103 protein-coding genes and 5 pseudogenes (2 of these 108 only partly in view) are annotated in these 115,343 nt (G+C 55.9%); 38 read left to right on the top strand and 70 right to left on the bottom strand.

Going from position 1 to position 115,343, the window contains the following annotated elements; translation table 11 throughout:
* Positions 1-371, top strand: the 3' portion of a protein-coding gene (locus CQ011_RS05155) for an Lrp/AsnC family transcriptional regulator (RefSeq protein WP_105675351.1). It extends 130 nt beyond the left edge of the window; 371 of the gene's 501 nt are visible here — the last part of the coding sequence; its start codon lies off the left edge, out of view; its stop codon occupies positions 369-371.
* An 83-nt stretch (positions 372-454) separates the two neighbouring features.
* Here CQ011_RS05155 and CQ011_RS05160 read toward each other — a convergent pair whose 3' ends face one another.
* Positions 455-1,285, bottom strand: coding sequence for a hypothetical protein (locus tag CQ011_RS05160; protein ID WP_105675353.1), 831 nt, complete (start codon positions 1,283-1,285; stop codon positions 455-457).
* 185 nt (positions 1,286-1,470) lie between these two features.
* Positions 1,471-2,085: a GNAT family N-acetyltransferase gene (locus CQ011_RS05165; RefSeq protein WP_105675355.1), complete on the bottom strand. Its 615-nt coding sequence runs from the start codon at positions 2,083-2,085 to the stop codon at positions 1,471-1,473.
* A gap of 106 nt (positions 2,086-2,191) precedes the next feature.
* Between CQ011_RS05165 and CQ011_RS05170 the strand changes: the two genes are divergently transcribed.
* Both CQ011_RS05170 and CQ011_RS05175 read left to right on the top strand, forming a co-directional pair.
* Positions 2,192-2,812: a 5-formyltetrahydrofolate cyclo-ligase gene (locus CQ011_RS05170; RefSeq protein WP_105675357.1), complete on the top strand. Its 621-nt coding sequence runs from the start codon at positions 2,192-2,194 to the stop codon at positions 2,810-2,812.
* Between the two features lie 67 nt (positions 2,813-2,879).
* On the top strand, positions 2,880-3,575 hold the full coding sequence (locus CQ011_RS05175; protein ID WP_105675359.1) for an RcpC/CpaB family pilus assembly protein: 696 nt from the start codon (positions 2,880-2,882) through the stop codon (positions 3,573-3,575).
* Here the strand turns inward: CQ011_RS05175 and CQ011_RS05180 are convergent.
* The 7 genes from CQ011_RS05180 to CQ011_RS05210 all read right to left on the bottom strand — a co-directional run bounded on the left by CQ011_RS05180 (position 3,572) and on the right by CQ011_RS05210 (position 14,157).
* On the bottom strand, positions 3,572-3,886 hold the full coding sequence (locus tag CQ011_RS05180) for a hypothetical protein (RefSeq protein WP_105675361.1): 315 nt from the start codon (positions 3,884-3,886) through the stop codon (positions 3,572-3,574). The two genes, CQ011_RS05175 and CQ011_RS05180, sit on opposite strands and share 4 nt — an antisense overlap.
* Positions 3,883-8,043, bottom strand: coding sequence for a DNA helicase (locus CQ011_RS05185; RefSeq protein WP_286161100.1), 4,161 nt, complete (start codon positions 8,041-8,043; stop codon positions 3,883-3,885). The genes CQ011_RS05180 and CQ011_RS05185 overlap by 4 nt, the downstream gene beginning before the upstream one ends.
* 222 nt (positions 8,044-8,265) lie before the next feature.
* Entirely contained in the window at positions 8,266-9,852 is a 1,587-nt protein-coding gene (gene guaA, locus CQ011_RS05190) for a glutamine-hydrolyzing GMP synthase (RefSeq protein WP_181147998.1), read from the bottom strand.
* Between the two features lie 158 nt (positions 9,853-10,010).
* A complete protein-coding gene (locus CQ011_RS05195) occupies positions 10,011-10,475 on the bottom strand; it encodes a DUF3817 domain-containing protein (protein ID WP_105675366.1) in 465 nt (154 codons plus the stop codon).
* A gap of 37 nt (positions 10,476-10,512) precedes the next feature.
* Entirely contained in the window at positions 10,513-11,304 is a 792-nt protein-coding gene (locus CQ011_RS05200; protein ID WP_105675368.1) for an SURF1 family protein, read from the bottom strand.
* Positions 11,305-11,519: 215 nt separating this feature from the next.
* Complete coding sequence (locus tag CQ011_RS05205) at positions 11,520-12,671, bottom strand: GuaB3 family IMP dehydrogenase-related protein (protein ID WP_105675370.1); 1,152 nt, start codon at positions 12,669-12,671, stop codon at positions 11,520-11,522.
* 145 nt (positions 12,672-12,816) lie between these two features.
* A complete protein-coding gene (locus CQ011_RS05210; RefSeq protein WP_105676122.1) occupies positions 12,817-14,157 on the bottom strand; it encodes a DUF4872 domain-containing protein in 1,341 nt (446 codons plus the stop codon).
* Between the two features lie 223 nt (positions 14,158-14,380).
* On the opposite strand from CQ011_RS05210, the gene CQ011_RS05215 reads away from it, so the two are divergent.
* Entirely contained in the window at positions 14,381-14,809 is a 429-nt protein-coding gene (locus CQ011_RS05215; RefSeq protein ID WP_181147999.1) for a VanZ family protein, read from the top strand.
* On the opposite strand, the gene CQ011_RS05220 is transcribed toward CQ011_RS05215, so the two are convergent.
* The 3 genes from CQ011_RS05220 to CQ011_RS05230 form a co-directional block, all read right to left on the bottom strand.
* Positions 14,797-16,533, bottom strand: a complete 1,737-nt coding sequence (locus CQ011_RS05220; protein ID WP_105675374.1) for an HNH endonuclease signature motif containing protein — start codon at positions 16,531-16,533, stop codon at positions 14,797-14,799. The two genes, CQ011_RS05215 and CQ011_RS05220, sit on opposite strands and share 13 nt — an antisense overlap.
* A 156-nt stretch (positions 16,534-16,689) precedes the next feature.
* Positions 16,690-18,195 carry an IMP dehydrogenase gene (guaB, locus tag CQ011_RS05225; RefSeq protein WP_105675376.1) on the bottom strand — a complete coding sequence of 502 codons (1,506 nt, stop codon included), beginning with the start codon at positions 18,193-18,195 and terminating at the stop codon, positions 16,690-16,692.
* A 108-nt stretch (positions 18,196-18,303) separates the two neighbouring features.
* Positions 18,304-20,409: an acyltransferase family protein gene (locus CQ011_RS05230; RefSeq protein ID WP_105675378.1), complete on the bottom strand. Its 2,106-nt coding sequence runs from the start codon at positions 20,407-20,409 to the stop codon at positions 18,304-18,306.
* Between the two features lie 308 nt (positions 20,410-20,717).
* Between CQ011_RS05230 and CQ011_RS05235 the strand changes: the two genes are divergently transcribed.
* Entirely contained in the window at positions 20,718-21,332 is a 615-nt protein-coding gene (locus CQ011_RS05235) for a TetR/AcrR family transcriptional regulator (RefSeq protein WP_105675380.1), read from the top strand.
* A 38-nt stretch (positions 21,333-21,370) separates the two neighbouring features.
* On the opposite strand, the gene CQ011_RS05240 is transcribed toward CQ011_RS05235, so the two are convergent.
* From CQ011_RS05240 to CQ011_RS05255, 4 genes are all read right to left on the bottom strand, one after another.
* Positions 21,371-22,366, bottom strand: a complete 996-nt coding sequence (locus CQ011_RS05240; RefSeq protein ID WP_105675382.1) for an NADP-dependent oxidoreductase — start codon at positions 22,364-22,366, stop codon at positions 21,371-21,373.
* Between the two features lie 175 nt (positions 22,367-22,541).
* The gene (groL, locus tag CQ011_RS05245; RefSeq protein WP_105675384.1) at positions 22,542-24,140 is read right to left on the bottom strand and encodes a chaperonin GroEL; all 1,599 of its coding nucleotides are present in this window, start codon (positions 24,138-24,140) and stop codon (positions 22,542-22,544) included.
* A 100-nt stretch (positions 24,141-24,240) separates the two neighbouring features.
* Complete coding sequence (groES, locus tag CQ011_RS05250) at positions 24,241-24,537, bottom strand: co-chaperone GroES (RefSeq protein WP_096253924.1); 297 nt, start codon at positions 24,535-24,537, stop codon at positions 24,241-24,243.
* A gap of 195 nt (positions 24,538-24,732) precedes the next feature.
* Positions 24,733-26,310 carry an amino acid permease gene (locus tag CQ011_RS05255; protein WP_502692875.1) on the bottom strand — a complete coding sequence of 526 codons (1,578 nt, stop codon included), beginning with the start codon at positions 26,308-26,310 and terminating at the stop codon, positions 24,733-24,735.
* 435 nt (positions 26,311-26,745) lie between these two features.
* On the opposite strand from CQ011_RS05255, the gene CQ011_RS05260 reads away from it, so the two are divergent.
* Positions 26,746-27,987 (top strand): THUMP-like domain-containing protein, encoded by a 1,242-nt coding sequence (locus CQ011_RS05260; protein WP_105675388.1) that lies wholly within the window; start codon positions 26,746-26,748, stop codon positions 27,985-27,987.
* A 133-nt stretch (positions 27,988-28,120) separates the two neighbouring features.
* Positions 28,121-29,275: a glutamate--cysteine ligase gene (locus tag CQ011_RS05265; protein ID WP_105675390.1), complete on the top strand. Its 1,155-nt coding sequence runs from the start codon at positions 28,121-28,123 to the stop codon at positions 29,273-29,275.
* Between the two features lie 279 nt (positions 29,276-29,554).
* Here the strand turns inward: CQ011_RS05265 and CQ011_RS05275 are convergent, their stop codons facing one another.
* From CQ011_RS05275 to CQ011_RS05310, 8 genes are all read right to left on the bottom strand, one after another.
* Positions 29,555-31,147, bottom strand: a complete 1,593-nt coding sequence (locus CQ011_RS05275) for a glycoside hydrolase family 32 protein (RefSeq protein ID WP_286161101.1) — start codon at positions 31,145-31,147, stop codon at positions 29,555-29,557.
* Positions 31,144-32,091 (bottom strand): ABC transporter ATP-binding protein, encoded by a 948-nt coding sequence (locus CQ011_RS05280; protein WP_105675394.1) that lies wholly within the window; start codon positions 32,089-32,091, stop codon positions 31,144-31,146. The genes CQ011_RS05275 and CQ011_RS05280 overlap by 4 nt, the downstream gene beginning before the upstream one ends.
* The gene (locus tag CQ011_RS05285) at positions 32,088-33,005 is read right to left on the bottom strand and encodes an ABC transporter ATP-binding protein (RefSeq protein ID WP_105675396.1); all 918 of its coding nucleotides are present in this window, start codon (positions 33,003-33,005) and stop codon (positions 32,088-32,090) included. The genes CQ011_RS05280 and CQ011_RS05285 overlap by 4 nt, the downstream gene beginning before the upstream one ends.
* On the bottom strand, positions 33,002-33,976 hold the full coding sequence (locus tag CQ011_RS05290; RefSeq protein WP_105675398.1) for an ABC transporter permease: 975 nt from the start codon (positions 33,974-33,976) through the stop codon (positions 33,002-33,004). The genes CQ011_RS05285 and CQ011_RS05290 overlap by 4 nt, the downstream gene beginning before the upstream one ends.
* A 5-nt stretch (positions 33,977-33,981) precedes the next feature.
* Positions 33,982-34,959, bottom strand: coding sequence for an ABC transporter permease (locus CQ011_RS05295; protein ID WP_105675400.1), 978 nt, complete (start codon positions 34,957-34,959; stop codon positions 33,982-33,984).
* A 71-nt stretch (positions 34,960-35,030) separates the two neighbouring features.
* Positions 35,031-36,707: an ABC transporter substrate-binding protein gene (locus CQ011_RS05300; protein WP_105675402.1), complete on the bottom strand. Its 1,677-nt coding sequence runs from the start codon at positions 36,705-36,707 to the stop codon at positions 35,031-35,033.
* A 44-nt stretch (positions 36,708-36,751) separates the two neighbouring features.
* Positions 36,752-37,777 (bottom strand): LacI family DNA-binding transcriptional regulator, encoded by a 1,026-nt coding sequence (locus CQ011_RS05305; protein WP_105675404.1) that lies wholly within the window; start codon positions 37,775-37,777, stop codon positions 36,752-36,754.
* Between the two features lie 341 nt (positions 37,778-38,118).
* A complete protein-coding gene (locus tag CQ011_RS05310; RefSeq protein ID WP_146112566.1) occupies positions 38,119-39,147 on the bottom strand; it encodes a LacI family DNA-binding transcriptional regulator in 1,029 nt (342 codons plus the stop codon).
* Positions 39,148-39,266: 119 nt separating this feature from the next.
* Here CQ011_RS05310 and CQ011_RS05315 point away from each other — a divergent pair, with 119 nt between their 5' ends.
* Genes CQ011_RS05315 through CQ011_RS05325 form a run of 3 tightly spaced genes read left to right on the top strand, consistent with a single transcriptional unit; the run spans position 39,267 to position 42,978 of the window.
* The gene (locus CQ011_RS05315) at positions 39,267-40,739 is read left to right on the top strand and encodes a glycoside hydrolase family 32 protein (protein WP_181148000.1); all 1,473 of its coding nucleotides are present in this window, start codon (positions 39,267-39,269) and stop codon (positions 40,737-40,739) included.
* Positions 40,736-41,641 carry a carbohydrate kinase family protein gene (locus CQ011_RS05320; RefSeq protein ID WP_105675411.1) on the top strand — a complete coding sequence of 302 codons (906 nt, stop codon included), beginning with the start codon at positions 40,736-40,738 and terminating at the stop codon, positions 41,639-41,641. Before CQ011_RS05315 ends, CQ011_RS05320 begins: the two co-directional genes overlap by 4 nt.
* 38 nt (positions 41,642-41,679) lie before the next feature.
* Positions 41,680-42,978 (top strand): MFS transporter, encoded by a 1,299-nt coding sequence (locus tag CQ011_RS05325; protein ID WP_105675413.1) that lies wholly within the window; start codon positions 41,680-41,682, stop codon positions 42,976-42,978.
* 100 nt (positions 42,979-43,078) lie between these two features.
* Here CQ011_RS05325 and CQ011_RS05330 read toward each other — a convergent pair whose 3' ends face one another.
* The gene (locus CQ011_RS05330; protein ID WP_105675415.1) at positions 43,079-43,753 is read right to left on the bottom strand and encodes a FadR/GntR family transcriptional regulator; all 675 of its coding nucleotides are present in this window, start codon (positions 43,751-43,753) and stop codon (positions 43,079-43,081) included.
* On the bottom strand, positions 43,750-45,021 hold the full coding sequence (locus CQ011_RS05335; protein ID WP_105675417.1) for an MFS transporter: 1,272 nt from the start codon (positions 45,019-45,021) through the stop codon (positions 43,750-43,752). Before CQ011_RS05335 ends, CQ011_RS05330 begins: the two co-directional genes overlap by 4 nt.
* Before the next feature lie 227 nt (positions 45,022-45,248).
* Here CQ011_RS05335 and CQ011_RS05340 point away from each other — a divergent pair, with 227 nt between their 5' ends.
* From CQ011_RS05340 to CQ011_RS05350, 3 genes and pseudogenes are all read left to right on the top strand, one after another.
* Positions 45,249-46,421, top strand: a complete 1,173-nt coding sequence (locus CQ011_RS05340; protein ID WP_105675418.1) for a metallophosphoesterase family protein — start codon at positions 45,249-45,251, stop codon at positions 46,419-46,421.
* Between the two features lie 97 nt (positions 46,422-46,518).
* A pseudogene (locus CQ011_RS05345) lies at positions 46,519-47,169 on the top strand (glutamate-cysteine ligase family protein); the annotation flags it as partial.
* Positions 47,170-47,687: 518 nt separating this feature from the next.
* On the top strand, positions 47,688-48,380 hold the full coding sequence (locus CQ011_RS05350) for a DUF4238 domain-containing protein (protein WP_286161119.1): 693 nt from the start codon (positions 47,688-47,690) through the stop codon (positions 48,378-48,380).
* Between the two features lie 76 nt (positions 48,381-48,456).
* On the opposite strand, the pseudogene CQ011_RS18135 reads toward CQ011_RS05350, so the two are convergent.
* Positions 48,457-48,941: pseudogene (locus CQ011_RS18135) on the bottom strand (Shedu anti-phage system protein SduA domain-containing protein).
* A 1,468-nt stretch (positions 48,942-50,409) separates the two neighbouring features.
* Positions 50,410-50,832, bottom strand: a complete 423-nt coding sequence (locus CQ011_RS05365) for a hypothetical protein (protein ID WP_105675426.1) — start codon at positions 50,830-50,832, stop codon at positions 50,410-50,412.
* 711 nt (positions 50,833-51,543) lie between these two features.
* Here CQ011_RS05365 and CQ011_RS05370 point away from each other — a divergent pair.
* The 3 genes from CQ011_RS05370 to CQ011_RS05380 all read left to right on the top strand — a co-directional run bounded on the left by CQ011_RS05370 (position 51,544) and on the right by CQ011_RS05380 (position 54,682).
* Positions 51,544-52,311 (top strand): transposase family protein, encoded by a 768-nt coding sequence (locus CQ011_RS05370; RefSeq protein ID WP_219844188.1) that lies wholly within the window; start codon positions 51,544-51,546, stop codon positions 52,309-52,311.
* Positions 52,312-52,354: 43 nt separating this feature from the next.
* The gene (locus CQ011_RS05375) at positions 52,355-53,128 is read left to right on the top strand and encodes a S1 family peptidase (RefSeq protein WP_105675430.1); all 774 of its coding nucleotides are present in this window, start codon (positions 52,355-52,357) and stop codon (positions 53,126-53,128) included.
* 453 nt (positions 53,129-53,581) lie between these two features.
* The gene (locus CQ011_RS05380) at positions 53,582-54,682 is read left to right on the top strand and encodes an SHOCT domain-containing protein (protein ID WP_105675432.1); all 1,101 of its coding nucleotides are present in this window, start codon (positions 53,582-53,584) and stop codon (positions 54,680-54,682) included.
* 302 nt (positions 54,683-54,984) lie between these two features.
* Here CQ011_RS05380 and CQ011_RS05385 read toward each other — a convergent pair whose 3' ends face one another.
* Positions 54,985-55,599 (bottom strand): recombinase family protein, encoded by a 615-nt coding sequence (locus tag CQ011_RS05385; RefSeq protein ID WP_105675434.1) that lies wholly within the window; start codon positions 55,597-55,599, stop codon positions 54,985-54,987.
* A 375-nt stretch (positions 55,600-55,974) separates the two neighbouring features.
* On the opposite strand from CQ011_RS05385, the gene CQ011_RS05390 reads away from it, so the two are divergent.
* The 8 genes from CQ011_RS05390 to CQ011_RS05425 all read left to right on the top strand — a co-directional run bounded on the left by CQ011_RS05390 (position 55,975) and on the right by CQ011_RS05425 (position 67,951).
* Positions 55,975-56,640 (top strand): DUF6308 family protein, encoded by a 666-nt coding sequence (locus tag CQ011_RS05390; protein WP_105675436.1) that lies wholly within the window; start codon positions 55,975-55,977, stop codon positions 56,638-56,640.
* 466 nt (positions 56,641-57,106) lie between these two features.
* The gene (locus tag CQ011_RS05395; RefSeq protein WP_105675438.1) at positions 57,107-58,705 is read left to right on the top strand and encodes an ATP-dependent nuclease; all 1,599 of its coding nucleotides are present in this window, start codon (positions 57,107-57,109) and stop codon (positions 58,703-58,705) included.
* Positions 58,702-59,796: a UvrD-helicase domain-containing protein gene (locus CQ011_RS05400; protein ID WP_105675440.1), complete on the top strand. Its 1,095-nt coding sequence runs from the start codon at positions 58,702-58,704 to the stop codon at positions 59,794-59,796. The genes CQ011_RS05395 and CQ011_RS05400 overlap by 4 nt, the downstream gene beginning before the upstream one ends.
* Before the next feature lie 76 nt (positions 59,797-59,872).
* On the top strand, positions 59,873-60,067 hold the full coding sequence (locus tag CQ011_RS05405) for a hypothetical protein (protein ID WP_146112567.1): 195 nt from the start codon (positions 59,873-59,875) through the stop codon (positions 60,065-60,067).
* A gap of 293 nt (positions 60,068-60,360) precedes the next feature.
* Complete coding sequence (locus CQ011_RS05410) at positions 60,361-61,932, top strand: class I SAM-dependent DNA methyltransferase (protein ID WP_105675444.1); 1,572 nt, start codon at positions 60,361-60,363, stop codon at positions 61,930-61,932.
* Positions 61,922-63,094, top strand: coding sequence for a restriction endonuclease subunit S (locus CQ011_RS05415; RefSeq protein WP_105675445.1), 1,173 nt, complete (start codon positions 61,922-61,924; stop codon positions 63,092-63,094). The genes CQ011_RS05410 and CQ011_RS05415 overlap by 11 nt, the downstream gene beginning before the upstream one ends.
* Positions 63,095-63,291: 197 nt before the next feature.
* Positions 63,292-64,830: a hypothetical protein gene (locus CQ011_RS05420; RefSeq protein ID WP_146112569.1), complete on the top strand. Its 1,539-nt coding sequence runs from the start codon at positions 63,292-63,294 to the stop codon at positions 64,828-64,830.
* Complete coding sequence (locus CQ011_RS05425) at positions 64,817-67,951, top strand: type I restriction endonuclease subunit R (protein ID WP_105675449.1); 3,135 nt, start codon at positions 64,817-64,819, stop codon at positions 67,949-67,951. Before CQ011_RS05420 ends, CQ011_RS05425 begins: the two co-directional genes overlap by 14 nt.
* Positions 67,952-68,057: 106 nt before the next feature.
* Here CQ011_RS05425 and CQ011_RS05430 read toward each other — a convergent pair whose 3' ends face one another.
* Entirely contained in the window at positions 68,058-68,930 is an 873-nt protein-coding gene (locus tag CQ011_RS05430; RefSeq protein WP_105675451.1) for a DUF4192 family protein, read from the bottom strand.
* A 780-nt stretch (positions 68,931-69,710) separates the two neighbouring features.
* Here CQ011_RS05430 and CQ011_RS05435 point away from each other — a divergent pair.
* The 8 genes and pseudogenes from CQ011_RS05435 to CQ011_RS05475 all read left to right on the top strand — a co-directional run bounded on the left by CQ011_RS05435 (position 69,711) and on the right by CQ011_RS05475 (position 78,338).
* The gene (locus CQ011_RS05435) at positions 69,711-69,917 is read left to right on the top strand and encodes a hypothetical protein (protein ID WP_105675453.1); all 207 of its coding nucleotides are present in this window, start codon (positions 69,711-69,713) and stop codon (positions 69,915-69,917) included.
* Positions 69,918-70,001: 84 nt separating this feature from the next.
* Entirely contained in the window at positions 70,002-70,667 is a 666-nt protein-coding gene (locus CQ011_RS05440) for a hypothetical protein (RefSeq protein ID WP_146112571.1), read from the top strand.
* Positions 70,668-71,302: 635 nt separating this feature from the next.
* Positions 71,303-71,731 (top strand): annotated as a pseudogene (locus CQ011_RS05445) (LexA family protein); the annotation flags it as partial.
* Positions 71,724-72,077, top strand: a pseudogene (locus tag CQ011_RS05450) (Y-family DNA polymerase); the annotation flags it as partial. The pseudogenes CQ011_RS05445 and CQ011_RS05450, both read left to right, overlap by 8 nt.
* Before the next feature lie 253 nt (positions 72,078-72,330).
* The gene (locus CQ011_RS05455; protein WP_105675457.1) at positions 72,331-73,527 is read left to right on the top strand and encodes an IS110 family RNA-guided transposase; all 1,197 of its coding nucleotides are present in this window, start codon (positions 72,331-72,333) and stop codon (positions 73,525-73,527) included.
* Between the two features lie 174 nt (positions 73,528-73,701).
* Entirely contained in the window at positions 73,702-74,127 is a 426-nt protein-coding gene (locus CQ011_RS05460; protein ID WP_353616167.1) for a DNA polymerase Y subunit UmuC family protein, read from the top strand.
* A gap of 1,004 nt (positions 74,128-75,131) precedes the next feature.
* Positions 75,132-76,901, top strand: coding sequence for a hypothetical protein (locus tag CQ011_RS05470; protein WP_105675461.1), 1,770 nt, complete (start codon positions 75,132-75,134; stop codon positions 76,899-76,901).
* Positions 76,902-77,372: 471 nt separating this feature from the next.
* Positions 77,373-78,338: a hypothetical protein gene (locus tag CQ011_RS05475; RefSeq protein WP_105675465.1), complete on the top strand. Its 966-nt coding sequence runs from the start codon at positions 77,373-77,375 to the stop codon at positions 78,336-78,338.
* A 204-nt stretch (positions 78,339-78,542) separates the two neighbouring features.
* Here the strand turns inward: CQ011_RS05475 and CQ011_RS05480 are convergent, their stop codons facing one another.
* The 9 genes from CQ011_RS05480 to coaA form a co-directional block, all read right to left on the bottom strand.
* A complete protein-coding gene (locus CQ011_RS05480; RefSeq protein WP_181148004.1) occupies positions 78,543-80,261 on the bottom strand; it encodes an ATP-dependent nuclease in 1,719 nt (572 codons plus the stop codon).
* Positions 80,262-81,461: 1,200 nt separating this feature from the next.
* Complete coding sequence (locus CQ011_RS05485; RefSeq protein ID WP_105675469.1) at positions 81,462-82,193, bottom strand: uracil-DNA glycosylase family protein; 732 nt, start codon at positions 82,191-82,193, stop codon at positions 81,462-81,464.
* Between the two features lie 303 nt (positions 82,194-82,496).
* Positions 82,497-83,576 carry a tRNA (adenosine(37)-N6)-threonylcarbamoyltransferase complex transferase subunit TsaD gene (gene tsaD / locus CQ011_RS05490; protein ID WP_105675471.1) on the bottom strand — a complete coding sequence of 360 codons (1,080 nt, stop codon included), beginning with the start codon at positions 83,574-83,576 and terminating at the stop codon, positions 82,497-82,499.
* Positions 83,573-84,052 (bottom strand): ribosomal protein S18-alanine N-acetyltransferase, encoded by a 480-nt coding sequence (rimI, locus tag CQ011_RS05495; RefSeq protein WP_105675472.1) that lies wholly within the window; start codon positions 84,050-84,052, stop codon positions 83,573-83,575. Before rimI ends, tsaD begins: the two co-directional genes overlap by 4 nt.
* Complete coding sequence (tsaB, locus tag CQ011_RS05500) at positions 84,049-84,726, bottom strand: tRNA (adenosine(37)-N6)-threonylcarbamoyltransferase complex dimerization subunit type 1 TsaB (protein ID WP_105675474.1); 678 nt, start codon at positions 84,724-84,726, stop codon at positions 84,049-84,051. Before tsaB ends, rimI begins: the two co-directional genes overlap by 4 nt.
* Positions 84,719-85,297, bottom strand: coding sequence for a tRNA (adenosine(37)-N6)-threonylcarbamoyltransferase complex ATPase subunit type 1 TsaE (tsaE, locus tag CQ011_RS05505; protein WP_286161102.1), 579 nt, complete (start codon positions 85,295-85,297; stop codon positions 84,719-84,721). The genes tsaB and tsaE overlap by 8 nt, the downstream gene beginning before the upstream one ends.
* Complete coding sequence (gene alr / locus CQ011_RS05510) at positions 85,290-86,489, bottom strand: alanine racemase (protein ID WP_105675478.1); 1,200 nt, start codon at positions 86,487-86,489, stop codon at positions 85,290-85,292. The genes tsaE and alr overlap by 8 nt, the downstream gene beginning before the upstream one ends.
* Before the next feature lie 143 nt (positions 86,490-86,632).
* Positions 86,633-87,025, bottom strand: coding sequence for a large conductance mechanosensitive channel protein MscL (gene mscL, locus CQ011_RS05515; RefSeq protein WP_105676128.1), 393 nt, complete (start codon positions 87,023-87,025; stop codon positions 86,633-86,635).
* A gap of 95 nt (positions 87,026-87,120) precedes the next feature.
* Positions 87,121-88,104 (bottom strand): type I pantothenate kinase, encoded by a 984-nt coding sequence (gene coaA / locus CQ011_RS05520; RefSeq protein WP_286161121.1) that lies wholly within the window; start codon positions 88,102-88,104, stop codon positions 87,121-87,123.
* Positions 88,105-88,247: 143 nt separating this feature from the next.
* Here coaA and glmS point away from each other — a divergent pair, with 143 nt between their 5' ends.
* The 4 genes from glmS (at position 88,248) to CQ011_RS05540 (ending at position 93,138) form a co-directional block, all read left to right on the top strand.
* Positions 88,248-90,116, top strand: a complete 1,869-nt coding sequence (gene glmS / locus CQ011_RS05525) for a glutamine--fructose-6-phosphate transaminase (isomerizing) (RefSeq protein WP_105675480.1) — start codon at positions 88,248-88,250, stop codon at positions 90,114-90,116.
* A 267-nt stretch (positions 90,117-90,383) separates the two neighbouring features.
* Positions 90,384-91,061 carry a DUF8453 domain-containing protein gene (locus CQ011_RS05530; RefSeq protein WP_105675482.1) on the top strand — a complete coding sequence of 226 codons (678 nt, stop codon included), beginning with the start codon at positions 90,384-90,386 and terminating at the stop codon, positions 91,059-91,061.
* Between the two features lie 141 nt (positions 91,062-91,202).
* Positions 91,203-91,553 (top strand): holo-ACP synthase, encoded by a 351-nt coding sequence (locus CQ011_RS05535; protein WP_096256865.1) that lies wholly within the window; start codon positions 91,203-91,205, stop codon positions 91,551-91,553.
* Positions 91,554-91,611: 58 nt separating this feature from the next.
* Positions 91,612-93,138, top strand: coding sequence for an NAD(P)H-hydrate dehydratase (locus CQ011_RS05540; RefSeq protein ID WP_105675484.1), 1,527 nt, complete (start codon positions 91,612-91,614; stop codon positions 93,136-93,138).
* A 73-nt stretch (positions 93,139-93,211) separates the two neighbouring features.
* On the opposite strand, the gene CQ011_RS05545 is transcribed toward CQ011_RS05540, so the two are convergent.
* The 5 genes from CQ011_RS05545 to truA all read right to left on the bottom strand — a co-directional run bounded on the left by CQ011_RS05545 (position 93,212) and on the right by truA (position 98,335).
* Entirely contained in the window at positions 93,212-94,549 is a 1,338-nt protein-coding gene (locus CQ011_RS05545) for a UDP-glucose dehydrogenase family protein (protein WP_105675486.1), read from the bottom strand.
* A gap of 126 nt (positions 94,550-94,675) precedes the next feature.
* Complete coding sequence (gene glmM, locus CQ011_RS05550; protein ID WP_105676132.1) at positions 94,676-96,022, bottom strand: phosphoglucosamine mutase; 1,347 nt, start codon at positions 96,020-96,022, stop codon at positions 94,676-94,678.
* A gap of 164 nt (positions 96,023-96,186) precedes the next feature.
* Positions 96,187-96,687 carry a 30S ribosomal protein S9 gene (gene rpsI / locus CQ011_RS05555; protein ID WP_105675488.1) on the bottom strand — a complete coding sequence of 167 codons (501 nt, stop codon included), beginning with the start codon at positions 96,685-96,687 and terminating at the stop codon, positions 96,187-96,189.
* A 38-nt stretch (positions 96,688-96,725) separates the two neighbouring features.
* Positions 96,726-97,169 carry a 50S ribosomal protein L13 gene (gene rplM / locus CQ011_RS05560; protein WP_096256869.1) on the bottom strand — a complete coding sequence of 148 codons (444 nt, stop codon included), beginning with the start codon at positions 97,167-97,169 and terminating at the stop codon, positions 96,726-96,728.
* A gap of 308 nt (positions 97,170-97,477) precedes the next feature.
* Positions 97,478-98,335: a tRNA pseudouridine(38-40) synthase TruA gene (gene truA, locus CQ011_RS05565; RefSeq protein ID WP_502692876.1), complete on the bottom strand. Its 858-nt coding sequence runs from the start codon at positions 98,333-98,335 to the stop codon at positions 97,478-97,480.
* Between the two features lie 211 nt (positions 98,336-98,546).
* Between truA and CQ011_RS05570 the strand changes: the two genes are divergently transcribed.
* The gene (locus CQ011_RS05570; protein ID WP_105675492.1) at positions 98,547-98,867 is read left to right on the top strand and encodes a hypothetical protein; all 321 of its coding nucleotides are present in this window, start codon (positions 98,547-98,549) and stop codon (positions 98,865-98,867) included.
* A 135-nt stretch (positions 98,868-99,002) separates the two neighbouring features.
* Here CQ011_RS05570 and rplQ read toward each other — a convergent pair.
* From rplQ to CQ011_RS05670, 20 genes and pseudogenes are all read right to left on the bottom strand, one after another.
* Positions 99,003-99,452, bottom strand: a pseudogene (rplQ, locus tag CQ011_RS05575) (50S ribosomal protein L17); the annotation flags it as partial.
* 83 nt (positions 99,453-99,535) lie between these two features.
* The gene (locus tag CQ011_RS05580) at positions 99,536-100,540 is read right to left on the bottom strand and encodes a DNA-directed RNA polymerase subunit alpha (protein WP_096256874.1); all 1,005 of its coding nucleotides are present in this window, start codon (positions 100,538-100,540) and stop codon (positions 99,536-99,538) included.
* A 166-nt stretch (positions 100,541-100,706) separates the two neighbouring features.
* Positions 100,707-101,108 (bottom strand): 30S ribosomal protein S11, encoded by a 402-nt coding sequence (gene rpsK / locus CQ011_RS05585; protein WP_105675494.1) that lies wholly within the window; start codon positions 101,106-101,108, stop codon positions 100,707-100,709.
* A gap of 43 nt (positions 101,109-101,151) precedes the next feature.
* Positions 101,152-101,526, bottom strand: a complete 375-nt coding sequence (gene rpsM / locus CQ011_RS05590; protein WP_096256876.1) for a 30S ribosomal protein S13 — start codon at positions 101,524-101,526, stop codon at positions 101,152-101,154.
* A gap of 148 nt (positions 101,527-101,674) precedes the next feature.
* Positions 101,675-101,788, bottom strand: a complete 114-nt coding sequence (gene rpmJ, locus CQ011_RS05595; protein ID WP_013349661.1) for a 50S ribosomal protein L36 — start codon at positions 101,786-101,788, stop codon at positions 101,675-101,677.
* A gap of 133 nt (positions 101,789-101,921) precedes the next feature.
* Entirely contained in the window at positions 101,922-102,143 is a 222-nt protein-coding gene (gene infA / locus CQ011_RS05600) for a translation initiation factor IF-1 (RefSeq protein WP_096256877.1), read from the bottom strand.
* 207 nt (positions 102,144-102,350) lie between these two features.
* Positions 102,351-103,181, bottom strand: a complete 831-nt coding sequence (map, locus tag CQ011_RS05605) for a type I methionyl aminopeptidase (protein WP_105675496.1) — start codon at positions 103,179-103,181, stop codon at positions 102,351-102,353.
* Positions 103,182-103,313: 132 nt separating this feature from the next.
* The gene (locus CQ011_RS05610) at positions 103,314-103,886 is read right to left on the bottom strand and encodes an adenylate kinase (protein ID WP_096256879.1); all 573 of its coding nucleotides are present in this window, start codon (positions 103,884-103,886) and stop codon (positions 103,314-103,316) included.
* A complete protein-coding gene (gene secY, locus CQ011_RS05615) occupies positions 103,883-105,187 on the bottom strand; it encodes a preprotein translocase subunit SecY (RefSeq protein WP_096256880.1) in 1,305 nt (434 codons plus the stop codon). The genes CQ011_RS05610 and secY overlap by 4 nt, the downstream gene beginning before the upstream one ends.
* 254 nt (positions 105,188-105,441) lie before the next feature.
* Positions 105,442-105,897, bottom strand: coding sequence for a 50S ribosomal protein L15 (rplO, locus tag CQ011_RS05620; RefSeq protein ID WP_096256881.1), 456 nt, complete (start codon positions 105,895-105,897; stop codon positions 105,442-105,444).
* A gap of 2 nt (positions 105,898-105,899) precedes the next feature.
* Positions 105,900-106,106, bottom strand: coding sequence for a 50S ribosomal protein L30 (gene rpmD, locus CQ011_RS05625; RefSeq protein ID WP_096256882.1), 207 nt, complete (start codon positions 106,104-106,106; stop codon positions 105,900-105,902).
* A gap of 3 nt (positions 106,107-106,109) precedes the next feature.
* Positions 106,110-106,790 carry a 30S ribosomal protein S5 gene (rpsE, locus tag CQ011_RS05630; protein WP_181148030.1) on the bottom strand — a complete coding sequence of 227 codons (681 nt, stop codon included), beginning with the start codon at positions 106,788-106,790 and terminating at the stop codon, positions 106,110-106,112.
* 29 nt (positions 106,791-106,819) lie between these two features.
* On the bottom strand, positions 106,820-107,191 hold the full coding sequence (gene rplR, locus CQ011_RS05635) for a 50S ribosomal protein L18 (protein WP_096283652.1): 372 nt from the start codon (positions 107,189-107,191) through the stop codon (positions 106,820-106,822).
* A gap of 2 nt (positions 107,192-107,193) precedes the next feature.
* Positions 107,194-107,730: a 50S ribosomal protein L6 gene (gene rplF / locus CQ011_RS05640; RefSeq protein ID WP_105675500.1), complete on the bottom strand. Its 537-nt coding sequence runs from the start codon at positions 107,728-107,730 to the stop codon at positions 107,194-107,196.
* Positions 107,731-107,750: 20 nt separating this feature from the next.
* Positions 107,751-108,149: a 30S ribosomal protein S8 gene (gene rpsH, locus CQ011_RS05645; protein ID WP_096256886.1), complete on the bottom strand. Its 399-nt coding sequence runs from the start codon at positions 108,147-108,149 to the stop codon at positions 107,751-107,753.
* Between the two features lie 57 nt (positions 108,150-108,206).
* Positions 108,207-108,776, bottom strand: coding sequence for a 50S ribosomal protein L5 (rplE, locus tag CQ011_RS05650; protein ID WP_105675502.1), 570 nt, complete (start codon positions 108,774-108,776; stop codon positions 108,207-108,209).
* Positions 108,776-109,120, bottom strand: a complete 345-nt coding sequence (rplX, locus tag CQ011_RS05655; protein ID WP_096256888.1) for a 50S ribosomal protein L24 — start codon at positions 109,118-109,120, stop codon at positions 108,776-108,778. The genes rplE and rplX overlap by 1 nt, the downstream gene beginning before the upstream one ends.
* A 2-nt stretch (positions 109,121-109,122) precedes the next feature.
* Positions 109,123-109,494, bottom strand: coding sequence for a 50S ribosomal protein L14 (gene rplN, locus CQ011_RS05660; RefSeq protein ID WP_096256889.1), 372 nt, complete (start codon positions 109,492-109,494; stop codon positions 109,123-109,125).
* 334 nt (positions 109,495-109,828) lie between these two features.
* On the bottom strand, positions 109,829-110,773 hold the full coding sequence (locus CQ011_RS05665) for an endonuclease/exonuclease/phosphatase family protein (RefSeq protein ID WP_105675504.1): 945 nt from the start codon (positions 110,771-110,773) through the stop codon (positions 109,829-109,831).
* 27 nt (positions 110,774-110,800) lie between these two features.
* Positions 110,801-111,310: a VOC family protein gene (locus tag CQ011_RS05670; RefSeq protein ID WP_105675506.1), complete on the bottom strand. Its 510-nt coding sequence runs from the start codon at positions 111,308-111,310 to the stop codon at positions 110,801-110,803.
* Between the two features lie 115 nt (positions 111,311-111,425).
* Between CQ011_RS05670 and CQ011_RS05675 the strand changes: the two genes are divergently transcribed.
* A complete protein-coding gene (locus tag CQ011_RS05675; RefSeq protein ID WP_286161103.1) occupies positions 111,426-112,196 on the top strand; it encodes an AraC family transcriptional regulator in 771 nt (256 codons plus the stop codon).
* Between the two features lie 317 nt (positions 112,197-112,513).
* On the opposite strand, the gene CQ011_RS05680 is transcribed toward CQ011_RS05675, so the two are convergent.
* The 6 genes from CQ011_RS05680 to rpsC all read right to left on the bottom strand — a co-directional run.
* Positions 112,514-112,975 (bottom strand): hypothetical protein, encoded by a 462-nt coding sequence (locus CQ011_RS05680; RefSeq protein WP_105675510.1) that lies wholly within the window; start codon positions 112,973-112,975, stop codon positions 112,514-112,516.
* A gap of 178 nt (positions 112,976-113,153) precedes the next feature.
* The gene (locus CQ011_RS05685) at positions 113,154-113,483 is read right to left on the bottom strand and encodes a GIY-YIG nuclease family protein (protein WP_105675512.1); all 330 of its coding nucleotides are present in this window, start codon (positions 113,481-113,483) and stop codon (positions 113,154-113,156) included.
* A gap of 196 nt (positions 113,484-113,679) precedes the next feature.
* Positions 113,680-113,967 (bottom strand): 30S ribosomal protein S17, encoded by a 288-nt coding sequence (gene rpsQ / locus CQ011_RS05690; RefSeq protein ID WP_096256894.1) that lies wholly within the window; start codon positions 113,965-113,967, stop codon positions 113,680-113,682.
* Positions 113,967-114,236, bottom strand: coding sequence for a 50S ribosomal protein L29 (gene rpmC / locus CQ011_RS05695; RefSeq protein WP_105675514.1), 270 nt, complete (start codon positions 114,234-114,236; stop codon positions 113,967-113,969). Before rpmC ends, rpsQ begins: the two co-directional genes overlap by 1 nt.
* Before the next feature lie 2 nt (positions 114,237-114,238).
* Entirely contained in the window at positions 114,239-114,655 is a 417-nt protein-coding gene (gene rplP / locus CQ011_RS05700; protein WP_096256896.1) for a 50S ribosomal protein L16, read from the bottom strand.
* On the bottom strand, positions 114,656-115,343 hold the 3' portion of the coding sequence (gene rpsC, locus CQ011_RS05705; RefSeq protein ID WP_096256897.1) for a 30S ribosomal protein S3. Its footprint extends 104 nt past the window's final position; only the last 688 of its 792 coding nucleotides appear in the window; its start codon lies off the right edge, out of view; it ends in the stop codon at positions 114,656-114,658.

Consider the following 115,343-nt stretch of genomic DNA (forward strand, 5'->3'; position numbering starts at 1 on the left):
CTACCGCGTTGTTGCGCACCCGTTCGCTGGTGGAGCGCGGAATTCTCACCGGTTACCACGCCGAGGTCTCGCTGCCCGCGGTGGGACGCACCGTGCAGGCGCTGATTTCGGTGAAGCTGCGCGCCCACGATCGGGAAAAGATCGACACCTTCCGTGAGCGTATTCCGGCCCTGCCCGAGGTGCTCTCGATGTTCCACGTTTCCGGTGCCACCGACTACATGCTGCATATTGCGGTGGGCTCTACCGAGGCGTTGCGCGACTGGGTGCTCGATAATCTAGCTACCGACGAATCCGTGGGGCATACCGAAACCACCTTGGTCTTTGACCACCAACTCGGTAACCGTGGCCCGCTTCCGGTGAGCGACGAGTAAATTTCTTAGGTTTTGCCCAGTAATTACAAAGACCCGCATCCTTGTTCAGGATGCGGGTCTTTGTGGTGCTGCGGGGTAATTTTTTAGGCGCGGCGGCGCTGCATGACGGCGTCGAGGTTCAGCTTCGCCTTGCTGGAGGCTGCCGGGGCGCCCGGTGCTGCCTCGGCTGCTGGGGCGGCCGGAGCGGTGGTGGCTGCCGGGGTTGCCTGCTCGGTGGGCTGCGGATCGGCCTTCGCGCTCACGGAGCTGATCGCGGCGCGTTCCTCGGCGGAAACTTGCGCGGCCAAACGCTTGGCGTCCTGATCGGCCTTCAGGCTGATGTGCTTGGTGGGGCGAAGCGGCTCGGACACCGGAATTGGTTCCGGACGGACCCGAGCCGAAATTTCGCGCTGGGCGGCTTCGCGCACCGCCACGTAGGTGGGCTTAGGAATATTTGTGGGCTCCCAGGTGGCAGGCTGCTTGACACCGCCATCCCCGCGGGCCACACGCACTGCCTCGGAGCGTAGCTCTTCGGCGGTGATGGCCGGGGCACGGCGCGCCGAACCCGGGCGGGCATCGAACACCTGATCGTCGTTGTGCTTGCGGACGATCACCTGGTTGGCTTGATCGGCGAAGGCCGGGGTGTCTAGGGCGCGTTCGCGGGTAGCTTCGAGGTGTTCGAGCAGCTTACGGTTGCGATCGAGCACCGCCAGCGCCCGCAAGGAAGCCACGGAGCCTAGGGCCACGAGGAAAAAGATGCCGACGGTGGTGAAAGTCAGCGCGGTAAATGGCGCCAACACCAGGCCGATCAGCGTGGCAAGAACGGCCAGCAGGCCGAGCACCGCGATGGCTAAGCGCCCATAGCGCACACGAATCTTGAGGCCTGTCGCGGCAGGCTGTTGCTGCTGCGATACGCTCTGTGACGTGTTAGCCATAGGGGTCCTCCCACACCGAGTGAACGGTCAAATTCAGTGAAGCCCAACGGTGGGCTTCATCAGTCAACACTATGCAACGCGCGGGGCATCAACGGGCAGATTTCGCGGTGTGTCTACAAGAATTCGCAAGTCGTGGTGGGTTCTTGCGCGCTTGGGGGCCGTGTGCGAGTCAATCGGCGCAATTATTAGTAGATACGTTCTAGCATGCTGGATTTCAGTTCCTCGCGGTTTAGCGCAAATGTTCGATGATCGCGCCAGGCGCCGTCGATGTGCAAAAATCCCTTGCGCACCCCTTCATCGCGGAACCCAAGCTTTTGCACCACACGCAGGCTGGCCGCGTTCTCCGGGCGAATGTTGATCTCTAACCGGTGCAGCGCCAAAGTTTGGAAGCAGTGATCGATCACCAGCGCGCAGGCCTCGGGCATCAGGCCGAACCCGGCATGGGAGCTATCGATCCAATAGCCAATGGAGGCGGTGCGCGCGGCCCCATACTGAATGCCGCTGACCGAGATTTGCCCGATGATCGGCGGATTTTTTGAATGCAGTTGTGGCAGGGTCATCACCCAGGAGTAGCCGCTACCGGAGTGGGCGGCGGCGCGTTTGGCCACCAGCATCTGCCTAAAAGTCATCGGTTCTGGGGCGCCGAGCGGGTTGGTCGGATCCCAGGGTTTGAGCCACATGGCGTTGGCGTTTCTCAGCTCAATCCAGGCGAGCTGATCGCGCAGGGTCATCTCCCGAAGCAGCAGTCGGTCCGAGGACAGCGGTGGCACGGCATCGCGCCCGCGCAGAAAACTCAGCATGCACTTATCGTATCGCTAGCTGCGCGGGTGACGCGTTCACCTGTGGTTTTATGACGGTTTCGGGTGTGCGGGGTGTGCTTGGGTGCTCGGCAGTAGAGTGGTGCCCATGAACGCAGCAAACACCGCGGGCTTCGGCGCGGAGAAAAAATCCCGACGTGCAAAGGCGCGGGCCGCGCGCCGCGCCCTGTCCCCGGCCACGCGGGCGAAGTTGGCGCAACAGTTGGCAGCGCAGGCGATGGCGTACCTGACCGAATCTACCGACACCGCGGTGCGGGTCGGCGCGTATCTTTCCACGGACGAAGAGCCAGATACCTCGGTGTTACTAAACGCGCTGGTCGACGCCGGCATCGAGGTGTTCCTGCCGGTGTGTCAGCCGGAATACCAGTTGGGCTGGGTGCGCTGGAACCCGGGAGTGGAACTACGGCGCAGCGCCGTGGCCCCGGTGGATGAACCGGTGGGCCCGCGTCACGATGCGCGGCTCTTCGAGCAGGTGCACACGCTATTTATCCCCGCATTGTTAGTTGATCAGCGCGGGCTGAGGTTGGGCCAGGGTGGCGGGTACTACGACCGCTTCCTGCCGCTGATCGAGCAGCAGGCTACCCGGGTGGCGGCGCTGGTGTATTCTTCCGAATTTGTGCCTGCCGGCGATTTTCCGGTGGAAGCCCATGATCGACCGGTGGATATGGTGATCACCGAGCAGCAGTTCCACACCATCGAGCAGCTGTAGCCGACTTTGCCCACAGTTCGTGGGCGGTGCACGACTGAACCCACCGTGGGCGGGTTTGCTTGGGGGTATGAGTAATTTATCTCGACGCCGCACCCCGGTGATTCCGCGGCCTAAGATCCGGGCAGCACGCACGCGCCATGAAGTTTTGCGGCGTTACCGTAAACCATTGGCCGTGGTGTTGCTGTTACTGGCGGTGGCCGCGGGCATCAACGTGCTCGCCGAGGGACAGCTGGCGCGGCGCGAGGTGGTGGTGGCCAGTAGCGATCTAGCCTCCGGGCAGATCGTTCGCGCAGATCAGGTGCAACTGCTGAGCATTGCGCTAGATCCGGCGGATGCTCAGGTGTTGACCGAGGCCCAGGCGGTGATCGGCCAACGCTTGGCGGTGGCGGTTCCCGCCGGGACGGTGCTGCGCGAGCACCTGCTGGTGGGACCAAATCTGCTGACCGGGACCATTGCCGGGACCGTGGCGGTACCCATTAGGCTCAGTGATCCTGCCACGGTGAGCCTCATGCATCCGGGGCAACTGGTGGACATCGTGCTGACCACCGGGGATGGGTTTGAAGCCAAGATTAGCTCTCAAACCATTGCTCGGGCGGTGCCGGTATTATGGGTTCCGGCCTCTGGCGACGGGCAGCTGGGCATGTTTAATGCCGCGACCCCGGCCGGGGAAGGAATTATCGTGGTGGCCGCGGCCAACCGAGATTCCGATGAGTTATCCGGCGCGGTGTCCCGCGGCAAGGTCTCGGCGGTGCTGGTGAACTAACCCCAGTGCGGGGGTTTGTCGCGCTTCATGCTTTCGGCCAAATCTTCGACGTTATCTCCCCACTGGCGTGGGTCATCGTCCTTGGCGCGCAGTTCCGCTAACGGATTGCTGGTTTTTGCGCCGGTTTTGGTCGACGGCGCCAGCTGGGAAGCTAAGGCACGGTCCACCGACGCCACCACGGGTACCGGGGTGTAGCTCCCGGTGAGTTCAACTTTGACGCTCAGCTGTTGCGGCGGGGCAATGACCCGGGGTCGTTTGACCCGGCCGGCGGGTTTTTTGCCCGCCGGTTCCTGCCCCGCACGCTCGCTCATTTACCCTGTGGTTTCTGCGTCTGCTGATCGGCTGCCGGCGCATTGTTAGCCGCATCGGCGCTGGCTGGGATCGGCGCCGGAGTCGCAGGCTGCTGCGCGGAGCCTGGTTCCTGCACCGGTTTGGCCTCTGACTTTGCTTCGGCTTGGTCGGCCTTGCCGGCTTTGTCGGTCGGCTTAGCCGCTGGTTTGGCCGAGTCGGGCTGCGCGGACACACTGCTCGCGGAGACCGGAGGCGCCATCGGAACCCGGGTACGCGGACCGGTGCGCGGATGTGCGGAGGCGGCCGGAGCCAACTCCAAACTGCGCGCCAACCGGTCGGTGACCGAGGCCGGATCGGTGAACACGTCGATGGTCCACAGTGGCACGTAGCGCCAGCCGTGGTTCTCGAAGAACTCCGGACGTAACCGGCTGCGTTCACGCACGGTCAACCCGGCATAGTGCTCGGTTCCGTCGTACACCACTGCCAGCGGACGAACCGGCGAATCGCCGTCCATATCCAGCGCGTGTGCCGAAAGATCGAGCACCCCGCGGTAATCCTCGGCCACGATTGCGCCGCGTTCCCGCAGGCGCCTGGCCAGATCGGAGACCAAAGCGTCAAAGCGTGGACTGCCCACGGTGCTGACCCCAGAATCCCCGGCTTCCACCCGGCCGAAGAGCTCGAAGAACTGCCAAGCCCCACGGTATACCCGGTCCAGGTCCACATCCCCCGGTAGCAAGGAAGACACCAGCGTCATGCGTTTGCGTGAACGGGTCATCGCCGAAACGAAGAGCTGCTCGCCGCCTTCGCGGGAGAGCGAACCAAATTCATGCAGGGTTTTGCCGTGCGGTGTGCGTCCATAACCCCAGGCGAAGATGACCGCGTCGCGGCGCACCCCGATGAGCCGGTCCATGGTGGTGACCACAAATGGTTCAACCTTGGAACGCAGGAAATCCATCGCGTACTTATGGTTGGGCAGCTGCACCCGGATGGCCTCGGCAATGGCCGCGGCGTGGGCACGGTTCGAAGCGATCACGGCCAGCGACTCGGTGCCACGGGATGCGAAGTGTGCAAAGACCAGGTCCACAACCTTCGCCACCTCGGCCGCGGTGGTTTGCACCCCGTCCTCGCTGTTGGACAGCGTTCCGGTGGCATCGGGCACGTACACCCCGGTCAGCAGCGGGCTGCTGCCGGTGATGGTGACCGCAACCGGCAACCGGGAGATCGCCGAATCGTAGTAGGTGCGTGAGAGCTGTTCGACCAGACCCTCATCGATCCCGCGGTACACGGTCGATAGGGTGCCGGTGACCAGAACCTCGTTCAGCGCGCTGAGCGCGGAGCGTCCCGGGTTGCGTTCCTTTAGCCGTGCGGTGGGATCAACGGACACCTCGAAAGGCTTCGGCCCGCCGAGCATTTGATCGCCGATGGCGATGACCTGCTTGGAGCGGCGGATCGCGTCCAGTACCTCGCGCAGGGTCAGGTAGTTAGCCTCTAGCAAGATCACCGCGTCAAACTCGGTGTCTGCCGGTAATGCGCTACCCAACAGCAGCGGGGCGGAAACGAAGACCGGGGTCAGCGAGCTGACCAGGGCCGGACCAAATTCGAGCAACCCGGCCACCGTGGGGGTGCCATCCTTGAGGATCGCGCGCAGCTGACGTGACGCGGCGCGGTGATCGGCCAAGGCGGCCTTCCAATTGCGGGCCAGCTCCCAACGGATCCGTGAGGGACCCGAGGAGATGTGCGCGCCGTCGGCTAACCGGTAGTCGGCCTCGATCTTTTCCAGCTTTGTGCCGTCGTTCATCGCCAGGAAATCGTCGCCGGAAATCATCGCTTCCAGGGCGGACTGCCACCAGGCTAGTTCAAGTTCCGCGTCCACGGCGTCCGCGTCAATTTCACGGTCGGCAAAGTCGGCGAGCAGATCTGCCAGTCCGCCTTCGGCCAGTTGTTCCGCGATGAGCGTGCGCTCGGGTAGCTCGGCCAGGTCTTCCTTGCGGTCCACCAGCGCGGCAATAATGTCTAGCAGCTCCGCGATCGGCATTTCGCGCAGTCCCGTACCAACCTGTGGCGGGAGCATCTCGGAAAGCTTGTCGATGCGGGCGCCGGCGTCGTGATAGCCAGCCTCCACATCCAGCAGCCCGCCGGGAACGGCAGGGTTGCGCTGGCTGGTGGCGATGGCGCGCCAGGCGTCACGCTGGATGGAGACCGCTTGCAGGGCCGCCTGCAGATCGGCCACGTGCATGCCGGGACGCACGTATTCCTTCGCGATTTTGCGCAGGCGGGAGCGGACAATGGAGCCCATCTCTACCCCGTGTTCGCGGCGCCAGGCGCTAGAGGCGGTGGCGGCGATGAGATCGTCGATGTCCCCTTCAAAGATGTCCGCTTCAAACTTGTCTAGCGAACCGCGCACGGCGACCAGCAACTGCAGCTGGTCCCCCCACTTGTCGTAGCTGTCCTCGAGGCGGATCTGCGACTGGGCGGCGATCTTGAGCATGTGTTCGTGCAGGATCGGCAGGTCGCGGCCAAGGCCTCCGGCGAGGTTTAGTGCCTGCTCGGTGGCTTCCTGGTTGCGTAGTGGCGCACCAAACCATGGGCTGGTGGTGTGCGATTTGGAGAAGGCGCCAAGTTGCGCGGCGCGCTTGAGCTGCGCGGCAACATGGCCGCGCTGGCCCATCGAGTCGAGCACCGAACGCTTGAGCCGCACGGTGGTTGATGGTGCCGGGTCCAGCGAGGTCAGCCGCGCGAGCTCTTGCATGGCCTGGTACGGCGAGCAGCCCCAACGGCTACGCACCGAATGCAGGGATTTGACGTGTTCGTGCAGGGCACCGCGCGATTCGCGCAGTTTCTTGAGCAACCCGCCCAGCTGTGGCTCGGTGGCCCGCTCATTGCGCAGGATCGCACGGATCAGCAGGTTGCGCAGCGCGTCGGGATCCTCGTTGGGTTCCAGTAGCAGGCTGCCGGCGTCGAGCTGTTCATTAAAGCGGCGCACAAATTCTTCGGCTGCCGAACGTTGCTCGGCGACCACCAGCACGCGCTTGCCCTGCGCGGCCAATAGGCCGGCGGCGTTCAGTGCGGTCTGTGTGGCACCGGTTCCGGCGGCGGCGTTGATGCTTACCGATTCGCCGGCGGCGATGTAGTCCAGCATCCGGGCCTGGGATTCGTCCGCGTCCAGCAGGTAGAGCTCATCTGCCGGGTCGCGTTCGTCGCTGTTTTTGGCCAGTACGCTGGTGCCGGTGTGCACCTTGCGGGTGGAGTTGGCGGTGGGGGTGGTGACCGGCGGGGTGCGTCGGGGTTTGGAGGAGTCCTTGATCAGGCTGGCTACTCGGCGCAGGCGCGATCCGGTAGATTCCTCGGACTTCGCTTCAGGCTGCGTTGGCGTCGAAGACTCTGGCTGAGTTTCTGTTTTCGGCTCGGCTGGGGCCTCGGCGGGTGCCTCGGGCTGCGCTTTTTGTGTGGCGACCGGGGTGGGATCGCTGGCGCGTTCCTCGGCACGGATCAGTGCCTCGATCACCGGGTGGGCACCGGTGAGGATTGCCGGATCGGCCGGGTCAATCAAATCTGAGAAGGTGGAGACCAGCAGGCGGTGTCCAACCACTACCCCGGGGACCTCGGAGACCTGCTGGCGCAGGGCATCCATGCCGCGTACCGGGTCAAAGCGGGCAATCGAGTAGGCTGCGGCGTCTACCGCTTCCACGTCGACCTTGGTGTTGTGATCGGCCTCAAATTGGCGGACGAAGGCCGGGGAAATTTCGGCGCGGCCTACCAGCTGCACGTCGTAGTCGTCGTGGTCCAGGTGTTTGGACAGCGTGATTCGGCCAAGCATGATCGGTGCGGAGACCGGCTCACTCTTGCCCTCATGGACCGCGCGCCAATTGGCGACACCTGCGGCCAGGTAGCCCACGTCGATGCCGCGCTCGTCCCACAACTCGGTGGTCTTAGCGCTTAATGCCCGTGCGGTCCGCTTGGCGGTCGCAAACTGATCGGCATCGTGCAACAAGGTAGACAGGCGGGTACGACGACCCGCAAGAAACTGGGCCAACCCCGATGGATTTGCATGCGTGATGTCGATACTGTTCGACGTCGACGGCGCAAACCGCAAGGTGGTATCGGCGCCGGCGCTTTGGCCCAGGGATTTCACCCAGGCGGATACGCGCTCGGCAGCAGCATTTTGGCCACTAGTCACGACAGTTATTCCCTTCACTGAACCGACCATCACGGCGCGCGGAAAAGCTTACACGCCTCATTTCAAAGGTAGTGCACGCACCGGGCAGAATGCGCCCACGAAACACGTTTAAACCGGACAAGCGGAACCGTTCCGTTCTCGCGCACCGGGTGAAGGGTGGTTGAGCACGGGCGGTTCCGCTTGAGCCACACGATTTACACCGTGCCGGCTAGAACTGTGGGGTTACTCCCACTCGATGGTTCCAGGTGGCTTGGAGGTCACGTCGAGCACCACGCGGTTGACGCCGTCAACCTCGTTGGTGATGCGGTTGGAGATCTTGGAGAGCAGATCGTAAGGCAAGCGTGACCAGTCTGCGGTCATCGCGTCCTCACTGGAGACCGGACGCAGCACGATCGGGTGACCGTAGGTGCGGTGATCGCCCTGTACGCCTACCGAGCGGACGTCGGCCAGCAGTACTACCGGCATCTGCCACACTTCGTCGTCCAAACCTGCGGCGGTCAGCTCGGCGCGAGCAATCGCGTCGGCCTTGCGTAGCAGGGTCAGGCGTTCCTCGTTGACCGCACCGATGATGCGGATGCCCAGACCTGGGCCGGGGAATGGCTGGCGTCCCACGATTTCCTCGGGTAGGCCTAGTTCGCGGCCTACCGCGCGGACCTCGTCCTTGAACAGCGTGCGCAGTGGCTCCACTAGTTCAAAGTCCAGATCTTCTGGGAGTCCGCCAACGTTGTGGTGGCTCTTGATGTTGCTTGCGCCTTCGCCGCCGCCGGATTCGACAACGTCTGGGTACAAGGTGCCCTGCACCAGGAACTTCACTGGTTCCCCGGTGCCGGCTTCGGCCTTGAGGATTGCTACCTCGGCGGCCTCAAAGGCGCGAATGAACTCGCGGCCGATGATTTTACGCTTGGTTTCTGGATCGGTGACGCCGTCCAGTGCGGTCAAGAAGCGCTCGCGTTCGTCGGCGATGTAGAGCTTCGCGCCGGTGGCGGCGACGAAGTCCTTCTCCACCTGTTCCGCTTCGCCTTCGCGCAGCAGACCGTGGTTGACGAAAACGCAGGTGAGGTTGTCGCCGATAGCGCGCTGCACCAGGGCAGCGGCTACCGCAGAGTCCACGCCGCCGGACAGGCCACAGATGGCCTTGCCGTCGCCGACCTGGGTGCGGATGCGTTCAATCTGTTCCTCGGCAATGTTGCCGGCGGTCCAGTCTCCGGGCAGGCCGGCACCGTTGTAGAGGAAGTTCTCCAGGATGTCCTGACCGAACTCGCAGTGCTTAACTTCTGGGTGCCACTGCACGCCGTAGAGGCGCTTGGCCTCGTTGGCGAAGGCCGCAACCGGGGCGCCAGCGGTAGTCGCGAGCACCTCGAAGCCTTCGGGTGCTTTGGAGACCGAGTCGCCGTGGCTCATCCATACGTTCGGTGCCTTGTCGGCACCGGCGAGCAGGGATCGGGCTTCGCCGTTAAAGCTGGTCTGGGTGGAACCGTATTCACGCAGGCCGGTCTCCGCGACGGTACCGCCCAGGGCGTTTGCCATGGCTTGGAAGCCGTAGCAAATTCCGAGGACCGGGATACCGGCTTCGAAGAGGTCAGCGCCTACGGAAGGCGCACCGTCGGCGTAAACGCTGGAGGGACCACCGGAGAGGATGATCGCTGCAGGGTTTTTGGCCAAGATGGCTTCGGTGGACAGGGTGTGCGGGACGATCTCCGAGTACACGCGGGCCTCACGTACGCGGCGAGCAATCAGCTGCGCGTATTGGGCCCCGTAGTCGACGACCAGAACCGGCTTATGTTCTGGGGTGAGGTCAGCAGTAGTCACGATCTCTAGTCTACTGGTTCCGCGCGCCGTGAATGCGCAGTGTGCATGTCATCAGCGTCACCCGGGAGCCTGGGAGACGGCGTTTTGATCGGCCGGGATACGGAAAATCCCCGCCACAACGAGTGTGACGAGGATTTTATAACCCAATAAGTCGGGCTTTAGTAACGTTTGGCGGCTTTCGGGTGGGCGGCCAGCTCGGCGTCCACCTCGGCGTGCACCGTGCGCTCGGTGAAGAAGGAGAGGAACGGGATGACCCCGCCCAGGGCGATGGTGATGAAACGGCTAAATGGCCAGCGCATCAGCGACCAGAGGCGGAAGTCTGCGAAGAGGTAGACCACGTACATCCAGCCGTGCACGATCAAAATCATCAGCGAGATGTTCACTCCCCCACTGATGTCTGCGCGGTTCAGCATCCCGATGGTGTTGGCGGCGCCGGTGAGCAGTTCACCGCCGACGAAGAGCTCGAGCTTCCAGAAGTACTTCATGACCATTTCGGCCACGAGCAGCAACAGCATCACGCCGGTCGCGTAGGCGAACACCTTATAAAACTTTGCTGCCGAACGGATCTGCGCCGGGGTTCCACCAAATTTGCGGGGGCGGGGTGTGGGGGTGGTGCTGGACATCTGCTCGAAGTCCTTTCGAAGTTGTGAGTGTGGTGACTTAGTTCTCTGGAAGCTTGTCGCGGGCGGCTGCCTGGGCGGCGGCGTCCTCGGCGATCTCATCCATGCCGCGCTGGTAATCATCGCGCACCATCCGGTACCAGAGGAAGAATGCGAAGCCGGCGAAGACTACCCATTCGATCCCGTAGAACACATTCAGCCAGTTGACCTGCGCCTCTTGTGGCTGCGGGCCGACGTAGATCGACTCTAGGCCCGGCTGAGTGACCGGTTGGCCGTTGGCGGTGAGCTCATGTGCGGTCACAAACCCGGTGTAAAGCTTCAGGTCCCAGACGTTGGACAGCTGCGCGGAAGACAAGCTGGCAAGTGCCGGGTTGCGCAGGTCGTAATTTAGTTCTGGACCCTCGGGCGGAAGGAGGCGCCCGGTGATGTCGATCGTGCCCTTGGGTGCTGGGGACGGGGTGGTGGTTTCGGGCTGCCAGCCACGAACCACTGCCATCGCCGCGTCATCCTTGGCGCCTTCGACGGCGAAGGCGGTCACCACCCAGTTGCCCAGGTTGTCATCGTCGACTCGGTCCTTGATCAGCACGTCGGTGCCCGGGATGAAGTGCCCGGAAAACTCGACGATTTGGTCTGCCTTGCTGCCCAGCATTTCGATGCCCGGAGTGAAGTGCTCGGTCAGCGGGACCGGCACCTCGGTTTCATCGATCTTGACCACCGGCTCGGTGGTGGAGGAACCAAATTGCCAGCCCGAAAGGGCCACAAATCCGGTGGCGATGAGCAACGCACCGAGTAAGGCGGCGATCCATTTGGGTTTGAAAGCGGTTTTCAGCACACTCTAACGGTACTTCGATTGCTTGTAGAAGTTCCAATGCGCAGGGGGTGAGATTGACCTACTTCACGTGGGGCGGGGCCTGGGGAACTTTCCGCTGAGCTTGATCGTTGAGACATTTTCGTCGGCGCTGTGAAAATAACTTTGAAACTGGGCGTTAAAGTACTCAAGCCCGCCGCGACCCCTTCGAGGGTTGCGGCGGGCTTGCGCGGAAGTGCTTAGAAGCGGTCGGACTCGTATGGCGAGAGCACCACGTCCACGCGCTGGAATTCCTTCAGCGTGGAGTAACCGGTGGTAGCCATCGAACGGCGCAGGGCGCCGACCAGGTTGGAGGTGCCATTGGTCTCGTGTGATGGGCCGTAGAGCACGTGCTCCAGGGAACCGACGGTACCAATCTGCGCGCGGTCACCACGTGGGCTGACCTCATGCACGGCTTCCATACCCCAGTGGTATCCGGCGCCCGGTGCCTCTTCGGCGCGGGCCAGTGCGGTACCAAGCATCACTGCGTCGGCGCCCATGGCGATGGCCTTGACGATATCTCCGGAGTTGCCCAGGCCGCCATCGGCGATGACGTGCACGTAACGGCCACCGGTCTCCTCGATGTAGTCGCGGCGGGCCGCTGCCACGTCGGCAATGGCGGTAGCCATCGGTGCGTGAATGCCCAAGGTGCGGCGGGTGGTGGAGGACGCGCCGCCACCAAAGCCGACCAATACGCCGGCCGCGCCGGTACGCATCAGGTGCATTGCCGGGGTGTAACCGGCCGCGCCTCCCACGATGACGGGAACGTCGAGCTCATAAATGAACTGCTTGAGGTTTAGTGGTTCGGTGTTCTGCGAGACGTGCTCGGCCGAGACGGTGGTGCCGCGGATGACAAAGATGTCAACGCCTGCATCGATAACCGCCTGCGAGTATTCCTTGGTGCGCTGTGGGGTCAGGGAGCCTGCCACCACGACGCCGGACTCGCGAATTTCTGCCAAACGGGTGCCGATCAGCTCAGGCTGGATCGGAGCGGAATATAGTTCTTGCAGCTTCGCGGTGATCTTCGAATCGTTGCGGGTGCTCGCCTCGGAACGTAGCCCGGCAATTTCAGCCAGTACCGGTTCCGGGTTTTCGTAGCGGGTCCACAGTCCTTCAAGGTTCAGCACGCCTAAGCCGCCGAGCTTGCCCAGGGCGATTGCGGTGGCCGGGGAGGTCACCGAATCCATGGGTGCGCCCAAGATGGGGGTTTCAAACGCGAACGCGTCGATCTGCCAAGAGACCGATACGTCCTTGGGATCACGGGTTCGGCGATTCGGTACGATCGCTACGTCGTCCAGGGAATATGCCTTCGTGGCGCGCTTGCCACGGCCGATCTCAATCTCGTTACTCACCTAACAAGGTTACCAAGTTCCGTGGCGATTCCCGCTTCAGTCAACGCGCAACGCCCCGCACCACTACGGGTACGGGGCGTAATATGGCTGATTTACGGTGAGCAAGCTCACCACAAGTTACCCAATATGGCGTATCAAACCGCGTTTAGCGCTCGGTTTTGTTGGCCTTCAGGGTACTTAGCGTGGCGGCTAATGCGGTAGCGGCGCGTTCTTCAGCCTGCGCGATCTTTTCCATTTGATCGGCCATGCGGGCAAAGAGCTCGCTGCGCTTTTCTGGATCGATCTCAGGATCGACCATTTCGCTCAGGTCAATCCAGTCCGCGGCGAGCTGCGCATAATCTGCGGCGTGCTCGGCCAGTGGTTCAAGACCTGGGAACTGCTCGCACTCATCGAGGAAGTCTGCGTAGAGTCCGCGCAGGCCACCGAGTCCGCCAAAGCGGGTGTCGGTCATGAAGCCGTGCAGCTGCTCCAGTGCGGTACTCAGACGTTGCGGATCGGCGAAGATCTGCGTCCAACCCTTTTTGCTGTTGGTGTCGCGCAGGCTTTCAACCCAGGTGTGCATTCCGGCGATACCGACGCGGTTAGCGAAGTGCTCCGGGATGCCCTTGAGCTCCAAGGTGCCAAGCAGTCGGCCATTAGTCTCGGTGATGGCTTCCAGTACGTTTGCGCCGAGCGTCTCCAGGTTTGGCGAGCGGCGCGAAGGGATCCAGGCTTGCCAGTTCTTTTCCTTTTTGCGCTTGGCGCGGGCGACGGCCAGATCGTTCGGGCTGATCGGCATGAGTGCACCGGAGCCATCATCGATAAGCAGGCCATCTTCGTGTTCACCGACGATAGCTACGTCGATGATGTCTGCCTCATCTACCTCGCCGGGTTCGATCCATGGCAGTGCGCCTACCGCGACGCGGACGACGACCGCGCGGCCTGCGTCCAGCCCGGCATCGAGGTACTCGGTAGCGCTGTCCGATGAACCGGTGGTGCGTTCGGTGACCTTGGCGCCGCAGCGACGCAACAGGTTCTGCGTGTATGGCTCCGGGTGCGCGCGGGTGACGAGGGTGACCGAGGTGGTCTGCTCGTACTCGAAGGTGAAGGCCATGAAGCCGATGCCGCCGGCAAGCCCTGCCAGCAGGGCTTCGCTTAGCGGTTCACCGGTGGCTGGGTTGGTGACGCCGGCCTGGGTGAGCACTCGGTGCCAGAGGCCCGCGTCGTACTGCGCGACCTCGGTTGGAGCCGGGTACTCGGGCAACTCTTCTGCTGGGCTTGGCGCGGGTGCAGGCTTTGGCTTTGGCTTTGGCTTGGGTTTGCCGTGCTTTTCAGCGTATCGCGCGTCTTTAGCCTCTTGGGCGTAGTTGCGTGCGGCGGCTGCGCGGGCCGCGCGAGGGCCTTCGGGCTTATCGGTCAGGATGTTCTTGCGCGCGGTCGTGTAGCTCTCGCCTGTTCGAGCCATGCGTTCACGGGCGAGCTTCTTCAGATTCGCGGGTTGTGCCAAGATCATGTCCTTCGTTGCCGGTGACGCGCACCGTTGCGTGGCGTCGTGCCTACATTCTACGTGGGGTGGGCTCGGTGTTTCTTCCGCACCGGTACCTGCGACTGGCTAAACTATGAGGGTCCGGACACATGCCGCCGGTGGCAGCTCATCAATTCTTCAAAACTAGCACCCAAGGATCGCGCCAATTCCTTCTTCCCGACTCCCCCTTCGTGCCCTGTGGGTGTTGCCTGCGCTATATCTGCTCGGGCTGATCTGTGTTGCGCTCTGGCCGACCCCGGTGGATGCCTCGGCCCGGGGTACTTTGGATAGCGTTTTAGCCTGGTTGCATGCGGTGGGTGTGCCGAATTTTGTGGGCTATGACCTGGTGGAGTTCGGCGCGAATATCGTACTTTTCATCCCGTTGGGGTTGTTGTTGGGCTTTGGGCTGCGGCGTTTCTGGCTGGCGGTGGGGCTCGGCGTGCTCGCCACATCACTGATCGAAGCGAGCCAATGGTTATTTCTGCCGCAGCGTTTTGCGTCGGGCTTTGATATTCTCGCCAATTCATTGGGCGCGCTGCTTGGTGCGCTTTGTTGGTTGTTTTGGTCGCGTAGTCGCCGTCGGTTTGGGCCCGATGAACAGGGTGCAACCCCGATCGGGAGTCAGTCCCAGTAAGTATTGCGCCTAGGCTTTTGCGCAGGATCAATATGCTTCGGCAAAATCACGTGCGGCAACCCCTCAAGCATCACAATCTTGATCCGACCTGAATCAGCATCCATATGCCCACCACGACACAGGCCCGCCAAATTGATGAGCTTCGTTTCGCCGCCCATCCACCACGGATCAATATGGTGAAACTCAATCTTCTCCGGCGGCTCGGTACAACCAGGCACAATACACCCATGATCACGCGCAAGGACCGCACGCTTGAGTCTCTCCGGAACCAACCGTTGAGCGCGACCATAGTCGAGCAATTCACTCTTCGAGTTAAATATTGCCGGGATAATATCTGCTTCGCATAACAACCGTCTCAAATCCCCGGGCGGGAGTTTCACCCCGTGAGCAGTGCGCGCATCACCAGAAGCAAGGTCCTGCAAATCTTCGAGCTTCAAATGCACCAGCACCTCAGGTCTAATCCTTTGACTGCCACCTCCACCGGTCGGAACCATAGTGAGGATATCCATCAACGCGTTCAACGCTCGTTCGGGGACCGTCGCCGGGACCTCGGTGGTTTCTGGTTCCCAGATCGCTTCCTCCAATGCCCCTTCCGGTAAGAAATCCAGGATGCTAGGTTCTGCTGGGACCGTTTGTGCGGGTGTTTCGTCGTGCGTTTCTACGTTGGTGGTTGGTTCGTCAACGGCAGGTGCGGGCTCGGTGGATTCCGCACTGGTAGCTTGCTCAGCGGTGGAAGACTCTGTGCCGGTATCCGACTCGCTGACTGGGCCGGGCTGCGGCGGACGGTTGACCCGAGCCTGCGCCCCGGCAAGAGTGCGTCCGTTAGCTGCATGAGCGGCCAACGAATCAAAATACTCACCTTCCACCGTGGTGACCCGCAAGAGAAACTCGCGGGTGAACTCGTTCTTAATCGGCAACGGGAAGAACCCACGGCGCAGCGAGGAAGACGTCGCAGTACCTGCAGTAGTACTCGCCGTAGTAATTAGCTCTTTGACCTGTTTGTTCGTTTCGGCAACACTCTGCCCGCCGGTAAGCAGGGTGGCTGCGTGTTCTTCGACCGGGCGGCCATCTGTATGAAACAAGGTTGGCTCGGTACGGATCCCGTCAAAGGTCTGATCCTTAGGTTCACGCTTAGCCAGTTTCTGACTGATCTCCCGCACCACCGCCGGATGCAAAGCCGGGGATTGTTCCGTGTCTGGGGTGGTGAATAAGGTGCCTAGGTGTTCAAAGCGTGGTGGAAGCTGATTACCAGCCATATCCCGGCGGCCAATCAGATCGCTGGCGTCGCCGATGAGTTTGCTCGCTACACCAAAGGGAATGTGAGTCCAAGAAGCTAAAAGCGCGGCCGGGGTTTGGAAACTTGCTTTACCTGCGCAGCGGCGCGGCGCCCGGGTGGTGTCTGGGGCGGTGGTGCGTAATGTGTCGAGTTCTGTTTCGTCCAGGGTGTGGGCGTTGGTAGCTGCGAGTCGGTCAGCACCGGTGACACGGATGCGGGCTGCTTCATCCTCTAGCTGTTGGCCGGTGGTGGCAAGTTCCAAGGCGAGGCGGGGATCGGTGGTCTCTGCCAGGTGTAAGCGCAGGAAGGTGAACAGTGCGGTGCCGGTGGTGGCGAGTTTGCGCAAGATTTCGCCGGTGAGGTTTTGTGGCTCACTGGTGGCTGCGGCGAGCTCGGTGAGCGTCGTGTGCAGTTCGGTGAGGGTAGTGGCCCCGGCGGTGGTGTTCATGATGTGAGTATGCGCGCGGTGGTGGGCTTGGACGGTGGGGGCGGGACCGAATGTGGATAAGTGCGCAAAGGCTTGATGGACGGGGACAAAAACGCCCCGCACCTGTTGGACAGGTGCGGGGCGTTGATCGTGCGTGGACTATAGTCCGGGCCGGGTTTAGCGCGAGCGGTAGTTCGGCGCCTCGACGGTCATCATGATGTCGTGTGGGTGCGACTCTTTCAGACCTGCCGAGGTGATGCGGACAAACTTGCCGCGGGCCTTCAGCTCCGGGATGGTACGTCCGCCGACGTAGAACATCGTCTGACGCAGGCCGCCGGTGAGCTGATGAACCACTGCGGACAGTGGGCCGCGGTATGGAACCTGGCCCTCGATGCCCTCGGGGATCAGCTTCTCGTTGGAGGGTGCGTCGGCCTGGAAGTAACGGTCCTTGGAGTAGGAGGTGTTCTTGCCGCGGGTTTCCATCGCGCCCATGGAACCCATGCCGCGGTAAGCCTTGAACTGCTTGCCGCCCATGAAGACCAGATCGCCTGGGGATTCTGCGGTGCCTGCCAGCAGCGAGCCGAGCATCACCGAGTCGGCGCCGGCAACGAGTGCCTTGCCGATATCTCCGGAGTACTGCAGACCGCCGTCGGCGATCAGTGGCACACCGGCCGGGATGGCAGCCTTAGCGGCCTCATAGATCGCGGTGACCTGTGGCACGCCCACACCGGCAACGATGCGGGTGGTGCAGATCGAACCTGGACCTACGCCGACCTTGATGGCGTCGGCGCCCGCGTCGATCAGTGCCTGAGCACCCTCGCGGGTGGCAGCCTGGCCGCCAATGACGTCCACATGTGCGGCGGCTGGATCTTTCTTCAACCGGGCAATCATGTCGAGCACGCCCTGGCTGTGACCGTTGGCGGTGTCAACCACCAGTGCGTCTACGCCGGCGTCGATCAGCGTCATCGCGCGCTCGTAGCCTTCACCGAAGAAGCCTACGGCGGCCGCTACGCGCAACCGTCCGTCGTCGTCCTTGGTGGCCAGTGGGTACTGCTCGGCCTTGTCGAAGTCCTTGACGGTGATCAGACCGGTCAGTACACCGTTGTCATCGACCAATGGCAGCTTTTCGATGCGGTTCTTGGAGAGCAGCTCGATGACCTGGTCGCGGGGCACGCCCTCTTTGGCGGTGATCAGCGGCATGCCGGTCATCACCTCGTAGACCTTGGTGGTCATGAACTGTTCGCGGGGCACAAAGCGGGTGTCGCGGTTGGTGATGATGCCCAGCAGTTTGCGGTTCTCATCGATGACCGGAAGGCCCGAGACGCGGTACTGGGCGCAGAGGTCATCCCATTCGGCCAAGGTGGCACCTGGGTGCACGGTGACCGGGTCGGAGATCATGCCCGACTCGCTGCGCTTGACCTGGTCAACCTGCCGTGCCTGGTTCTCGATGGACAGGTTACGGTGAATCACACCGATACCGCCCTGACGTGCCAACGCGATGGCCATGCCGGCCTCGGTGACGGTGTCCATGGCGGCGGAGCTGATCGGGGTCGCAATGTTGATGCGCTTGGTGAAACGGGTGGTGGTGTCCGCGTCTGAGGGGATCACGTCCGTTGGGCCAGGCAACAACAAGACGTCGTCGTAGGTGAGTCCTTCAAAGGCAAAGGGGTTGAACTCAGTCACGTAAGAACCTTTCGGAGCGAAAGCGGAGGTTGCTTAAATGGTAGATCTCTTTTGGGCCAGAGACGATTCTCGTCGAAGATCTGTGTCTAAGCTAACGTCAGCGGGCCGTCATTTCTTCCCCGGCCACCCGGTAGCCGCACTAAATGCGGCGGCGAAGCGTGGGGCGGCGCTGTTGACGAAGGTTTTGGACAGGTGTGAATCATCGATGTAAACCAACACGTTGCCAATCACCGCCTTGCAGATACCCTCCGGGCAGAGCAGTGAGGTCATTTCCAAGGGACGCACCGAGGAGCCGTAGTGATGTGTTTCTAAGAAGGTGTCGATCGGATTGACCTCGGCCAGTTTATCGGTCACCGGGGCATCGCAGGCGGAATCCTCTGAGCGATTACGACCCACACAGTCCGGGATGGAGGAATCAAAGCGCGGGGTGTCTCGCATCGCGATGACCTGGGATCCGGCGTCAACGAACGGATCGATCGCCTCCGCGTACCCATCGACCATGGTTTCTTGGGAGGCGGCGGAATTGCCAAACTCGTCCGGTGCCCCCACGGTTTGGGTGGCGACGGTGAGCACCATCGCCGGCGCAAGCTTGGTGACGTAGTCTTGCGCGGCCTCTTGGAAGGCGGCGCATTCTTCGGCGTCCCATGGCATGGTGCTTGAACCGTAGCGGCAGCCCGGATGATAGATCATCACCCAACTGCCGCCGGCCGCCTCGATGGTGGACGCGGCAGCATCGGACCAGTGCTGGATATGTGAGTCCCCGAGCAGCACCAGGTCCGGGGCGACGGTGGGATCCCCGCCCTGATTGCAGAACATGATCGCCGGATCTTTTGGAGTGTATTTGCCCTCGCAGTTATCCCCCGGCGTCTGCCATTCGGTGTCTAATTCGGTGCGTAGCGGCAAGGTGAGTGCGGCCGGGGACGGGTCCCAGTCCGAGGTAGCCTGAGCGCCAGGATTTTCTTCCGGAGACTGCGCGGCTGCCTGCACCTTACGCTGTTGCACGTTAGAGTCCCACACGGCGATCGGCGCGGCAGCCAACAGAGCCACCAACGCGATAACGAAGGCTTGGGAGACCAGCTGCGGACGGCGCACCATCGCCAGCATCGGCAGGCCCTGGGGTCGTTCTAAACGAAGCAAGGGTTTTTCAACCCAGCGGGTACTCAGCCACGACAAGCCAATGGACCCCAAAATAAGTACCGTGCCTGCCAGCGGTGAGGCGTGCTCTACCCCTGCCAGTTGCAGGTAGAAGACCAGTAGTGGCCAGTGCCAGAGGTACATCCCGTAGGACAGCCCACCGAGTTTGGTCAGCGGTGCCAAGCTGAGAATCCCGGAAGGGTTCTTCCATGACCGGGATTCGGGAGCCATGATCAGCAGTGCTGCGCCCAGGGTTGGCACTAACGCCAGATACCCGGGGAATTGTCCTTCAACGTCTAGTAGCGCGCCGCAAGAGACGATCACCAGTAACCCGGTCCAGCCACCAATTCGGCGTAACCATACGGGTAATCGTGAGAGTAGCGGTAAGGCCAAGGCGAGCATGGAGCCCAGCGCAAATTCCCACATTCGGGCGCCGGTGTGAAAGTAGGCCAGGCGCTGATCGGCCGCGGTCAAGTAGATCGAGTAGCTCAGCGAACCGGCAAAGACGGCGGCGAACATGATGAATGCGATCAGCTCGAACCGGTACCGCGATAAGAACCGCCGCCAGATGAAGGCACACACCACCAGTAATACCGGCCAGATGATGAAGATCTGTCCCTGCACCGACAATGACCAGAAGTGTTGCAGAGGTGAGGAGGCAGAGGTGTTAAACGCGTAGTAGTCCACGTTGGTCTCGGCCAAGGCCCAGTTCTGCTTAAAGAAGAGTGAGGAGAAAGCTTCATTGATCAGCGATAACCAGCCGGTGGCCGGCAGGACCAGCCAGGCGGTTACCGCGGTAGCTACGATGATCAGTGCCGCTTGGGGCATTAATCGGGAGAAGCGGTGTAGCCAGTTACCGAGAACCGAGACTTTCTGACCACCGCTGAGTTTGCGAGTGAGCGATCCGGTGAGGAAAAAGGCCGAAAGCATCAGGAAGATGTCTACCCCGCCGGAGACCCGCGAAAACCAGATGTGATAGCACATCACCAAGAGCACGGCGAGCGCGCGCAGTCCTTGCAAATCGGCACGAAAACCCGCGGAAGGCACGGTGTTTTTGTTGCTGCTGATCGCTTGGGACACGGGTGCGGCTTTCCTTGTCGATTCTGTGGTCAGTGGTCCGCTCCGACCGTGATCTCAGCGGACAACCATCAATTTTACCAAGTGAACTTCGTTATGAACTTGGTATTAGCTGTGCACGGCCGTGCAGAACCTAATTAGTGAAGTGCCCATCTTGGGCTGACTTGTGTGGTTTAGATCGGCTTAGATGGGTGAACTGATTGCATCACAATCGGCGTGCCACGACAGCAACCCACTGCGGAAGCTTGATAGCACAAGATTGACTAGACTCAGTAATGACTCTATCCGCTTCTTCTTCAGGAGTTGGCCCCATGCCACCGACAATCCCGCCGCTTGGACGCCGCGAACGCAACAAGCAGGCCAAGCTTGAACGGATCGTCACGGCCGCGAGTGAACTCTTTGTAGCGCATGGTGTTGATGACGTCACCACCGGTCAGATCGCCGACGCGGCGGATATCGGAACCGGCACCTTGTTCCTCTATGCGAAGACCAAGGGTGAACTGTTACTGCTTGTGCAGAACCGCCACTACGCTGAAGCCTTGGAACAAGGCCAGAAGGCAGCGAGCTCCCAAACCAATGCCTTGGACGCGGTCATGGCGCTCATCGCGCCCATCGTGGAGTGCAATAGGACCCAAGTCCAGAACGGTCGAACCTACCTACGCGAGATGCTCTTCGGCGACCCCACCGAAGAGCACCATGGCGCAGCTTTGAACATCATTAGGCAAACAGAGCGTGCACTAGCCGAACTTCTGCAGGACCGCCAGGATCTGGACTCAGAAACCGCGGCAACTCTTGCACAGGTGATCTCCTCGATCCAGTATGTTTCCATGGCCTCGGCGATGGACCCGGACATTCCGGTTAGCCAGTTGACCGCAGCGATCCGTACCCAGGTCGGCACGGTGCTTGGACGCCAGTCGGCTGAGTAAGAACTGTCGCTAAATCTCAAAGACGCCGTGACACCGCGTTACTTTACGGTGATGACAATCTTGCCGCGATGCCCGCCTGTGGTCAGCGCGTCTAATGCCTCGGGAACCTGCTCAAAGCTGAAGCTCTGACCAACCACGGGTTTAATGACGCCCGAGTCCACCAGTTCTGCAATATTGCGCAGCTGACTTCCACTGGACTTCATGAAGAGGAATTCGAATTCAACGCCCAAGCGCTTGGCTTGCTTGCGTACTTTATAGCTGAGCCCACGGAACACCAATCCCAAGACGGGACCCAATCCGCGCTCGGCGGCGAAGGCCGGTGTGGGCGGCCCGGTGATGCCAATGACCTTCCCGCCTGGTTTCAGCACGGTCAACGATTTGGCGAGATTTTCTCCGCCTAGGCTGTCGAGCACTAGGTCAAAATTCGATAGCTGCGTAGCAAAATCCTCGGTGCGGTAGTCGATGACCTGATCCGCGCCGAGTTCAGCTAAGAAGCCGGCGTTTTTTGTCGAAGCTGTGGTGACCACGTGGGCGCCTAGGTGCTTGGCCAACTGAATAGCGATGGTTCCTACTCCCCCGGCGCCACCATGAATCAGTATTTTCTGACCTGGACGCAAATTCCCGCGCTCAACTAGCGCTTGCCAGGCTGTGAGGGCCACTAAGGGTAACGACGCTGCCTGCGTCGCATCCATGCTCCTTGGTGCGAGCGCAACATCAGCCTGATCCACCGCAATGCGTTGGGCGAAGGTTCCGATACGTTGATCTCGCGGGCGGGCGAACACTGTGTCGCCGGGTGCAAAATCCTTGACCTTCGCTCCGACAACGATGATGGTGCCAGCAAGGTCATGGCCGAGAGCCAGTGGAAGCTTGTAGGGCAGGATTGCCTTGAATTCACCGAGACGAATCTTCTCATCAAGCTGATTCACGCTGCTCGCCGCGATTTCAATGAGGACGTCTTGCTCCCCCACGTTTGGCTCTGGGACTTCGGCCTCATGCAGGAGGCCCTTGTATTTATTGATGATGAACGCGCGCAAAGGGGTCTCCTGAGACAGCCTTGAATAATATGACCTAAATCAATTATGAGTGAACTCATTTATTATGTCAATGTGATTCCCGCGGCTCAAAACCTGTTTTAAGGCAGCAAAATGCCGCCACCGGCCAGAGCGGAAGCTCTAGCTAGTGACGGCATTCGGTCAAGGATTTGATTCCTTAGTGGGCGTGAGCCTCATCCTGGGGAGCCTTTTCGGCAACCAAGGTTTCGGTAGTCAAGACCAGAGCAGCGATCGAGGATGCGTTGACCAGTGCGGAACGGGTGACCTTTACTGGGTCAATGACGCCTGCGTTGAGCAGGTTCTCATAAACACCGGTCTTGGCGTTGAAGCCTTCGTTCGGTCCGGTCTCTGCAACCTTGGAGACAACTACTGCGCCGTCAAAGCCGGCGTTGGTAGCGATCCAGAACAGTGGCTGTACCAGTGCGCGACGGACGATTCCTACACCGGCGGCGATATCGCCTTCGGCGGAGGTAACGCGTGCGTCTTCATCCAGTGCTGACAGTGCGTCAACCAGTGCGGTACCGCCACCGGCAACGATGCCCTCTTCGAGCGCTGCACGAGTCGAGGACACTGCGTCCTCGATACGGTGCTTGCGTTCCTTGAGCTCAACCTCGGTGGAGGCGCCTACCTTGATGACACCAATGCCACCGGAAAGCTTAGCCAGACGTTCGGCCAGCTTTTCGCGGTCCCATTCGGAATCGGTGCGAGCGTGCTCTGCACGTAGCTGGGCTACGCGCTCTGCAACGTCTTCTTCGGTTCCGGCGCCATCAACGATGGTGGTGGAATCCTTGGTGATGGTTACGCGGCGTGCGGAACCAAGAACCTCGGTGCCAACCTGGTCCAGCTGCAGACCTAGTTCGGCGGAGACTACCTGAGCGCCGGTGAGGATCGCGAGATCCTGCATCATTGCCTTGCGGCGGTCACCGAAGCCTGGAGCCTTTACGGCAACCACGTTCAGCAGGCCACGAAGCTTGTTGACTACCAAGGTGGAAAGGGCTTCGCCCTCTACGTCTTCGGCGATGATCAGCAGTGGCTTCTTGGTCTCCAAGACCTTTTCCAGCAGTGGCAAGAATTCTGCCACGGTGGAGATCTTGCCCGGGTTGATCAGCACTACTGCGTCTTCCAGGACAACTTCCTGGCGTTCTGCGTCGGTGATGAACTGTGGGGACAGGTAGCCCTTGTCGAACTGCATGCCCTCGGTGAGGACTAGTTCGGTGGCAGTGGTGGATGACTCTTCGATGGTGATGACACCATCGGTGCCCACGGTCTTGAAGGCCTCGGCGAGCAGGTCGCCGATTTCGTCATCCTGTGCGGAGATCGATGCCACGTTGGCAACCTTGTCTTCGACTGCCACGGCGTTAGCCTTCAGGCGTTCGGCAACAATTTCCACTGCCAGTTCAATACCCTTGCGGATATCGCCTGGTGCAGCGCCGGCTGCTACGTTCTTCAGACCTTCCTTGACCAGTGCCTGTGCCAGCACGGTCGCGGTGGTGGTGCCGTCGCCAGCAACATCGTTGGTCTTGGTGGCAACTTCCTTGGCCAGCTGTGCGCCAAGGTTCTCGTATGGATCTTCCAAGTCGATCTCACGCGCAATGGTGACACCGTCGTTGGTGATCGTTGGTGCGCCCCAGCTCTTGGCGAGGACCACGTTACGACCGCGTGGGCCGAGGGTGACCTTCACGGTGTTTGCGAGCTTATCAATGCCCGCTTCGAGGGCGCGTCGCGCTTCCTCATTAAATGCTAGCTGCTTAGCCATGCACTAACTCCTGAAATAGCATAGGTCGCAGTTCGGCCTCTAACCCTTTGAGATCATTGATCAAATCAAGGATTGGGACCATAAAACTACGAGGTTGGCGTTACTTTACGACAACTGCCAGAACGTCGCGAGCCGAAAGTACTAGGTACTCTTCGTTGCCGACCTTTACTTCGGTTCCACCGTACTTGGAGTACAGAACTACGTCGCCTTCAGCAACGTCCAAAGGAATACGGTTGCCCTTGTCGTCAATGCGGCCAAGGCCTACTGCAACAACGGTGCCTTCCTGTGGCTTTTCCTTAGCGGAATCAGGGATGACCAAACCGGATGCGGTGGTGGTTACGGCTTCGACCTGCTTGATGACAATGCGGTCTTCGAGTGGCTTGATGGAGACAGACATGGTCTCTCCTTTTCGTGTATGAACCAATGAATGTAGGGTTTCGCCCTATGGCATTGGACCAACCGTCGTCGCGGTGCCAGTTGGTGTGATCCAGTCAGGCGGTGTGCGTCGCGTAAGCAGAGCTCGCGCTTAGCACCCACTGATGACTTTAGGCCGTGAATTAGCACTCGGTCAAGGTGAGTGCTAATGATTGCCCTAGTTCGTCACACCGGTTCGCGCAGAGCGGACTTTCGCCGATTCTTCGATATCCGCTGGGGCCGACAAATCCATCTCTAACAATGGAACCACCTTGGATTTGGTGACGTAGCGATGAATCAGCCATAAGCCGAGAAATAATGGCAGTCCAATATAGGCGGAGAGCACCTCCAAGCCCTTGCCAGCAACCACGGCCTCAAAGTTCTGCCCGCCAATCACTAACAACAGCATCACGAAGGCAACGATTGGGCCCAGCGGAAAGAGTGGCGCTTTATAAGGAAGATCCGAGAGGTCATAACCCTGAGCAACGTAGCCTCTGCGGAACCGATAATGCGAAACTGCGAGGCCCACCCAGACAATAAATCCACAGAGCCCTGAGACATTGAGCAGCCAGGCGTAGGCTGCACCTTGGCCCACCAGCGCTGCGAGAAATCCGAAGAGTCCCACCGCGGCTGTAGCGAGCAGCGCGAAGATCGGCACTCCGCGCGAGTTCGTCCGGCCGAAGATCTTCGGCGCCTTGCCATCATGCGCCATCGAGTACAGCATGCGCGTCGACGCGTAGAGCCCCGAATTGCCTGCGGAAAGAATCGCGGTGAGAATGACGGCATTCATCGCAGCGGCGGCGAAGGCGATACCCGCACGCTCAAAGACCAGAGTAAACGGAGAGGAAGCCACATCGGCTTCACCACTGGCTAGCAGGCTCGGATCCGTAAATGGTAACAACGTACCGATGATGAAAATCGCACCAATGTAGAACAGCATGATGCGCCAGAAAACAGTGCGCACCGCTCTGGGCACTTCACGCCGTGGATCCTTAGCTTCCCCGGCAGCTACGCCCACCAGCTCGGTACCTTGGAATGAGAACCCTGCGATCATGAAGACCGCCACGATGGACAGCCATCCCCCGTTGAATACGTCTTGGCCTTCGCGCCAGTTAGCTAGCGGGTCGGTGTGACTTCCGAGAATTCCAAAGATCATCAGCACGCCGGCAATGATAAAAGCAATGACTGCGACCACCTTGATTAACGCAAGCCAGAATTCGCCTTCGCCGAAGGCCTTGGAAGACAGCGCGTTCAGGGCCGTCAAGACCACGAGGAATCCACCGGCCCAGACCCAGCCTGGAACGTCGGGTAGCCAGAAACTCATGACAATGCCCGCAGCGACCAGCTCGGCCGCAACCGTTATCGCCCAGTTGAACCAGTAGTTCCACCCAATGGCGAAGCCGAACGATGGTGAGACGAAGCGAGTGGCAAAAGTTTGGAAGGAACCCGCCACCGGAATCTTCGCCGTCATTTCACCCAGGGACTGCATCAGCAGGTAGACCATGAGGCCTACCGCGGCGAACGCCACCAGCGCTCCACCAGGACCTGCCTGGGCGATGCTTCCGCCGGAGGCGACAAACAAGCCGGTGCCGATGGACCCGCCAATGGCGATCATCTGCAGATGCCGGCTACTCAGTCCTCGCTTGAGCTGATTTCCTCCTGTTTCGCCTAATGGTGCTGTTCCCCTTGAATCGCTGCCTCGTTGCAGGACCTTGGGTTGGTCTTTCGTCAGGAAAACTTTGCTCACAGGTGACATACAACACGACTTGAAGCTCGGATGCGATCCGAGTCACAGCAAGCAAATACGCCTGCGTTTTTGACTCGCCGTACGCACTAAGAATCACGTCAAGGGCTGGGCTCGCATTCGGTGGCAAAGGTTATAACCAGACATTCGATACGGCTCAACTCACTCTCTAAGCAACTAGAGATCATCAACCTAAACTTATTCTCCAAGGGGTCGAGAATTAGCAAAACTTGGTCTTGTGAATTTTTCCTTTCACGCCCACACCCAAAGATACTCAGAGGTAACCGCCCCTTGACCCCATTCGCGACGACAGATCACTTCATGAATAAAGAAAGCGTATTCTCTCGATGTGACGCAAAATCGTAATAAAGCGTCGTGAGCCATAAGCCATCGGGAACACCAGTTAGCGCATCTCGACTACTGCGGAATGACGATAGGCTGGAACTTATGGCTCAGGCATCAAATGACTCAACTCTTAACGACCAATTCGCAGCGCTCCTCTCCCCCGAGGGGTGGTCGTTGCTCGCTACCATTGACCCTTCTATGGTGGCGTCCAAAGATTCCGCGTGGACTCTAAATGAGAAGCTACGCAAAGACGGACACGATGCCGCGATAGTTCGTGCTGTTATTGCTCAAGCGGAACTCCGATACCGCGGGCGGGTTAAGTTTGGTCCCTTTGCCGACACCCTGATCTTCACCCCTGCAGGGTTAGAGCAATCCACTCGTCTGATGATCGCTGGGCTGCATGCGCGTCGCTTTGAGCAAGCCCAAAGCCAGCACGTGGCAGACCTCGGTTGTGGCATTGGAGCCGACTCCATTGCCATGGCCAGTGCCGGTTTGAAGGTCACCGCGGTAGAGAAGGATGAGACGACGGCAGCTGCGGTCACGCTCAACCTCATGCCTTTTGATAATGCTGAGGTACGTCACGGCACCGCAGAAGACACTGATCTCACGGGAATTGACGCCGTCTGGCTAGACCCAGCGCGACGAACTGATATTTCTGGCGCCTCACGCCGACTCTTTGATCCTGAGGCTTTTTCCCCTCCTCTGTCATTTGTGGAGAAACTAGTCGATGACGGCATGGATGTAGGCGTAAAGCTCGGCCCAGGCATACCTCACGAAGCCATCCCTGTAGGTGCCGAAGCCGTCTGGATTTCAGATCACGGCTCGGTCATCGAAGTTTGCCTGTGGTTCGGCAAACTCAAACGTCAAGACATCTCCCGTGCCGCATTAGTCATTGATAAGAATGGCGCACACGAACTGATCAGCTCGGTCACCGTAGAGCAAGATGCCAAGGCACCTGTTGGAGAACTGGCGGCGCACATCTATGAACCAGATGGTGCGGTCATTCGTTCACATCTCATTGGCACCATGCTTGAGCAGACCGGTGGACATCTCTTAGATGAGCACATCGCGTACTTCACCCATGCAGAAAAGATCACCACACCTTTCGCACGTGGTTTCGAAGTACTCGCGGTTCACGATTACAACGTGAAGAAGTTGCGCAGCTGGGTGAAGGCCAACGGTATTGGATCCTTGGATATCAAAAAGCGCGGTGTCGACGTCACCCCCGAAGAGTTGCGCCGTATCCTGCTGTCCGGGTCCCCAAAGAGTGCCAAGAACAAAGCAACGCTCATCTTGGCCCGTCTGGGAGAAAAGCGCGTAGCCTTCGAAGTAAAGCCCCACTAAGACCCTCGTTCCATGTCTTGCACTGAGCGAGGCCGGAGAACAAATACAATAAGTATGGATATCCTCCGTTTTTTGCGCGGGTAGCCACCACCCACCCGCCATCTGGCTCGGTATTTTTCGAGCCCATCACGCAATGAGGAGTTACGTGCAAAAGATTGAATTCGCCGACTCGCCCCAATCAACTATCGGTGTTGAATGGGAAATTGCGTTGGTCAATCGTGAAAACGCTGACCTATGTTCGGTGGCCGAAAAGGTGTTGGACAAGCTCAAAGAAGATGCTGGAATTCCAGCAGATGAAGAGCACCCCACCATCAAGCCTGAGTTGCTGATGAATACCGTGGAAGTTGTTACCGGAGTGCACCGCACCGTGGCTGACGCTGCAGATGAGCTGCGCGCCAATGTCCGGCGGCTCCGTGAAGTTACCGACCCCATGGGCGTAGATCTCTACTGCGCAGGCTCGCACCCTTTCGCCGCACCAACTTCTCAGCCAGTGACTGACAAAGAACGCTACGCAAACCTCATTGACCGCACTCAGTGGTGGGGACGCCAAATGGTCATCTACGGTATCCACGTACACGTAGGACTAGACGACCGCGAAAAGGCCCTGCCAATCACCGACGGTCTGATCAACTACCAGCCACACTTCCAAGCGCTCAGCGCATCCAGCCCTTACTGGGGTGGAGAAGATACTGGCTACGCTTCGCAGCGTGCGTTAATGTTCCAGCAGCTTCCCACCGCAGGAATCCCTTTCCACTTTAATTCCTGGTCCGAGTACGAGGCCTATGTGGCCGACATGCTCCACACCGGCGTCATCGATGACATCTCCGAGATTCGTTGGGATGTCCGCCCGGTCAACCGCCTAGGTACCGTGGAAATGCGTATCTGCGACGGTATGAGTTCGCTTGAAGACATCTCCGCCATCACTGCATTAACCCAGTGCTTGGTCCACGACATGTCAATGTCTCTCGAAGCGGGCTACAAGATTCCGGTGATGCCGGCTTGGCACCGAGTCGAGAATAAATGGCGTGCAGCCCGCTACGGACTCGACGCGATCATCATCCTCAACGCCCAGGGTGACGAAATGTTAGTAACGGACCACCTGCGCAACGAAGTGAAACGCCTAGCTCCGGTGGCTGAACAGCTCGGATGCCAAGACGAACTTCAAGGAATCATTCGCCTCATTGAACGTGGCGCCGGATACCAGATCCAACGACAGATTTTCGCGACTACTGGCGGAGACTTCCAAGCCGTAGTCAAGGACAACGTTGCGCAAATGAACGCTGTCTAAGTAGCTAAGACCCAAACAGAAAAACAGGTCCGTGAGATTCCGAATTATCGGAATCTCACGGACCTTGTTTTGTTTCGTGTTCTTAGCGCGCAAGAACGCCACAGAGCATCTATTCGACAACGATGACAAGTCCTTGACGTTTGCTTTCCTGAAACTCATGTCAAAGATGTCGTTCGCCCTGCCAGTTGGGTTCGGAGGAACTCAATTCTCCGACCATCGGCATGTTCTGATATCCGTGCATTCTTCGCTGTAGCTGCAACCGCGGCGGCAAACAACCCGTTAAGCAAACCCCAAGTTGCGGACCTTCAGTTTCTTGAACGTTGCCGTGCCATCAGAGACAAAGAGCTTGATCCCGGAATCCGTGGCCAGCGGGAAGACCCGATGCGAGTGGACTATCCGCCCGTCACCGAAGAACACCTCAACACTGGAGCGATCTACCAAGATACGCACCTTGAGTTTTCCGCTCGGTACCTCCAGTGGGCTCTTGGATTCGCTCTTGTCCCCCGGATTGAAGCTTGGTTTACGGTTCACATAAGCGAACCCTCCCGCAAGATAAATTCCGGCCGCCACATGACGTGTTCCAGTCTTCGCCCGACAAAGCTCAAATCCTATATTTGCGGGCGGCTTGGCTGGGTCCCAATTCAACTCGCATTCCAACTCATAGGCATTGCTGGAGAAATCCAGGACCTGCTCACCGGAGATTGTTGGACTGCCTAAATTGGTGGTCTCTCTGGCTAGTTTGTTCAGCTGTTTAACGGGAACTGAAGCGAGGTAATTACCTTTCGAATCAGCGACCATCCGCACTTCGCGGACAATCATGTCATCGCCGTTATACCCATCGGTGGCCATGCTCGGTGCATTGTGCGGGTAATCCCAGAAGTTGTTCCAACCAATAGCGCGGCGTAATTCGAGGTTTTCGTTGCCATTGGCTTGGTAGTCCGGATAAGTCACCGCGCCGTAGAAGTCGAAACCCCAATCCAGCCATTGTGGCTCTTCTTCCGAAGTACTGAAGGTCTTTCCATCAAAATCGCCTATCCAGTAGGCGTAGGTGGCAGGTAACTCCCGTGGTTTTCCATTGGCGCTAGTGCCAAGCACCCAATGTTTGGTTCCATCAGAAGCTTGGATTTGGAAGAGATCCGGGCATTCAAGAATTCCCAGGGAGGTGCGGACAAATTCACTGGTGCGAGTCCACTTCTTCAGGTCTGCGGAAGAGTACAGCCTGATCCGGTCGCCTTCGGCATTAAGCATGATCCACTGCGAACTCTGCTCGTGCCAGATCACCTTCGGGTCGCGGAAAGCCTCGGTGCCCGGATTGGCCAGAACCGGCGTAGTTCCGCCGGGTTTAAAGCTGCGCCCGTTGTCAGTGGAGTACCAAAGGTATTGAGCTTGTACTCCATTTGGCGCTTGGGTGACCAAAGCGATCAGGGCACCTCTGCCGTATCCGGCGGTGTTCTGCTCATCAATGACGATTGAACCTGACCAGCAGTCACCGTTGGGGCTGGCATGTTTGCTGATGGCTACGCCATGGTCGGTGAAGTTGACGTGGTCTTTAGTGCTCGCCATTCGCCAGCTGGTACCACTGCCACCAAGAATATAGTCCTCGTTATAGAGGTAGTAGTAGAGGTATTCGCCGTTCAGGTAGACCGGACGTTGCGGGTCGTTTTTCCAATTGTCGGGGACGCTGAAGTGGTAGCTGGGACGGTAGCTCATGGTTTCGGGTGCCTTAGTCTGAGAATCCGTTCGTTTGGCAGGCGCAGCGTTGGCTGCACCTGCGCCAACCCCGGTCAAGCCTAAAGCGGTGGCCGTGACCAGAGTTTTCACAACGTTCCGTCGTGAGGTACCACCGGTGGTCAGATCTGAATCCTGGCTCAAATTGTCTCGCTCTCGTCCGCTAGCACCCAGTGCTGGCTTGCTTCATCGATGACATGCTTTTTCAAGTTAGTACTGGCGGACCAACGCTGGATCTGCTCACGCAATTCCGCACGATTTGAGGCGTCTTGGCTGCTATCGCGGTCTGGATCAGGCACGGCTCCCACGAGGAGCCGCGTGTATGGATGTCTAGGGTTATCAAGCAGTTGAACGGAATCACCTGACTCCACAATCCGTCCTTCGTTGAGCACCGCTATCCGGTCCGAGAGATAACGAGCCGATGCCAGATCATGGGTTACATAGAGGATGGTGATTCCATGATCGTCGCGCAGTTTGTGCAAAAGATTCAGTACGCCGATTCTGACGGAAACATCAAGCATGGAAGTCGGCTCATCTGCCAAGATCACTTTCGGCTTGGCTGCCAGCACGCGGGCAATCGCGATTCGCTGACGCTGCCCACCGGAGAGCTCATGGGGGAAGGATGAGAGCACCTCCGGGTTCAAGCCCACCGTGGTCACTAGCTTGGCCATCTCAGCGCGCTTCGATTTGATATCAGGCTGATGCAAGGCCAGTGCGCGTTCCAGAATGTATTCCACTCGGAACGTTGGATTCAACGAACCGAACGGATCCTGAAACACCATCTGCACTTCGCTGCGGTACTTACGGGCAGCCGCACCTTTAAGACCGGCAATGTCTTTTCCGTTGACTAGAACTTCGCCGGAGTCAGGTACTTCAAGTAACGCCAAACAACGAGCCAGTGTCGACTTGCCGGAGCCAGACTCCCCCACCAACGCCACGATCTCTCCGCGCTGCATTTCCAGATCGATATCTGTCAGGGCCGGGACCTTCTTGCGGCTAAACAGCGCAGAACTGGTGAAGGATTTGCTCAGCGAGCGGATGCGAACAGCCGGTCCCACGGTGGTGTCCTTGGCAGCAGTTACGGTCATGACAGTTCTCCTAGCGTGAGGACGGGTGCATCTGTGGGCGCCACCCAGTGGCCTTCGCCGGTATCTTCCAGATCTTGGATGTTGGTGAAGTTGGTACCTTCTGCCAGTCCAGTGAGTTTCACCCGCGGGCCATGCAATGGAGGGAACGCACCGAGTAGGGCCTGGGTGTAAGGGTGCCGAGATCCGTGGCGTAGCGTCGCCGCCGGGGCCAGCTCAACGATGCGCCCGCCGTACATGATGCCAATACGGTTGGAGAGTTCAAGCATCAGCGACATGTCGTGGGTAATGAACAGGATCGCGAAACCGAGCTCATTTTGAAGTTCTCGGATTTGCTCCAGGATTTCTTGTTGCACCACCACGTCCAGTGCGGTGGTGGGCTCATCAAGAATCAGTAAGCGAGGGTTCAGCGCACAGGCCATAGCGATCACGATGCGCTGACGCTGGCCGCCCGAAAGCTGGTGTGGGTAGGCGCGCAGCCGTGCCGGATCGATACGAACCATTTCTAGCAGCTCTTTAGCGCGCTGTAGTGCGGCGGCGCGGGTGCCCCCGCGGTGGGTGCGGATCACGTCAATGAATTGTTCCCCAATCCGGGTCACCGGATTCAGCGAGTTCATTGCGGACTGAAACACCATGGCTACGTTGTTCCAACGCCAGGCGCGCAAAGTCGCCTCGTCCATGCTCAGCACGTCTTGTCCATCAAAGAGAATCTTGCCGTGGGTAATCTGAGCCGGCTCCTTGAGCAGACGCATAATCGCGTTAGCGATGGTCGATTTCCCACAGCCTGACTCTCCGGCCAAACCGAAGATTTCACCGGATCCTATAGCAAAGCTGACCCGGTCTGCACCGCGAACTGCACGCTCGTCACTGACGTACTCGACGGTCAATTCCTGGACTTCCAATACCGGGACGCTCATTTGCCTTCCTTTCGCGCCACGGTAGTTGCCGCGGTGCTCTTCGTTGCGTGTTTGGGCCGGCGCAGACGTGGGTTGGTGATTTCATCCACCGCGTAGTTGCACAGCGCCAAGGCGAAGGCGACTAAGGCAATAGCCAAGCCTGATGGTACAAAAATCCACCATTGGCCCAGCATGAGCGAGCCATCGCTAGTGGCCCAGAACAGGTTGGTACCCCAAGAAATCGTGCTCACATCACCAAGACCTAAGAATTCCAGCCCTGCTTGTGCACCAATGGATCCGATGATGCAACCAAGCAGCGTGGTCATGACCACCGATGCCATATTGGGGAGTATTTCGCGTGTCATGATGCGCAGCGGGCGTTCGCCTGAGACTTGTGCCGCGGCTACATAGTCTTTTCCGCGAATAGACATTGCCTGTGAGCGCATCACTCGCGCGCTTCCAGCCCAACCGGTAATCGTCAGCACCACAATGACGGTGCCAAGACCTGGTGGCATGAAGGCTGCAAGGATCACCAGCAATGGCAGACCCGGAACCAGCAGGAACACGTTCGTTGCCAAGGAGAGCAGGTCATCTAAGCCCTTGCCGAAGTAGGCACCGCTGAGACCTACAAGCACACCAATCACGGTGGATAGGATGCCGGCGGCAAAACCGACAAATAGTGAGGAACGCGCTCCCCACAAAGTTAAGCCGAGAACATCTTGGCCCTTGGTGGTGGTACCCAACCAGTGTTCCAAGCTTGGAGCGCTGGCTCCGGCTGAGGTGATGCGTGCTGGATCTCCGGGAAAGAACACCGGTGCGAGTAAGGCCAACGCGATAAAGGCTAGAAGGATGCTTAGCCCGGCCAGCGCCTTGCCGTTGCGCAGCAGTGTGCGCAGTAGCCGTGTGGCTCCCACACGGGCACGCGCTGCAGTGTTTTCTTCCGCCTGCTGCTCAGCAGCGGCAGTCTGCAGATCTGTTACATTCTGGCTCATGGTGTTCAGCCCTTCCGCACGCGTGGGTCGAGTCGGACGTAGACCAGGTCTACAAGGAAGTTCGCGATCAGCACCGCGGCGGTAATTGTCAGGAACATGCCCTGCATCAGTGGGTAATCAAGGCCTTGGACTGCAGCGAGTAGCTGGTAGCCAACGCCTGGGTAGGCGAACACCACTTCGGTGAGCAATGCTCCACCGACGATAAATCCGATGCTCATACCCATGCTTGTCACTGAAGGCAGCATTGCATTGCGTGCTGCGTAGTTCAGCATGATGCGGTGCGGGCGAAGGCCCTTGGCCTCGGCCATCAGGATGTAATCCTCCGAGTTGGTGGCAATCATGGTGTTGCGCATGCCTAGCATCCAGCCGCCCAAGGACACCAGCACAATCGTTAATGCTGGCAAGAACAAGTGAGCTGCGACGTCAAGAATGAATTCGAGGTTGAATCCAGGGACCAGACCTACGGAGAATGCGTGGCGCATCGGGGCGACGCCCATATTGATGCCAAAGATATATAGCGCACCCATAGCGAGCCAGAAGTACGGGAACGAACCAATGAATACCAGCAGCGGCGGGGCCACCGAGTCCAGGAATCCTCCTCGGCGCCACGCGGCGAGGATGCCTAGCAGGTTTCCGAGGATCACGGCGATGATCAATGACGTAAGACCCAGAAGTAGCGTCCACGGCAGCTGTGAGGCAATTACCTCGGAGACTGGCGTGGGAAACCTGGAAATTGACATCCCAAAGTCACCGGTGAGGATACGTCCAAGGTAAGCAAAGTATTCAGGGATGATGGGTCCGCCATCTACGCCCATCATGGTGCGTAGCGCTTCGACTTGATGCGGTTCGAGTCGCTGTTGTGATCTCGAAAGCATGCGGGTGACCGGGTCACCTGGCATCAGCCGAGGCAACAGAAAGTTTAGGGTGATGGACGCCCAGAAGGCCAGGAAGTAAAAGCCCAAGCGCCGGAGAAGGAAGCTCATTGTGTATGTCCTTGACTAAGGATCGCAGCGCAGCGGGCGGATATTCTCCGCCCGCTGCGCGGAAATTGATGCTAGTTCGCTGGTTCTAGGCTGGTGAGCACCAATACGGTGGTTGGTGTACGGCTGCTTAGAGTGGCGTAAGGGTTTTCCTCGGTGGGCCAACCAACGAAGTTCTCGGTGGTGTAGGCGCCCCATTCTGGGCCGGGGAATAGCGGTACCACTGGTGCCAGTTCGCTGTAGAGCGACTGCAACTGGTTGACAACCTGCTTCTGCTCACCCTCGTCGGTGGTGGCAACAAACTTGTTCAGCAAGTCATCTGCTCGTTTATCACTGAAGCGGTGGTAGTTATCGAACGTCTGCTTGCCAATCGGCTTCTTGTTTTGGCTACCCATAAGGTTTAGGTAGTAGTGGTACGGAGTCGGAGCATTGGCGGTCCAGACAATGCCGGTATCAAATTCCCCGGTCTCGTAGCCGGCGGTCACCGCGGCCCAGTCAGGGGAATCGACGGTGGCCTTGATGCCCACATCCTGCAGGTTCTGCGCAATGATGTTCGCTACCGACAGCCAGTCAGTGGAGCTGGATCCAACGGAAATGTCGAAGGTGAAAGGTTTGCCTTCCGGGGTGGTGCGCTCGCCCTGGGAGTTCTCCTTGTAGCCTGCCTCGTCTAGAAGCTTTTTAGCGCCTTCAATATCGCGCTTAGTCCAGTCACACTTCTCCACAACAGAGGCATCGCGCCAGTTGTCGTAGTTGCCTGACAATCCGGTGCAGTCAGCCGGAACGGTGTAGTCGCTCATGCCAACTTTGACCACCTGTTCGCGGTCAACGGCCATGCTGAGTGCTTTGCGCACTCGCACGTCGGAGAATTCTTCCTTGGTAGTGTTCAACTGCCAATTGATCTCGGAACCTGTGGTCGGGAACCAGTAGTGACGATGCTCTGGATCTTTGTCCACGTAGGTGGTCTGAATATCTGGCATGTAGGTCTGAGTCCAGTCCACATCACCGGAAATAGCGGCAAGGTTGGCGCCGTCGTTGCCGGCGAAGGCGAGCATTCGCAAGCCGCCAATTTTCTGCTTTTCTGGTTGCCAGTAGTTCGGGTTCTTACCCAATTCGAAGGATTGCGCTTGGAAGTTGGCAATTTCGGTGTATGGTCCGGTGCCTACCGGTGCTGGGTTTTCTTCAGTTCCAGGCTTGTCGAACTTTGACCAGATGTGAGCCGGGACGATGACCTGCTGACCTAATTCATATAGAGCTGGTGCAAAAGCCTTCTTGAAGGTGAACTCCACAGTGGAGTCGTCCGGAGTCTTAATGGACTTTAGGTAGTCGTAACCGCCGAGCAGTTCCTTTTGCAGTTCAACCGACAGCTTGACGTCTTTAGACGTCAGGCCGGTGCCGTCCGAGAACTTGACGTCTGGGCGCAGGTTGAAGGTCAATGACTTGCCATTATCGCCAGCCTTCCAGTCGGTAGCCAGCCAGGGCACGGTGTCTCCGCCAGCTGGGTTGTAGATCAGCATGGATTCGTAGATGGACTGACCGGTCATTGGGGCGGCGTTAGGCGAAAAAGGGTTGAAGTTCTTGGAGAAGGTTCCCATGTCTTCGCGCGGAATGGTCAGAAAAGCGGAACTGGTTGATGCCCCGTCTTCTTCACTTCCGCCCGGGTTTGATGCGACGCATCCGCTCAACGCGAGTGTGCCGACCATAGCGGTCGCTGCCACGGCAAGATGCGCGCGGCGAAGGTATTTGATTATCATTGAAGTTCCTCATCCATTCATGTGATGTGTAGCGGAGGGGAAGATCATCTGCGGCCGTGCATGGCTACAGATGAACGAATGCGTGGAGGGCAGCCAATGGTAATTTGGCGATTCTCTATTGGTGAGCCCTCTACCATTTGATTCAGTAATGACACCCCTGCCATGCCCATTTCTTCAAAGGGCAAAGCGATGGTTGTCAGTTTTGGCCGCATGTGTGGTGCCAGAATTTCTTGATCATCGAAGCCGACGATTGAAATGTCTTTTCCTACCTGCAAGCCCAGTTCCTTGATTGCGTCATAGGCACCCATGGCGATCCGGTCATTACCGCAAAAGATTGCGGTAGGAGGATCTGGTTGGCTTAGTAGCTCTTGGGTGCCGTGATACCCGCTGTCGGCAGTGCCGTCACCGGCAACAATCTTTGAATCTTCTGGGTTGATCCCGTGATCACGCAAAGCTTGCTTCATACCGGTTTGGCGTCCGATTTGAGCGGGGATTCCTTGCGTAACGGTGATATGACCAATGTTGGTGTGTCCGGCTTGGGCCAAGATCTGCGCGGCGGCGTAGCCACCGCCAACCTCGTCCGGGACAATTGATGGAAATTCTCCTTCGGCGTCGAAGCAATTGACCAACACGCAGGGAACTGATTTTGCATTCTCTGGCACCGTGATTTGGCGGTGCCAGGTGGTTGCAATGATCAACCCACCTACCTGTTGTTCAAGAAGTTTTTCTACGGCTAGCTCGTCCATTCCTAGCTCATCGCCGCTCGGTGCGATAAGCAGAAAATTACCGTCGTTCCAGGCACTGTGCTGTGCACCCTTGATCACGTCGGTAGCAAATGGAGACGTGGCAATCTCAGTGACCAAACCTAGCCAGGTGCTTCGCCGGCTAGCTAGGGCCCGTGCGGCTGCGTTGGGGCGGTAGCCCATCTCGCGTGCCGCCTGGTTGATTCTCAACCGAGTAGTTTCGGGGATGTTCGCTTCCGACCGGCCATTGAGTACAAACGAAACCGTTGTACGGCTCACGCCCGCCGCCTTGGCGACATCGGCCATGGTCACAGCTTGTTGCGACATTTCCCCTCCTCTTTAAGTTGAAATCAACGAGATTCTCAGCGTGGCATCAATTTGCTAATACGATTCAGCAACGCGCGTTACTACGCTGAAAAATAAGGTAACGCACATCACTTGCAGGTGTCAAGAGCGCGTCTTCCCGATAGCGCAACGAGCTCAGGGTGAAACACTTCTGAGCGCGCGACAACACCAGCGATCAGAGAGGGATTTCAAAGTTCTACTAAGTCTTAGCGCAAACGCCAAGATCGATTCACACCCGAGGCACTATGGCGCTGAGGATTTTGGCACACGAGATACGCGGGGTGCACTAGCCAACTAGCTCAACGAACACAGTCCGGGCAGGCTTATTCGCCCTTCATTGAATCTCGCTCAATGAGCGGCATATCGATTTGATGTTCGCCAGGCTCCAGCTTCCGATCCAGCAATAGATCAACCGCCAGGGCTCCCATTTTTTCGTAGGGAAGGCGAATCGAAGTGAGTCGCGGACGCAGATAACTGGCAATGATCTCATCGTCAAAGGAAAGAACTGAGAGATCTTCGCCAGGCACTAGCCCCTTCTCGGCGAGCGCCTGAAAGACGCCCATGGCCACACGGTCATTGGCACAAATAATTGCGTCGGGTCTAAAACCCTCGGCTAGCATCTGCGTTGTTGCCGCGTACCCATCGGTGGGATTCCAGTCCTCAAGTACCCAATTACCCAGGACTTCGAGGCTCGATTCAGCTAAAGCCCCGCGCAATGAAGCAAAACGGCGAGAAATGCTTGGATAAGTTTCCGGATCCTTTTCGGCACCTTCCAGCGCACCGATCAACGCAACGCTTCGGGCCCCGGATTCAAGAACACGTTGCACTGCCTGAGCACCAGACATCGCCTCATTGGGCAGCACTGCCACACTCGGACTTTCATCCAGCCCGTTAACCAGCACGGTAGGCAGCCCAGTCTGCGGAAGCTTCAAATCCCTTCGCCGAGAATCCATGAATCCAAGGATCAGCCCGTCAACATCACGGTGCGCCATCTGCTCGATGGCTTCAACTAGCTGATCAGGCTTCCCAAATGTTTCAGCGATAAGCACCGTATGGTCACGCTTCTCTGCCGCACTCAAGATTCCGGTGATCATTTCAGAAGCGAAGCGAGTGACCGTGACTTGGTCGGAGATGAGACCCAAGGTACGAGTCTTACCGCTTCTCAGTGACTGGGCGGCAACATTGGGGCGGTAACCCAATTCCTTAGCTGCTGCCCGAACTCGCTCGGTCGCTTCGACTGAGAGCCGTGTACCTGGCTTGTTATTCAGGATGAGGCTAACTGCCGCCTTAGACATCCCCGAAGCTTCCGAAACGTCAGCTATTGTTACCCGCTTGGCTTTAGGAGTATCCACGTTTCCTTCTTGAGACTGGTTGCATGCAATTATTCGAGCCTAGCGTATTGCAGTGTTCCATTCACGCTGTTAGAGTCATGTGCTAAATGCATTTAGCGGATTCTGAAAAGGTGGCATCCTTGCCTGAAACACAGCAGGTCGCGGCGAAGCGGCCACAGTTACACTTCACTCCACAAAAAAACTGGATCAATGATCCCAACGGTTTGTTCTTTGACGGAACGCAATACCATCTGTACTTCCAGCACAATCCCTACGGCGTTGGCCACGGCTACATGTCGTGGGGGCACGCGGTCAGCACCGATCTGGTGAACTGGACCGAATTGCCTATTGCGATTTTGCATGGCGATGTCGCTGACATCTTCTCCGGCTCCATCGTGGTGGACCATGGCAATGCTAGCGGTCTGGGAGACGGCAAAGTTCCACCGGTCATTGCGCTCTACACGGCAGCTGCCAAGGATGACACTAACCAGTCCCAAGCAATTGCCTATTCCCTTGATGGCGGAAGCACCTTCACCAAATATGAGCGCAATCCGGTTCTTGACCGTGGCTCCAAAAACTTCAGAGACCCCAAAGTATTCCGTTACGAATCCGCGCAGGGTTCATACTGGGTCATGGTTGCAGTTGAAGCAATCGAACGGCGGGTGCTGTTCTACCGTTCCGAAAACTTGATCGACTGGACCGAGCTTTCCAGCTTTGGCCCGCAGGCAGCGACCGGTGGAATTTGGGAATGCCCGGACCTCTTCCAACTTCCAATTTCCGGCACCGAGGAACTCAAGTGGGTTCTTATTGTCTCGCTGAACCCAGGCGGTGTGGCCGGTGGCTCGGGTACTCAATACTTCGTCGGCGAATTCGACGGCACCACCTTCACACCTGACCAAAATCATGACGCATGGGACAGCTTCGCCTACGACTCGTTGAGCCAAGGTGACTGGCTTGACTGGGGCCGCGACTTCTATGCAGGAGTTAGCTTTCACGGCATGTCCGTACACCGTCAGATCTTGATCGCTTGGATGAGCAATTGGGACTATGCGCGGGAACTCCCCCATGACGGTTGGCGCGGTTCCATGAGCGCCGCACGTCAGCTGGATCTGGTTGCGGCAATGGATGGCAAGTTTGAAATCCGCCAGCACTTCCTTGGGTTGCCGGCAACCGGCACAATGCCACCCCAGACGGTGAGTGGCGAAGACCGTATTGAGCTCGGCTCCCCTACTCTGCTTGAACTCACCGTTGCTGGAAACTCCAGTGAGCAGTCAGTGCTTTCCTTGCACCGCTCAGATGACAGCCTCATCAGCGAAATCAGAATTGACTCGGCACTGCTCCAGCATCATCGCACCGCGGGCAAGGTAGAACATGATCTTTATGCTTCCACCCAGCGCATGCCATTACCTTCCGGTCTGGATGAGCTACGTGTCCGGGTATTACTGGATCATGGTTCCATTGAGATTCTCGCGGCTGATGGCCGCTGCTCACTAACTGACCAGCTTGCTGGCGAAGCGGCGCCAGCCTATGGGACACTTCGCCTAGCCGAGGGCAAGAATGCAACATTCTCTGTCCTACCCTTGGCGGTCAAGACCTTGGAGGTCAACGCATGAGCAGCGTTACCGTGATCGGTGAGTCCCTCGTTGATGTCGTGAGCGATTCTGCGCATCCGGGTGGCTCACCGCTAAATGTCGCAGTAGGGCTTGCCCGGCTCGGCCACGACGTTCAGTTCTACACCGAGTTCGGGATAGATCCCTATGGAATGCAGATCGCCGCGCATCTAAATCAGGCCGGTGTCCTGGTAGCCCCGGGTTCTATCACCCAACGATCCACCTCGGTGGCACAGGTCCAGATGGATGAGCACTCCAATGCCCACTACACCTTTGACATCCACCAGCAGATTCCCGAAGTACGCGCGGTTGAAGGTAATCAGCTGTTGCATACCGGTTCTATTGCTGCATGGATTGAGCCCTCGGGCGAGAGAATTGTCGAAGCCTTTAGCCAGGCGACCGACCGGACCCTGCGTAGCTACGACCCGAACCTGCGACCGGACCTCGTAGAGGATAAAGAAGTCACCCTCCAGCGTATTGAGTTGTTGATGAGCCTTAGCCACATCGTGAAGCTCAGCGACGTTGATGGCCAATGGCTATATCCCGATCTTGAACCGTGGCAGGTTTTGGAACACGTAGCCAGTCTTGGTCCAGCATTGGCCGTGATGACTCAAGGTGGCGACGGCTGCCTAGCTCTAGCTTCTGGCCAACGCTACGATATTGCCGCTTTCCCCACCACTGTCGCTGACAGTATTGGGGCCGGCGACGCCTTCATGTCTGGACTTCTCTACGGAGTTTTAGCGCGCCCACAACTGGCTCAGTCGCTTCGCAGCGAAGCGCCGGCGGCAACCGCCGATGTTGAGGATGCACTACGGTATGCGTTAATCTCGGCAGCATTGACTGTGGCGCAGCCGGGAGCCAATCCCCCATGGCTCGAAGAGTTCACCCGCGCGATTAAAAACTGACAACGTTTCACCACATTAAGAAAGAATCCAGGTCAAAGATGGCTGGTCTAACAACAACACTCCGTAACCCAAATTATCTCCAAAGCTCCTTCTCGATGCTTTTGTTCTTCGCATCATGGGGTATCTGGTGGTCATTTTTCCAAATTTGGCTCACCAGTGAGTCCGCTGGTCTAGCGCTGACTGGCGCACAGGTTGGTACCGTCTACTCGGTGAACTCGCTGGCAACACTGATCTTGATGTTTGCCTATGGTGCCATTCAAGATCGTCTTGGCGTGAAGAAGACTCTGGCTATTGTTCTGGCCTCAGTAACCGCCCTAATCGGGCCCTTTTGCACGTGGGTCTACCAGCCACTATTGCAATCCCATTTCTTGACCGGTGTGGTTCTCGGTGCAATTGTGCTTTCGATTGGTTTTCTTGCAGGTGTTGGTCTTTTTGAAGCTTTGACCGAACGCTACAGCCGCCGGTTCAATTTTGAATACGGGCAGGCGCGCATGTGGGGGTCCTTCGGCTACGCCGTGGTTGCCTTGGCAGCTGGCTTCCTGTTCACCATCAACCCCATGTTGAACTTCTGGATCGGTTCGGTACTGGGAGTCATCCACCTGTTGTTGCTGGTTTTCGCACGCACCAAAAAGCAGCCGGTCAGCGCCGCACATGCGGGCACCGAAATCCTGTCCTCTGCATCCACACCTACTATTCGCGAGATGTTCGCACTCTTCCGATTGCCTAGTCTCTGGCTGATCATTTTGTTTGTCATGCTCTCTTGGACTTTCTATACAGTCTTCGACCAGCAGATGTTCCCCGGCTACTACACGGGACTATTTGACTCTCCTGAGACCGGTCAGCGGGTATACGGAATTCTGAACTCGGTGCAGGTCTTTGTGGAAGCCGCCATGTTGGGAATCATCCCTCTAGTCATGCGCCGGATTGGTATCCGTTCGGCATTGCTTTTGGGCGTGGCCATCATGTTTGTTCGCATCTTGGGCTGCGCGTTGGTTGATGATCCTTTGTGGGTCTCGGCAATTAAGATGTTGCACGCAGTTGAGACTCCGCTGTTCATCTTGCCGATTTTCCGATACTTCACGCTTCACTTCAACCCTGCACTGTCAGCAACCCTGTACATGGTTGGGTTCCAAGTATCAGCTCAAATCGGCAACGTATTACTCTCCACTCCCCTGGGCATGCTCCATGACCGGATGGGCTACCAGCAAACCTTCATCACCATCTCCGTGGTGGTATTGGTTGCCGGAGTATACGGTTTCTTTGCACTGAAAAAGGATGACCAGCAAGTGGATGGCGACCCTTTCTTACGACATTCAAAAACTGTTGTAGACGCTTAGCTGAGTCGGCAAAAGTAACTTGTTCCAGCAAAGGGAGATCCACCATCAATTCTTGATGGTGGATCTCCCTTTGCGTTATTCGAAAGCTGAACCAGCTTCTCTAAGGCATCCAGCTCATGCAATAGTCGAGATTTTCAACAACGCTTTTGGCTGCAGCTTCTGGATCACCAGCTTCGATGGCGTCGACCAGTGCTTCATGGCCCGCGTGCAAGCAGCCGTCGAATCCGTCGGCTAGCCGCTGTACCATTTTGGTGCCATGGAAAACATCGCCGAAGCTCTCATAGATCTCATGCATCAGGGGAACTCCAGACGCACTGGCCACCTCCAGATGGAACTGCCAATCGGCTTGCGCCCAAGCTTGGAAATCCTGTGCTTTCCAGGCCTCGGCCCGTTGCCCCAGTAATATCCGCAACCGCTGGACCACCTGCGCATCGGCAGCTTTCGCAGCCAGCCGCGCAGATTGCGTATCCAAGGCAAAACGCACCTGCAGCACGTCCTGGTCGGCATGTTCTCGATACACGCGTTGCGCGGTCCCGCTGATTTCGCTGGTGGCTCGCACATACGTGCCATCGCCACGGCGAACCTCGAATACTCCTGTTCGGGCCAAGGCCTTGATTGCCTCGCGCAGCGTACCGCGGGATACACCCATTTCTGCGATTAGCTCTGGTTCCGCGGGAATCCGGTCCCCCACCTTCCAACGCCCGTGCGCTACGGCGTCCTGCAACTTAGCCACCACCTCATCGGCCAGTGGTGGGCGCAATGGCATCTTACTCATGACCGCTCCACCTCAGCCGAGCCGTCCACTTCGGTCAATTGCCGGGCATCAGCCTCGGTACGCAGGCCTCCTAGCTTGTAACAGAACAAGAGTTGGACAACCGCAAAGGCCAACATGATTGCCAGCCCGGTAGTCCATGAATTTAATGCACCTTGCAAGAGCCCCAGGACGAATGGCCCAATCGCAGCGATCAGGTAGCCGACGGATTGGGCGACCGTGGACAGTGCAGTGGTCTCCTGTGCGCTTCCGCCGCTGCGGCTGAGCATAAGCATGACCAGCGGGAACACCCCAAAGCCAAGACCAATGAAGACCGAGGTGAGCAAGGAAAGTTCTACCGGCAAGAGTAGCAAGGCGGTGAACCCGAGTACCGAGCAACTGGTGGTCACGACGAACGCAATACGCAACAAGCTCGGCTTCGAGGCCATCCAGAGCATCACCATGACAGTTGGGATGCTTACTGCCTGCACGATTCCCAACATCAGGCCGGCAGCTGCCGGTTCAAGCCCGCGAGAAATAAGGATATGGGGCAACCAGCCAACCACGGTGTAGACCAGTAGCGACTGGATGCCGAAAACAGTGGTGAACAACAGGCCTCTGCGCGTAAGCAACAGTGGCCAGGTAGCTACATGCGCACCGGGCTGGGCAGCTGGGCGCTTTCCTGAAAGAGACAGCGGAATGAAGACCAATAAGGCCAGGCCTGCGGGAATCGCCCACAAGGCCAAGGCAGTAGTTGGCGAGCCTGCCTGCACTGCCAACGGAACGCTGACCGCGGAGGCCAGCGTCGCGCCGATGGACATGGTGGTTGTATAGACAGCGGTCATCGAAGCAGCGCGGTTCCCGTGGTGTTCCCGGATGAACGAAGGCATGGCGACATTGCAGATGGACAGTCCACTCATTCCCACTACGGTTCCAGCTAGCAAGGCCCAGGTTGAATCGACAACGCGCAGCGCCAAACCGGCAGTCAGCAGCAGCAAGGAGATAGCGATCCCGAGCTCGAGTCCGGTACGGCGGATCACCATGCTCGTCGCAGCGCCAGCGATCGCAAAGCAGAGAACAGGGATCGTGGGCAGTAGCGCGGCAATGAATGTGCCGTAGCCCAGCATGTCCTGCAGGTCGTGGAAGAGCGGCGAAGCCGAGGCGATGCCCATGCGCAGGTTCAGCCCGACGAGAATTACCGCTGCAACAGCAAGGGCACCCGCGCGCCATGAATGCTTGCGGGCCGGGCCGGTAGGCGACGGGAGTAAAGGTTCAGATGAGTTGTCGATCACGTTTAAACATTAGACGTTTGATGTTTATCCCATCGAATTCCGTGACCTATTCCACAGATACGTCAACGTGGGTATCCGAGGTTCCTGTTCAGTCGTTTTATTTATGCGCAGGGTAAGCCAGCGACTTCCAATGTTCATTGTTTCGTCACTAGCCATCCCTATGCTCTAGGGGTTATCGGCCAACCAACTATGTGGCTGGCTAACCAATAAGAGTGAAAGGTGCTTGCGTGAGCAATTCTTCTTCTGTCCCCCGCCGTGGAGTACTAATTGGTGGCACCGCTGCCGCGATTACCGGACTATTCGCCGCCAACAGCGTGGCCGCGTCCGCAGCACCGGCAAAGAAGCCGGGAACGGCCCCTAAGCCAAAACTGAAGTTCGCGTCAGACGGCAAGTTCAAGATCGTTCAGTTCAACGACACCCAGGATGGTCCGCGTACCGACCGGCGCACCATCGAACTGATGGAAAAGGTCCTAGATACCGAGAAACCTGGCTTCGCACTCATCAATGGTGATGTCATCAACGGTGATTCCAAGACCACTACCGATGTTAAGCAGGCTATCAACAACGTTGTGCAGCCAATGGAGTCCCGAGGGATCCCATGGGCGCTGACTTTCGGCAACCATGATGAAGACTCAATGCCTAACGGCACGAATATGTCTGACGCCAAGATTCTTGATTTTATCCGCAGCTATAAGTTCAACACCAACTCGAAGAATGACAAGATCTATGGGGAATCGAACTCACAGCTGCTAATCGCTTCCTCGAAGAGCTCCAAGCCAGCCTTCGGCATCTGGCTACTTGATTCGAACCGCTACGCTCCAAAGACTGTGGGCGGCCAGGACTTTGAAGGACTCATGTCCTACGACTGGATCCGACCAGAACAGATCGCCTGGTACCGTGAGGCTTCCAAGGCTACCGAATACCGTTACGGCAAGGTCCAGTCGTTGATGTTCTTCCACATCCCACTGTGGGAACACCATCACATGTGGTTCGGCTCCCAATTCACTTCGAACGAGGCGGATCACGAAAAGGCGGTCAAAAAGCACTCCATCGTTGGAGTGAAGAACGAGGGCATCTACACCGGTGCGTTCAACTCCGGCCTGTTCACCGCGTTGCAAGAACGTGGTGATGTACGAGGCGCTTACTGCGGGCACGACCACGTCAATACCTACATGGGCAACTACTACGGAATTGAGCTTGGCTACGGTCCTGGTACCGGCTTCGGTACCTACGGACTAGGTGACGCGGAGAACCACCATCTGCGTGGCGCTCGTGTCTTTGAACTCGATGAAAACAAGGATGGTGTTTACACCGGCACCCGCACCGTGTTCGCCAAGAAGCTAGGGCTTGACATGGGCACTCGGGAACAGGCTCTCGACGAACCGCTGCCACTGCCTTAACCCAAATCTACTCAGAGCCGTTGACCCGCGGGACTTGTCTGCATGGCAGGACCAACGGGGTCTGGGCCTAAATGTCCGAGGTCTTATGGATGTCGGGGACGGGCTGCGAGCCAACGTCCGCCGGCTCCACGAAGTCACCGACCCTATGGGCGTAGATCTCTACTGCGCAGGCTCGAACCCCTTTGCCGCACCAACTTCTTAGCCGGTGACTGACAAAGAACGCTACGCAAACCTCATTGACCGCACCCAGTGGTGGGGACGCCAAATGGTCATCGATGACATCTCCGAAATTCGCTGGGACGTCCGCCCGGTCAACCGCCTCGGTACCGTGGAAATGCGTATCTGCGACGGCATGAGCTCACTCGAAGACATCTCCGCCATCACTGCATTAACCCAGTGCTTGGTCCACGACATGTCTATGTCTCTTGAAGCGGGCTACAAGATCCCTGTTATGCCAGCGTGGCACCGCGTCGAGAATAAATGGCGCGTAGCCCGCTATGGCCTAGACGCGATCATTATTCTCAACGCCCAAGGTGACGAAATATTGGTAACGGACCACCTGCGCAACGAGGTGAAGCGTCTAGCTCCGGTGGCTGAACAGCTCGGATGCCAAGACGAACTTCAAGGAATCATTCGCCTCATTGAGCGCGGTGCCGGATACCAGATCCAACGGCAGATTTTCGCGACTACAGGCGGCGATTTCCAAGCCGTCGTCAAGGACAACGTTGCGCAAATGAACGCTGTCTAAGTGGCTCTTAAAAGTAAAGCGTGGTGCAGGATGCCTAGAATCTAACCTGCCAGTTGCTCCCAGAGCAGCCACTACGTGACTCACAGCCTTACTTAATTTTCGGGGTCACCACGCTGAAAATCAAAGAGTCTCACCTGAGAACAGGCACAACCGGTCTCCCCAGATCCGAGCATGATCTACACCGCACCCAACCGTGCATTCCACAACCCCAAATCAATAAGCATTCTGTCCCAATCATTTGCCGCCAGTCTGGCGACGAATGATGAGACACCCAAAATAGTTCACTTCATTCAGCGTGAACTGAATCTATTGGGACCTAAATCATGCCTACGATGAAGTCAACACAGGGACAACCCGTTATAGAAGATATCTGCATGCAGGTCTGGGGCATCCCTATGTGTCAGGATTGGTGAGAACTAACAATGCGCGTGGGTTTAAGGGACGAGTACTGGAGCGGTGGGCGTATGACAAAAGATGCTACGAGCACCAGACAACAGGGCAAGGTAAAACGTGCTCACATGATATCCCGCGGGTACCTCCAACCTTGGGGGGACAGCCGGAAGCAGGTAGATGTGATCGATGTTGAGAAACGTCGGGGCTTCACAACGGGAGTGGTCAACGCAACAGTTGTGAACTATGCCTACGATCCTTCCCTGCTGACACATGATTTAGAAGATCAATTCCAGAAAATCGAAAGCCGTGGGATTCCTGCACTCGTCAAGCTCAGATATGGTCATAGGTTGGAGACAGAGGAGAAGACCAGCGTTGTTAGTTTTCTCGATATGCACCTCGATCGAGGAAGATACGCTGATCAGGCTCAGGTGAGTACGTCTGCACTGGTTCTCAAAACGGGAGGCCGGATGGAACATGAAAATTTGAACCTTGGTGACCGGTTTCTACTATCTCAGTCCCTGAAAGATGTCACGAGATTGTCGTCCATGAAGCTTGAAAGTCTTCCTTGGAAAGTTCATGAAGCAGAAGGACTTGTAACCGGAGATGGAGCAGTCATGCTTTGGCGCAAAAGCGCTGGAAGCCGGATCGTTGCTGTTACTTTCCCAATGTCTCCCAACAAGTTACTCGTTATTGGCAACGATTTTGTTCCCCTTATTAGCGAACACCTCAATGATTTAATGACAAGGAAATGTCGCCGTTGGATCGTCGGTGCTCGTGGAAGTCTGAACTTAGGCTGGGCCACATCCGACGATTACTAGAAATTTTGTGAACATAAGAATGTGTTGGCCGTTACCCCTTATGGCAACTCTTAGGTACTTAGCTGCGAAGTCGAAGTCACTTATTTAGAGAATTTTCGGCGGCCAAGAAATCCCGGAGCATCTCGATTTGGCCGAGAATTTCGTCAAAAGTAACCAGTCGAAGACTCCCAAGGTTCTCGCGGTAAAGTTCGAATGAATACTTCTTCGCATCATTGTCTAGTTGGGTTGATAGTCCTGCAACTACAAAACATCGCGGCTTAGTACTTTTCCAGGCGTAGCTATTTATTCGTTTTTTGTCGGCTCTTCGTGCTGAATCAGTTTTCGTGCCTGGTCGAGCACTTGAACGACAGAGCCTCCAATTTCTGAAGGAATCTTGTAAACACCCCCACGATAAGTGGATGCGGAGATGAGTTGTGTATGTGGCTTTTTGATTTCCACGATTGCTACATTGCCTGTGAGTTTGTTCATCATCAGGTAGTCGGTGATTTTTCGTCCCTTCAGACTCTTTGAATCGTCAACTATATGAGTTTGGGAATCTAATAGTGCAGTCGGTTCCGCCAAAAAGCAGCTGTAGTGCGAAAATATTTCTTTCGAAGAATTTTTGCCACCAACCTTCCGGATGTTTTCTTTCTATAGCATCGCCGAACTCAATGATCAGTCGATCTAAACTGACCAATTGAATGTCCTATTGGAGTTCCGCCAGTTTCTCCGGTTGCTCAGCTGCGATCTGAGTCGCGTTTTTTGCTGTAGCTGAAACCAATGCATTCTGTTCTTAGATGTTAAGAGGTTGCATGCCGGACGCAACTTTGGTCATCCATCGGGAGTCGGCGTATCTCCCGAACGATATGGTTTTCGGTGTCAAGACGAGGGCACTGGCCAGTTGGTTGTGAACGTATGCCTCCCTGACGCGACCTACTGCCATCGCTCCACGAGTGCCAATCCGGTTCAGCTCAGATCGGATTTTGCTGAAAATTTCAAGTGGCAAGACAAAGTGATCTCCGGCGATTCGCGTAGCGTTGGAATCCTCAAATACAAGGCCGCTACACCAAGTTTGTTGTTCGATCAGCGAAATAAGTGGACGGCACAATTTACTCAGCCCAAGACCATACTCGGGTGACTTTGAGAATCCTTCAGGGAGACACCCAGAATTTCTCCCAGCTCCTCAGTTCCTTCAAAGTCGCGAGGGAGGACAATTCGACGGATTTGATCATATTTCGGACCCAAATCTCCAGTCATTCCGCCTGCAGTTTTTATGGGGAAGATTATCAGTCGATGATTTGTGGAATCAGCTTCAATTATCTGAATTCGCGTCGTCGGAGACTGGCCGTCAGGAGGCGTCTTTTCCGAGAAAGACGAGGGTATAAAATATCCGCGTAGGATACCTTGATCATCCCATCTGCCGTGTTCAAGATCTCCTCTGGAAACATTTTGTAACCCGTATGCTGCCACCCAATGACCAACTTCCACACGATTCCAGAAATCGTCTATTCAGACTATGTCAGTTCGCAACGGACGATGCGAAACTAGAACAACAACTGTACAGCCATGGTTACCAGTTTCGAACACCGGAATGGAATTTTAAGACGTGTATAAAGTGCATCTTTCTTCTTCGAATAGTAATGATCGTGTGCAGTCGAATATACGTGAATTAATTTGTGCGAAATCTACAAAAGGCTGCGGTGGGCACCCACAGTTGGGAAATAGGGACGCCAAGTTATCAATAAACAACCGGCAGATTCTGATGACGTCATCATCGCACTCTGCTCCAACAGGCTCCGCCGGGGCCCCGAAAGAACCGAAAGAAAAGTAAACAACGGCTAACCATCAGGAATTTTTAGTCATGCATTCACAGCCGACTGCGGGCAGCTGATTTCTTCATCAGCTTCTTTGGCGAGCATGCCTTGGATTGTCGGCTTCGTTTTTGAAAGATCCAAAATCAAATTGAAACGCGTAGCGCGGCAACGGTACTGCGGCCAGACGCAAAGGTGCCCTTCGCGCTTCCTAAGGAAGCACGAAGGGCACCTGAATCTTATTTAGCCCAGCTGGGATCAAACGGTTCGCACAGTCCTTCGATGGGTTGGAACTCCTGAGGGTTCAATCCCTGCAGTTCCTCGGGCCCGTCGGCTTGCCCGCTAGCCCAATACCAGTACGCCTCTTTACTGATCGCCAAGCTTCGCGCGTCACGCGTGCGATACCAGCATGCGGTTACGTCCCCCTCGACGTAGGTGCAGTACCCAAACAATTTTCCTTGCTCGTCTTCGGCCTGTGCGACGGCGAAGATGATGTATGGCCAGGATCCAAGGTCCCACCCGACTCGGCCCCACAAAGCTAGTTCGTGCCAATCGGTTCCGGTGAGGCTTTCCATCCAGTCATACCCTTCACCGTAGACGTCGCGCTGAGGCGTGGCTGGGACGGTGACAGCTTCCTGGGTGTCTTTGGTTTTCCTCTGCATCTTTGGTTCCTTTCGCCTTGGGCGAGAGGGACAGAGAACTAACCACCTGCTCAACGACTCCCTCAGTTGTTTTTTGCCTGCTGACGAAATGAAATGAAGCGGGGTCAGCCGGAAAACCCATCAACCCGCTAGGGGTGTGAAAGCAATAAAATCCTGGGTCGGAAGAAGCGACGAAGGAGCGCGGTCCAAGAATTTTTGGTGGAGCACGCCCGAAGCGCAGCAAGTGGCTTGTGGGTTTGGAGGTGGCCCGTACACTCCGAAGGACAGCAGCAAAAAATGAAAAAACCGGACGCATTCCGGTCAACAGTCGGCCGCGCCAGCGGACGCCCGTTTCTTCCAGACAGACGATCTGGGAATCTATAGAAATCCGTAATCAGAAGCGATCAGCAGTCCGAAAGGTCTTACATCTCTAGGCAGCGGAGCCTGCCTTAGCGATTCAACTCCGAGTAACAACTTAAAACTACTTATTTTCCAGGACAAATAAGTTCGCATGACGAATAATAAGTATTGATTGTCATCGACAAAATATCAGATACAAGGACCTGAACACTGAGGTTAATTCATAACTCAAGTTAATGACATTCACCACTTGACCACAATAAACATAGAAAAATCGGCTTGAACGGTTAATAATGGAAGCGTCTAAACAACCCAAAACCGAACAAGCCGATGGACTACAAGTATATAACTGGACTGCCCCTACCCAAATTCATGGAACTACAAGACAGGATCGCCCAGATCCTCGATGGCAGGCCCCGAACCCCAGAAACCGCCGGTGGACGTCCCGTGGCGCTGAGTCTGCATGAACAGCTTCGCCTCGTCTTAGAGATCCTACGGTTCAATCTCCGCCAAGCTTACGCTGCAGCGAAGTACGGTGTCAGTCAACCGACTGTCTCACGGATCTATCGGCGCTTCATGCCACTGATCAGCCAAGCGTTGTCCTTTGAAGCACCCGAGATCCACGCGGCCTTAGCTAAAGGTGAATCGTTGATCGTGGATGGTACTGACGTGCCCGTTCGTAAACATAAGCCTGCTATCAGGACGCATTATTCCGGGAAGAAAAAGCGTCATTGCGTTTCTGTCCAGGTCATCACCACGCTGGGAGGCAGAGCCTTGCATGTGAGTGAGCCAGTACCTGGGCGTATTCATGATAGGAATGCTCTCAGCTCCACCGGAGTTGAGAAATTGCTTGCCGGGTCACCGTATCTAGCTGATCTGGGATATCAAGGAACCGGCGCGATGATCCCTTACAAGAAAGGTCATCGCCCTGGAGCTGGTGAGTTGATTGAGCATGACAAGGTGTTCAACAAGCAGCTATCCAAGTATCGTGCGTCAGTAGAACGCGGCAATTCGCATCTGAAGAACTGGAAAATTCTCTCCGAGATTTACCGAGGTGTGTTCCATGAGTTGCCGGTGGTGATTCGGATTGTTTCACGGCTCGAATTCTTCCGGGACAACGTCCTGGGAACGAGGTATTGAATAGACCTCACTAGATTTTCACATTCAATGAGATAATACTCGTATGTCTAATAAGATTTTACTTCCTCATATCTTGACCCAGTCGATCAAGATCACCACTTTGTCTGCCGATGAGGAGGAGATAGAAACTGGCACTGGATTTACAGTCACCAATCTAGACGCGACGTGGTTAGTAACCAACAGGCATGTGCTCATTGGCCGAAAGCCTGGTACTAATGAATACACTGATCTAGGTAGGCGTCAGCCTACCAAAGCAAAAATTACTTGGGTTGAAGATGATCTTAGTTCAAGAAATTTAGTCATTGAACTTTTCTCAGAAGACAAATCAGAGCTCTGGATCGAGCATCCACCACTCGCACATGCTTTGGATCTAGTGGCTATCCAGGTTCCCAGCAATACATTTGTTGATGTGGATCTATTGCCGAGCCCCGATGATGATCCAGGCTACGTGGTAACTTCAGGTGATCCGATCGTAGTAATTGGCTTTCCGTTCGGACTCAGCGCGGGATTAGATGGACTCCCCATAATGTTTTCAGGAATTGTTGCTTCGCCACCAGGAATTTTAATCAATGAGCAGCCTCGGTTTTTGATCGATAGCAGGACAAGACCCGGCTTGTCAGGTTCTCCGGTTTACTATTACCCAAATGCTTCCGCACTTCGCAAAGGAGCAAGCAATGAGGTTCATTTCCCTTCTCCTAAATTCTTGGGTCTGTATTGCGGCCGGGTTAACGACGATTCGGATCTTGGGTATGTCATTGACGCATTCGAGATAGCTCGCACCATTGTCCACAAACGTCCTGGCGTGCTATTTGTATAGTCCACCATTAAGATCCGCGCAGTTTCGCAAAAATCTACAGGCAGTATTCGATGCCGCATTCGTGTCGACATTTTCCAAGTAGTAATAGTTCCCCGCGCATTTCTGTTTTGCTGACGTGCTCCGACATCGACAAGTAAGGTCTTGCAACCTATGCGTTGCAAGACCTCTCACCCTTCTCACTCGCTCAGGTTGAAAATCTCGAATGTTCAACATCCTGAAGTTCTTCCAACCATGTATTGCAACTGGTCACGTGAATTCGGAGTAGCAGCTTTGGTTGCGAAACACTTCCGTAACGGGTTATTTAGAGCGAAGCCGGTTAGACATAGCCATCTCCGAAGCCAGCCAGAACTGCCTGTTGCCCAGAAACTCTTCCACTGCTTCTAGCAGTAAGGATTTCGCCTGTATATTTCACTTGTACCTTTAATAAGAACAGCAACAAAAACCAGGAGAAACATGCAGATTGGCCACGGCATCAAAGACAAGCATGTCGCCAAAGTGCTTGTCACGGTACACCCATATTTATCGGACGGTGAAGAAGTCAGGGCCATTGTCAAAGGGGGCACAAAATTTTTCTCAGAGCTCATCGTTCTTACGAGTGTAAAGATCATCGAAATTGATGCAGGAGGAGAAGCAACCTCAAAACTGGGATACTCTGAATTTGATCCGGAAGACTTTCTGATCAAAAAATCTGACAGCAAGTTAGTCACCAAGTTGCTTTCCGGAACTGTGCTCAAATGGTCATTCAATGCCTTCAAAGGGTCCACCGAAGATAGAGACCTATTCCTGAGTATTGTTGATCCCATTGCCCGAGCGCAGGACAACACTTTTATGCAGACAAATATCGTGCCCGGTGACCCATATCCGCAAGCACCTGATTCGCCTAAAGTAGGTACCCCGGTAGTGGCAGGGACCCATTATTTGACCGCCCGGGATTTACCGGATGATCTATGGGCAGGCATTCTACTGCCGCTCGGGAAACCTCGAAAGAAGGCTACCAACGCGATACTGAGGATGGGGCACAACGGAGAACGCCCTTGGATGGTTCTTGTATCGTTCACTGCCGGGTTGATTGCTGCTTTTGATGACAGGTTGGTGGTCATCAAGACTGGTGCCTGGAATAGTTTTGGAGCAGGTTCTTTTGGTGGTGAGCGTTCGGCAACCATCTATTACTCTGACATCACCGGTATTGAGTACAACTCGGGTTTGATGATGGGCGTACTGGAAATCCTGACACCAAGCTACTCAGGAAGCGCAAATAAAGACTATTGGAAGGGGTCTACTAGCTCCTTCAACGCCGACGCTAACAATCCTTTCACGTTGAGTAACACCCTGCCCTTGGATAAGTCGGATTACAACAAAGCGTTGCCCGAAATCAATGAGCTACGTCGGCGCATCGCAGAATCCAAGAAAGTCATTGTGCATATGCCCGCACCCGTGCCGGTAACCCAAGAACCTTCATTGGGAACAAGGTTGCGAGAGCTCAAAGACTTGCATTCTGAAGGTATCCTAACTGATCAAGAATTTAGTGTAGCCAAAGAAAAGCTCCTCGGTTAAACAAAAGCATCATAGTGAAAAACCCATTGCTGTTGACCCTGATTTATTGTTTTAGGTGGCTGCATTCGGTCCAACACGTCTTTGCGCTTCTGCTCGAACTCAACAGCGATGTTCCTGCCACGATTACGAAGCTTTTCAAGCTCTCTACCAATTTTTGGTAAGCGACTTGATAGCCGGCGTTGGAGTTTGAGCAGAACATCAAAGCTCGGAAGAAGACTAATTCTTAGCGCGAAGAGGTAAGCACTCAAGATATTAGATGACGGAAAATGTGTCCGCTATTTGCGGGCAACCCCCTACACATTCTAAGTCGGCTTCATTAGCTTCTGCCCGTCTGCTCTCAATTCACCGGTGGGGGAAACATGACGGTAAAGAGTTTGCCGAGTGATTCCCAGTTCTTCACAGAGCACCCCTACCTTCGTTTCTTTGTGCCCCATGGCAGCCATAGCTAACCGGACCTTGGCAGGAGTCATCTTGTACGGCCGGCCACCTTTATGACCTCGAGCGCGGGCCGAAGCCAAACCGGCCTTCGTGCGTTCCGAGATGAGCTCGCGCTCAAACTCGGCCAGGGCGGCAAAGATGCCGAAGACCAGTTTTCCCGAAGCGGTCGTGGTATCAATCGCAGCGCCTTCACCAGTGAGCACTTTGAGCCCGATCCCCCGCTCGGTCAGATCATGCACCGAGTTCACCAAATGCCGCAGGTCTCGGCCCAGACGATCGAGCTTCCACACCAATAACGTGTCACCAGAACGCATACCTTTTAAACAGGCAGCGAGTTGAGGTCGATCGTCTTTACGTCCTGAGGCCTGATCCTCGTAAAGATTCTGCTCTTCAACTCCGGCACTTAGAAGAGCGTCCCGTTGCAGATCCGTACTTTGCGATCCGTCCGCCTTCGAAACTCGCATGTAGCCGATCAGCATAGATTTACCCTCTTGTCATTTATACGGTCGTTTACGTGACACTAAAATCGCAAGAAAACATACCACGATCACAAACTGTCACTTATTCCGTTACTTATTCTAAGTTATACAAAGGGACCGAATTCTAGATATATAACAACCTACTTAGAAATATTGGAAAATAACGGATTGCAGGCTCGGCAACGCGGGTCCGCTTCGCACACGAGGATCAACGGCAATAAATACGATTGTGGACCACGCTGCATGGTGGTGAAGCTGGTTTTTGACAGACCTTGGTCGCGCTGTAACCCGGGGTAACGTAGAACAGAAATCTGCGGTGTACTCCATTTATATGTATTATTCTTTCGCGAGAAGGATGGACGAGAGGGAAATGCCATGGCCTCAAACAGTTTGGCTTCCTTAAAGGGAGTAGCCCAAGAAAAGGTGGAGCGGTATACGTCCACGACCTTGGGATACGCCTTCAATACCTACGACCGCCAAGGTGAGTTGGACCTCCCCCTTACGCCGACCGACGTACTCATGGCTAATCTCCTAAGCCTTAAGCTCAGCGCCCGAGAGGTCATTCCGCTATTCATGGATGATGACGGACCACCCCAGCTTCTCCGAAAGTCACTCGACAACGCTTTAACCGACCTGCGCGACGCCGCCCCCTTCGAGTCATACGATGAGCTACCAGCACTCGAACAGGCAGTCGAAAGCCTCGCCGCGGCCAATACGGCCGCCATAGAAGTCAAATGGTGGACCGCCATAACCGTGTCCAAGGTCTTGCACCGACGCCGACCGCACATAGTCCCGCTGCTAGACTCGAGAGTGCACGAATTCTATGGGACAAAGAATCCACAGCAGGCCCGCAAAGCGCTCTGGGAGGATATTCGGAAGAATTCCGACTGGCTGAGTGACCTTGCCGCGACAAAAATGACGCCCGACGAACGCCCGCTTTCGCTCCTTCGGTTGGCAGATATTTTGATATGGACACCCTTACCGACACAGAACCTGAGCGATCAGCCCATTCAAGAAACGGCTGCCAGAACCATCTGTTGATAGTGTCAGACTAGGCTTCGAGATCTTCAATCTCATTCGTCAACGAATCAGAAAAGGACCCAGCTATGACTCCGAAGACAAGCTGTATCTGACGTTAGTCTGGGGTATACCCCAAACAGACATATGGAATCTGGCACGCCGCACTAAGCTGGGACACATGACGGGTGAACTCGACGAACTCTTCTCGGTGGCACGTTCAACCGTTCACCACGCCCTCAATAGCGCCAGCCACATCACCGGATAGATCCGCAAGAGCTGCCGTTCATACGGGCACCAAGCGCGGACAGGTCGTTAGCGAGAATTTCCGTACGAATTTCCCCAGCCGCTGGGACCGTCTACCTTACTTATACGTCGTACAACGTTGCTTGAGCCCCGAGAAGTTTGCTCGAGTCTGCCAGGTTTTTTTGCATAAACTCACTTGTCACAATCTGACAGGGTTTTTCATCTGTGAGATCGTGGAGTCACTATGATCACCAAGGTTGTTATCCACGGATACCGTAAATTCCGTCACTTCTCCGTCGATCCCGATCCCACGATGAATATCATCATCGGCGACAACGAGGCCGGCAAGTCGACCCTACTTGAGGCAATCGCCCTAGCTCTCAGCGGACGGATCGACGGCCGTTGGGCAAACGATGAACTCAACCCCTACTGGTTCAATGCAAGAGATGTGCGCGACTACTTCGCTGCATACGCACAAAACCCCAAAACCCCAACACCGTCCATCAGCATCGAGCTCTATTTAGACTCTAATGACCCTGACGTTCAGCGGATGCGCGGGATCCACAATTCCTTGCGGAACGATTGTCCCGGGACCAAGCTCGAGGTTGTCCGCAATCCTGACTACGACGAGGAGTTTGCTGCCTACATGGCAGACCCTAACCGTCCCAACGTTTTGCCGACTGAGTACTTCGAAGCAACCTGGAAAGACTTCAACGACATACCGCTACGACGCCGGCCGACGGCACTGGGGCTTTCAGTGATCGATTCACGTACGATCCGTTCGAAGTCCGGAGTCGACTACCACACTCGGGAGATCCTCAGTTCATTCCTTGAACCGAAGGAACGAGCTGCGATCTCGGTAGCCCATCGCAAATCACGGTACGAGATGACAACGTCTGTACTCAACAGCCTCAACGACAAGATACGAGAGGGGTCAGAAGCTCTTCACGATGCTCCAATCGGCTTAACCATGGATCAGTCCGCTCGCGCTTCATGGGAGTCCGGCGTCGTACCCCAAGTAGGCGAAGTTCCTTTCGTTATGGCTGGCCAGGGCCAGCAAGCGTCGATCAAGGTGGCCCTAGCCATGAAACGCCGAGCCGAGTCTGCCCGCACCGTGCTGATCGAGGAACCTGAGACCAACCTGGCCTATAGCCGTCTCCAGAAACTACTCAACCGGGTTGAGGTTCTCGCAGGCGAGAGCCAACAATTGTTCATCACGACCCATAGTTCCTTCGTTCTCAACCGCCTCGGCCTCAACAAACTGATCTGCCTGCATGGTGACGCCACCAGTCGCCTCACCGATTTAGGCGATGGGACTGTTAGTTATTTTAAGCATCTCTCGGGGTACGACACCCTACGTCTTGTTCTGGCAAGCCGGCTTGTCCTCGTTGAAGGACCATCCGACGAGATGATCTTCAAACGAGGCTACTTCGACAAATATCGGAAGTACCCCGAATCCGATGGCATCGACGTCATCTCGATGAACGGAATTACCTTCAAGCGAGCACTTGAACTGTGTGCTCGCCTCGACCGCGATGTCGTCGCTCTCCAAGACAACGATGGCACTCCAGCTGCCGAGATCATTGGAGAGCTCAGCGAGTACACCTCAGAAATCCGGCAGATTTATGTCGGGGTTTCGACACTCGGTAAGACCCTTGAACCTCAGCTGATCCAGGTCAACGGTGTCGAAAAAATGCGGAAGATACTGGGCTTGCGCGCTCAGGACAATCCCGAGACGTGGATGCCCAATCACAAGACCGAAGGCGCCCTGCGGATCCTCCAGTCGCAGGAAACCGTGGTCATGCCTCCATACATACAGCAGGCAATCGAGCACTTCGCATGAACCGTTCCATTTTGGCCGTAGCCGGCGGACGCAAGACTCAGTCGATCGTCGACGAATGCGGGTCATGCTCGGAAGACCACCGTATCCTTGTGCTCGGATACACCACAGCAAGCCAGGACGAGCTCGCCACTCGGATTCGAGCTACGGGCGTCCACGGTCATCGCGTCGAGGTGATGGGTTGGTTCGCTTTCCTCTTACAGCACCTCGTCCGCCCGTATCTTCCCCTCCTCTATGAGGGACGCCGTTTGGCCGGTCTCAACTTTGATGGCGATCCAGGCCGGTACGCGAAAGACGCGGAGCGGTTCCTCGACAAAGATAGTCTTGCTTACAAGCTCCATCTCGCCAAGCTCGCTCATGACGTCATGGTCTCGAGCAATGACAGCGCAATCGACCGCTTAGAGCACATCTACGACGAGATATACATCGACGAGGTACAAGATCTCGGCGGATGGGACCTTGAAGTTGTTCAAGCTCTATTGCAGTCAAGACTTAGGATCACGATGGTCGGCGATATGCGGCAGGCCTTGCTCTCTACCAATATTCGAGACCCGAAGAACCGGCAGTACCGCAAAGAGAAGATCTTCGCATGGTTTCAGCTGATGGAAAAGAAAGGCCTCCTCGAGATCACACAGAAACCAACTACATACCGCTCGAATCAGGTCATCGCGACATTCTCAGACTCCATTTTTGATCCGTCTCTCGGCTATGCACCGACGGTCTCGGCATCGACAGAGACGCACCCGCACACAGGCCTCTTCACCGTCCGAGAATCCGAAGCCATCGCATATGCTCAGAGCCTCGGAGCTCTGTGCCTCCGTCACAGCAAGTCAGTTGCCAAGCACCTAGACCTTCCTTTTCTCAACTTCGGTGTTACCAAAGGCCGCACCGTTGACCATGTGTTGATTTACCCAACCGAAAAGGCACATAAATTTCTCTCTGAGGGCACCCAACTTGAGGGCGGCGCCGCCTGCTCTCTCTACGTCGGTGTCACGCGTGCAAAGCACAGCGTCGCATTCATCAGCGACGAACAACTTCCCAACTTCACCGCTTGGACGCAACAGGCCCCAAGATGGTCGACGTTAGGAGCTTGACTCTTCGCCGCTGGTGCAGATAGAGCTGGAAATCAATCGGGAACGGATCACCAATTCAGTTTCCAAACGTCGGGCAGTGGGCGAGGATTTGGGCGGGCGGTGGGAACGGTTCGCCAACAGCCCGATCGATGATAATGCCGGACGCCTGATCGATGCCGCCCAACATCATCCGGCCACCAAGGTGGCTCGGGACATGGACATGACCTCAGCCTCCTTGTACCGGCACACCGCAGGGGTCGCAGCGCAACACTGGATCACTACCCAGGGCTGATAGTTGTCGGGCGGAGATCGCTATAGAAATACCAGGTCTAAACGATCGCAATCCAGCACCTAGCGCCAACCTCTGTGCCGACCCCAAGACCGAGACCGGATAGGTGGCACGAATAGCCTTCACGAACTTTCACCTTGCAGCTCGGGCTACTCGCAGGCACAGGTGTTCCCGGCTACACACTGTGTCGCGTGCGAACCGATGAATCAGGAAGTGTTAGTTATCGCCGGTATCATCAGAAGTACTCAGAAAAATATCAGGTGGAGCGCGTTTCTCGCGCAAAGGAGATACATCAGATGGCAAAACCGGCTACGAAGCTGAAACCGGCGAAGACCCTCGAACAGACTCTGTGGGAGACCGCCGACAAGCTGCGTGGCAACCAAGAGCCCAGCGAGTACAAACATGTGGTCCTGGGCCTGGTTTTCCTCAAATACGTTTCGGATCGATTCGAGGAGCGACGCGAACAACTCAAAGTGGAGCTCGCCGCTGACGGAATCAAGTCAGAACGCATCAATTCGTTCCTCGAAGAGAGAGATGAGTACACCAGCCACAACGTTTTCTGGGTACCTGAGAAGGCGCGGTGGGGCATGATCCAGGACTCTGCGAAGCATCCGCAGATCGGCGAGATTATCGACAATGCGATGGACCTCATCGAGAAGGAGAACCCGTCTCTGCGCGGCGTCCTGCCTCGCAACTACGGTCGCGAAGGTCTGGACAAGCGTCGCCTCGGCGAGCTGGTCGACCTCATCGGCTCGATCGGCTTCACTGAGATGGACGACCACGGCGCAGATGACGTGCTCGGCCGTGTCTACGAGTACTTTCTCGGACAATTCGCCGGCAAGGAGACTGGCAAGGATGCCGGTGCCTTCTACACACCCCGCTCGGTGGTGAAGACCTTGGTCGAGATGCTAGAGCCTTACAGGGGACGCGTATACGACCCTGCTGCGGGGTCAGGTGGCATGTTCGTGCAGTCGGCCGAGTTCGTGAAGGCACACGGCGGCAAACGCACCGACATCTCTGTTTACGGTCAGGAGTTCACTGACACGACGTGGAAGCTGGCGAAGATGAACCTCGCGCTGCGGGGCATTGAAGCAGACATGGGGAGCCACTCGGCTGACTCGTTTGGCGAGGATCTCCACCCTGACCTACGCGCTGACTACGTGATTGCAAACCCGCCGTTTAACATCTCTGACTGGTGGGATCCGAAGCTTGCGGATGACCCACGGTGGCAGTACGGCACCCCGCCGCAGGGAAACGCGAACTTCGCGTGGGTGCAGCACTTCATTTATCATCTCGCCCCCAATGGAACCGCAGGTTTCGTCCTAGCTAACGGATCCCTCTCGTCTAAGAGCGGTGGTGAGGGCGAGATCCGCCGCAAGCTTGTCGAGGCCGGTCTCGTGGATTGTATCGTAGCGATGCCTGACAAACTGTTTTTCAACACCGGCATTCCGGTCTCGCTCTGGTTCGTGTCAAAGGGTCGCGATGGCAACGGGCACCGCGAACGTCGTGACGAAGTGCTGTTCATCGATGCCCGAAAGCTCGGCAGTATGGAGACTCGGCGCCTGCGAGTATTGGCCAATGACGACATCGAGAAAATCGCAGGCACGTACCACGCCTGGCGAAACCACGACGGCGGCTACGAGGACGTGCCTGGCTTCGCGAAGTCAGCGAATTTCGATTTGATCGAGAAGCACGATTTCGTGCTCACGCCCGGCCGGTATGTCGGGGCCAAGGCGGCGGAGGTCGATGACGAGCCGATCGGCGAGAAGATTGAACGTCTCACTAAGGAGCTGTTTGCGGAGTTCGAGCACGGCCACGAACTGGAAGACCTGGTTAGGGAGCGACTGGGAGCTATTTATGTCGGCTAGCTCTCTCACTGGCGGGGATATTGCCCGCGGTCTTGATGGTGCACTACGTAACGACTGGCCGATCAGACGTTCAAGCGAAATTTTTGAACTTCGATATGGGAAGGCACTGGTTGCTTCGGTTCGTCGGGCCGGTGATGTACCTGTTTACGGCACAAATGGACAAACGGGCACTCATGATGAGCGGTTGTTCACCGGGCCTGGCGTTATCGTCGGGCGAAAGGGAGCCGGACACCTTGGTGTCCACTGGAGTGACAAGGACTTCTGGGTCATCGACACGGCGTACTCGCTTGTCCCTTCAGAAGATGTGGACCTGAGGTTCGCTTATTATCTCGTCAAATATGTGGGGCTAAACCATCTCAAACACGGCACCTCGAATCCGTCGCTGACACGGGATGCTTTCGGTCACCAATATTTCCCTGTGCCACCTAGACCGGAGCAGCGCGCTATTGCCGCGACGCTCGGTGCGCTCGACGACAAGATCGAGTCGAACCGAAGAGCCATCGATTACGCGCAGCGCATTGCTGCGTCGGTGTTTCAAAGCTGGAGAAAAGAAGCCCCAGTTAAGGAGACAACGACCTTCGGGGCGTACACAGAGGTCTTTGGTGGATCGACCCCAAAGACAAGTGTTCCCAATTACTGGGGCGGCGAGCTCGCGTGGACAACACCTACAGACGTCACTGGGCTGGAATCACCCTATTTGTTCGCGACCTCTCGAACAATTACTGAGGCTGGGCTGCAAAGCTGCACAACTCTCATGCACCCCGCAGGAACGATATTCATGACCTCGCGTGCAACCATCGGCGCCTTCGCGATCAACCAAATTCCTGCGGCTACGAACCAGGGCTTCATCGCCGTGCGCCCAAGACGGGAAGATGACCGATGGTTTCTGTTCGAAGAGATGCGGTCAAGAGTCGAGGAATTCATCTACAACGCCAATGGCAGCACGTTCCTTGAAATCAGTCGCGGCAGTTTCAAGGAGCTACCACTCAATGTTCCTCACCCTGATGCAATCGCTCAGCTAGATCGGAGTCTGGAGCCGCTTCACGCCAAGGCTTCGCAGCTCGAAATGGAAGCACAACGCCTTACGGCTCTCCGCGACACACTCCTTCCCGAGTTGCTCACAGGCCGAATCCACGTGCCTGTCGAGGAGCACACCGCATGATCGAGTGGCCGACTACGCTCCTAACAGCGGCCATTTGCACCGTCCTATGTGCGTTGCTGATCGCTGCTGTAGCTCGAATCGCGAGTAAGGCGAAGATTTCGCAAGAGAACGAACCGTGGCTACTCCGTGCACCGCTGTTGCCACTGGTACTTGCGGTAATATTCGGGCTCGTCGGCCTCTATTCTTTGCTTCTCCTAGTGGCCTTTAATGCTAAAGATTTTTCTCTCCCCGCCACGGCGAATGTGGCGAATCCAGTTCTTGTAGCAGCAACCTTGATCGCGGGTGCGCTCACTGCGGCCTACGCTGTTTTAAGGCTCCGTGCGCACCTTTTAGCAGAGGCGCGCGGCAAACTCGATGCGGGTGAAGGGGAAAGAGCTGCACAGAAGCATCAAACCGACCATGAATCGGCCCTGATCGATCGATTCTTCAAGGCTGTTAGCCTGCTGGCCGATGATCATTCAATCTCAAGGATCGCTGGCTCACATCTGGTGCTTGTCCTCGGTGATGAATGGAAGAACGGCACGCAACGCTGCTTTGATGTCCTAGTTTCGCATCTTCGTGGACTCCATGAGAAAACTGATTTTGACGATCCTGCGGCGTCGAGTGCACGCGGGGTTCGGGAGGAAGTTCGACTGATCACTGCGGAACTGCTACGACGACTATCTTCCCAGAATCCCGGGTGGAATATTCGCTCTGGTGATTTCCAAGGGGTCGTTCTCGGCGACGCGGACTTTTCCGGCGTCTCTGGGCTCAGCGCGCTGGATCTGAGCCACTCACGAATCTTGGGTGACCTGCGCCTCCCTGTCGGCGTCACCGAAGGGCCCATGAAGCTACTGCAGGTGACTTGTGATGGTGACGTAGAGATTCAGTGGACTCCTTCTTGGTCTGAGCTGAACATGACTGCGATGGTTGTTGCCGGTACCGTTTCACTCACAGGAGAGAAGTTGGGAGGCGCGCTAACCGCTCAGCAATTGCACATCAGCGGAGACTTGGTACTTGGTTTCGAGGAGTTCCAAGGTGATCTGCTACTAGATGGTTCGGAGGTTCAGGGAGAGATCCACGTCGGATCTCAGACATTGCACTCCAGGTTCGGGACCGGGGATGAGCGGATTTCATTGTCTCTCGCTGACTCATCGTTTGGCACTTTTATACTGCGGAACTCGGCCTGGGGCCCCCTACTCAATCTGTCGGGCGCTAGCGGTGCCGTAGACCTATCCGACTCCCGGTTTCCTTTCGAGGTTACAGCGAATCAACTCGATGCCAGCGCTGGTCTGAACCTGATCCGCGCACGGTTTGACGACGCATTTGTCCTCGACAGAGCAAGCCTCGCTGAGGAGATTAAGACCGAGGGACTCCAGCTCTCGGCGCTCGCGCGAAATGCGATCGAATCTTCCGACTTCGCGCTTCGGGATCGATTTATCGCACCGCCTGAAAAGATCGTGATTCAAGACGTTGATGCGTCCGGCTTCAACTGGATGTCTGCCGTGGAACTCGTACGGGATAACATCAGTGCCGAGTTCATATCTCACATCGAGGAGAGGATGACGGCAATCGCGAAGGACCTGCCGCTCGACTGGCAGAACAGAGAGACCTTTACATCCTTGGTGATGAGAGAAGTTTCGAGGGCCGCGGCACAAGCAGATGCGCCGGATACCGATACGCAGCTCGTCAAGAATGCGTTGCGTTTGTCACTGCGACTGGTTAGCGCGGCAGAGGAGCATCTTGAGCAACTTTAATGAGAACATCGTCGAGCAGGCAGCCCTGGAGTTCTTAGCTGAGCTCGGCTATCACCGCCTGTACGGACCCGAGATCGCTCCTGGTGAACTCTCGTCGGAGCGAGATTCGTACGCGGACGTGGTGCTCTGGGGGCGTCTGTGTGACGCCATTCGCCGCATCAATCCGGGTGTGGCTCCGGGGTTCGTCGATGCGGCAGTGAAGCAAGTTCGCCGTGCCGAGTCGCAGAGTACGATCGACGAGAACGCTCGTCTGTACAAACTGGTCACCGAAGGCGTTCCTGTGGAGCATCGTGGCGAGGACGGTCTACTGCGCACGTCTCGACTCTGGCTGGTGGATTTTGAGAACCCGGCGAGCAATCACTGGGTCGCAGTCAACCAGTTCACGATCGTGGAGAACGGCAAGAATCGTCGTCCGGACATACTTGTGATGGTTAACGGCCTCCCGCTGGCGCTGCTGGAACTGAAGAACCCCGCAGTCGAGCACGCGACATTGAAGTCGGCGTGGAACCAGGTGCAGACCTATCGGCATGACATCCCCTCGGTGTTCGTGCACAACGCGGTCACGGTTATCTCCGATGGCACGTCTGCAGCAATGAGCAGCTACTCGGGCGCATTCGAGCACTACGCGCCGTGGAAGACGATCGAGGGCCGTGAGGTTGTTAACAACCGTCCGGCGCTTGAGGTGCTGCTCAAGGGCGTGTTCGAACCGAAGCGGTTCCTAGACCTGGTGAAGAACTTCATCGTGTTCAGCGATGAGACCGTCACCGAGAAGTCGTCAGGTCAGCCGACTAGGGCGCTCGTGAAGCGAGTGGCGAAGTATCACCAGTACTGGGCAGTTAACGCCGCTGTCGAGTCGACTGTGGTGGCGTCGCGACCAGCGGGCGACCGGCGTGGTGGCGTCGTATGGCACACACAGGGCTCGGGCAAAAGCTTCGAGATGGTGTTCTACGCAGCGAAGATCATGCGCGACCCGCGCATGGCAAATCCGACATTAGTGTTCATCACTGACCGGAACGACCTCGACGACCAGCTATTCGGGGAGACGTTCGCTCCTGCTCGTAACCTGCCGGAGACTCCGGTGCAGGCGTCGACACGCTCCGATCTACGAGCAAAGCTGAGGCGGGCCTCTGGCGGAATTGTTTTCACGACATTGCAGAAGTTCGCTCCCGGTGAGGACGGCGACAGCAACCCAGTGCTCACCGATCGACGGAACGTCATCGTCATCGCCGACGAGGCACACCGCAGCCACTACGGATTCAGCGAGACCCTCGACCGGCATGGCCGCCTCAAAGCGGGATTCGCCAAGCACATGCGTGATGCGCTGCCAGGTGCGACTTACCTTGGATTCACAGGCACTCCGATCGAGTCGAACGACAAGTCGACACGGTCAGTGTTCGGTGACTACGTGGACGTCTACGACCTCACCAGGGCGGTCGAGGACGGCGCGACGGTCAAGATCTTCTACGAGTCCAGGCTGGCGAAGATCGACCTGTCTGATGCGGATCTCGCGACGCTCGACGAGCTGGCCGAGGAGATCACCGAGACGGTCGAAGAAGATACTGCCACGTCCGCGAAGTCCCGATGGTCGCGACTGGAGGCAATCGTCGGTGCCGAGTCGCGCCTGGACCTGGTGGCTCAAGACATCGTCGAGCACTGGGAGAAGCGGCGCGAGTCACTGTTCGGCAAGGGCATGATCGTGACGATGAGCCGTCGAATCGCGGTGCGTCTCTACGAAAAGATCGTCGCGTTGCGTCCCGACTGGCACTCGGACGATCCGGCCAAGGGCAAGATGAAGGTCGTCATGACGGGGTCTGCTGCTGATCCTGCAGAGTTCCAGCCGCATATCCATTCCAAGGACGTGCGTAAAAATATCAAGCTGCGAGCGAAGAATGCCCATGACGAGATGGAGCTGGTTATCGTACGTGACATGTGGTTGACGGGCTTCGATGCCCCGTCGATGCACACGATGTACGTTGACAAGACCATGCAGGGCGCAGGACTTATGCAGGCCATTACCCGTGTGAACAGGACGTTCCGCGACAAGCCCGGCGGACTCATCGTCGACTACATCGGCGTGTTCGCGAACCTCCAAACAGCGCTGTCGGACTACTCACCGACTGATCGTGATCAGGCGGGTGTGCCGATCGGCGAGATGGTCCAGGTCATGCTGGAAAAGCACGACATCGTTCGTGGGCTGCTGCATGGGGTGGAGTACGACTCTTCGCCTGACCTCTCGGCGTCACAGCGTCTGGCCGAGTATGCGATGGTGCTCGACTTCGTCATGGCAGACCCAGACCGCAAATCGCGGTTCAACGACCAAGTGCTGGCGCTGGCCAAGATCTTCGCTCTGACGGGTGCTCGCGATGAGGCAGCGGCAATCAGAAATGACGTGCGCCTCTTCACTGACGTGCGGGCGGCAATCCTGAAGATCCAGAGCCCCGACTCCGGGCGTGGTGGGTCCGGCGCGGTGGAGATCGACACGGCACTAGGGCAGTTGCTCAATGAGGCCGTCACGGCAGACCAGGTTGTGGACGTGTACAAGATAGCCGGAGTGGAGACACCGGAGATCTCGCTCCTCAGCGATGAGTTCCTGGACTCGCTCGCCCAGAAGGAGAAGCCGAACCTTCAGATGGGTCTACTGCGGCGGCTGCTGAACGACCAGATCCGTACTGTACAGCGTAAGAACGTTGTCCAAGGTCGGAAGTTCTCGGAGATGCTCGACGAGGCAGTCAATCGCTACACCAACCGGTCCCTCTCGACGGCGGAGATCATCGCGGAGCTGGTCAAGCTTGCCAAGGAGATACGAGACGCCCAACAGCGTTACGCGGAACTTGGGCTGCGAGAGGATGAGGTCGCGTTCTACGACGCAGTGGTACAAAACGACTCCGCTGCGCTGGAGCTCGGTGATGAGACGTTGAAGGCGATCGCTCAGGATCTGGTGAAGTCGGTGCGGCAGTCAGCGACGATCGACTGGAACCTGAAGGAGTCTGTCTTGGCGACGATGCGCTCGAAGGTCCGCCGCATCCTCGCCAAGTACGACTATCCGCCCGACGCTGAAGCCAAGGCAATCGAGCTCGTGCTTGAGCAAGCGGAACTGTTCGCGGGAGAGACATCGAACTAAGTCCTATGCATGCCGACGCATAGCCATGCTCGATGACTTGCGCAAAAACTCTTACAGTCAAAACAGATACCTGGATCATCTAGGCCGCGCAACATGCTGCAGACGATCAGCAAATAGGCCTCACCGTACTAAGGGGGGACCCTCCGATTCCGGCCAGCAGGTCTGCGCGGTGTTCGGTGGGAATGAATTCAAGGGCGGCGTAAAGTGCATCTGCACCGGCCTTGAAGAATTTCCAACCTTCCGGTGACTTCCGCCCCAGCATGACGGCACCGACCGTTCCGGTGTCATAGCTCGGGGTGGCCAGCGAGGCCATGAGCATGTCACACATGCCCTTGGTGGTGAAGGTTCCGGCAATCCACGCGGCGTGCTCGGCGCTAATGATTCCGCTGTGCCGGTAACCCTCGATCATGTCGGCCAGCGTACCGCGTGCCACAGTGAGGGTTTCCTCGTCCGTGCAGTCCATTGTCAGGGCTTCACGGGTGAACCGTGCCAGCGCTTCGTTGGCCGGGTTCGTGCACGCCGGAATGTCGGCGGCGAGCTTGGCGCTCTGGGTGGTGGCCATCATCAGGGCCAGCGCCGCGTTTGAGGTGGCGACGGTGGAGGATTTCACCGAGTCGGTTGAATCTCCGTCGTAGTCCATCAGGTGTCCCCCGGTGACCAGAATGGCCGAACGGATGGGGCACCCGGCGTGGGCGAGGGTGTCACCCAGTGCGCGGTACTGCGCGGCGGTCATTGCCTGCTCGTCCTCGAAACTGATCAGGATGACGCCGTTGGCGTCGGTGACGCGGTGCACGTAGTTGGTGAGTGCCTGCGCCCATTGATCGGCGGGGGCTTCGGGGCTGGCGTCGGCGCGAAGCGTGGCAATCAACCCGGCTTCGTTCGTCAGCAACAGTGCCACCGATGAGGTGGGCACAAAGCCGATGCCGTTAACGGCAATGGCCACTACATCGGCCATGCTGGTTGCGCTGATGAGGTTCATGGTTTTCTCGTTTCGTGGGTGGTGAGGGGAATCGCGGAACCAGCCCCGCGCTTGTCTCTCCCCCGCATTTTTTGGTTGCTGGCGAAATGACGAAATGAAATGAGCGGACCCGAAACTAAGGAGCATCACCCGTAGGGCGAGTGGCCGATCTTCTTTGTAAGGAAATAAGCGAAGCGCCGTCAAAGAAGATCGGGTGCTTGGCCTCGAAACGCAGCGAGGGGCTTGTGCCCTTGGTGTCGGGCCATAGACTCCGAACGACAACAACCAAAAAAGGGGACGGCCGGAACGGCCGGCTACCTGATTCGCCGCCAGGTGAATCAGGTCTACAGTCGCACCGCTCCAGCGGGGCGTCCTCTTCCCGGGTGCGGGCGAGTGCCCGGGGCGCCTGAAAACCACGCCATTCCGCGTTGAGTAAATGATGTATTACTCACATGAGTAAATGAGTAAACAGCAAGCGTGAGTAGAAAACCCACTGAGCTTGGCTAAAGAGAACCCCCAAGCAGTTGCGCTTCCCTTGAGTCCTGGGCCGATTACGCCGACCTTGAGGTCACGCACTTCCAATAGGGTCCGTCATTTGTAGACATTGCCGTTGGCGTGCTGAAGCCCATAGGTGGTGTATCCGATGTCGGATCGGTACTTGCTCATGCTGCGTTTCTCCTTGGGCACGAAAATGCCGCCTGTGGGCGGCGTAGTTTTGGTGTGGGTTGACTGTGACGATTTCTCGTCGCTAAAGCCGGCGTGGATCGGGAACTGTCGTTTGACGTGGGTACGGTGTATCCCATGACGATCTGGCAGACAGCAGTTGGCACTCAGGGCACGCGAGATGATTTCAAGGCCCTGTACGGCGGTGAGGGCAATTCAGGAATTCAGACCCCATCGAACCGGAACAGCATCCTGGTGTACTCGGACCATTTGGAGGGGAAGAAGTACGGATACGATCTGGACGGCTGGAATGAGTCCGGAACGGTTTTCCGCTATACGGGTTAAGGCTCTGAAGGCGACCAGGTCCTCACGTCGAGGAACAGGATTCTGGCCGAGCAGCGGCAGTCTGGTATCCCCATCAGGCTGTTCGTGGCAGTGGGCAAGGTGCAGAACTCGAACAAGAAGATCCATCGTTACCTTGGTGAATTTCAGGTTAATGAGAGCAACCCTTATTCGGTGCAGCGAAATGTCGACAGGTTTGGGGTCATGCGCAAGGTTTACGCCTTCAACTTGTGCCCGGTCCACGAGGTGGAGTTGCGCGACGAGGACTTCGCGCCGGCCCAAGAGGTGGCCGATGCGTCCGCTGGTTACTACGAGGTGGTTCCGTTGGCGCGGACCACTGTCACGAACTTCGAACGGTCTTCCGTTGAGGCCGGTGTTGCCGAGAAGCGCGAGGAAGATCTGGTCGAGCGGTTCGAGCAGTACTTGCGCGCCACGGGCCGGGAGGGTGCTCGATTCAAGATTTATCCGCCAGGTTCGAAGCAGCCGTTGTTCACTGACCTATGCGATATGACCGGCAACGTCTTGTATGAGGCCAAGTCGGGTGCTGGTCGGGGGTACGTGCGGGAGGCGTTGGGACAGATTTTGGATTGCAGGCGTTTTGTTGACGAGTATGTGCGGTGTCGGGCGCTTCTGCCGGACGAGCCGGCGCCAGATTTGGTGTCGTTGTTGCTGGCCTATGGTGTCGGGGTTGTGTGGCCGGATAGTGAGAGTGAGTTCGATCTGCGCGAGCCCGATGAGACACCGGCAACTTAGCGTTCATAAGCCACCCCAGGGACTGCGGCGTGTCCCTACATAGTAAGGAACGACGATTGCCTTGCGGCTAGTTACCTACTGCAACTACGTCCCTTACTTATGGGGCATGGTAGCAAGACGGTGCCATCCCTGAAGTAACAAGGATCCTAGGGTGTCTTGATCGGATGTCTGGCATCCCTTGGGTTGTGAACCTTTGCGGTAGACGTACCGCTGCTTTGCGAGAGGTCTTGTTACCACGGGAAGTTCCGGTCAATCGCTGATAACGGCACATCTGTCAGGCTAATGGAGACATCAAAGTCGCCTCACACAACCAGTACCCAGCCAAACAGCCTCACGGAAGCTAAATAGCTGCTCCTCAGCGAGAAATCGGCTGCAGCGGCACCCGATGAATCACTAATCCCCAGAGATTCATCCAGTTTCTCGTAGATCTCAAAACAGGTTTCTACTGTGCTGACCAAGAAATAATTTTTCCGATCGCACCTCACAAGGTACATCTCTCCGAATTTTCACGAGCGAAATGCAGAATCTGACGTTCAAGAACAAGTACAGCTAGTTTGAGGGGCTTTCAGCGATGCTGTCGGAAGAGACCTCTACACTCAACTATTAGAATATAGTTTCTAAGATTGGGTGTTTTTATGAAAGTTGATCGAGTACAGGTTTGCGCGTTGAGTCCATCACCGCAGCGCGTGATAGCCGTGGCTCTGGACAGGGTGCCTGCTGGTTACCCCTCCCCCGCCCAAGATTACTCGGACACGAAGATTGACCTGTCGGAGATGTTGATCCGCGACCAGGTCTCCACGTTCATCGTTCGAGTCTCGGGTGAATCCATGCAATGTGCGGGGATCAGTGATGGCGATGAGTTGATCGTCGACCGGTCCATACAACCACGCGATGGGCATGTGGTGATCGCCGTCATCGACGGGGAGATGACGGTCAAACGTCTTTCCACCTCAACGAGCGGTGTGGTGCTGAAAGCTGAGAATCCGGACTACCCTGATCTTCCGGTCGCTGAGCTCTCGGATTTCCGTATTTGGGGTGTGGCCACCACATGCCAACATAGACTCCCCCACCCCACACCGTCAGGAGTACATCGCCCACGTAGACGTGAACTCGTTTTATGTCTCGTGCGAACGGGTTTTCGACCCGACATTGGAAAGCCGGCCGGTGATTGTGCTGTCCAATAACGACGGATGTACGGTCGCACGCAGCAGCGAAGCCAAATCCCTGGGTATCGGTATGGGTGAGCCCTGGTTCAAACTCGCAGCCGGAGCCGGGCGCATGGGTCTGGTCGCAAAGTCTTCTAACTACGAGCTGTATGGGGAAATGTCAGCCCGGGTCATGAAACTACTGGCACGGTTCTCTGCCTGGGTGGAGGTCTACTCCATCGATGAAGCGTTCCTCGGGGTGCGCCCCGTTATCTTTTTGATAGCCCCTAAAAAGAGGATCATAGGGACTGTCGTCCGACCAATCTCGGCATGGTGTCTTGCCCCTGTCTAACCAATGATCCGGGGGGTGTTGCCACCGAGATTGGGATGGCAGCATGGTGATTGCTGATTAGGGGCGCGGCGCCAGAAAACGGACGCCTGTCATAACGTGGATGTAAGACTTTGCTACCGACGGTTGGTCGACCTTGAACACAAACTAGTTCAAAGGAGCACTAGTCATGATCACCACGGATATCGATATTTTCCTCGGTCTGGACGTCGGCAAAACCGACCACTGGGCCTGCGCCGTCACCAACGACGGCAAGAAAATCTGGAACAAAACCCTGCCCAACGACGAAGCCAAACTCATCACCGTCTACCAAAACCTCACCGCTCAAGGCACCGTTCTAGTCGTGGTGGATCAGCCTGCCACCATCGGAGCTTTGGCAGTGGCCGTAGCCCAACAGCTGGGCATCCCCGTCGCTTACCTGCCCGGACTGACCATGCGACGTATCGCAGATATGTATCCTGGAACGGCCAAAACCGACGAAAAAGATGCGTTCATAATCGCTGATGCGGCCCGCACCATGCCGCACACGCTGCGCAGCATCCAAGTCTCGGATGAAGAAGAAGCCGCCTTGGGCATGCTCACCGGATTTGATCTTGACTTGGCCCGCCAAATCACCCAGACAAGCAACCGGATCCGTGGGCTCTTCACCCAAATTCACCCACCTTTAGAGCGGCTACTGGGTCCACGGCTGGACTATGACGCCATCCTTGAAGTCCTCGCTGCATGGCCCACCCCAGCGTTGTTAAAGCATGCTGGCAAAGCGCGGATCGACGCGAAACTCAAGAAACACGGAGCCCGCCGGCACACTGCCTGGGCTACAGCCATCATGGATGCGCTAGACGAGCAAAGCGTCATCGTGGTCGGCACCGATGCTGCAGGACTAGTCATCCCGCACATGGCTCGTCAGCTGATCTCCTTGCACGCCCAGCGTGCTGACGTCGCCGCTCACCTTGAAGCCATGGTGGAGGCTCACCCTCTTTACCCGGTCCTGACATCGATGCCCGGGGTCGCTGTCAGGACGGCTGCGATCATCATCGCTGAGATCTCCGGTAAGACGTTCGCCAGTTCTGCTGCGTTGTCCTCCTACGCTGGTTTGGCACCGACCACGCGTCAGTCAGGGACTTCGATCAAGTCTGAGCGAGTCAGCCATTCAGGCAACAAACGATTGAAACGTGTGCTCTTCCTTTCAGCGTTCGCTTCCATCCGTTTCGATCCGACCAGCCGGGAATATTATGACCGGAAACGAGCTCAAGGTAAACGCCACAACCAGGCGCTCATTGCGTTGGCACACCGTCGACTGACAGTCCTGTTTGCGATGATTCGAGATGGCTCACTTTATGATGTTCCGGAGCAGAAAATTGCTTGACTTTTAACATAGGGGCACCCCCCGACAAACTGCAGGCACTTGGGGAGAAGATCAAGGCTGAGGTGTTTCAACTGACGGGCTTACCGGTCTGTGTCGGGATCGCGAAGTCGAAGACTCTAGCGAAAATGGCGAACAACACCGCAAAGCACCTCAACGTCTTAGGTGGGGTGTGCGTTGTGGGATCGCGCCCCACAACAGACCACAGAGAACCTCCTGGCCCGATTACCGGCGATCGAGGTGTGGGGTATCGGTCCCCGGCTGACGAAGCGGCTAAGCGGCTTAGGGATCTGGACCGCGAAAGACTTGCGGGATGCCGATGAGGTGCGAATCCGCGATAAATTCTCCATCGTCCAAATGCGCACCGTGCTAGAGCTGCGCGGGATTTCGTGTATTCCAATGGAAGAAGAACGTGAAGTGAAAGGGCAGCTGATCTTCTCCCGGTCTTTCTCTGATCCGATTACCGATCGGGTCGGTATGGAGCAGGTGATGGGGATCTATACGCAGCAAGCTTCCGCACGGTTGCATAAGCACCACAAGCAGGCGAAGATTCTCACTGCGTTTATGTGCAAGTCGAGTGTCTCAATGAGACATTCTGCCTGACCGTGAATTCATGAAAGTGAATTGTGATGGTCCGGTCGATCATGAATAGCTGGACGATGCGCTGTCTTGGCGCAGAAAGACGCCTCGACCTTGTCGGGAGCCCCTCGTAGTGGATCATTCGTGACGTAAGAATACCCTCACGTGCCTCACATTTTCGGACGCCTGCACACTCGCCCCTAAGGATTTCTGAAAATAGCTCGGAACAATGTCATCCGGGCGAATGGGTTTGCGAGAAACGGAGCTTGTGAGAGACGAGAGGGGACGAAGAGAGCAAGCTTTTGAGAGTCAAGGGATCGAGGCAGTGGCGTGGCCATGGCGAGTATTCCGCTAAAATCATGTTCTCCTCGATCGCTGCCGGGATATTTGAGTTCAGCGAACCGTAGAACGAGAGAGACATTTGAAAATTCAAGGTCATGGTTCTCGGGGTCATTCTCTTTGCCTTGTTCGGTGATTTCTACTCGGAAAACAGGGGTTCCATTCCAGATGCTGAAGATTCCACCACGTGCATGGACGGGGATGGGGTTAGACGGTCATCTCAAGAACATGGGGGCACGAAGCAGAAAATCATGCCATCGTCATCCCAACTCTCGAAAGTGCTGTCCCCGACGGCGACGCATTATGGCAACGTTGAAAAGCTCTTGCTCTATGGCGCATTCACTCTCGTTCATATTGGCCGGGTTGCGGTCCACTTTTGCCGCTGGAGCGGTGGAGCGGTGGAGCGTCGGAGAGCACTACGATATTCCTTTTACGTTCGCCATCAATGGTTTTCTGTAACGCTTGCTTTTCGCCTAGAAGGTTTATTGAAGTCGATATAGAGGCCTTGCTGAATCGTATTTCGTGGCATTCTAAACGAGGAGACATCGGGTTGCGAACTTTAGTGATTTTTGAACGCCCAATAGGCGCATCCATCTTCACCCATGAAGGTAGGCTGTGTTCAGATAAGGGTCTCCAAACGTACGTCACCAAAACCCCGCAACCGAACTGTGGGAGAAGAAGGAAGCGCTGTGGCTTACAAATTCGACCCAAGCGATTCTCGTCTCGTTGCCGATCTCCTCGACAGAATCGCGGAGCCGGAGCACGACCTGATGACACTTTGGGAGCGGCTTCAAATCGACAACGAGTATATGAGCCTAGATGAGGCTTTAAGGGTTGAGATCGATTTTCTGTTTGTTTATGAGCTGCGAGAAGATTTCAATAGTGCAGGTGAGGTCAAGTTCGTTGAATCGCGGCTTACTAATGCAGTAACACGTCGGATGGCGGATACACCATTAAGTGCCTGGACATTATGGGCCGAAGTGACTGGAATCGCTAAGTCCCCATTAGTCATAGCTCACATCGCCGATATTCTCCTCACCTCGGGAGAAAAGCGGACACCTGAGCACGCAGCCTCGACAATCGCTTGGTATCTGCACGCTGCCGACATCACCGAAATGCCTGCACATCTGACCGCACTTTCGCTCACTAGAGCCAATACTATTGCTCGTTCCAGGGGAATGGTGGAAGAGATTTCTGTGCGTGACACTATCCGTCAAAAAATCGAAGTCTTTGGTATTGGTTCGGAGACAATCGGTCCAGCGCTTACTCTTCTAGCTGCTCTTTCAGTACCGGTGCGTGGAAGTGCGTTCGAGGACGGTGAGCGCAATTTCGTTCGCGCGCAGCTCATTGCAATCGGGGAGTCATCGAACGCCTTCATTGACGAGATTGCTAGGACTCTCGAGCGTCTGGCCATCAACGCGGCAGAGCGGGAATTCGCCCGACGATGGCATGTAGATCAATATTTGATGTTGGCCAATACCGCCGATCACGGGATGCGAAAGATGCATCATGCTCAAACTGCAGCGGATCTTGCGGCTAAGTACGGTCACACAGAATTAGTATCAGCTGCCGTATTGATCATGCAGTCTGTAGATCGCGACACTATGGGGTGGCAAAAGGTGTCGACCACGATGCCGATCTCCAAAAACGTGTTTCGGGCGCATCTTCGCAGATATCGACGTGCACGCAACTGGGAACATGCCTTGACGGTATTTCTGGCCGGTCCTTCACCAACCGGAGACCACGAAGCAAATGTCAAAACCGCAGAGCTTGGAGCGACAGGATCGATAAGGGCATTCGTCACTCGGACGGTATTCGGCGCGCATGGTCTTCCGGAGCGCACAGGCGGTGACTTTATGGAGGAAGAAGTTATCCGATCTGAGACGATCACACTTAGCCTGACCTCGATTCTTCTCGCGAGCGAACTGGAACATATCCGAGACCGGTTCTCTCCGCCGGCCATCGGCCGAATTGCCAATTGGATGGTGGACGTGTTCTCGGCTGATGCCACGCTTGCTCGGCAGTTCTCTGAGTCACTCGCACTTCATTGGAATGGAAAATTTTCCGATTCGGCGCGATTGTCACTGCCGCTCATCGAAAGTGCGGCGCGGAGCTTGCTCCTCATGCTTGACGAACCCCTTTATCGAACTCAGAGAGGTAAATCACCGGGCAGGTTTCCCGCAATGGACTTTTACGTAGACGCGCTTTCCAACAGGGACCTGGACCCCGACTGGATCAGAGCCCTACGTGTAACACTTCTATCGTCGGGAATGAATCTGAGGAATCTAGCTGCTCACGGATTCATGATGGAATTCTCGGATGCTCAATCGGCGCTTTTGCTTCGTCTCGCCGGTCTATTCTGTGCGATGCCCGTAGGGACTGATCCTTCCGACCTTGAATCGCCAACGAACATGACAAAACGTCGACTGCGGCGCCGCGTCGGATGGGTTTGGTCCTAGTAACAGCAACGGAACCTGTCACGTTTCTGTGGTAGGCAGGCAAGGCTGCGGTAAGCGCGTCACGATCTCCTTGTTTTTCTTAGCTGCGGACAAAGGCGCGTTTCTGAAAGTGCCACGTCAGAGGCCAAAGGGCCCAAATGGGTACTCAGCCAACCCGGGAGACTGCCCTTTGAATCTCTAAGCCTTTTAGCCGGGTCCGTATGACACGAATGATCTGGCGTGAAAAGTTGGCAGACGCGAGTTCTTCAGGGTCACTCCACGCCAGATACTGGAGGAATTCATCGAGCGAAATGCGGATGTCGTGGAGTGGATTGAGGAGCCGGAAGCCCAGGAGTACAGACTCAGCAGAGCGCTCGAGTCTAATTGATTCCGGGGCTCCTAGAATTTCAGTGCAGAACCACGAACAAGAACCCAACAATGTCACGTTCTCAATCGCACCAACTCAACAAAATGTAAGGAAGTCACCTGACTATGGCAGACAGGCCAGTTAAAGAACTTGCGTCGCTCATCATTGGACAAGAACGAACTGCGCTGACAAAAGCTCTAGATGCGGCAGTGAGTGCCTTCCATAGCCCCCCAGATGGATCGGCTCGCGCCGTTGATAAGAAGGTGATAGACGCCCAACCCACGGCAACAACGAAACATCTTCGCGGTATGACGAATAGCTTGGTCCAAGATGCTTATGGCCTACTTAGGTCAATGGACCAGTATGCGCGGGCTATTCAACACCTTCTGACTAGCGATCAAATGCTTCCTCTTCCAACGTCCTCCATGGTCCGTTCGATCCATGAGTTCGCACTGATACTTTCTCAACTTTTCGATCCTGATCTTCCCTCGGAAGTGCGGTTAGCACGTATGGGCGCCATGCATCTAAGCAAAGCCCAGGGAGGTCTCGATGCCCTACAAACTTTCCCCCAGGGACAGCAACAGGAATTGGAAGCCAAAATCAAGGCAGTCGCCGGCATCCAGGGGTACATGAAGAAAGCCGGCTATGAAATACAACTGCATAAAGACAACCAAAATCTGGCTAAAAGCGTCAGTTGGGGAACATCAAAGAACGTCTCGCTCCGGGGTAACACAACGGCCGCCAGCAAGCTCTATACCCCAGGAATCCACTACAACTGGGTCTTAGGTTCTGGGGCCACCCACGGTCATCTTTGGTACAGCGCCGGAATGAGAGGGCCATGGGACACGATAGTGGTGGGGCTGGTGGTACCCCTTTTGGACATCAGCGACCTTCTGGTAGACATTCTTTTGAAATACGGAGGAGTAAATGGGGATGATCTTCATCGCCAAACGCACACCCGACGGTGCATCCTTCTGGCCAAAACTAACCCGTCACCAATATCGGTGGACTATGACCAATACCGCGTACAGACAAAGAATGATCTTGACTCGAAGGATCACGATCTGAGCTCGACTGCGTGGTCAACCTGACAGTGTACTTCTGGCACTCGCTGCCAACCGCTGGCCGCTTGGCCAGTTCCTCAGTCGACCGTTACTCTTCGAGCTTTCGATGGGCCGCAAACGTTGATCGTCCGCCTTCTGTTGTGCGGCTGCGATATCTATTGAGACCTGTGGCTTTGGAAGGACCCAGGTCGATCAGCGTTGACGCTGCGTCATAGTCGCTGTTCCACGCTGCTAGCTATGTTCATTGGCAGCCCGGATGAGCGTTACAACTTCATCTACTCGTTTTCTTAGGTTGAACGGCCACTCACCATTCCAATCGTTGACTACGAGTTTTGCAATCGCGACTTTGCTGGCATTCTTGATGCCAGTTCGCTCACTGGCCAGCGGATTCGCCCACCGCATTTGAGCAGCGAAGTCTCCTTTTTTGGATCTAGGATGAGCCGTTCCGATTGCTTGGGTAAGGATCGCTTCAGGGACATAGTTTTCAATTGTGTATCCATCCGTAATCCAAGCCACCCCAGTAGTAGGGTCTTCCTTCAGGCCTTCGATGACTCGTCTCTTATGTCCATTGATGGATGCGCCGGCCGACTTCTTATCAGAGTCGATCACGATAGCCATATAGCGATTGAGCTTTCGTAGCGATATGAACTCTTCAACTTCTTCTACATCTAGTGGCGATAATGCGTTAAGCAGAGCGCCGCCATAGAACATGATTGAGTAGTGAGTTCCTTCAATGAATTCATCGGGCGCGCTAAGTTCGATCCAGTGTTTAATGTAGATTCGGTCGGATGGCCCTTCGACCCAGATGATGGCGTTTGTCTGAACTAAATCCGAAGGGCGGTACCCAAGATCTGCGCAAATGGCAGCGCGTTCCCGAGCTGAACCAACGTAGCGAATGCTTGACACTGAGTCGTTTCGGGAAACATGGAAAATTGATCCGATTGAAGAATCAAGCATGTGGGCCGAGTGCGTGGCAATAAAGTATTGATTCGTGGTTTCATGAGCCAGGTATTTGAGCAACTTGCGTTGCAGTACCGGGTGCAGATGGACCTCAGGCTCTTCGATACACATGATTGAGTTTTGAGTGACGGTGGCTGCTGCGGCGATAATCACCACTTCGTGTAAACCAGTGCCCAAATTTTCAATAGGAAGCGTGTGCCCATCTTGTGTCACATGGATTGTTGTCAAGTCATGGGGAATATCAATGGTGATGGATTCATCGTCGAGGACGGCTCGAACAAAGTCCTGTATCTGGGCAAAGATCTTTTTGTCGGAAAGTCGATCTGTGGAAGGATTCTGCAGTTCAAGTAGCCGACGTTTGATGCTCGCACCATTCAGGTCAGGACTGCTCTCATTACTTGTTGAGATCGCACGGGAGCCATCCACGGTATAGGCCCTTGGCCCCGCAGGGGCCCCTTCAAACAACCACCGCAAGACTCTATGGGCATCGTCGCCTTTTGAGCCACCCCCGGTGTGGGTGAGGTCTGAAGAAAGTTCACGCGCCAAAGTATCATTCGTGACTCTGAGAGCGAGATGACGTAAAGATCCGGAGTCAATGGACCCCTTTTTTTGGACATTTATCCAAATGCCCTTGCCGCTCGGTGTATCTACGATCAACCCTGGGTCGGTAAGAAATGCTGTGATTTTCTCCAAGCGCCCGGTTCCAGCCCCCTCGAGTGAAGGAAGCTTGAGGATCTCGGTCAATTCTCGGAATTCTGATGTGGCGTACTCGTGCTCGGCATCGGTCAGCGGTCGGTCCCATGTTTGAGGCTGGGTAGATTCTTCTGAATAGGTAGACGCGATGGCACGTAAGATATTGGACTTACCTGTGTTGTTTTGTCCTGCCATTAGGTTGATCTTGCCTAATGGAATGAGTTCCGCTGGCTTGTTTGTCGGAAAGCTCCGGTAGCCTTTGAACGAAAATCCACTAAGTTTCTGCATATCACTCATTATTGCTGCTATGCACCGGAACGCACCAACGCTGCCAATGCAAGTTTTCTGCGCCGAGACCAAATTACATTGGGGGTTGTTTTTCGTTAGTCTCGGTGACGGGACAGCGCAAAGCAGATTTCTGCCGTGCGGATATATGTTCCAGAAAGAATCCGGCGGAATCCAAAGTTGTGTATTTCTTCGACTGGTCAATATTTGGTGCAATACCGAGCATGCCTTACATCTGCGGCGCATGAGGCGAAACAGATTGGGCCGTTGATCGCGCAGTTTCGTACCAACGGGCTCCGAGCATATTTGAGAACAACTCATCTGCATTAAGAACGAACGTGCCGTAGGATGCTACGACTTCTTCAACGATGCGTGGAAGAAGATATATGCGTGTTCGTGATTTTACAGATGGTGTTCCCACAAGTATGGACAAATCCAAGTCCACTTATTTAGGATCCAGTTATGGCTGGATGGGAAATTTCAAGACATCCTGAATGGGATCTCATGTACGTTGCTGGTCTTACAGCACGTGAAATTGCAGACTTGTGCGGCTGGAGCCTCTCGACGGTACATTTTCATCTGAGAAGACGCGAAAAATATCAACCGGGCTTTCAGTCGGAGCACGCCGAAGCTTTGGCAGCTCGCCATCCTGATAGACCCAGCCCTCGATGGCGAAAACAGATGACAGCGATGAAGGAGTTCACGGCAACAAGTGGCAGGTTACCGGAAACTTCGACAGACTCGGATGAGATACGACTTCACACTTGGCTTGTAAGTCAACGGCGCTCCGACATACGGGGTGAAATGTCACCTGGAAAAAAATATTTGCTCGACTCACTTGGCGATTGGCGAAGCACACCACGTAAGGAAGTTTTGGAACGACACTGGCTAGAACGACTCCAGATGGTTTCGGATTTCTACTCCCAGACTGAAAGACTCCCAAGATACCGTAGTTACACAACTGAACTTGAACATACTCTCGGAGTCTGGCTTCACGTACAGCATCAAAGTCGAAGCCAGAAAAAACTATCGATTGATCGACGCGACAAACTCGATGCAACTCTACCTGGGTGGAAGAGTAGCCAATAGACAAGTGAAACTGGCTACTGCAGTGAATCCATAATCCGCAGAGTAGTCTGATGAACGCCATTTAGTGCGCATACTCCTTTATCTCCTCCAACCCATTATTGGATAGAGCCTTGGCTACGATACCTATTTACCGTTTTGTCGCCACGGCGGTGTCGGCATCGTCCCTAGCGCATCCTTTACTTCATCGTCGTACATCGTAAGCGCGATCTCATCTAGGCTCATGGAGTTATATGAAGCGACCAAATAGACCTTGTTAAAGAACTCCACCCAGTTCTTCGGCAGCACCCTCTGAAACACCGGAGCAGTCTGTATTCCGTAAACTTCATGTCCCAACTGTTCATATATTGGGCGAGTTAATTCGGTGGCTCCGTAAGGATTCGGAGTGATGAACACCTGTGCCCCCCAACTGGTGAGTTCTTCTTGCAATCCCGGATTAGTCAGCTTCTGCTTACCCAAGAGACGCATTCCCGCGTGACGGTAAATGCTAACTACCAGGCGCACATTTCGGTCCGCCAACTTCTGTTCGAATTCCGGGAGAGAATCAAGGATCTGCTTCTCGGCAACGTCTTTCTCCCCGACGGTCGGTGATTTCACTAGATCCGTGAAACCAATTCCGTGAGCGACTAAAGCGTCGTCCAAATGCTCGCCAACTAGAATTTCCTCTTTGAACATCGAAGTAGCAACGCGTTTTAGCATTTGCTTCCCGTTGCGCCCTTGATAATAGTGACCGGCTGCGACACTAGGGGGCGCAGGATTCAGCCCCGCAATTACAATCTTCGTTTCTTCTGCCGGCCATAGATCTGCCAATGACAGTTCGCCGTTGGGCAAGATCGTTTGATGTCCAATCAAAGACATATTTCCGCCAGTTCTTTCGTGTGAGACTCTGTTCCTTCGATCCTGCCATCTAGGTCAGACAAATTGGAGCTGTAACGAACAATTACCCACGACAAATTGTGGTTGCCACGCTGAATTCTTACATTTTTGTACGTGCTAGAACCATGTCTTATAGGTTTGATTTGACCAGTCGGGAAAAGAGTGCACCTCAAAAGAAAATTCGTGGAAATGTTGCAGCTCGCGTCTCGAGTTTTCACCAGGACATGAATAGAGCGTCCGTCCCAAGCTTGGGACGGACGCTCTATTCATCATTAACTAGGATTTCTAATTACCTGATTGCAACACAATGTTCGTCACCGGCTGCGAAGAATCCGTCGCAAAGTCCAGCCCCGATGGGGCCACCCCATCAGCAACCAACTGAGCTCCGAGAGCCGCGACCATGCCACCGTTATCCGTACACAGCGCGAACGGTGGAACCACCAAGTTGATGCCAGCTGACGCACAACGAGCAGCAAGTAATTCACGCAGGCGCGTATTAGCGGCTACTCCCCCGCCGAGCAATAAGGTTTTGAGCCCATGCTCTTTCGCGGCGCGTACAGCCTTGGAAGTAATCACATCCACCACAGCTTCTTGGAAAGAAGCAGCAATGTCAGCAACCGGGATTTCCTCGCCATTAGCTTGGAAGTGTTCCACACAGCGTGCGACTGCGGTCTTCAGCCCAGAGAACGAGAAGTTGTGTCGGTTCTTGCCAGGGTTGTCGGCGGTTCCTACAAATTTTGGCAGTGCCAGACCACGCGGGAAGCGGAACGCCTTTCGGTCTCCTTCTTTGGCTGCCTTTTCGATAGCTGGCCCACCTGGGTAACCGAGACCTAGCAGACGTGCGGTCTTGTCATAGGCTTCGCCCGCGGCATCATCAATAGTGGAGCCAAGTAGCTGAACATCATTGGTCAGCGAGGTGACCTTCAAAATTTCGGTGTGCCCACCTGAGACCAGTAGTGCCCCAAAGGTTGGTGGCAGCACCGTACCTTCCAGTACGCCAACGCCAACGTGAGCTACCAGGTGGTTGATTCCATATAGCGGTTTGTCTGTAGCAAGTGCCAGCGCTTTGGCTGCAGAGACACCCACCATCAACGCTCCGGCTAGTCCAGGGCCACTTGTAACCGCGATGGCGTCAATGTCATCAAGAGTCAGCTTTGCGGTATCCAAAGCTTGTTGCAAGGTAGGCACAAAGGCTTCTAAGTGAGCGCGTGCCGCAATCTCGGGGATTACTCCGCCAAAGCGTACGTGTTCGTCCATGGAGCTGGAGACTGCGTTAGCAAGTAGCTTATTGCCGCGCACGATTCCCACTCCGGTTTCGTCACAGGAGGATTCGATGCCCAACACTATTGGTTCGGTGAGGCTCATGCGGTGTGTTCTTCCTCTTGTCCTTGCTCGGCATCCAGTTCTAATCTCATGATTAGCGCATCTACGCCACCCTTGTAGTAACGGGCACGCCGGTGGATGGTGGTGAACCCCATGGATTCATACAGTCCGATAGCGGTGGGATTATCAAAACGGACTTCTAACATGACATCCAATGCGGATTGTTCCCGCGCAGTTTTAACCATGAGATTCAGCAGCTTACGTCCAAGCCCTTGACCCTGATACTTCGGACTGATGGCAATGGTCTGCACATCTGCAATAGGAAGCACGGTGCACAACCCGGCGTAGCCGGCAATCGCTCCGTCATCTTCATACACCCAGTACGTGCGAGTATCACTCTGCGCTAGTTCGGATTCAAAACCTGCCAAAGGCCAAGCATCTTCTGGGAAGAGCTCGGTTTCCAGTTGATGTACCGCAGGAATGTCCGTCGCCTGCATGCGGCGCAATACCGGGCTCATAGTTTGTCCTTCTTCATGAATGCCGGTACTTGGGCATCTGATTCACGAAGGTACATTGGTGAGGTGTCCGAGAGATCCGCACCGTCGCCGAGCAGTTGAAGTGCTCGTGGCGCTAGGTACCGCGCGTCAGCGATCCAGTCGAAGCTGGCTTCTACCGGTGTTGCACCAAGTTCTCGAAGTACTTCAGCATAGATTCCCGCACCTACGCCATAGAGGGGCATTGCGTCCAGCGTGGAGGCTGCTGCTACGTGAGGGCCGTCAAGAAGTACACCGGTGTTGTTATAGCGTGCCCAATAGACTTCCTTGCGGCGTGCATCGGAAGCCACAAGGAATTCTTTAGGCGCATCTCCCGCGTCAATGACGCGTTCGGCGAGCGCGTGTAGCGACATAACCCCATGTACCGGGACGTTCCAGACGAATCCAAAGGTGCGCGCGGCGACCAGACCGACACGTAACCCGGTAAAGGGTCCAGGGCCGACGCCAACGATGATGCCGGCTAAGTCTTGGCCTCGTTGACTATGGGTATCTAGAAGCTCTTTGACGTAGCTTGAAAGAGTTTCGGTCTGGTCGTTTCCCTTAGGTGAAGTACGTTCACCAATCACGTTGCCAGAGTCAGAATCGATGAGTGCTACCGAGGCGTGCGCCGAAGTATCGATTACTAAGTAGTTAGTCATGCTTTTCTCCTCGTGGCTGCTCATTTATTGCGCCCAGCAGTGCATCTTTGAGCTGTGAGAATGTTTCGGTGTCCCAGCGTGGGCCGATAGCTTTGAGCGTGAACTGGCGTGGCTCATCTAGTTCTTCGTCTGCTTCTTCCCACGGGTTAGCAACAGGCGCTGAATGAGCTTCACGGTCCAGGAGAATTTCTAGTCTTGAGTCGCTGAGGTGTTCCACCTTGCCATGTCCCCACTCCACTACCGTGACTGATTCGGCCAGCGTGGATTCTAGATCTAAGGTGTCCACGTCATTAGCTCCGTCTAGACGGTACGCGTCCACGTGGATTAGACCCGGACCATTGACTAGCGAGGGATGCTGACGTGCAAGGACGAACGTTGGGGAAATAATCCCCTCACGTACCTGCAACCCTGCACCTAAGCTTTGGGTCATCGTGGTTTTTCCGGCACCTAGGGCACCGGTCAAGATGATGAGGTCCCCTGCTTTGAGCTGGCTACCTAGCGTATGCGCAAGCGCCTCTGTGGCGGCCAAATCATTGAGTTGGCAAGAGAATTCTTGGATGTGCTCATTCACCGGCTTCGCCCCAGGTGCCCTCGACATAGAAGCGTGGAACTCGTGGAGAGATCCGGGTGACCACCTCATAGTTGATCGTATTTGCTGCGTGTGCCCAGGTGGTCACCGATTCTCCACCTTCACCAAAGATGATCGCTTCTGCGCCTAAGAATTCGATGGGGTTGATATCTGGGCCTAGATCAATCACGCACTGATCCATGGCAATGGTTCCACGCACTGGGTAGGTTTTCCCATTGATTGTCACCGGCGCACCGGTAGCTACGCGCGGTAGCCCATCGGCGTAACCCATAGGGATCAACGCCAAGTAGGTCTCTCCGGTCGTTTGGTAACGCAACCCGTAGGAGACACCCTGGCCAAGAGTAACCTTCTTGACATTGGCAACCTTAGTCATCAGTCTCATTGCTGGACGTAGGCCATAGGTCGCAGGAGTCTCCCCCTCGAATGGGCTCAGGCCATACAGCCCCAGACCGAGACGCACCATTTCGTGGTGAGTATCTGGACGCGACAAGATGGCCGGCGTATTGGCAATATGGCGCATTTCTAAGTCAAAGCCAGCGGCCTCGACCATCTCGATGGCTTCATCAAAAGCGGCTAGTTGAATGTCTGTTTCGGGGCGGTCCGGCTCATCTGCGACAGCAAGGTGGGAGAACACTCCGACCACTCGCAGTAGTCCTTCGGACTGGTACTTGGCGGCACGCTCAATCAATCCCGGGAGATCTGCCAAAGTGGACCCGTTGCGGCCTAGCCCGGTATCAACCTTCAGATGAATACGCGCAGGTGTCTGCACTGCCTGAGCCGCCGCGGCGATGAGGTCTAAGTCCCAACCAGAGACACCCAAATCAATACCTGCAGAGATAGCCTTTTCAAACGGAGTGTCGTTGGTATGCAACCAGGCGAGCATCGGAGCTTCGATACCTGCATCGCGTAATGCGAGAGCTTCGGCCACGTGGGCACAGCCAATCCAGCGGGCGCCACCTTCCAGAGCAGCCTTGGCTACCTGTACTGCGCCATGTCCGTAGCCGTCTGCTTTGACGACTGCCATGACCTTGGCGGGGGCCACCAGATCCATGACCTGTTTGACGTTGCTGCGGATTGCGGAGAGATCAATGACAGCGCGACGTTCCCAACCAATGTAAGGAGCCGTGTCACCGGCTTCCGGCGCGTTGATTTCCTCAAGAGATTCAGAGTTCACCTATACATCTTCGCACTTTTTGCACGCTCTTGCCGCGCCTTGGCAACGATAGGAAACGTGAGCTTCGTTTAGGGCAAAAGTAAAGAGCCTGTTCTCGCAAAGAATATTTGCGAGAACAGGCTCTGAGAGGTTTTTGGAGTTGGTTACTTTAGTGTGCGCAACTCATCGCGAATCTGCTCAAGCAGTGCAAGCTGTGGGTCTACCTCTTCTTCTTCTTCGGTGAGACCACGACGACGCTCTAGGTGCTCGGTAGCCTTCTGCATTGGCATAACCAGTGCGAAGTAGACTGCTGCAGCAACCAACAGGAAGTTGACCAGTGCGGTGAGGAATACACCGAATTTGATGTCAACACCCGAGATGGTGAGCAACAGGAAGCTGTCGAAGTTTGGCGAACCAACCAACGCAGCGATCAATGGCATAAGCACATTGTCAACAAGAGCTGTAATGACGGCACCGAATGCAGCACCGATTACAACGGCAACCGCCAAATCGACGACGTTGCCCTTCATTATAAAATCGCGGAATCCCTTAAGCATGGTTTGAGCATACACAGGGAAAACATAGCAACGCAGGAGATTTGGTCAAAAAACTTATATTTTGTGAGAAATTCGGCTCCCGTTAGGGCAATTGTCTAGATTTTACGTAGAAGCATTCTATGAACGGAGTGGTCAGCGCTCTTTCGAAGAACAAGTTGCGCTCGGCCACGGGTAGGCAACACGTTTTCTTCGAGGTTCGGCTCGTTGATGGATTTCCAAATGCCGTGCGCGGTTTCGCGCGCCTGCTCATCAGAAAGTTGCGCGTAACGGTGGAAGTAGCTGGCCGGGTCAGAGAACGCACCGGAGCGTAGTTTCATGAATCGGCTGATGTACCACTCTTCAATGTCTTTGGTCCGGGCATCAACGTAGACCGAGAAATCAAAGAAGTCACTGAGCGCAAGACCCACCTTGCCGTCGGTGCGGGTACGCGCCGGCTGCAAAACGTTCAAACCCTCAACGATTAGCACCTGAGGCGCACGGATGACGTTACGCTCCCCCGGGATGATGTCATAGGTCAGGTGGGAATAAACTGGCGCGCTGACTTCTGGCACCCCGGACTTCACCGCAGAGACAAAGCGCAGCAGTGCACGCCGGTCATAAGATTCTGGGAAGCCCTTGCGGTCCATAATTCCGCGGCGGTTCAGTTCCGCGTTGGGGTAAAGGAACCCGTCAGTGGTGATTAGTTGAACGTCAGGCGTTTCTGGCCAACGGCGCAACATATCGCGCAACACGCGGGCGGTTGTGGATTTACCCACTGCTACCGAACCTGCCACACCAATAACAAACGGGGTCTGCCGGGTTTGTTCGCCAAGGAATGTGGTCGTTGCGCGGTGCGTAGCACCGGCGCCCTGTACATATAGGTACAGCAAACGGCTCAATGGCAAATAGACATCCCGGATCTCATCTAGGTCTAGGCCATCGCCTAGACCACGGAGCCGAATGATGTCCTCTTCATTGAGGGGTTGTTCCATCTTGTTAGAGAGTCTGGCCCAGGTGTCTCGCTCAAGCTCAACAAAAGGGGTTATGGGTGTCTCTAACGTTCCTTGTGGTTCCACGAGGTCAAATTGTGCCAAGAATATGGTCGACACCCCAAATTCAACTTGTAGATTTCATTGGAAATTCAGCAAATTAGCTTTTCTCGGTGACCTATGACACGCACTTTTTTGAGTGATGTGCCACGATTTCTCCCATCATTGGGGAATCTACCGGTACGCTTTTTCCTATGTGCGGAATTGTTGGATATGCAGGAGCCTCAAGCCGAGTCGCCGATCACGGCGCCCTTGACGTTCTAATTGAAGGTTTACGTCGGTTGGAGTACCGCGGTTATGACTCGGCTGGTGTAGCCGTAGTAGCCGATGGTGCCATTCACTCACGGAAGAAGGCTGGCAAACTTGTCAACCTTGAAAACGTGATCGCTGAAGAACCATTACCCCAGTCTTACACCGGAATTGGCCACACTCGTTGGGCCACCCACGGTGGACCGAGCGACTCGAACGCTCACCCACACCTCGCCGACGGCGGCAAGCTTGCAATGATCCACAACGGCATCATTGAAAACTTCGCTGGCATCAAGGCGCAGCTAGTATCCGAAGGTGCAGAATTCCTTTCTGATACCGATACCGAAGTTGCCGCCGAGTTGCTGGGCAAGATGTACGGCGAAGCTAATGGGGACCTCACCCTCGCCATGCAGCTTGCAGTAAAGCACCTTGAAGGTGCCTTCACCCTCTTGGCAGTACACCAGGACCACCCGGGTCTCGTTGTGGCAGCTCGCCGCAACTCCCCGCTGGTACTGGGTCTAGGCGATGGCGAGAACTTCCTTGGTTCAGACGTCTCCGGCTTCATCGACTTCACCCGTCGTGCCGTAGAGCTGGGTCAGGACCAGATCGTCACGATCACCCCAGATACCCACACCATCACCGACTTTGACGGCAACCCTGCCGAGGGCAAAGAATTCACCGTTGACTGGGATGCAGCCAGCGCCGAGAAGGGTGGCTTCCCATCCTTCATGGAGAAGGAAATTTTTGACCAGCCTGCCGCCGTGGCCGACACCCTGTTGGGCCGTTCGGACGCCGATGGCCGTCTGACTCTTGATGAGCTTCGTATTGATGCAGAAGAACTCACCAAGATCTCGAAGATTGTTGTTCTTGCTTGCGGTACCAGCGCTTACGCCGGTTCCGTTGCCAAGTACGCCATCGAGTCCTGGTGCCGTATCCCTGTTGAGGTTGAGCTCTCCCACGAGTTCCGTTACCGCGAACCAATCGTTGACGAGAACACCTTGATCGTTTCGATCTCCCAGTCCGGCGAAACCATGGACACCTTGATGGCCGTGCGTTACGCCAAGGAACAGGGCGCGAAGACCATGTCGATCTGTAACACCAACGGGTCAACCATTCCTCGCGAATCCGACGCGGTGCTTTACACCCACGCCGGTCCAGAAATCGCAGTTGCCTCCACCAAGGCATTCCTGGCACAGATCACCGCCACCTACCTGCTTGGCCTGTACCTGGCTCAGCTGCGTGGCAATCTGTTCCAGGGCCAGATCAAGGACATCTTGGCTGACCTTGGAAAGATTCCTTCGAAGATCCAGGACATCCTGGACCGCTCGGATGAAATCAAGGAACTTGCTCGCTCCATGGAAGATGCTTCCTCGGTACTCTTCTTGGGTCGCCACGTCGGCTACCCAGTTGCCATGGAAGGCGCCCTGAAGCTGAAGGAAATCGCTTACATCCATGCTGAAGGTTTCGCCGCTGGCGAGCTGAAGCACGGTCCGATTGCCTTGATTGATGATGGCCAGCCGGTCTTCGTAGTGGTTCCTTCCCCTCGCGGTCGCGACTCGCTGCACTCGAAGGTTGTCTCGAACATTCAGGAAGTTCGCGCCCGTGGCGCCAAGACCCTGGTTATTGCCGAAGACGGCGATGACTCGGTCAAGGACTTCTCCGAGTGGGTCTTCTACGTCCCAGAGACTCCAACCCTGCTGATGCCACTGTTGGCCACCGTGCCACTACAGATCTTCGCATGCGAGCTTGCCTCGGCGAAGGGCTTCGATGTGGATCAGCCACGTAACTTGGCTAAGTCGGTGACCGTGGAGTAATCCACGATCTTCGAACTTTTGCGGGCACCCTTTTTGATGGAAAGGGTGCCCGCAGTTGTTTAACTTCAGGATAGGAATCGGCAACATCTTAGATATAGCTTGAAAGCAATGCATTCACGCCAGCGTAAGGACAGAATCAGGTTCTAGCGCCGTTGACCGTCATGAGCCTCTGCTGATGCAGTGGCCAAAGGTTTGGTGCGTTCCAAGATCGCTGTAACAGTTAGCGAAGTTCGCAATGTACTTCCTGCCGCTTGAGATGCTTGGTCCATGACCTCTGTATCAACATTCCTCTGGTTGGATTCCACTGCTTGGACTGCGATTACCGCAATCGCAACTTCTGCGTTGGTCCTCGTGGGCGGGTTGACGATAATTTCGGCAGCCATTGATTCAAGGGCGAAATCGAGACCTTACGTTGTGGCAGAGCTCCGAGCACGTAAATACGGAGCTGGGCTCGGTCTCGTTATTACCAACTATGGAGCTTCCGCAGCACAGAATGTTCGTGTGCAGCTACCCGCTTCTTTCGACGAAGTTAATGACAATGATCCATACCGCCAAAACGGAACTGCAGCGTTCATGCGCTTATTAATCAGGAAGTACAAAAATACAATCCCAATAGTTGGGCCTGGACAGTGTGAAAGTAATATTTGGATACGGCGAGATGAATTGATCGAGGCCAAAGAACCATCACCAAAATCTACGGACTTTATCACTGTCTCTTATGACAAGATCGGCTGGCTCGGTAAGATGTTTCGCCAACGATACTCCGACACTTTTCCGATGAAGTTTGACCACAGAATCCATGACACCGACAGCAAACATTCGAGAGACGTCGAACAACGGCTAATGGTGACAAACCAACATTTGGACAGGATCCAAAGTTCGCTACGATCCATCAACGAGATCATTGAACGAGACGACGAAGAATCAGGAAGTGAGGAAGACTGAATCTCCTATATAAGTTCTTTGGCGATTGCATGTCAGAGAAACTTATCCCCACAGTGTGTCGATTCTTATGGCCATTACGGTTCCCACTCGGAGCATGTGTTTAATTTTCATGCCCACTCGCCACTAGATAGACTGGAACCCATGATTGCAGGTATCGGTGTCGACATTGTCGACGTGCCACGCTTTGGCCGCCAACTCGAACGAACCCCACGCTTGCGTGAACGTCTTTTTACTTCCATAGAACGTGATCTACCGTTGCGCTCCCTGGCTGCACGTTTCGCTGCGAAGGAAGCTATCGCCAAGGCACTTGGTGTCCCGGTAGGGATGAACTGGCAAGACTGCACTATCGCTAAAGACGAAGCCGGCGATCCGCAGGTACTGATCCGTGGCACGGTAGCTGCAGCCAGTGAACTTCGTGGGATTACTTCCTGGCATTTGACCTTGTCACATGACGGGGACATGGCCATTGCGATGGTCGTTGCTGAACGATAAACGACACGTTCGCTATTAAAACGGACGTATCACCGGATAGGTGAGTAAAGTTTGTCTTATGATCCCTGTCTACAGTGTTGCGCAAGTACGTGCGGTCGAGGCCCAAGAGATCTCTAAGCGTGGAAGTGAATCGCTGATGCGCGCTGCTGCCAGCGAACTAGCTGCCGCAGCCGAAGCGATGCTGGCCCAGACCGTCTCCCCCACCGATGCTCTAGTCATTGGTTTGATTGGTCCGGGAAATAACGGCGGCGACGGTCTCTACGCGCTGACCGAGCTAGCTCAACGCGGTTATCAGACTCTTGCTCTCCAGTGCACCGAAACAGGCCACCCAGAAGCGTTGAAGGCTTATGCTTCCGTTGCTGGCACCGTGAAGTCTCTGTCCGAGGGCAAAGAAGCTCTATCCTCAGCCTCGTTAGTTATCGATGCAATTTACGGCATTGGCTACCGAACCGGAGCACAGCTACCAAAGCTTCCTGCAGGCACCCGAGTACTAGCTTGCGATGTGCCTTCTGGACTGGACTGCGAAACCGGTAGTGCCGATGATGATGTGTTGCTCGCCGAGCGGACCGTGACCTTTGGCGGTATGAAGACCGGACTGATTTCTCAGGATGCACCTTTGGTTACCGGTGAAATTCAGGTCGCAACTCTGGACTTTGATTTCTCCTCGGTCACCCCAGAAACACACTTAGTCGATGAAAACGCGGCTCAAGAGCTACTGAACGAACATCGCAGCTGGCGAGACGCCGGACGGCACAAGTACGAGCGCGGTGTGCTGGGTCTCATTGCAGGCTCCGCTCTCTATCCTGGAGCCGCCCAGCTGACCGCTCGCGCCGCAGTGGCCTGTGGTGTGGGATTGTTGCGCACTCACGTTCCAGAAGAAGTCCAGCCACTACTGTCTTTGGCAGCCCCGGAAACCGTGCCTTTGGATGATGAACAAATCACCGAAGCACTTTCCCTGGCACGCCGTCACCTGCACGGTCGCGGAGCCAAGATTTCTGCGTGGGCCATTGGCCCTGGAATTGATAGCCGCACTCCCCCAACCGGAGTTATTGCCAACGTCTTTGATAGCCGCCAGCCAGCAGTTATTGACGCCAGCGGACTAGAGGTAGTTCCTACCGGCCCCAGCGAGCAACCACGTGTGCTCACCCCGCATGCCAAGGAACTACGAATGCTTCTACGCCGTGCCGGCGTAAGTGTCACCACCGAAGAAATTCGGCAGGACCCTATTCGTTGGACCCGCTGGGTCGCGTTGGCTTATAACGCTGTAGTTCTGTTGAAGGGCCCAACCAGTTACGTGGTGGCGCCCAATGGCGCAAACCTAGTGGTCTGCCATGCGGCAGCTCAGCTGGCCACTGCTGGCTCTGGAGATGTCCTTACAGGCATTCTCGGCTATATGCTCTCCGACAGCTCGCTGACCGGTATTCACGGCCTTGAAACGGTAAGCAATAGCCGCCTAATGGAACTGACCGCATGCGCTGCCGTCATTCATGGACAGCTAGGCACGGTTACCGCGCAGCAGGGCACGGTCAGCGCCTCGCGCTTGATCGATCAGCTGCCAGCAGTAATGAAAGACTTTGGGTTCTAACTAAATACTGACTAAAAACAGATGCGGTTCATGCGCGATATTCTCGCACATGAACCGCATCTGTTTTTAATTTTTAGTCTTCTTCTAGATCAAACTTCTCGCCCGGACCGGTCATAACCCAACCTTGTTCCCGCCACAATGGACGGTCCAATACGTTACGGCCATCAATCAACACACGCGAGCTAACGACTTCACCTAGCTCTTGCGGATCCAAGGCCCGGAATTCTTTCCATTCGGTGAGCAACAGAACCAGGTCGGCTTCCTTTGCTGCGTCACGCCAGGACTCAACATAGTTCAAGCGTGGGAAGCGGCCCGCGGCGTTCTTATTGCCTTCTGGGTCATAGACCGAGACTTCGGCGCCCGAGTTGTAGAGCCGCACGGCGATGTCCAAGGCCGGTGAGTCACGTACGTCATCACTATCTGGCTTGAACGTTACGCCCAACACACAGATACGCTTACCAGCTAGCTGGTTTCCGAGGATTGAGGAAGCCAGAGAAACTACGCGGTCACGGCGGCGCAGATTGATCTGGTCCACTTCATCCAGGAATCCCATGGTCTGGCTCAAGCCCAGCTCGCTGACGCGTGCCTGCAGTGCGCGGATGTCCTTGGGTAGGCAACCGCCGCCAAAGCCTACTCCGGCGTTCAGGAACTTACGGCCAATACGTGCGTCATGACCAATAGCGTCTGCCAGCGTCTTGATGTCGCCGCCCACGGTTTCGGTCACCTCAGCAAAGGCATTGATGAAGGAAATCTTGGTGGCAAGGAAAGCGTTGGCCGCCACCTTGACCAACTCAGAGGTTTCTAGGTCGGTGACGACCTCTGGGGTTTCTAGAGCAAGAATCGGGGCGTACACCTCCCGTAGCTTAGCTAGAGAGGTATCGTCTTGGATGCCGTAGACCAACCGGTCTGGGGTGAGGGTATCTTTGACCGCGAACCCTTCACGCAAGAACTCTGGGTTCCACGCCAAACTGATGTTGCTATCAGGCTTGGCGGTCGCTTCGATGCGTTCGCTAAGCCGGCGTGCAGTACCTACGGGAACGGTGGACTTGCCAACGATGAGTGCTTCACCGGAAATATTTGCCACAAGAGAATCAACTGCTGCGTCTACGTAGCTCATGTCTGCTGACTGTGAGTCCGCGCGCTGTGGGGTTCCCACGGTCACGAAGTGGATGTCAGCGTGCTTCCCGACTTCTTCATAGGAGTCGGTAAAGCGTAGCCGGCCGCTAGCCACGTGCTTACGCAGTAGCTCGGGTAGGCCCGGCTCATGGAATGGAAGAATTCCTGCGCTCAGTGCCTGAAGTTTTTCTGCATTGACGTCGAGGCCAATGACCTCGTAGCCAAGTTCTGCCATACATGCGGCATGAGTTGCACCAAGATAGCCGGTGCCGATGACGCTGATACGCAATGTCACGAAGAACTACTCCCCAGATCTCTAACCCAATAACTACTCATTAGAATGCCACACCCCCGCACCATGTTCCTTACTGGAACGCGGTACGGGGGTGTGAGTTTTCTCGATGTTTACTGAGAGGATGCTTTACAGTGCCAAGTGAGTTGCTACGGCAGCTGCCAGCAGCTCTGCTTCTGCTTGAGCCTGCTCGTGCGTGGCCGCTTCGACCATCACGCGAACAACTGGCTCGGTACCCGATGGGCGCAAGAGCACTCGTCCGGTGTCGCCCAGACGGGCTTCGGTGCCAGCGATCTCCAAGAGCAGTGGTTCACACTCTGGAGCGGCAGCCTTATCCACGCCGCGGACGTTGATCAGAACCTGTGGAAGCACGGTAAGTACCGAAGCTAGTTCCTTCAGGGTCTTTCCGGTGGCCTTCACGCGGGCTGCCAAGAGCAGGCCGGTGAGTACACCGTCACCGGTGGTGGCGTACTTGCTGAAGATGACGTGGCCGGACTGCTCGCCGCCAAGCGAGTAGTTACCTTCGCGCATACCTTCAAGCACGTAGCGGTCTCCCACTCCGGTCTGCTTAAGCGTAATGCCAGCTTTTTCCATGGCAATTTTTAGACCAAGGTTGCTCATCACGGTGGCGACTAGAGTGTCGTCCTTCAACTCGCCGCGGTCCTTGAGGTCCAGCGCCATGACTGCCATGATCTGGTCACCGTCTACAACGGTTCCCTCGTGGTCTACAGCGAGGCAACGATCCGCGTCACCGTCGTGAGCGATACCAAGATCTGCACCGTGTTCAAGCACGGTAGCCTGAAGCTTTTCTAGGTGGGTGGAGCCGTAGCCGTCATTGATGTTGATACCATCTGGCTCGGCACCGATGACGATAACTTCTGCACCAGCATTCTTGAAGACCTGTGGTGAACAGCCCGAAGCCGCACCGTGGGCGCAGTCGAGAACGACCTTGACTCCATCAAGGCGGTTTGGCATTGCTGCCAGTAGGTGCAGAATGTAACGGTCTTCGGCGTCAGCGAAGCGCGAAATGCGTCCTACTGCCCCGCCGGTAGGACGTGGGTTAGGCATGTCGAGGCAGGCTTCGATGGCGTCTTCCAACGCATCATCAAGCTTCTTGCCACCACGTGCCAGGAACTTAATACCGTTATCCGGTGCGGCATTGTGCGAGGCAGAGATCATCACGCCAAAGTCTGCGTTCAGATCACCTACCAAGAATGCAGCAGCCGGAGTGGGTAAAGTACCCGCATCCTTTACGTCTACGCCAGAGGCAGCTAAGCCGGCCTCGATAGCTGCGGAAAGGAAGTCGCCGCTGATACGCGGATCCTTCGCTACCACTGCTACCGGTTTACGGCCGTCTTCCGACTGACTTAAACCAAGTACTACCGAAGCTGCCTGCGCTAAATCTAGCGCCAGCTCGGGAGTCAACAACTCGTTTGCTTTTCCTCGGACCCCATCGGTCCCAAATAACCTTGCCATCATCGTTAAGCATAAGCCCTACGCATCGATTTACCGGCGAGATTGTGAGCTTTAGAACGCTATATCAACAAAGTTCAGTGCCTTTGAAGTCACATTTAGGCTTTTAACGGCCAAAGGCCCCACATCCGAAGATGTGAAGCCTTTGGGAAACCTGTGGGTAAGGTTTAGCGCTTCGAGAACTGCGAAGCCTTACGAGCCTTCTTAAGACCGGCCTTCTTACGCTCGATGACGCGAGCGTCACGAGTCAAGTAGCCATTCTTCTTCAAGGTCGCGCGGTTTGCATCGCGGTCGATCTCGTTCAATGAACGGGCAATGCCAAGACGCAATGCGCCGGCCTGACCCGAGATGCCGCCGCCGTGGATACGAGCGATAACATCGTAAGCGCCTTCTAGACCCAGAACCTTGAAAGGCTCGTTAACATCCTGCTGGTGCAGCTTGTTAGGGAAGAAGTTTTCCAGGGTGCGACCGTTGACGATCCAGTTACCTGAACCTGGGATCAAACGCACGCGGGCAATAGCCTGCTTGCGACGACCAACGGCACCGCCTGGGACGGTTAGTGGAGCGCGCTCGGAATCGGCAACAACGGCCGATGCAGAGGTCTCGGTGGTGTAAGTCGAAGGGGTTTCGCCTTCGAATTCAGTGGTCTCTTCAGTGTTCTCAGCCACGATATTCTCCTATTAAGTCTTTGTTCTCGAGGCCAGTACTACTGAGCGACCTGGGTGATTTCCAGTGCCTTTGGAGCCTGTGCTGCGTGAGGGTGCTCCGCGCCGCGGTAGACCTTCAGCTTCGAGACCTGAGCATCGGAAAGCTTGTTCTTTGGAAGCATGCCCTTGATAGCCTTCTCGACTGCAAGAACTGGGTTCTTTTCGAGGAGCTCTGCGTAGTTAACGCTCTTGAGGCCGCCCGGGAAGCCCGAGTGACGGTAAGCGCGCTTGTCCTGCAGCTTCTTGCCGGTCAGTGCGACCTTCTCGGCGTTGATGATGATGACATGGTCGCCCATGTCCATGTGAGCTGCAAAGGTTGGCTTATGCTTGCCGCGCAGCAAGGTTGCGGCCTGAACGGCGAGACGGCCGAGTACTACGTCGGTGGCGTCAATGACATACCACTGACGAGTCTGGTCAGCCGGCTTAGGGGTGTACGTACGCACAGTAATTGCCTTACGTTGATTCGTTTCTGGTCAAACAGTCGCTTGGCTGAAGGCGGTGAGATCCCCCAGTGTCGAGCACTGTCGTGTTGTTCTTGTGCTAGACCAGTACGTCAGGTGAGGACTGAGATGACCGGCCGTCCATATATTGTTCGCACACCCAGCAGACCAGCGACTATGCAACTAAGCCGTCACGCTTGGGCGTGTAGTGTCGAACGTGGACATACACAACTCATAAAAGTTTAGCCGATTAACGGTCAGACGACCAAAACAAAGGTACCTCTAGGTGAGCAACAACACCCAGAACGTCGTTAATCGAGGCTTTTTAATGAATCTGTCTGCGAAACATCGCGTCTTGCCCGGGTGAGCGCCGCACGCGCTGCAAGTTCGTCATCATCAGGATAGTAGACCTCTTCGAGGACTAATGGGTGAGGATGAGCAAGAATCGACTTTGAGTCACGCACCATTAGAGCCAACCGCTCGGCGAGGAAACCTGGCTGTTCTCTTCCACTGGCAACACGTAACGCGCCACCAATGAGCGAACGCACCATATTGTGGCAAAACGCGTCGGCTTTGAGGTGAACCACGATGTTTCCATCCTCAGCACGGCTGAATACAAATTCCTGCAGCGTCCGAATGGTGGTGGCTCGGGGCTTTGGCTTACAGAAAGATAAGAAGTCGTGGCGTCCAAGTACCGACTGAGCCTCAGCATTCAACAGATCAATATCGATCTCTTCGCGGTACCACATGGTCAGCTGACGACTCAGCGGATCCCAGCGGTGAATGCCATCGGCAATCCGGTATGAGTAGCGCCGAGCTAATGCGGAGAAACGGGCATCAAACCCGTCCGCGGCTCGGTCGACCTCATGCACCCAGACGGCGCCTTGCTGCTGGCCCAATAGGCCATTGATACGTCGCAACAGTGCCGGGCCTGGCTCCAGATCCGAGTTACGCGGCAGGCCCAGGTATTCTTCTTCAGTCAGATCGAAGTGTACGACCTGGTGGCGTGCATGCACTCCCGCATCGGTACGCCCGGCAACAAATACGCGAACGAGACGACGGATCAGCGTTTCTAGGGCTTCTTCAACAAGCTGTTGTACTCCGGTGACGTTAGGCTGACGGGCCCAACCGTTATAGGCGGCACCGTCATAACCCAGCACCATCCGCATACGGATCAGGGCTGGCTTGTCAGTGGTACCCAGAGCGGTAGTACCTAAGGGATCAAAATTGTCAGACTGCGAACTCATGTATTCAATTATGCGCAAGGATCAACGGCAACAACGAATCTGGTGGCTCGCTTCACGGACAAACTAGGATCAGTCCAGCCCAAGACCCAGTTTCTTATATGCCTCGACGCTGTCTGCAGCAGATACTTGCGCCTTGATCAGTTCACGCTTTGGCGAGATCCAATTGGATCAGAGAATTGAAAATTCCTCGCTGACGCGACTGGATGGAGATCTCAGCGAAGACATCAGCATCATGAACGATAGAGCATTGGTCTACGCTGAAGCAGCCGAGAAGACCAAAGATGAGAATCTTATACAGGCACTGACCGCTGTCGGGGGCCATGACAATAAGATGGCGCAGCTGTTGGCAAACAAGGATCTGAGCGCAGACGAAAAATCGGAGCAACTGACGGCGCTGCAGACTCCTGAGTTTTTTGAAGCCTATGAAACCTACGGCACTACCTGCAAGTCCTAGGCACTACGCAGTGGCCATCAGTCCGTGGAGATTTCCAAGGTTTAAAGAAAAGATTCCCGTTGGTTCCTTTCGGATCCAACGGGAATCTTTATGTCACCTATAAAGGTGACGGAGCTTTAGCTCGAAGGAAGCTTACGCCTCTTCGGTGGTTGGCTCAGCAGCGGTCTCGGTAGCCTTGGTGGCTTCCTTGACTACGGCCTGCTTTGGCGAAACCGGTTCCATAACCAGTTCGATAACTGCCATAGGAGCGTTGTCGCCCTTGCGGTTACCGATCTTGGTGATGCGGGTGTAACCACCCTGGCGGTCAGCCATTGCTGGTGCGATGTTCGCGAATAGCTCGTGAACGATCGACTTGTTGGTGCGCGAGCGCGATGCGATCACGGCCTGGACGCGACGACGCGATGCCAGATCCCCACGCTTTGCGAAGGTGATCAGGCGTTCTGCGTGTGGACGCAGACGCTTGGCGCGGGTCAGGGTGGTGGTGATCTTCTTGTTCTCGAAGAGCTGTGCTGACATGTTAGCGAAGATCAATCGCTCATGTGCTGCACTGCCGCCGAGACGCGGACCCTTAGTAGGGGTAGGCATGGTAATTCTCCTAGATGAATGACCGAGCCTGTCGGTTTATACCGGCAGATCGGGTGAAGTAGTGTGTCGCGAGACTAAAGTCTTTACAGACCGTCGTCGAAGACGTCGTCGCCATCTTCCATGGCGCTACGAGCGGCAAGGTCAAATCCTGGAGGGGAATCCTTCAGGGCTAGACCTAGTTCAACCAGCTTGGCCTTGACTTCGTCAATGGACTTCGCACCGAAGTTACGGATGTCCATCAAGTCTGCCTCGGAGCGAGTTACGAGTTCGCCCACAGAGTGGATGCCCTCACGCTTCAAGCAGTTGTACGAGCGAACGGTCAGTTCCAGATCCTCGATCGGCAACGCCATGTCAGCAGCCAAAGCTGCGTCGGTTGGCGATGGGCCGATTTCGATACCTTCTGCTGCGGTGTTCAGTTCGCGGAACAAACCGAACAGCTCAACCAGAGTGGTACCTGCGGATGCAACAGCATCGCGCGGGGTGATCGATGACTTGGCCTCAACGTCTACGATCAAACGATCGAAGTCGGTGCGCTGCTCAACACGGGTAGCTTCCACACGGAAAGTTACCTTTAGAACTGGCGAGTAGATCGAATCAACTGGGATTCGACCGATCTCTGCGTCAACGTTCTTGTTCTGAGCTGCTGACACATAGCCACGGCCACGCTCAATGGTAAGTTCCATGTCGAACTTGCCATTGGCATTCAAGGTAGCGATATGCAGGTCAGGGTTGTGGAACTCTACACCCGCTGGTGGGGTGATATCCGCTGCGGTAACGACGCCTGGGCCCTGCTTGCGCAGGTAGGCGACGACCGGCTCGTCGTGCTCGGAAGAGACCGACAGGTTCTTGATGTTAAGAACCAATTCGGTGACGTCTTCCTTGACGCCGGCTACGGTAGAGAACTCGTGTAGTACTCCGTCGATTCGAACACTGGTAACAGCTGCACCAGGGATCGAGGACAACAGGGTACGACGTAGTGAGTTACCTAGGGTGTAACCAAAGCCTGGCTCCAACGGTTCAATGACGAACCGGGAGCGATTCTCGGAAACTACTTCTTCGGTCAGGGTTGGGCGCTGCGTAATGAGCACTTACATTTCCTTTCAGCGAGCGTCCGCTATATGACGCCTCACGGGGGTGGAAACGACGGTAGCCAGTTGGCCGTTCGTCTGTTGCAGGCAAGAGAGTCCAAGAACGTCACCGACCCATTCTCTCGAATGGCCCGGTGACTTCTTTAGGCTCAGCCTAGCGAATCAATTAGACGCGGCGACGCTTTGATGGGCGGCAACCGTTGTGAGCACTTGGGGAAACATCCGAGATGGATCCAACCTCAAGGCCAGCAGCCTGCAGCGAGCGGATCGCGGTTTCGCGTCCCGAGCCCGGGCCCTTGACGAAAACGTCAACCTTGCGCATGCCGTGCTCCTGCGCGCGCTTAGCGGCAGATTCAGCAGCCATCTGAGCGGCGTATGGGGTCGACTTGCGTGAACCCTTCATGCCTACCTCGCCGGCCGAAGCCCACGAGATAACAGCGCCATTCGGATCGGTGATCGATACGATGGTGTTGTTGAAGGTGCTCTTGATATGCGCCTGTCCCTGCGCAATATTCTTTTTGTCCTTGCGACGCGGCTTACGTACCGCTCCACGAGTCTTAGGGGGCATTTCTTCTCCTACGAAAAAAGTATTTGAACTAGATCGCTAAGATTTAGCGAGTCTTCTTCTTACCTGCGACGGTACGCTTTGGTCCCTTACGGGTGCGTGCGTTCGTCTTGGTGCGCTGACCGTGGACCGGCAGGCCCTTACGGTGACGAATACCTTCGTAGGATCCGATCTCGACCTTACGGCGGATGTCGGCCTGAACCTCACGGCGCAGGTCACCTTCTACCTTGTAAGTGCCTTCGACGAAGTCACGCAACTGAACGAGTTCAGCGTCGCTAAGATCCTTCACGCGAGTGTCCGGGCTAATGCCGGTCGCTGCGAGGGTCTCTTCTGCACGGGTCTTGCCCACGCCGTAGATGTAAGTCAGCGCGATAATTACGCGCTTCTCGCGTGGAATGTCCACGCCTGCTAAACGAGCCAAGTGGCTACCTTTCAACCAACGGAGGTCTGGAACAGTACCACCCAGGATGATTTCTCCTGGCCCCGGCCTCCGAACCCGGGGGTGTGCATCGATTTCTCGATACGGTACTGCCTATATGACTACGCGTGGGTAATTCCGAAGAACGGAATTAGCCCTGACGCTGCTTGTGGCGTGGATTTTCGCAGATCACCATGACCACGCCATTACGACGGATCACCTTGCACTTATCGCAGATCGGCTTCACGCTAGGGTTAACCTTCAAGGCTTTGTCCTTTGGCGGTTGCAGTTATTGTGTGGAGCAGTAAACAAACAGCTTGTCCCAAGAACATTAGTCAGACGGACGTTAGAAACGATTTCTCGTAAACGCCCGTCAAAAATGTCTATGGACTGCAGATTTACTTGTAGCGGTAAACGATACGGCCTCTGTTGAGGTCGTATGGGCTCATTTCAACCTGCACACGATCCTCTGGGAGGATACGAATGTAGTGCTGACGCATCTTACCCGAGATAGTTGCAAGTACTACGTGACCGTTTGGCAGCTCTACGCGAAACATCGCGTTCGGCAGCGCTTCGGACACAGAGCCCTCTACCTGGATGACGCCTTCCTTCTTGCCCATTTTCCCCGCTAACTTTTGTTGTCAATGATTTTCCATTAACAAGTAATTGGTTCTGATTGTTTCAACTTCGCCAAAGCTCCTGAGAGTTTTAGGCGCATTAAATAGACAACCAAAAATTAAGAATACGCCATCAGCAGAGCCTAGGACAAATCCAAGGGCGCACTAAAAATGTTAGTTCCGGCACCTCGTGGGTACCGGAACTACGAATTAAGCTGGGATGGGCGATGGAGTGACACCAAATGGTGCCAGTCCGGCCGCTCCCCCGTCATGAGCAGTAAGCACCCAAATGCCACCCAAGTGGATGGCTACGGTGTGCTCCCACTGCGAAGCGTTGGCCTTGTCGTCGGTCACGACGGTCCAGTCATCTTCCAACACCGAGGTGCCGATCTGGCCACGAACCAACATTGGCTCAATAGCCAAGGCCATCCCTGGCTTGATGCGTGGGCCGCGGTGTCCGGTGTTGTAGTTCAGTACATCCGGAGCCATGTGCATGGCCGAACCGATACCGTGACCACAGTAGTCTTCCAAGATTCCCAGTGGGGCACCTGGCTGAGCCGAGACAAAGTCATCGATGGCTTCACCGATCTGACCGATGAAGCGTGCCTTGGAGAACGCGGCAATGCCGGCCCACATAGCCTGCTCAGTGATTTCACTCAGACGCTGGTCGGCAGGATCAACGTTGCCAATCAATACGGTGCGCGCCGAGTCCGAGTGCCAGCCGTCGATAATCGCGCCACCGTCAATCTTCAGCACGTCGCCATCTTTGAGTTCATAGTCGCTCGGGAAACCATGAACAACCTCGTGGTTTACCGAGGCGCAGATGGAAGCCGGGAAGCCGTGGTAACCCAAGAAGTTACTGGTAGCTCCGTGGCGTTCTAGAACCTTCGCGAAGATCGCGTCGATGGACTTGGTGGTGACGCCCGGGCGGGCGGCAGCACTGGCTTCATCCAGTGCTTCGGCGAGAACCAGACCGGCCTCGCGCATTTTTAGTATCTGCGAATTGGTTTTGTACTCAATTCGCGGCTGACCTAGAGCCAAGGTAATGCTCCCTAATTCTTATCTTTACAATCCGCACTGCGGATTGTTTACTTCGCTGAAACTACATAGGGACCGGGCCACGGCCTGCACAGGCTGGTTGTGGCTCGGTCCCTATGTGTGAACTGGTATTTGCTAGGCGCTGACGTTCAAGGCTGCGAGCACGCGCTCGGTGACCTCGTCAATGGCACCGAGGCCATCTACCTTGCGCACAATGCCACGCTCTTCATAACGTTCAACCACGATGCGGGTCTCTTCGTTGTACAGGCTCAGGCGGTGACGGATGACCTCTTCGGTATCATCTGCACGGCCTTCAATTTCTGCACGCTTGAGTAGACGAGCTACGAGCTCATCATCATCTGCGGTGAGCTGCAAGACTGCATCCAACTCGACGTTCTGAGCTTTGAGCATTGCATCCAAAGCATCAACCTGCGCACTGGTGCGTGGGTAGCCGTCAAGCAAGAAACCGTTGGCTACGTCTTCTTGTGCCAGACGATCTTCAACCATGTTGTTGGTGACCGAGTCTGGGACGAAGTTGCCGGCGTCAATGTACTTCTTGGCTTCGACACCCAGTGGGGTGCCGCCCTTGACGTTGGCGCGGAAGATGTCACCGGTGGAGATCGCGACGATCTCCAAACGCTCGGAGATCTTCACTGCCTGGGTGCCTTTGCCGGCACCTGGCGGACCAATAATTAGCAGTCGACTCATCGCAGTAGCCCTTCGTAGTTTCGTTGCTGCATTTGAGCATTGATTTGTTTGACGGTTTCCAGACCCACACCAACCATGATGAGGATCGAGGTGCCGCCAAATGGGAAGTTCTGGTCAGCGTTGAACAGCACGAATGCGATCAGCGGGATCAACGCAACGAACGCCAGGTACAGGGCGCCCGCAAAAGTGATTCGTGAAATCACGAACTGCAGGTAATCTGCCGTTGGCTTACCGGCACGAATGCCTGGAATGAAGCCACCGTACTTCTTCATATTGTCCGAGACCTCAACTGGGTTGAAGGTAATCGCGACATAGAAGTAGGTGAAGCCAATGATAAACAGCGTGTAAACAAGCATGTACCACGGCGAGGAGGACGCCGAATGGGTCTGCAACCACATGGCCCATTCGGGCAGTGTGCCGTCATCGTTCTGATTGAACGAGACGATCATCTGTGGCAGCGCAAGAATCGAGCTGGCGAAGATCACTGGGATCACGTTCGCCATGTTGACCTTCAGCGGGATGTAGGTGGAGGTTCCACCCACGGTACGTCGCCCGATGGTGCGCTTGGCGTACTGCACCGGAACACGGCGCTGAGACTGCTCCACGAACACCACAAGTGCAATCACCAACAAGCCGACGGCGATAACACCAAGGAAGGTGCCCCAACCCTGCGACTGCTGGATAGCGCCCATAGCGGATGGGAAGCCAGAAGCGATCGAGATGAAGATCAGGATGGACATGCCGTTGCCGATACCGCGCTCGGTGATCATTTCGCCCATCCACATGATCAGGCCGGTGCCTGCGGTCAGTGCGAAGATCATCAGCAAGATCACGATGATGGAATCATCTGGGATCAGCGGAAGTGTACAGCTTGGGAAAAGTCCGCCGGTACGCGCCAAGGTGATCAACGTGGTGCCCTGAAGTAGGGCCAACGCGATGGTCAGGTAGCGGGTGTACTGGGTCAGTTTGCCTTGGCCTGCTTGACCTTCTTTATGCAGCTCTTCGAAGTGTGGGATCACCACACGCAATAGTTGCACAATGATGGCGGCCGTAATGTACGGCATGATACCCATGGCAAAGATCGATACCTGCAACAGGGCGCCGCCGCTGAAGAGGTTAACGAACTGATAAAGACCACCGGTGGTTGAACCCATCGCCAGACACTGCTGAACGTTGCTGTAATCGACACCCGGGGCCGGAATGAAAACGCCGACTCGATAGATCGCAATGATCCCGAGGGTGAAAAGCAATTTGTTGCGCAGGTCAGGCGTCCGAAAAACTCGGGCTATGGCGCTGAACAAGCGTCCTCCTGAAGTATGTGCCTGAGTCTCGATAAAGACTCTTGCTATGACCTAATGATTCTAGCCGTCTAATGTACTATCGTGCCAAATACGCCACACAGTCAGCAGCCGATTTTTTAGCGTTATTGGCATAAAATCGGCGTGTTACGTGGATTTACTTCGCGTCATAGTTCGCATAATGAAAGATAAGAAAATCCCCGGTGAGCTTGTCTAAACAAGCTCACCGGGGATTTAGCTTAAGCTCAAACCCTGATTTAGAGGGTTTCTGCCTGGCCGCCAGCAGCAGCGATCTTCTCGGTTGCGGAAGTCGAGTAGGCGTTAACCTTCACGTCAACCTTGACCGTTAGGTCGCCGGTGCCAAGCACCTTGACTGGCTGGTTCTTGCGAACTGCGCCCTTAGCAACAAGTGCCTCGACGGTGACTTCGCCACCCTCTGGGAACAATTCCGAGATCTTGTCCAGGTTTACAACCTGGTACTCGACGCGGAATGGGTTCTTGAAGCCTCGCAGCTTTGGCAGACGCATGTGCAGCGGAAGCTGTCCACCTGCGAAGCCTGCCTTGACCTGGTAACGAGCCTTCGTGCCCTTCATACCACGGCCTGCAGTCTTACCCTTGGATGCCTCGCCACGACCAACACGGGTCTTAGCTTTCTTGGCACCTTCAGCGGGACGCAGGTGGTGGATCTTAAGTGCGGATTCTTTGATAGCCATCTTTACTTAGCCTCCTCTACCTTCAACAGGTGTGGGACCTTGTTGACCATACCTACGGTCACAGGGTCAGCGGTGCGGACAACGGTGTGTCCGATACGCTTCAGACCCAGTGAGCGAACGATATCGCGCTGAACCTGGCTACCACCAATGATGGACTTGATCTGGGTGATTTCCAGAGTGACGTCGCTTGGAACAATGTTCTTAGCCATTGATTAAGCACCAGCCTTCTGGGTCTGGATGTGACGCAACATAGCTGCTGGAGCAACTTCGTCCAGTGGAAGACCACGGCGAGCTGCAACTGCTGCAGGCTCTTCGAGAGCCTTTAGCGCGGCGATGGTGCCCTTGACGATGTTGATCTGGTTGCTTGAACCCATCGACTTCGAAAGGATGTCCTGGATACCAGCACATTCCAACACGGCACGCACCGGACCGCCGGCGATAACGCCGGTACCCGGGGATGCTGGACGGAGCAAGACGACGCCAGCGGCGGCCTCACCCTTGACCAGGTGTGGGATGGTTCCGCCAACGCGTGGAACGCGGAAGAAGGACTTCTTAGCCTCTTCAACGCCCTTAGCGATAGCTGCTGGAACTTCCTTGGCCTTACCGTAGCCAACGCCGACCATTCCGTCGCCGTCACCTACAACAACAAGTGCGGTGAAGCTAAAGCGACGACCACCCTTGACGACCTTGGATACGCGGTTGATAGCTACAACGCGCTCAAGGAACTTGTCCTTGTCGTCGTTGCGGCTGTCCTTCGAATCGCGGCCACGGCCACGACCCTCGCCACGGCCACGGCCTTCTCCACCACGTCCACGTCCTTCGCCGCGAGCGGCGCCGGTCTTTTCCGTGGCAGGAGCTGCAGCGGTCGAGGCTGCTTCAGTAGCTTCAGACACCTGAGTTTCCTTCTTGTTAGTAGCTTCGCTCACAGTGCCAGCCCACCTTCACGTGCGCCGTCAGCAATAGCTGCCACGCGACCGTGGTAGCGGTTGCCACCGCGGTCGAAGACAACTGCTTCGATCCCAGCAGCCTTGGCGCGCTCGGCAACGAGCTCACCAACGCGCTTGGACTTGGCGGTCTTGTCGGCATCGCTTGCGCGAAGATCTGCTTCCATGGTCGAAGCGCTGGCCAGGGTCAGACCCTGTGAGTCGTCCACGATCTGTACGAACATGTGACGAGCCGAGCGGTTGATGACCAGGCGTGGGCGTACCGAGGTACCAACGATGCGCTTGCGCACACGAAGGTGACGACGTCCGCGTGACGCGGAGCGGCTCTTGCCCTTGATTCCGATAGCCATAATTATTTACCAGCCTTTCCGACCTTGCGGCGGATGATCTCGCCAGCGTAGCGAATGCCCTTGCCCTTGTAAGGCTCGGTCTTACGCAGCTTGCGGATATTGGCGGCAACTTCACCGACGTGCTGCTTGTCAATACCAGCGATGGTGATTTTGTTGTTGCCTTCAACGGTAAAGGTGATGCCGTCAACGGCGCTTACCTTGACAGGGTGCGAGTAACCCAGAGCAAGCTCCAGGTCCGAACCCTTGGCAACCACACGGTAACCGGTACCGTGAATTTCAAGCTTCTTTTCGTATCCCTCGGTCACACCGATGATCATGTTATTGATCAGGGTGCGGTTCAAGCCGTGCAACGAGCGCGATTCGCGGTTGTCGTTCGGGCGGGACACGGTAACGGTGTTCTCGTCCTTAGCAACGGTGATAGGTGCCTGAACGGTGTGCGAAAGCTCACCCTTCGGGCCCTTTGCGGTGACCTTCTGGCCATCCACAGTCATCTCAACGTTAGCTGGGACGGTGATCGGAAGACGTCCAATACGTGACATTGTCTGTTGCTCCCTTCCCGTTACCAGACGTAGGCGAGGACTTCCCCACCTACGCCCTTCTTTGCAGCCTGACGGTCAGTAAGCAGACCGGAGGAGGTGGACAGGATTGCGATACCAAGACCACCGAGCACGTGAGGCAAGTTGGTGGACTTTGCGTATACACGCAAGCCTGGCTTGGAGATACGGCGTACGCCAGCGATTGAACGCTCACGCGATGGGCCGAACTTCAGGTTGATGGTCAGCGTCTTGCCGACTTCTGCTGCAACTTCCTCGAACGAGGCAATGTAGCCCTGTTCCTTGAGGATGTTAGCAATGCGTACTTTGAGCTTGCTCGATGGCATCGACACAGTGTCGTGGTATGCCGAGTTAGCGTTACGCAGTCGAGTCAGCATATCTGCGACTGGATCTGTCATAGACATGTGGGCTTCAGCCCTTCCTCGTTACGGTTTCCTTAGCGGACCTGTAACGTAGTGAGATTAGTTGGAGGTCTTGAACGGGAAGCCCAGAGCCTTGAGCAAGGCACGGCCTTCATCGTCAGATTTGGCGGTGGTCACCACAGTGATGTCCATACCGCGCACGCGATCGATCTTGTCCTGATCGATTTCATGGAACATCGACTGTTCGGTCAGACCGAAAGTGTAGTTACCATTGCCATCGAACTGACGGTCGCTCAGACCGCGGAAGTCGCGGATACGAGGTAGTGCCAGGGTGATCAAACGATCAACGAATTCCCACATGCGATCATTACGCAAGGTGGTGTGAGTACCAATTGGCATGCCTTCGCGCAGCTTGAACTGTGCGATCGACTTGCGAGCCTTGGTAACCACTGGCTTCTGACCGGTAATTGCGGTCAGATCGCGAACGGCGCCTTCGATAAGCTTCGAATCCTTAGCGGCTTCGCCGACACCCATGTTCACAACAACCTTGGTCAGGGTTGGAACCTGCATTGGGTTGCCGTAGCTGAACTGCTCCAGCAATGCTGGGCGGATGTCTGCGGCGTACTTAGCCTTCAGACGTGGCTGGATCTTGGTGGCTGTCTCAGTCATTACAGATCCTTTCCGGAAGCCTTGGCGTAACGGACGCGCACAGTCTTGGACACACCGTTCTTTTCGACAGTTTCCTCACGGAAACCAACGCGGGTTGGCTTCTTGGTTTCTGGGTCAACCACTGCCACGTTAGAAACGTGAACTGGTGCCTCAACAACCTCGATGCCACCGGAGGTGGTTCCGTTTTCGGACTGACCGGCCTTGGTGTGCTTGGTGACGCGGTTAACGCCTTCAACAAGTACGCGCGAAGTGGCGGTGATGACAGTCAGGACCTTGCCCTGCTTGCCACGTTCCTTGCCCGAGATGATCTGAACCAGATCACCCTTCTTAATCTTTGCACCCATGCTTACAGCACCTCCGGAGCCAGGGAAACGATCTTCATGAACTTCTTGTCACGAAGCTCGCGGCCCACTGGGCCGAAGATACGAGTTCCGCGAGGATCTGCGGCGTCACCCTTGAGGATAACTGCAGCGTTCTCGTCGAACTTGATGTAGGAACCGTCTGCACGACGGATTTCCTTCTTGGTGCGAACGATGACAGCCTTAACGACGTCACCCTTCTTTACGTTGCCGCCTGGGATTGCATCCTTGACGGTGGCGACAATAGTGTCACCAATGCTTGCGTAGCGACGCTTGGAGCCACCGAGCACGTTGATGGTAAGGATTTCCTTAGCACCAGTGTTATCGGCAACCTTCAGTCGCGACTCTTTCTGAATCACTGCTTACTCCTGTCGTCTCGCTGGTTCTCATAAATGAGCCTTGCGGAACGGATATGGTCTCCACGATACGTATCGCTTACCCCCACCGACGCGGGCGCACCGAATGCTGATCCCAATTGTTGGCAGGGCCGAGGCGTAAAATACCGAGGCTGTACTGCGCGGCAAGACGGTGTCAGGCCGCACTGCACTACACCGAAGGTGGATAGTCCCCGAATGAAGCGCGCACAGGTTTTCAAGTCTAGCCTAGATTGGCATCATTTAGAAATGGTGTGGTAGGGCGAAAGTGAGCGTTGTTGATCACACCAGAGCGGGATCTACCGCGTCATTTCGGGGATTAAAACCGCGCGGTCGTATGCACCGCAAGATGATCCGAACCGGTGACCGGTGTGGCTCGCGTTTGAGCGAACCTCACGCCCCTCCCGAGAATGTGATCTATCTCTAAGACCGGGAACGAGAGCATTGCCTGAGGCCACGTCGATTGAGGGCGCAAGCCACTTGCCTCGGTCATACCCGCAACGGCATCTCGGTACAGTCGGTGTCCGCTAGTTGAGTTGAAATCACCGGCAAGAATCATTGGGGATTGCGGATGCGCGTGAACCCACGTATCGATGGCCGATAAACCTTCGCGCCACTGCTGTGCATCTTTCAGTGGCGGGTAGACGTGCACCCCGGCAACCAGTACACGTTGCTGTGCCACATCGACCTCAACAGTTGGCATGGCAAACCATCCGGTGTCGCGCTCACTAAGCCCCGAATCAATCTCGGTCATCGGGTTCTTGGAGAAGATCACGGTGTCACGCACTCCCCCGGCTGGCGCCGGCGCCGTTCTGAAGTCCAGGCCTTTTAACGCACCAAGAGAAGTTAAGTCCTGATGTAGTCTCTCGTTGGTTTCCACCAAGATCAAAAGGTCAGGATGTTCCTCTTTGATCAGCGCGGCCAGTTCATTGCTGCTGGCTTCGGCGCGGTAAGCGTTGAAGCTCAGCACGCGTAACTCACCCGTCGTTTCGCTTTGCCCAGCTGGCGCTATGTGCATCTGCGGAATAAGGCCGATAGCCAACAGGACCATAAACACAACCGCGGTCCTGCGTTTCCTTTTCAACAGCTTGAGAATCAAAGCCCCGAGCGGGATGAGCAACAGCCAACTGGCAAAGGCTTGCACCTTAGGAATGATTCCGCCGGCCAACCAGGGCTGGTAAGGCAAAGCGACGATGAGCGCTGAGATGACGATCAACAGAATCAAAAAAGTGTTCTTCTGTTGGTGCTGACCGTCTTTTCTCATATGTCGACTTTATCGGTTCAACCTCGGCTAACCCTGTTGCTCAGCCGCCCATCGTGCAACGCGTTCCTTGCTCTCTGCCTCGGAAAGATCCACCACTCTGCTCAAAAGTGACCAACGCACTCCGAAAGGATCAATAATTGACGCGAAACGATCCCCGGAGACGAAGGTGGCCACCGGCTCACGTACGGTGGCACCCGCTGCTTGAGCCTGAGCTACTAAATCATCAACGTTTGAGCAATACAGCGCCATTGAATAACAGGCGTTCGGAGGCTCAGGTGGCGCAATCAGACCGTAATCGGGGCTCGGCTCCCCCAGCTGAAGTTTTCCATTGCCAAAATCGAGATCCGCGTGCACCATCACTCCACCAATCTCGGTACAGTCCACAATCCGTGCACCGAGGACATCTCGATAAAACTCGACTGCATTAGCCGCGTTTTTGATGGCCAAGAAAGGTGTCAAAGATGTCGAACCGAGCGGTATCCCGTCTGTGGTGTATTCGCCGGTGACCCCGGTGGTATTTTCTTCTTGATTTTCCATATCTTCACTCTAGGAAGCTGTGGCACCCTTGGACTTGTAGATTCACGCCAACTTTGAAAGGTCCTCACCTGTGGACAGCACGGCCGATCGTCGAGGCGTTTTGTATCCTGCTAGATTGCCAGAGTTCCAACGCATCCTCGCTCCACAGCATTTACGCGACAGAGTCGGTTGGTTCTGGGTGGCCCGCTGGAATATTGCCCCGGGCCGGACCTCACGCCAAGAATTACTTCCCTTCCCCTGCATGAACCTCGTCATCCAACCAACGGGGGTCACCCTCGCCGGAATTTCCACCGGTGCATCTCACCGCGATCTGACCGGTAACGGATGGGTACTGGCCGCGTTGCTATTACCTGCTTCCATCCGTAGCTTCGGCGTTGAACCACGCTCTGTCTTAGGCAGTGAAGTTTCATTGTCCGCTGAGCAATTATTAGAGCCTGTGCGTCAGTTGATGGACGTGCCCTTCACGCAGGAAAGACTAAATTCAGCTGTTGACTTGCTTGCTGCATGGCTTGAGCAAAAGGTGAGAATCACAGACCAGCATGGGCTTACCGCCAACAAGATGTTGGACTTAGTGGCGCAGAGACGGGATATCGTCAATGTTGTCCAGTTAGCCGTGGCACTGGGGTTGTCTGTACGCAGCTTACAACGGCTCTCTTCGGACTACGTCGGGCTGACGCCACTCACCATTATTCGTAGATACCGATTGCAAGAGGCGGCCCAGCGGCTACGCGAGAATCCCAGTACGTCCATCACGCAGATTGCGGCAGAGCTCGAATATGCGGATCATGCACACCTGACTAAGGATTTCCGACAGTTACTCGGATTCACTCCCAGCGCCTATCGAGCGGGCTCGACGGACCGGAAACCGTCGACACCACTGAGCTAAACGAAATGTTCTGCGACAGGTCCGGGTGTAGTACTGACTATGCGGTTGGATCGGGAACCCATGGTCTCATGGCTAAATGGAACATTTTTGTGAGGAAGAATTTCGGACTCAAAGCCAGGAGACCGCCATGCCTGAACCTATTGAGTTTCTGACTCAGAAACATTAGTTTGTTGAGACAACGCGGATAGGGTCAGGCAGGCATCTAAACCGGTACCATCTCCTGCAACGTGGCAAGCAACATGAAGAGCGACCGCACCTGGTAGGTGCGGCCCCGTCATGTCTGGCAACTTCAGGTATTGGCGTAGGGTGCTGGACACTTATTCCAAAAGCTCTCCGACGCCACGGAGGTTTATTTCACCGAGGGTAACGATGTGCAGGTATTGTTCCGGTGCTTGCTGTTCAGCGGCGTCCCGACTGCAAAATAGAGCCGTGGGCTGTGGATTCTCCATGATCCCGAAGATTGGATTCCCTTCGGCGTCCTCATCGTACGATGACAAAGTAGTATGCGTCAGATACAAAACGCAGCCATCTACCAGGTCTATGCTTTCGGCACCCTGCACCTTTCTAGCTTCCCAGCTGACTTTAGTGTCTAGATACTTTTCCTGAATCGCAAAGCATTCACGTTCACTGGCCACGATCGCAATTATTGGCTCTTTGTATTCAAGGTCTGGAAATGGGCTGGGTTGTTTCCCATAGACGACGTAGACCATCTGATCTTCTGAATATTTCGAGCCAAGGCGAATCTTGATTTTTGTCAGGATGCTGCTTAGAGACGGCATGGAACCCCCTTCTGTACAGGAGCATAGGCATCAGCATAGTAAGTCTTGCCTTTGTAGACAATAGTTCCGAGAGTACGGCCTGACCATGTGGTTTTTTTCGCAGATTTGCATGACAGTGCGTGATTTGTCTGCGTGAAGACAACAGGATAGTAAGTGCCGTTATATTTATCGCCCTTTATCATTTGGGCTGGCTGGCTAATATATTAAACCGTCCATCATGTTTAACCAGATCGATAGCGAGGCTCTCAAATATATTGGTATCTTCAGCTGAAGCTACGTTCAGGTTCTGAAAGCTGATTCCCCATGCTTCGTGTCCTGCTAAGCGTTGCTGCAACTTGCTGTTGTGACTTTTGAAATGCTTCAAAGCACGGCCAGGCGTCACTGATTGACCGATATAAACAACTTCACGTTCGCATTCCGAAGGGTCAATTGAAATGCAATACACGTGATCGACGCGCTCTGGAAAAACGGGTTGTTTGACCGCAAGATCATTATTCATGTCATTCATCTAATTGACACTACTTGACGTATTTTGCGGACTCCACCGCAGTCCGGCTGTTACACGCGGGCACTGGCTATCGCCTTCTTACTGTTCGACAACTGGGACAACACTTACAGGCATAGAAAAACGCCCCGAACTCTTCTTGCGAAGTGTTCGGGGCGTTTTCAGATATTCACGTAATCCGTGAAATCACTAAGAAAGCTTACTTAGCCTTCTCAACGATCTCAACGAGACGCCAGTTCTTGTCTGCTGACAATGGGCGAGTCTCTGCGATTACAACCAAGTCGCCAATGCCGGCTTCGTTGTTCTCGTCGTGAGCCTTCACGTTCTTGTTGCGACGCATAACCTTGCCGTAAAGGGCGTGCTTAACACGGTCCTCAACGTCAACGACGATGGTCTTCTGCATTTTGTCGGAAACCACGTAACCACGGAGGGTCTTGCGGTCGTTGCGCTCTACAGCTGCATCCACGACGTTATCCTTCTCGCTCATTACTTGGTTTCCTTGCCCTTCTTGGTCTCTTCAACCGGGACAACGACTTCCTGACGAAGACCCAGTTCACGCTCACGCATTACAGTGTAAATGCGTGCGATATCGCGCTTAATGGTCTTCAAGTTGCCGTGAGTTTCTAGCTGGCCGGTAGCCGACTGGAAACGCAGGTTGAACAGTTCTGCCTTGGCCTTCTTCAATTCCTCGTTCAAACGAGCATTATCGAAGCCGTCCAGGGACTCGACGCTTAGATCCTTAGAACCAATAGCCATCCCTATTCACCACCCTCACGACGCACGATACGTGCCTTCAATGGCAGCTTGTGGATTGCTAGGCGCAATGCCTCTTTAGCTACCTCTTCGGAGACGCCATCAAGTTCAAACAAGATGCGTCCTGGCTTTACGTTGGCAACCCACCACTCCGGGGAACCCTTACCGGAACCCATGCGGGTTTCGGCTGGCTTCTTCGTCAGTGGACGGTCTGGGTAAATATTGATCCAGACCTTACCGCCACGCTTGATGTGACGGGTCATCGCGATACGAGCTGCCTCGATCTGACGGTTGGTCACGTAAGCAGGAGTAAGAGCCTGAATGCCGTATTCACCGAATGAAACAGTGGTTCCGCCCTTGGCAGCGCCGGAGCGCTTTGGGTGGTGCTGCTTACGGAACTTTACTCGACGTGGGATAAGCATTTAAGCCTGTCCTCCTTCCGCAGCCGGAGCTGCAGCGCCCTTGCTACGTTCTGGACGTCGACGACGCTCGCCACCACGTGGACGATCGTTGCCAGCGCCACCACGGCCACCGCGTGCCGGAGCGGCAGCGGCCTGCTGTGCAGCAAGTTCCTTGGCGGTTACGTCACCCTTGTAGATCCAAACCTTCACGCCGATACGGCCGAAGGTGGTCTTGGCTTCGAACTTACCAAAGTCGATGTTCGCACGCAGGGTGTGCAGTGGCACACGACCTTCGCGGTAGAACTCCTTGCGGGACATTTCTGCACCGCCAAGTCGACCGGAGCACTGAACGCGGATGCCCTTGGCACCAGCGCGCATTGCCGACTGCATTGCCTTCTTCATCGCGCGGCGGAAAGCCACACGTGAAGCAAGCTGCTCGGCGATGCCCTGGGCGACCAACTGGGCCTCCATGTCAGGGTTCTTGACCTCGAGGATGTTCAGCTGAACCTGCTTAGCTGTCATCTTCTCCAGTGCGCCACGGATGCGATCTGCTTCGGCGCCGCGGCGACCGATAACGATGCCCGGACGTGCGGTGTGGATATCCACACGAACACGGTCACGAGTACGCTCGATCTCTACGCGGGCAATGCCTGCACGATCCATTCCGGTAGACAGCAATGCGCGGATTTTTACGTCTTCTTTTACGTAA

The organism is Arthrobacter sp. MYb213, assembly GCF_002979915.1.
Taxonomy (GTDB): domain Bacteria; phylum Actinomycetota; class Actinomycetes; order Actinomycetales; family Micrococcaceae; genus Glutamicibacter.

Coding starts and splice junctions, on each gene's coding strand:
- CQ011_RS05160 (WP_105675353.1), bottom strand. CDS start 1,285: ATGGCTAACACGTCACAGAGCGTATCGCAGCAGCAACAGCCTGCCGCG.
- CQ011_RS05165 (WP_105675355.1), bottom strand. CDS start 2,085: ATGCTGAGTTTTCTGCGCGGGCGCGATGCCGTGCCACCGCTGTCCTCG.
- CQ011_RS05170 (WP_105675357.1), top strand. CDS start 2,192: ATGAACGCAGCAAACACCGCGGGCTTCGGCGCGGAGAAAAAATCCCGA.
- CQ011_RS05175 (WP_105675359.1), top strand. CDS start 2,880: ATGAGTAATTTATCTCGACGCCGCACCCCGGTGATTCCGCGGCCTAAG.
- CQ011_RS05180 (WP_105675361.1), bottom strand. CDS start 3,886: ATGAGCGAGCGTGCGGGGCAGGAACCGGCGGGCAAAAAACCCGCCGGC.
- CQ011_RS05195 (WP_105675366.1), bottom strand. CDS start 10,475: ATGTCCAGCACCACCCCCACACCCCGCCCCCGCAAATTTGGTGGAACC.
- CQ011_RS05220 (WP_105675374.1), bottom strand. CDS start 16,533: ATGAACACCACCGCCGGGGCCACTACCCTCACCGAACTGCACACGACG.
- CQ011_RS05235 (WP_105675380.1), top strand. CDS start 20,718: ATGCCACCGACAATCCCGCCGCTTGGACGCCGCGAACGCAACAAGCAG.
- groL (WP_105675384.1), bottom strand. CDS start 24,140: ATGGCTAAGCAGCTAGCATTTAATGAGGAAGCGCGACGCGCCCTCGAA.
- groES (WP_096253924.1), bottom strand. CDS start 24,537: ATGTCTGTCTCCATCAAGCCACTCGAAGACCGCATTGTCATCAAGCAG.
- CQ011_RS05255 (WP_502692875.1), bottom strand. CDS start 26,310: ATGTCACCTGTGAGCAAAGTTTTCCTGACGAAAGACCAACCCAAGGTC.
- CQ011_RS05260 (WP_105675388.1), top strand. CDS start 26,746: ATGGCTCAGGCATCAAATGACTCAACTCTTAACGACCAATTCGCAGCG.
- CQ011_RS05265 (WP_105675390.1), top strand. CDS start 28,121: ATGAGGAGTTACGTGCAAAAGATTGAATTCGCCGACTCGCCCCAATCA.
- CQ011_RS05280 (WP_105675394.1), bottom strand. CDS start 32,091: ATGACCGTAACTGCTGCCAAGGACACCACCGTGGGACCGGCTGTTCGC.
- CQ011_RS05285 (WP_105675396.1), bottom strand. CDS start 33,005: ATGAGCGTCCCGGTATTGGAAGTCCAGGAATTGACCGTCGAGTACGTC.
- CQ011_RS05290 (WP_105675398.1), bottom strand. CDS start 33,976: ATGAGCCAGAATGTAACAGATCTGCAGACTGCCGCTGCTGAGCAGCAG.
- CQ011_RS05295 (WP_105675400.1), bottom strand. CDS start 34,959: ATGAGCTTCCTTCTCCGGCGCTTGGGCTTTTACTTCCTGGCCTTCTGG.
- CQ011_RS05300 (WP_105675402.1), bottom strand. CDS start 36,707: ATGATAATCAAATACCTTCGCCGCGCGCATCTTGCCGTGGCAGCGACC.
- CQ011_RS05305 (WP_105675404.1), bottom strand. CDS start 37,777: ATGTCGCAACAAGCTGTGACCATGGCCGATGTCGCCAAGGCGGCGGGC.
- CQ011_RS05320 (WP_105675411.1), top strand. CDS start 40,736: ATGAGCAGCGTTACCGTGATCGGTGAGTCCCTCGTTGATGTCGTGAGC.
- CQ011_RS05325 (WP_105675413.1), top strand. CDS start 41,680: ATGGCTGGTCTAACAACAACACTCCGTAACCCAAATTATCTCCAAAGC.
- CQ011_RS05330 (WP_105675415.1), bottom strand. CDS start 43,753: ATGAGTAAGATGCCATTGCGCCCACCACTGGCCGATGAGGTGGTGGCT.
- CQ011_RS05350 (WP_286161119.1), top strand. CDS start 47,688: ATGATATCCCGCGGGTACCTCCAACCTTGGGGGGACAGCCGGAAGCAG.
- CQ011_RS05365 (WP_105675426.1), bottom strand. CDS start 50,832: ATGCAGAGGAAAACCAAAGACACCCAGGAAGCTGTCACCGTCCCAGCC.
- CQ011_RS05370 (WP_219844188.1), top strand. CDS start 51,544: ATGGAACTACAAGACAGGATCGCCCAGATCCTCGATGGCAGGCCCCGA.
- CQ011_RS05375 (WP_105675430.1), top strand. CDS start 52,355: ATGTCTAATAAGATTTTACTTCCTCATATCTTGACCCAGTCGATCAAG.
- CQ011_RS05380 (WP_105675432.1), top strand. CDS start 53,582: ATGCAGATTGGCCACGGCATCAAAGACAAGCATGTCGCCAAAGTGCTT.
- CQ011_RS05385 (WP_105675434.1), bottom strand. CDS start 55,599: ATGCTGATCGGCTACATGCGAGTTTCGAAGGCGGACGGATCGCAAAGT.
- CQ011_RS05390 (WP_105675436.1), top strand. CDS start 55,975: ATGGCCTCAAACAGTTTGGCTTCCTTAAAGGGAGTAGCCCAAGAAAAG.
- CQ011_RS05395 (WP_105675438.1), top strand. CDS start 57,107: ATGATCACCAAGGTTGTTATCCACGGATACCGTAAATTCCGTCACTTC.
- CQ011_RS05400 (WP_105675440.1), top strand. CDS start 58,702: ATGAACCGTTCCATTTTGGCCGTAGCCGGCGGACGCAAGACTCAGTCG.
- CQ011_RS05410 (WP_105675444.1), top strand. CDS start 60,361: ATGGCAAAACCGGCTACGAAGCTGAAACCGGCGAAGACCCTCGAACAG.
- CQ011_RS05415 (WP_105675445.1), top strand. CDS start 61,922: ATGTCGGCTAGCTCTCTCACTGGCGGGGATATTGCCCGCGGTCTTGAT.
- CQ011_RS05430 (WP_105675451.1), bottom strand. CDS start 68,930: ATGAACCTCATCAGCGCAACCAGCATGGCCGATGTAGTGGCCATTGCC.
- CQ011_RS05435 (WP_105675453.1), top strand. CDS start 69,711: ATGACGATCTGGCAGACAGCAGTTGGCACTCAGGGCACGCGAGATGAT.
- CQ011_RS05455 (WP_105675457.1), top strand. CDS start 72,331: ATGATCACCACGGATATCGATATTTTCCTCGGTCTGGACGTCGGCAAA.
- CQ011_RS05475 (WP_105675465.1), top strand. CDS start 77,373: ATGGCAGACAGGCCAGTTAAAGAACTTGCGTCGCTCATCATTGGACAA.
- CQ011_RS05480 (WP_181148004.1), bottom strand. CDS start 80,261: ATGAGTGATATGCAGAAACTTAGTGGATTTTCGTTCAAAGGCTACCGG.
- CQ011_RS05485 (WP_105675469.1), bottom strand. CDS start 82,193: ATGTCTTTGATTGGACATCAAACGATCTTGCCCAACGGCGAACTGTCA.
- tsaD (WP_105675471.1), bottom strand. CDS start 83,576: ATGAGCCTCACCGAACCAATAGTGTTGGGCATCGAATCCTCCTGTGAC.
- rimI (WP_105675472.1), bottom strand. CDS start 84,052: ATGAGCCCGGTATTGCGCCGCATGCAGGCGACGGACATTCCTGCGGTA.
- tsaB (WP_105675474.1), bottom strand. CDS start 84,726: ATGACTAACTACTTAGTAATCGATACTTCGGCGCACGCCTCGGTAGCA.
- mscL (WP_105676128.1), bottom strand. CDS start 87,025: ATGCTTAAGGGATTCCGCGATTTTATAATGAAGGGCAACGTCGTCGAT.
- glmS (WP_105675480.1), top strand. CDS start 88,248: ATGTGCGGAATTGTTGGATATGCAGGAGCCTCAAGCCGAGTCGCCGAT.
- CQ011_RS05530 (WP_105675482.1), top strand. CDS start 90,384: ATGACCTCTGTATCAACATTCCTCTGGTTGGATTCCACTGCTTGGACT.
- CQ011_RS05535 (WP_096256865.1), top strand. CDS start 91,203: ATGATTGCAGGTATCGGTGTCGACATTGTCGACGTGCCACGCTTTGGC.
- CQ011_RS05540 (WP_105675484.1), top strand. CDS start 91,612: ATGATCCCTGTCTACAGTGTTGCGCAAGTACGTGCGGTCGAGGCCCAA.
- glmM (WP_105676132.1), bottom strand. CDS start 96,022: ATGGCAAGGTTATTTGGGACCGATGGGGTCCGAGGAAAAGCAAACGAG.
- truA (WP_502692876.1), bottom strand. CDS start 98,335: ATGCGGATGGTGCTGGGTTATGACGGTGCCGCCTATAACGGTTGGGCC.
- rpsK (WP_105675494.1), bottom strand. CDS start 101,108: ATGCCCCCTAAGACTCGTGGAGCGGTACGTAAGCCGCGTCGCAAGGAC.
- infA (WP_096256877.1), bottom strand. CDS start 102,143: ATGGGCAAGAAGGAAGGCGTCATCCAGGTAGAGGGCTCTGTGTCCGAA.
- CQ011_RS05610 (WP_096256879.1), bottom strand. CDS start 103,886: ATGAGTCGACTGCTAATTATTGGTCCGCCAGGTGCCGGCAAAGGCACC.
- rplO (WP_096256881.1), bottom strand. CDS start 105,897: ATGGCTATCAAAGAATCCGCACTTAAGATCCACCACCTGCGTCCCGCT.
- rpmD (WP_096256882.1), bottom strand. CDS start 106,106: ATGGCTAAGAACATTGTTCCAAGCGACGTCACTCTGGAAATCACCCAG.
- rplR (WP_096283652.1), bottom strand. CDS start 107,191: ATGGCTATCGGAATCAAGGGCAAGAGCCGCTCCGCGTCACGCGGACGT.
- rplF (WP_105675500.1), bottom strand. CDS start 107,730: ATGTCACGTATTGGACGTCTTCCGATCACCGTCCCAGCTAACGTTGAG.
- rpsH (WP_096256886.1), bottom strand. CDS start 108,149: ATGTCTATGACAGATCCAGTCGCAGATATGCTGACTCGACTGCGTAAC.
- rplE (WP_105675502.1), bottom strand. CDS start 108,776: ATGACTGAGACAGCCACCAAGATCCAGCCACGTCTGAAGGCTAAGTAC.
- rplX (WP_096256888.1), bottom strand. CDS start 109,120: ATGGGTGCAAAGATTAAGAAGGGTGATCTGGTTCAGATCATCTCGGGC.
- CQ011_RS05665 (WP_105675504.1), bottom strand. CDS start 110,773: ATGAGAAAAGACGGTCAGCACCAACAGAAGAACACTTTTTTGATTCTG.
- CQ011_RS05670 (WP_105675506.1), bottom strand. CDS start 111,310: ATGGAAAATCAAGAAGAAAATACCACCGGGGTCACCGGCGAATACACC.
- CQ011_RS05680 (WP_105675510.1), bottom strand. CDS start 112,975: ATGCCGTCTCTAAGCAGCATCCTGACAAAAATCAAGATTCGCCTTGGC.
- CQ011_RS05685 (WP_105675512.1), bottom strand. CDS start 113,483: ATGAATGACATGAATAATGATCTTGCGGTCAAACAACCCGTTTTTCCA.
- rpsQ (WP_096256894.1), bottom strand. CDS start 113,967: ATGAGCGAGAAGGATAACGTCGTGGATGCAGCTGTAGAGCGCAACGAC.
- rpmC (WP_105675514.1), bottom strand. CDS start 114,236: ATGGCTATTGGTTCTAAGGATCTAAGCGTCGAGTCCCTGGACGGCTTC.
- rplP (WP_096256896.1), bottom strand. CDS start 114,655: ATGCTTATCCCACGTCGAGTAAAGTTCCGTAAGCAGCACCACCCAAAG.